The organism is Xanthobacter sediminis, from assembly GCF_043195015.1.
Lineage (GTDB): Bacteria > Pseudomonadota > Alphaproteobacteria > Rhizobiales > Xanthobacteraceae > Xanthobacter.
The window spans coordinates 1-113389 of the sequence record NZ_JBAFWH010000004.1; the positions used below are offsets into that span (position 1 = coordinate 1).

The 113389-nt window shown below is 69.4% G+C and carries 98 protein-coding genes, 1 tRNA gene and 1 pseudogene (1 of these 100 cut by a window edge); 55 read left to right on the top strand and 45 right to left on the bottom strand.

The window, feature by feature from the left end:
* The first annotated feature begins 458 nt into the window (after positions 1–458).
* The 17 genes from V5F61_RS06020 to lpdA all read left to right on the top strand — a co-directional run bounded on the left by V5F61_RS06020 (position 459) and on the right by lpdA (position 19555).
* A complete protein-coding gene (locus V5F61_RS06020; protein ID WP_393987950.1) occupies positions 459–893 on the top strand; it encodes a response regulator in 435 nt (144 codons plus the stop codon).
* An 11-nt stretch (positions 894–904) separates the two neighbouring features.
* Entirely contained in the window at positions 905–1342 is a 438-nt protein-coding gene (locus tag V5F61_RS06025) for an ArsC/Spx/MgsR family protein (protein WP_393987949.1), read from the top strand.
* A complete protein-coding gene (locus V5F61_RS06030; RefSeq protein WP_393987948.1) occupies positions 1339–2961 on the top strand; it encodes a SagB/ThcOx family dehydrogenase in 1623 nt (540 codons plus the stop codon). The genes V5F61_RS06025 and V5F61_RS06030 overlap by 4 nt, the downstream gene beginning before the upstream one ends.
* A gap of 10 nt (positions 2962–2971) precedes the next feature.
* Complete coding sequence (locus V5F61_RS06035) at positions 2972–3787, top strand: ankyrin repeat domain-containing protein (RefSeq protein WP_393987947.1); 816 nt, start codon at positions 2972–2974, stop codon at positions 3785–3787.
* A gap of 178 nt (positions 3788–3965) precedes the next feature.
* A complete protein-coding gene (gene modD / locus V5F61_RS06040; protein WP_393987946.1) occupies positions 3966–4802 on the top strand; it encodes a ModD protein in 837 nt (278 codons plus the stop codon).
* Positions 4803–5022: 220 nt separating this feature from the next.
* Positions 5023–5331, top strand: a complete 309-nt coding sequence (locus tag V5F61_RS06045; protein ID WP_393987945.1) for a HesB/IscA family protein — start codon at positions 5023–5025, stop codon at positions 5329–5331.
* A 142-nt stretch (positions 5332–5473) separates the two neighbouring features.
* Entirely contained in the window at positions 5474–6712 is a 1239-nt protein-coding gene (gene nifV, locus V5F61_RS06050; protein ID WP_393987944.1) for a homocitrate synthase, read from the top strand.
* Between the two features lie 2 nt (positions 6713–6714).
* Positions 6715–7485, top strand: a complete 771-nt coding sequence (gene cysE, locus V5F61_RS06055) for a serine O-acetyltransferase (RefSeq protein WP_393987943.1) — start codon at positions 6715–6717, stop codon at positions 7483–7485.
* A gap of 43 nt (positions 7486–7528) precedes the next feature.
* On the top strand, positions 7529–7870 hold the full coding sequence (nifW, locus tag V5F61_RS06060; RefSeq protein ID WP_393987942.1) for a nitrogenase stabilizing/protective protein NifW: 342 nt from the start codon (positions 7529–7531) through the stop codon (positions 7868–7870).
* A 305-nt stretch (positions 7871–8175) separates the two neighbouring features.
* Positions 8176–8943 (top strand): DUF1003 domain-containing protein, encoded by a 768-nt coding sequence (locus tag V5F61_RS06065; protein WP_393987941.1) that lies wholly within the window; start codon positions 8176–8178, stop codon positions 8941–8943.
* Positions 8944–9147: 204 nt separating this feature from the next.
* Positions 9148–10113, top strand: a complete 966-nt coding sequence (mdh, locus tag V5F61_RS06070) for a malate dehydrogenase (protein WP_393987940.1) — start codon at positions 9148–9150, stop codon at positions 10111–10113.
* A 256-nt stretch (positions 10114–10369) separates the two neighbouring features.
* Positions 10370–11572, top strand: coding sequence for an ADP-forming succinate--CoA ligase subunit beta (sucC, locus tag V5F61_RS06075; protein ID WP_393987939.1), 1203 nt, complete (start codon positions 10370–10372; stop codon positions 11570–11572).
* Complete coding sequence (sucD, locus tag V5F61_RS06080; RefSeq protein WP_393987938.1) at positions 11572–12456, top strand: succinate--CoA ligase subunit alpha; 885 nt, start codon at positions 11572–11574, stop codon at positions 12454–12456. Before sucC ends, sucD begins: the two co-directional genes overlap by 1 nt.
* Before the next feature lie 493 nt (positions 12457–12949).
* Positions 12950–15904 carry a 2-oxoglutarate dehydrogenase E1 component gene (locus tag V5F61_RS06085; RefSeq protein WP_393987937.1) on the top strand — a complete coding sequence of 985 codons (2955 nt, stop codon included), beginning with the start codon at positions 12950–12952 and terminating at the stop codon, positions 15902–15904.
* A 269-nt stretch (positions 15905–16173) separates the two neighbouring features.
* Positions 16174–17388 carry a 2-oxoglutarate dehydrogenase complex dihydrolipoyllysine-residue succinyltransferase gene (gene odhB / locus V5F61_RS06090; protein ID WP_393987936.1) on the top strand — a complete coding sequence of 405 codons (1215 nt, stop codon included), beginning with the start codon at positions 16174–16176 and terminating at the stop codon, positions 17386–17388.
* A 78-nt stretch (positions 17389–17466) separates the two neighbouring features.
* A complete protein-coding gene (locus V5F61_RS06095; RefSeq protein ID WP_393987935.1) occupies positions 17467–18114 on the top strand; it encodes a LysE family translocator in 648 nt (215 codons plus the stop codon).
* Between the two features lie 37 nt (positions 18115–18151).
* The gene (lpdA, locus tag V5F61_RS06100; RefSeq protein WP_393987934.1) at positions 18152–19555 is read left to right on the top strand and encodes a dihydrolipoyl dehydrogenase; all 1404 of its coding nucleotides are present in this window, start codon (positions 18152–18154) and stop codon (positions 19553–19555) included.
* Positions 19556–19940: 385 nt separating this feature from the next.
* Here the strand turns inward: lpdA and V5F61_RS06105 are convergent, their stop codons facing one another.
* Together V5F61_RS06105 and V5F61_RS06110 are read right to left on the bottom strand one after the other, a co-directional pair.
* Positions 19941–20378, bottom strand: coding sequence for a VOC family protein (locus tag V5F61_RS06105; RefSeq protein WP_393987933.1), 438 nt, complete (start codon positions 20376–20378; stop codon positions 19941–19943).
* A 104-nt stretch (positions 20379–20482) separates the two neighbouring features.
* Entirely contained in the window at positions 20483–21460 is a 978-nt protein-coding gene (locus V5F61_RS06110; protein ID WP_393987932.1) for a tyrosine recombinase XerC, read from the bottom strand.
* Positions 21461–21628: 168 nt separating this feature from the next.
* Between V5F61_RS06110 and V5F61_RS06115 the strand changes: the two genes are divergently transcribed.
* The 13 genes from V5F61_RS06115 to V5F61_RS06175 all read left to right on the top strand — a co-directional run bounded on the left by V5F61_RS06115 (position 21629) and on the right by V5F61_RS06175 (position 36770).
* Positions 21629–22111: a hypothetical protein gene (locus tag V5F61_RS06115; protein WP_393987931.1), complete on the top strand. Its 483-nt coding sequence runs from the start codon at positions 21629–21631 to the stop codon at positions 22109–22111.
* A 208-nt stretch (positions 22112–22319) separates the two neighbouring features.
* Positions 22320–23903, top strand: a complete 1584-nt coding sequence (gene murJ, locus V5F61_RS06120; protein WP_393987930.1) for a murein biosynthesis integral membrane protein MurJ — start codon at positions 22320–22322, stop codon at positions 23901–23903.
* A gap of 261 nt (positions 23904–24164) precedes the next feature.
* Positions 24165–25202 carry a tryptophan--tRNA ligase gene (gene trpS, locus V5F61_RS06125; RefSeq protein ID WP_393987929.1) on the top strand — a complete coding sequence of 346 codons (1038 nt, stop codon included), beginning with the start codon at positions 24165–24167 and terminating at the stop codon, positions 25200–25202.
* Between the two features lie 464 nt (positions 25203–25666).
* Entirely contained in the window at positions 25667–27289 is a 1623-nt protein-coding gene (gene ccoN, locus V5F61_RS06130; RefSeq protein ID WP_394104016.1) for a cytochrome-c oxidase, cbb3-type subunit I, read from the top strand.
* Positions 27290–27302: 13 nt separating this feature from the next.
* A complete protein-coding gene (gene ccoO, locus V5F61_RS06135; protein WP_393987927.1) occupies positions 27303–28049 on the top strand; it encodes a cytochrome-c oxidase, cbb3-type subunit II in 747 nt (248 codons plus the stop codon).
* A gap of 3 nt (positions 28050–28052) precedes the next feature.
* The gene (locus tag V5F61_RS06140) at positions 28053–28214 is read left to right on the top strand and encodes a cbb3-type cytochrome c oxidase subunit 3 (protein ID WP_393987926.1); all 162 of its coding nucleotides are present in this window, start codon (positions 28053–28055) and stop codon (positions 28212–28214) included.
* Positions 28215–28218: 4 nt separating this feature from the next.
* Positions 28219–29103 carry a cytochrome-c oxidase, cbb3-type subunit III gene (ccoP, locus tag V5F61_RS06145; RefSeq protein ID WP_393987925.1) on the top strand — a complete coding sequence of 295 codons (885 nt, stop codon included), beginning with the start codon at positions 28219–28221 and terminating at the stop codon, positions 29101–29103.
* Between the two features lie 533 nt (positions 29104–29636).
* A complete protein-coding gene (gene ccoG, locus V5F61_RS06150) occupies positions 29637–31109 on the top strand; it encodes a cytochrome c oxidase accessory protein CcoG (protein WP_393987924.1) in 1473 nt (490 codons plus the stop codon).
* Between the two features lie 145 nt (positions 31110–31254).
* Complete coding sequence (locus V5F61_RS06155; protein ID WP_393987923.1) at positions 31255–31761, top strand: FixH family protein; 507 nt, start codon at positions 31255–31257, stop codon at positions 31759–31761.
* A gap of 334 nt (positions 31762–32095) precedes the next feature.
* On the top strand, positions 32096–34303 hold the full coding sequence (locus V5F61_RS06160; RefSeq protein ID WP_393987922.1) for a heavy metal translocating P-type ATPase: 2208 nt from the start codon (positions 32096–32098) through the stop codon (positions 34301–34303).
* The gene (ccoS, locus tag V5F61_RS06165; RefSeq protein WP_393987921.1) at positions 34300–34449 is read left to right on the top strand and encodes a cbb3-type cytochrome oxidase assembly protein CcoS; all 150 of its coding nucleotides are present in this window, start codon (positions 34300–34302) and stop codon (positions 34447–34449) included. Before V5F61_RS06160 ends, ccoS begins: the two co-directional genes overlap by 4 nt.
* Positions 34446–35600, top strand: a complete 1155-nt coding sequence (locus tag V5F61_RS06170; RefSeq protein ID WP_393987920.1) for a hypothetical protein — start codon at positions 34446–34448, stop codon at positions 35598–35600. The genes ccoS and V5F61_RS06170 overlap by 4 nt, the downstream gene beginning before the upstream one ends.
* Positions 35601–36014: 414 nt before the next feature.
* The gene (locus V5F61_RS06175; RefSeq protein WP_393987919.1) at positions 36015–36770 is read left to right on the top strand and encodes an SDR family oxidoreductase; all 756 of its coding nucleotides are present in this window, start codon (positions 36015–36017) and stop codon (positions 36768–36770) included.
* 17 nt (positions 36771–36787) lie between these two features.
* Here V5F61_RS06175 and V5F61_RS06180 read toward each other — a convergent pair whose 3' ends face one another.
* Entirely contained in the window at positions 36788–38284 is a 1497-nt protein-coding gene (locus V5F61_RS06180; protein WP_393987918.1) for a TrkH family potassium uptake protein, read from the bottom strand.
* Positions 38285–38317: 33 nt separating this feature from the next.
* Positions 38318–38710, bottom strand: a complete 393-nt coding sequence (gene apaG, locus V5F61_RS06185; protein WP_393987917.1) for a Co2+/Mg2+ efflux protein ApaG — start codon at positions 38708–38710, stop codon at positions 38318–38320.
* Between the two features lie 1367 nt (positions 38711–40077).
* Here apaG and fumC point away from each other — a divergent pair.
* The 4 genes from fumC to mqo all read left to right on the top strand — a co-directional run bounded on the left by fumC (position 40078) and on the right by mqo (position 44550).
* Positions 40078–41475 (top strand): class II fumarate hydratase, encoded by a 1398-nt coding sequence (fumC, locus tag V5F61_RS06190; protein WP_393987967.1) that lies wholly within the window; start codon positions 40078–40080, stop codon positions 41473–41475.
* Between the two features lie 9 nt (positions 41476–41484).
* Positions 41485–42417 carry an MIP/aquaporin family protein gene (locus tag V5F61_RS06195; protein ID WP_394104017.1) on the top strand — a complete coding sequence of 311 codons (933 nt, stop codon included), beginning with the start codon at positions 41485–41487 and terminating at the stop codon, positions 42415–42417.
* Positions 42418–42635: 218 nt separating this feature from the next.
* Entirely contained in the window at positions 42636–43037 is a 402-nt protein-coding gene (locus V5F61_RS06200) for a cupin domain-containing protein (protein WP_393987915.1), read from the top strand.
* Between the two features lie 70 nt (positions 43038–43107).
* Positions 43108–44550, top strand: a complete 1443-nt coding sequence (mqo, locus tag V5F61_RS06205) for a malate dehydrogenase (quinone) (protein WP_393987966.1) — start codon at positions 43108–43110, stop codon at positions 44548–44550.
* A gap of 355 nt (positions 44551–44905) precedes the next feature.
* Here mqo and V5F61_RS06210 read toward each other — a convergent pair.
* The 7 genes from V5F61_RS06210 to V5F61_RS06240 all read right to left on the bottom strand — a co-directional run bounded on the left by V5F61_RS06210 (position 44906) and on the right by V5F61_RS06240 (position 50024).
* Positions 44906–44981, bottom strand: a tRNA-Glu gene (locus tag V5F61_RS06210).
* A gap of 86 nt (positions 44982–45067) precedes the next feature.
* Complete coding sequence (locus V5F61_RS06215) at positions 45068–45742, bottom strand: YggS family pyridoxal phosphate-dependent enzyme (RefSeq protein WP_393987900.1); 675 nt, start codon at positions 45740–45742, stop codon at positions 45068–45070.
* On the bottom strand, positions 45739–46605 hold the full coding sequence (locus V5F61_RS06220) for a C40 family peptidase (RefSeq protein ID WP_393987964.1): 867 nt from the start codon (positions 46603–46605) through the stop codon (positions 45739–45741). The genes V5F61_RS06215 and V5F61_RS06220 overlap by 4 nt, the downstream gene beginning before the upstream one ends.
* Before the next feature lie 7 nt (positions 46606–46612).
* Positions 46613–47992, bottom strand: a complete 1380-nt coding sequence (locus V5F61_RS06225) for a leucyl aminopeptidase family protein (RefSeq protein ID WP_393987899.1) — start codon at positions 47990–47992, stop codon at positions 46613–46615.
* Positions 47993–48159: 167 nt separating this feature from the next.
* Positions 48160–48663, bottom strand: coding sequence for an A24 family peptidase (locus V5F61_RS06230; protein ID WP_393987898.1), 504 nt, complete (start codon positions 48661–48663; stop codon positions 48160–48162).
* 92 nt (positions 48664–48755) lie between these two features.
* Complete coding sequence (locus tag V5F61_RS06235; protein WP_393987897.1) at positions 48756–48920, bottom strand: Flp family type IVb pilin; 165 nt, start codon at positions 48918–48920, stop codon at positions 48756–48758.
* Positions 48921–49109: 189 nt separating this feature from the next.
* Complete coding sequence (locus tag V5F61_RS06240) at positions 49110–50024, bottom strand: LysR family transcriptional regulator (protein WP_393987896.1); 915 nt, start codon at positions 50022–50024, stop codon at positions 49110–49112.
* Between the two features lie 126 nt (positions 50025–50150).
* Between V5F61_RS06240 and V5F61_RS06245 the strand changes: the two genes are divergently transcribed.
* Positions 50151–51341 carry an MFS transporter gene (locus V5F61_RS06245; RefSeq protein ID WP_393987895.1) on the top strand — a complete coding sequence of 397 codons (1191 nt, stop codon included), beginning with the start codon at positions 50151–50153 and terminating at the stop codon, positions 51339–51341.
* 153 nt (positions 51342–51494) lie between these two features.
* Complete coding sequence (locus V5F61_RS06250; protein WP_393987894.1) at positions 51495–52280, top strand: SDR family NAD(P)-dependent oxidoreductase; 786 nt, start codon at positions 51495–51497, stop codon at positions 52278–52280.
* A gap of 155 nt (positions 52281–52435) precedes the next feature.
* Here the strand turns inward: V5F61_RS06250 and V5F61_RS06255 are convergent, their stop codons facing one another.
* From V5F61_RS06255 to rpmI, 5 genes are all read right to left on the bottom strand, one after another.
* Positions 52436–53935: a phosphomannomutase/phosphoglucomutase gene (locus V5F61_RS06255; RefSeq protein ID WP_393987893.1), complete on the bottom strand. Its 1500-nt coding sequence runs from the start codon at positions 53933–53935 to the stop codon at positions 52436–52438.
* A 198-nt stretch (positions 53936–54133) separates the two neighbouring features.
* A complete protein-coding gene (gene pheT / locus V5F61_RS06260) occupies positions 54134–56548 on the bottom strand; it encodes a phenylalanine--tRNA ligase subunit beta (RefSeq protein WP_393987892.1) in 2415 nt (804 codons plus the stop codon).
* A gap of 16 nt (positions 56549–56564) precedes the next feature.
* Entirely contained in the window at positions 56565–57674 is a 1110-nt protein-coding gene (gene pheS / locus V5F61_RS06265; protein ID WP_393987891.1) for a phenylalanine--tRNA ligase subunit alpha, read from the bottom strand.
* A 160-nt stretch (positions 57675–57834) separates the two neighbouring features.
* Positions 57835–58200, bottom strand: coding sequence for a 50S ribosomal protein L20 (gene rplT / locus V5F61_RS06270; protein WP_393987890.1), 366 nt, complete (start codon positions 58198–58200; stop codon positions 57835–57837).
* Positions 58201–58229: 29 nt separating this feature from the next.
* The gene (gene rpmI / locus V5F61_RS06275) at positions 58230–58430 is read right to left on the bottom strand and encodes a 50S ribosomal protein L35 (RefSeq protein ID WP_234051151.1); all 201 of its coding nucleotides are present in this window, start codon (positions 58428–58430) and stop codon (positions 58230–58232) included.
* Between the two features lie 434 nt (positions 58431–58864).
* On the opposite strand from rpmI, the gene V5F61_RS06280 reads away from it, so the two are divergent.
* From V5F61_RS06280 to V5F61_RS06305, 6 genes are all read left to right on the top strand, one after another.
* A complete protein-coding gene (locus V5F61_RS06280) occupies positions 58865–59380 on the top strand; it encodes a hypothetical protein (RefSeq protein ID WP_393987889.1) in 516 nt (171 codons plus the stop codon).
* 560 nt (positions 59381–59940) lie between these two features.
* Positions 59941–61467: a glycerol-3-phosphate dehydrogenase gene (gene glpD, locus V5F61_RS06285; protein ID WP_393987888.1), complete on the top strand. Its 1527-nt coding sequence runs from the start codon at positions 59941–59943 to the stop codon at positions 61465–61467.
* Positions 61468–61481: 14 nt separating this feature from the next.
* On the top strand, positions 61482–62993 hold the full coding sequence (gene glpK / locus V5F61_RS06290; protein WP_393987887.1) for a glycerol kinase GlpK: 1512 nt from the start codon (positions 61482–61484) through the stop codon (positions 62991–62993).
* A 194-nt stretch (positions 62994–63187) separates the two neighbouring features.
* On the top strand, positions 63188–63865 hold the full coding sequence (gene bluB, locus V5F61_RS06295; protein ID WP_393987886.1) for a 5,6-dimethylbenzimidazole synthase: 678 nt from the start codon (positions 63188–63190) through the stop codon (positions 63863–63865).
* Between the two features lie 140 nt (positions 63866–64005).
* A complete protein-coding gene (locus tag V5F61_RS06300; RefSeq protein WP_393987963.1) occupies positions 64006–64893 on the top strand; it encodes a methylated-DNA--[protein]-cysteine S-methyltransferase in 888 nt (295 codons plus the stop codon).
* Positions 64894–65031: 138 nt separating this feature from the next.
* The gene (locus V5F61_RS06305; RefSeq protein WP_393987885.1) at positions 65032–66024 is read left to right on the top strand and encodes a calcium-binding protein; all 993 of its coding nucleotides are present in this window, start codon (positions 65032–65034) and stop codon (positions 66022–66024) included.
* A 131-nt stretch (positions 66025–66155) separates the two neighbouring features.
* On the opposite strand, the gene V5F61_RS06310 is transcribed toward V5F61_RS06305, so the two are convergent.
* From V5F61_RS06310 to V5F61_RS06325, 4 genes are all read right to left on the bottom strand, one after another.
* The gene (locus V5F61_RS06310; protein ID WP_393987884.1) at positions 66156–66908 is read right to left on the bottom strand and encodes a hypothetical protein; all 753 of its coding nucleotides are present in this window, start codon (positions 66906–66908) and stop codon (positions 66156–66158) included.
* Positions 66909–67094: 186 nt separating this feature from the next.
* Positions 67095–69068 (bottom strand): MacB family efflux pump subunit, encoded by a 1974-nt coding sequence (locus V5F61_RS06315; protein ID WP_393987883.1) that lies wholly within the window; start codon positions 69066–69068, stop codon positions 67095–67097.
* Positions 69069–69079: 11 nt separating this feature from the next.
* Complete coding sequence (locus V5F61_RS06320) at positions 69080–70321, bottom strand: efflux RND transporter periplasmic adaptor subunit (RefSeq protein ID WP_393987882.1); 1242 nt, start codon at positions 70319–70321, stop codon at positions 69080–69082.
* An 81-nt stretch (positions 70322–70402) separates the two neighbouring features.
* Entirely contained in the window at positions 70403–71884 is a 1482-nt protein-coding gene (locus V5F61_RS06325; RefSeq protein ID WP_393987962.1) for an efflux transporter outer membrane subunit, read from the bottom strand.
* A gap of 396 nt (positions 71885–72280) precedes the next feature.
* Between V5F61_RS06325 and V5F61_RS06330 the strand changes: the two genes are divergently transcribed.
* On the top strand, positions 72281–72841 hold the full coding sequence (locus V5F61_RS06330; RefSeq protein WP_393987881.1) for a TetR/AcrR family transcriptional regulator: 561 nt from the start codon (positions 72281–72283) through the stop codon (positions 72839–72841).
* 435 nt (positions 72842–73276) lie between these two features.
* Here the strand turns inward: V5F61_RS06330 and murD are convergent.
* A pseudogene (gene murD, locus V5F61_RS06335) lies at positions 73277–74662 on the bottom strand (UDP-N-acetylmuramoyl-L-alanine--D-glutamate ligase); the annotation flags it as partial.
* 204 nt (positions 74663–74866) lie between these two features.
* On the opposite strand from murD, the gene V5F61_RS06340 reads away from it, so the two are divergent.
* Positions 74867–75085, top strand: a complete 219-nt coding sequence (locus V5F61_RS06340) for a YgaP family membrane protein (RefSeq protein ID WP_393987880.1) — start codon at positions 74867–74869, stop codon at positions 75083–75085.
* A gap of 68 nt (positions 75086–75153) precedes the next feature.
* Here V5F61_RS06340 and mraY read toward each other — a convergent pair whose 3' ends face one another.
* The 9 genes from mraY to msrB form a co-directional block, all read right to left on the bottom strand.
* The gene (mraY, locus tag V5F61_RS06345; protein WP_393987879.1) at positions 75154–76239 is read right to left on the bottom strand and encodes a phospho-N-acetylmuramoyl-pentapeptide-transferase; all 1086 of its coding nucleotides are present in this window, start codon (positions 76237–76239) and stop codon (positions 75154–75156) included.
* 95 nt (positions 76240–76334) lie between these two features.
* On the bottom strand, positions 76335–77768 hold the full coding sequence (locus tag V5F61_RS06350; RefSeq protein WP_393987878.1) for a UDP-N-acetylmuramoylalanyl-D-glutamyl-2,6-diaminopimelate--D-alanyl-D-alanine ligase: 1434 nt from the start codon (positions 77766–77768) through the stop codon (positions 76335–76337).
* Positions 77765–79246, bottom strand: coding sequence for a UDP-N-acetylmuramoyl-L-alanyl-D-glutamate--2,6-diaminopimelate ligase (locus V5F61_RS06355; protein WP_393987877.1), 1482 nt, complete (start codon positions 79244–79246; stop codon positions 77765–77767). The genes V5F61_RS06350 and V5F61_RS06355 overlap by 4 nt, the downstream gene beginning before the upstream one ends.
* A gap of 176 nt (positions 79247–79422) precedes the next feature.
* Positions 79423–81426, bottom strand: coding sequence for a peptidoglycan D,D-transpeptidase FtsI family protein (locus tag V5F61_RS06360; protein ID WP_393987876.1), 2004 nt, complete (start codon positions 81424–81426; stop codon positions 79423–79425).
* 10 nt (positions 81427–81436) lie between these two features.
* Positions 81437–82069, bottom strand: a complete 633-nt coding sequence (gene ftsL / locus V5F61_RS06365) for a cell division protein FtsL (protein ID WP_393987875.1) — start codon at positions 82067–82069, stop codon at positions 81437–81439.
* Positions 82070–82074: 5 nt separating this feature from the next.
* Entirely contained in the window at positions 82075–83112 is a 1038-nt protein-coding gene (gene rsmH, locus V5F61_RS06370; protein WP_393987874.1) for a 16S rRNA (cytosine(1402)-N(4))-methyltransferase RsmH, read from the bottom strand.
* A complete protein-coding gene (locus tag V5F61_RS06375) occupies positions 83109–83582 on the bottom strand; it encodes a division/cell wall cluster transcriptional repressor MraZ (protein ID WP_393987873.1) in 474 nt (157 codons plus the stop codon). Before V5F61_RS06375 ends, rsmH begins: the two co-directional genes overlap by 4 nt.
* Positions 83583–84095: 513 nt before the next feature.
* Positions 84096–86219: a S9 family peptidase gene (locus V5F61_RS06380; RefSeq protein ID WP_393987872.1), complete on the bottom strand. Its 2124-nt coding sequence runs from the start codon at positions 86217–86219 to the stop codon at positions 84096–84098.
* On the bottom strand, positions 86206–86691 hold the full coding sequence (msrB, locus tag V5F61_RS06385) for a peptide-methionine (R)-S-oxide reductase MsrB (protein WP_393987871.1): 486 nt from the start codon (positions 86689–86691) through the stop codon (positions 86206–86208). Before msrB ends, V5F61_RS06380 begins: the two co-directional genes overlap by 14 nt.
* A 324-nt stretch (positions 86692–87015) precedes the next feature.
* On the opposite strand from msrB, the gene V5F61_RS06390 reads away from it, so the two are divergent.
* A complete protein-coding gene (locus V5F61_RS06390; protein WP_393987870.1) occupies positions 87016–87429 on the top strand; it encodes a Ros/MucR family transcriptional regulator in 414 nt (137 codons plus the stop codon).
* Positions 87430–87669: 240 nt separating this feature from the next.
* Here the strand turns inward: V5F61_RS06390 and ubiB are convergent, their stop codons facing one another.
* From ubiB to V5F61_RS06415, 5 genes are all read right to left on the bottom strand, one after another.
* Positions 87670–89238, bottom strand: coding sequence for a 2-polyprenylphenol 6-hydroxylase (gene ubiB / locus V5F61_RS06395; protein WP_393987869.1), 1569 nt, complete (start codon positions 89236–89238; stop codon positions 87670–87672).
* A gap of 25 nt (positions 89239–89263) precedes the next feature.
* A complete protein-coding gene (gene ubiE / locus V5F61_RS06400; protein ID WP_393987868.1) occupies positions 89264–90064 on the bottom strand; it encodes a bifunctional demethylmenaquinone methyltransferase/2-methoxy-6-polyprenyl-1,4-benzoquinol methylase UbiE in 801 nt (266 codons plus the stop codon).
* A 213-nt stretch (positions 90065–90277) separates the two neighbouring features.
* Entirely contained in the window at positions 90278–90475 is a 198-nt protein-coding gene (locus V5F61_RS06405; RefSeq protein WP_393987867.1) for a hypothetical protein, read from the bottom strand.
* Between the two features lie 211 nt (positions 90476–90686).
* The gene (locus tag V5F61_RS06410; protein ID WP_393987866.1) at positions 90687–94223 is read right to left on the bottom strand and encodes a hybrid sensor histidine kinase/response regulator; all 3537 of its coding nucleotides are present in this window, start codon (positions 94221–94223) and stop codon (positions 90687–90689) included.
* Positions 94224–94335: 112 nt separating this feature from the next.
* On the bottom strand, positions 94336–94896 hold the full coding sequence (locus V5F61_RS06415) for a universal stress protein (RefSeq protein ID WP_393987865.1): 561 nt from the start codon (positions 94894–94896) through the stop codon (positions 94336–94338).
* A gap of 210 nt (positions 94897–95106) precedes the next feature.
* Between V5F61_RS06415 and V5F61_RS06420 the strand changes: the two genes are divergently transcribed.
* Positions 95107–95556, top strand: a complete 450-nt coding sequence (locus V5F61_RS06420; protein ID WP_393987864.1) for a GlcG/HbpS family heme-binding protein — start codon at positions 95107–95109, stop codon at positions 95554–95556.
* A gap of 36 nt (positions 95557–95592) precedes the next feature.
* Here V5F61_RS06420 and V5F61_RS06425 read toward each other — a convergent pair whose 3' ends face one another.
* Complete coding sequence (locus tag V5F61_RS06425) at positions 95593–96183, bottom strand: malonic semialdehyde reductase (protein WP_393987863.1); 591 nt, start codon at positions 96181–96183, stop codon at positions 95593–95595.
* Positions 96184–96420: 237 nt separating this feature from the next.
* Between V5F61_RS06425 and V5F61_RS06430 the strand changes: the two genes are divergently transcribed.
* Together V5F61_RS06430 and V5F61_RS06435 are read left to right on the top strand one after the other, a co-directional pair.
* On the top strand, positions 96421–97644 hold the full coding sequence (locus V5F61_RS06430; protein WP_393987862.1) for a pyridoxal phosphate-dependent aminotransferase: 1224 nt from the start codon (positions 96421–96423) through the stop codon (positions 97642–97644).
* Positions 97641–98717, top strand: coding sequence for an AbrB family transcriptional regulator (locus V5F61_RS06435; protein ID WP_393987861.1), 1077 nt, complete (start codon positions 97641–97643; stop codon positions 98715–98717). The genes V5F61_RS06430 and V5F61_RS06435 overlap by 4 nt, the downstream gene beginning before the upstream one ends.
* On the opposite strand, the gene V5F61_RS06440 is transcribed toward V5F61_RS06435, so the two are convergent.
* Both V5F61_RS06440 and V5F61_RS06445 read right to left on the bottom strand, forming a co-directional pair.
* Positions 98705–99460, bottom strand: coding sequence for a M48 family metallopeptidase (locus V5F61_RS06440; protein WP_393987860.1), 756 nt, complete (start codon positions 99458–99460; stop codon positions 98705–98707). The two genes, V5F61_RS06435 and V5F61_RS06440, sit on opposite strands and share 13 nt — an antisense overlap.
* A gap of 73 nt (positions 99461–99533) precedes the next feature.
* Positions 99534–100982 (bottom strand): polyhydroxyalkanoate depolymerase, encoded by a 1449-nt coding sequence (locus V5F61_RS06445; RefSeq protein ID WP_393987961.1) that lies wholly within the window; start codon positions 100980–100982, stop codon positions 99534–99536.
* 221 nt (positions 100983–101203) lie between these two features.
* On the opposite strand from V5F61_RS06445, the gene V5F61_RS06450 reads away from it, so the two are divergent.
* Together V5F61_RS06450 and V5F61_RS06455 are read left to right on the top strand one after the other, a co-directional pair.
* Positions 101204–102571 (top strand): ActS/PrrB/RegB family redox-sensitive histidine kinase, encoded by a 1368-nt coding sequence (locus tag V5F61_RS06450; RefSeq protein ID WP_393987859.1) that lies wholly within the window; start codon positions 101204–101206, stop codon positions 102569–102571.
* Positions 102572–102663: 92 nt separating this feature from the next.
* On the top strand, positions 102664–103218 hold the full coding sequence (locus V5F61_RS06455; protein ID WP_393987858.1) for an ActR/PrrA/RegA family redox response regulator transcription factor: 555 nt from the start codon (positions 102664–102666) through the stop codon (positions 103216–103218).
* Positions 103219–103229: 11 nt separating this feature from the next.
* On the opposite strand, the gene V5F61_RS06460 is transcribed toward V5F61_RS06455, so the two are convergent.
* Positions 103230–103703, bottom strand: a complete 474-nt coding sequence (locus tag V5F61_RS06460; protein ID WP_393987857.1) for an MmcB family DNA repair protein — start codon at positions 103701–103703, stop codon at positions 103230–103232.
* Positions 103703–104593, bottom strand: a complete 891-nt coding sequence (locus V5F61_RS06465; RefSeq protein WP_393987856.1) for a YihY/virulence factor BrkB family protein — start codon at positions 104591–104593, stop codon at positions 103703–103705. The genes V5F61_RS06460 and V5F61_RS06465 overlap by 1 nt, the downstream gene beginning before the upstream one ends.
* Before the next feature lie 203 nt (positions 104594–104796).
* Between V5F61_RS06465 and V5F61_RS06470 the strand changes: the two genes are divergently transcribed.
* Both V5F61_RS06470 and V5F61_RS06475 read left to right on the top strand, forming a co-directional pair.
* Positions 104797–105882: an FUSC family protein gene (locus tag V5F61_RS06470; RefSeq protein WP_393987855.1), complete on the top strand. Its 1086-nt coding sequence runs from the start codon at positions 104797–104799 to the stop codon at positions 105880–105882.
* A 111-nt stretch (positions 105883–105993) separates the two neighbouring features.
* Positions 105994–107685, top strand: a complete 1692-nt coding sequence (locus V5F61_RS06475) for an acyl-CoA dehydrogenase family protein (protein ID WP_393987854.1) — start codon at positions 105994–105996, stop codon at positions 107683–107685.
* Positions 107686–107734: 49 nt separating this feature from the next.
* Here V5F61_RS06475 and V5F61_RS06480 read toward each other — a convergent pair whose 3' ends face one another.
* Positions 107735–107965, bottom strand: coding sequence for a helix-turn-helix domain-containing protein (locus V5F61_RS06480; protein WP_393987853.1), 231 nt, complete (start codon positions 107963–107965; stop codon positions 107735–107737).
* A gap of 26 nt (positions 107966–107991) precedes the next feature.
* Entirely contained in the window at positions 107992–108546 is a 555-nt protein-coding gene (locus V5F61_RS06485) for a DUF2975 domain-containing protein (protein WP_393987852.1), read from the bottom strand.
* A gap of 73 nt (positions 108547–108619) precedes the next feature.
* Here V5F61_RS06485 and V5F61_RS06490 point away from each other — a divergent pair, with 73 nt between their 5' ends.
* Complete coding sequence (locus V5F61_RS06490; protein WP_393987851.1) at positions 108620–109228, top strand: hypothetical protein; 609 nt, start codon at positions 108620–108622, stop codon at positions 109226–109228.
* A 4-nt stretch (positions 109229–109232) separates the two neighbouring features.
* Here the strand turns inward: V5F61_RS06490 and V5F61_RS06495 are convergent, their stop codons facing one another.
* The 3 genes from V5F61_RS06495 to V5F61_RS06505 all read right to left on the bottom strand — a co-directional run bounded on the left by V5F61_RS06495 (position 109233) and on the right by V5F61_RS06505 (position 110532).
* Positions 109233–109754: a prolyl-tRNA synthetase associated domain-containing protein gene (locus V5F61_RS06495; protein ID WP_393987850.1), complete on the bottom strand. Its 522-nt coding sequence runs from the start codon at positions 109752–109754 to the stop codon at positions 109233–109235.
* A gap of 94 nt (positions 109755–109848) precedes the next feature.
* Positions 109849–110127: a hypothetical protein gene (locus V5F61_RS06500; RefSeq protein ID WP_393987849.1), complete on the bottom strand. Its 279-nt coding sequence runs from the start codon at positions 110125–110127 to the stop codon at positions 109849–109851.
* Between the two features lie 93 nt (positions 110128–110220).
* The gene (locus V5F61_RS06505) at positions 110221–110532 is read right to left on the bottom strand and encodes a hypothetical protein (RefSeq protein ID WP_393987848.1); all 312 of its coding nucleotides are present in this window, start codon (positions 110530–110532) and stop codon (positions 110221–110223) included.
* 168 nt (positions 110533–110700) lie between these two features.
* Between V5F61_RS06505 and V5F61_RS06510 the strand changes: the two genes are divergently transcribed.
* Together V5F61_RS06510 and ppc are read left to right on the top strand one after the other, a co-directional pair.
* A complete protein-coding gene (locus V5F61_RS06510) occupies positions 110701–111603 on the top strand; it encodes a hypothetical protein (RefSeq protein WP_394104018.1) in 903 nt (300 codons plus the stop codon).
* A 168-nt stretch (positions 111604–111771) separates the two neighbouring features.
* Positions 111772–113389: the 5' portion of a phosphoenolpyruvate carboxylase gene (gene ppc / locus V5F61_RS06515; RefSeq protein ID WP_393987846.1), read on the top strand. Its footprint extends 1175 nt past the window's final position; 1618 of the gene's 2793 nt are visible here — the first part of the coding sequence; its start codon is at positions 111772–111774; its stop codon lies beyond the right edge, outside the window.

Below are 113389 nucleotides of genomic sequence, written 5' to 3' on the forward strand. Positions count from 1 at the left end.
TCGAACCTATTTTTCAGAAGACCAGCGCGCGCGTGGCGCGAGGCCGTTTCTCTCGTCATCGGAAATTTCGTCGGAAACGCCCCGCGGGTTACGGGAAGGAGCGCATCGCTGGCAGGTCGCCTAGGCGTGCACTCAGCCCTCACTCGCCGTTGCGCAATGGGATCAGCAACCAGCGTGCCAATTTGCGCGAGACGGCGAAAAGCCTTGATATACATCAAATCAGCCGCCTAACCGGCGGTGCCGTAAGGCTGTGTCGAACCCGACACGACAGGGGCTTCTGTCGCAATCAAAACAACACGCCGCGTCGCTCTCCCGGCATTTGCGGCCCGGCTTTGCCGGAGGACTGCGGCGCGGCGCCGGCTCCTTCGTACGCGGAATGAATATTGCTTGAAGCGAAGAAGAGGCCCGTCCTGCGGCCGGGCGCTGCCGTGGCATCGAGGATTTGAGCGAGGAGCGACATGCAGATCGGCGTTGAAACTTCCAAGGCTGTGGATCAGCGGCGCGTCTTCGTCGTGGACGAGGACGAGATCACCCGCGCCGCCCTGCAGTTCATGCTGCATGATGAGATCGAGACCCACGAGCTGGCCACGCCGGAGGAGGCCTACGAGAAGGGCGTCGGCTGGCTGGTGCCGCATGTGGTGCTGCTGGGCGTCTCCTACATCAAGAGCCGGGGCAACGACATCATCGCCGAGATGAAGGGGAAGTTTCCGGAGGCCCGCGTCCTCATCGTCTGCGACAAAGCGGACGAGGCGGTGGCGGTGGGCGCTATGAAGGCGGGCGCGGCCGGGGCGGTGGTGAAGCCGCTGACCCTGGAGGGCGTGCGCAAGAAGGTGGACACCGTGCTCGGCCGCGGCGGCGCGGTGCCGCTGGTCCAGCTCTCCATCCTGAAATAAGGCGGCGACCCGTGGCGAACGTCGTTTTCTACGAGAAGCCCGGCTGCGGCACCAATGCGCGGCAGAAGCTGATGCTGGCCAATGCCGGCCACGCGCTGGAGGTGAAGAGCCTGCTGGCCGAGCCCTGGACCGCTGCGCGGCTGAAGTCCTTCTTCGGCGACACGCCGGTGGCGAGCTGGTTCAATCCGGCCGCGCCGGCGGTGAAGTCCGGCGCTGTCGATCCCGCCGGCATGGACGCCGAGGCGGCCCTGGCGCTGATGGTGGAGCAGCCGATCCTGATCCGCCGTCCGCTGGTGGAGACGGATGGCGCGCGCTGCGCCGGCTTCGACCGCGAGCCGGTGCTCTCTCTCATCGGCGCCGGAGTGACGCCGGTGGAGGGCTGCTCTCGCCCCGCCGACGGCGCCTCCTGCCCCGACCCGACGGCGCCGGCGCCGTCCCCGCAGCCGTGAACGTCGCGGCGGCCCCGGCCGCGACCCCGGTGGATGTGGCGATCGCCTATCACGAGCGCACCAAGCACGGCCTGAAGCGCTACGCCGCGGGCCCCGAAACCCTGGACTGGGACGCCCAGCCTAATCCCTTCCGCACCTTCGAGGGCGCGGCGCGCACGGCGCTGCCCCTGGGGGCGGACGGGCTCGGCGTGCCATTCGCGGATCTCTTCCATGCCGGCGCGGTGCCGCCCGCACCGCTGGCCCTCGCCTCCGTCTCGGCGCTGCTGGAACTCTCCATGGGCCTCACCGCCTGGAAGGAGTTCGGGCCGGACCGCTGGGCGGTGCGCGCCAATCCCTCCAGCGGCAATTTGCACCCCACCGAGGCCTATGTGATCGCGCGCGGGGTGCCGGGCCTGCCCGATGGCCTCCATCATTACGTGAGCCGCGACCACGCCCTGGAGCTGCGCTGCCCGGCGGCCGCGCCGGCGGGGGGCGAGGGGGCGCGGCTGTGGATCGGCCTGAGCTCCATTCATTGGCGCGAGGCGTGGAAATACGGCGAGCGCGCCTTCCGCTACTGCCAGCTCGACACCGGCCACGCGATTGCCGCCTCGCGCTATGCCGCGGCGGCGCAGGGCTGGGGTGCGCGGCTCGTCCATGGCCTGGACGCAGCCGCCCTCGCCGCCCTCCTCGGCCTCGACCGCGACGGGGATTTCGCGGGCGCCGAGCGCGAGGAGCCCGACCTGCTGATCGCCATCGATGCCGGGCCGGGCGCCAGCGCCGTCGGCGCGGCGCTTCCCGATTTCGATGCCGCGCGCTGGGCGGGGCGGGCCAATGTGCTCGACCGTCACCCCATGTATCGCTGGCCGGTGATCGACGAGGTGGCGCGCGCCACCCCGCTCCCCGTCCTGGCGCCCCGGCCGGCGCCGGCCGATGCGCCCGAGCTTCCGACGCGCTCCGAGCCGGCGGCCGCGCGCGCGGCGGAGGTGATCCTGGGCCGGCGCAGCGCGCAGCGGTTCGAGGCGAAATATCACATGCCGCGCGAGACCTTTTTCTCCCTGCTGGACGCGCTGCTGCCCCGCCGGGCGCCGCCGTTCGACGTGTGGGACTTCGCGCCCGCGCTGCATCCGGTGCTGTTCGTGCACAAGGTGGAGGGGCTGGACAGCGGTCTTTACGCCTTACCGCGCATGCCGGAGGCGGGCGAGCGGCTGCGCGCCCTGCTGCGCGACGATTTCGAATGGGCGAAGCCGGAGGGCTGCCCGGAACACCTGCCGCTGCGCCGCCTTGCCCGCACCGACGCGCGCGGCGTCATCCGCACCCTGAGCTGCCACCAGGCCATCGCCGGCGACAGCTGCTTCTCCCTCGGCATGCTCGCGGCCTTCGAGGAAGCGCTGGCCGAGGGGGCGTGGCGCTACCGTCAGCTGTTCTGGGAAGCGGGGATGCTGGGGCAGGCGCTCTACCTGGAGGCGGAGGCCGCGGGCCTGCGCGGCACCGGCATCGGCTGCTATTTCGACGACGATTTCCACCGCCTGCTGGGGCTGGAGGGGCGGCGGTTCCAGTCCATGTACCATTTCACGGTGGGGCGGCCCATGGGCGACGCCCGCATCGTCTCGTCCCCGGCCTATCCGGGCAGAACCGCTTGAGGAGGCTCGAATGGCCGAACGCTTTCCCTTCCGCTGCATCGGCGTCAAGGAAGCCGATGCGCTGCTGAAGGACCCCCGCACGGTGACGCTCGACGTGCGCGATGCCGGGGCCTACGGCGCCGCGCATGTGGACGGCGCCCGCAACATCACCTTCTCCGGCCTGTCCGAGTTCATCATGGGCACCCCGAAGGCGGCGCCGGTGCTGATCTATTGCTACCACGGCCATGCCAGCCGCGAGTTCGCGCAGACGCTGTCGGATTTCGGCTTCAAGGAGGTCTACAGCCTCGACGGGGGCTACGAGGCCTGGCAGAGCTGGGTCCATGCCCACGCCTCCACCGCCGACGCTCCGGCGGGCATGCCCGATGCCACGCTGGCCGGCTGGCTCGCCGGGCTCGGCTTTCCTCCAGGCGGGGTCAACGCCACGGTGGAGAACGGCATGACGCCGCTGATGAAGGCGGCGCGGGAGGGGCTCGGCGACATCGTCGGCCGGCTGGTCGCCCTCGGCGCGGCGCTCGACCAGCGCAATGCGGACGGCAACACCGCCCTGTGGCTCGCCTGCGTGGGCAGCCATCTCGACATCATCTCCGCGCTGGCGGCGGCGGGCATCGACATCGACAACCGCAACGACAACGGCGCCACCGCCCTCATGTATGCTTCTTCCGCAGGCAAGGCGGACGTGGTGGCGCGGCTCCTGGAACTGGGTGCGGACCCGCTGCCGGAGACCCTCGACGGCTTCTCCGCCCTCGATCTCGCCGCCACGGCGGATTGCCTGACACTGCTACGCGGGCCCACCAAGGCGGCGAAGGCGGCCCGCGCTCCGGCGTGAGGCTGCTCCGGCGGGCGGGCCACCCGTGCGCCGCGCGGCTGGCGCGGCAGCGCGCCTTTGTCCTGTCGACGCGGGACGCGACAGCCGTCATAGTCCCTCTGCTATATTCACAAGAATAGAGCGCGCGCAGCGCGCCGGCCGGGCCCCTGCGCCCATGCCTCTCCTGGAGTGAGCGAAGATGCGGTGGTGGACCGAGGCCATGCTCGACGGCCTTCTGGCCGAGGACGCGCCCCATGGCGATCTCACCACGGAGGCCATCGGCATCGCCGGCCGCCACGCCCGCCTCCACATGCAGATGCGTGCGGAGGCGACCGTGTGCGGGGTGGAGGTGGCGCAGGCGCTGTTCCGCCGGGTGGGGGTGGAGGCCGAGTGCCTCGTCGCCTCGGGCGCGCGGGTGCCGGCCGGCGGGGCCATCCTCTCGGCACAGGGCGAGGCGGGCGGCGTCTTCACCGCCTGGAAGGTGGCCCAGACACTGGTGGAATATCTCTCCGGCATTTCCACCCTCACCGCCGACATCATCGCCGCCGCGCGGGCGGTGTCGCCGGAGGTGGCGGTGGTGACCACGCGCAAGACCCTTCCGGGCGCCAAGGCACAGATGATTGCCGCCATCCGCGCCGGCGGCGCCTTTCCGCACCGGCTCGGCCTGTCGGAAACCCTCCTGGTGTTTCCCGAGCATTGTGCCTTCCTCGACGACGCCGTGGCCCGCGTCGCGGCGCTGCGTCGCGCCATGCCGGAGAAGAAGGTGGTGGTGGAGGTGAAGAGCCTGGATGAGGTCGCCGCTCTGCTGCCGGCGGAGCCGGACGTGTTCCAGTGCGAGAAGATGACGCCGCAGGACATTCGCGCGGTGGTGGACCACGTGGCGGCGGCGGGCGCGCGGGCGCTGGTGGCGGCGGCGGGGGGCGTCAACCTGCAGAACGCGGCCGCCTATGCCGCCGCCGGTGCGCGGATTCTCGTGACCTCGGCTCCCTATTGGGCGAAGCCGGCGGACGTGAAGGTGGTCATCTCCCCCGCCTAGGGTGGGGGGAAACGCCTCTGTCGCGAACCCGCCGAACAGCGCACGGCTTGGCCGCGCTGTCACGTTTGCGACAAGTGAAGGTGTAATTTTTCTTTTTAAATCAGTCTATTACGAAACTGGTCCGCCCCTTGCATTTCCTGTCCTGAATGATGGGTTGCCGCACCCTGCGGCGCCGATCCCAACCGCGCCGTACCGGCGCCCAGGCAGGCGGACCCGAAGGATGATCTCTCTTTCGACCAGCGCGGTGGAGGCGGTGAGGACCGCCATGTCGCGCGCCGCCCGCGCCGCCGAGGGGCTGCGCCTGGTGGCTGGTGCCGGCACCCGCGACACGCTGGAGGTGATGATGCACCTCGACGTGGCGCGCGCCGACGACATGGTGATCGAGCAGGGCGGCCTGAAGCTCTTCCTCGACCATCGCTCCCGGCCGTTCGCCGAGGGATTGCACATCGATTTCGTGACGCCGCGCGGCGAGGTTCGCGGGGCGTTCGTGGTGGCGGCGGACGCGTCCCGGCGCGGCCGCCTGGCATGAGCGCGGCGATGCGCTCCTGCCGCGCCATGTCTGTTTGGGATGCCGCACGGCGGCTTCCGCATTTCTGTCTGACGCTGTCCGTACCGACGCACCGTCGCCGGTGCTTTTCAACGCCACTCGCCTGGTAGATTGGAAGGGACCCATGCTCGCGAAGTCACCATCGGCCGTATCGGGCCGCACGGCGCCGGAAGGTTCGTCGGCCGGGTCGCGGGGGAAGCCGTCCCGCACCATCTTCCTGAATGACACGACTCTGCGCGATGGCGAGCAGGCGCCGGGCGTTGCCTTCACCCGGCGGGAGAAGATCGAGATCGCCGAGGCGCTCGCCGCCGCCGGTGTGCCGGAGATCGAGGCCGGCACCCCCGCCATGGGCGACGAGGAGATCGAGACCCTGCGGTCCATCGCCTCGCTCAAGCTTCCCATGCGGGTGGTGGCCTGGTGCCGGATGAGCGAGCAGGACCTGTTCGCCGCGGTCGCCGCCGGGGTTACGGCGGTGAACCTCTCCATTCCCACCTCCGATCGCCAGCTCCAGGGCAAGCTTGGCCGCGACCGCGCCTGGGCGCTGGAGGCGCTGCGCCATGTGGTGGGCCTCGCGCGCAAGATCGGCTTCACCGTGGCGGTGGGCTGCGAGGATGCCTCCCGCGCCGACCCCGAATTCCTGTGCCAGGTGGCGGAGGCGGCGCGCGACGTGGGCGCCTTCCGCCTGCGGCTGGCCGACACGCTGGGCGTGCTCGATCCCTTCTCGTCCTATGCCCTGGTGCGGCGGGTGGCGAGCGCCACCGACCTGGAAATCGAGTTCCACGCCCATGACGACCTGGGCCTTGCCACCGCCAACACCCTCGCGGCGGTGTCCGGCGGGGCGCGCCACGTCTCGGTGACGGTGACGGGCCTCGGCGAGCGCGCCGGCAACGCGCCGCTGGAGCAGGTGGCCATCGCCCTCCGGCAGACCGCGCGGGAGGTGACGGGCATCGACCCGCGCGCCCTCAGGCCCCTGGCCCAGCGCGTGATGATGGCGGCGGGCCGGCCCATGCCGCGCACCAAGGCCATCGTGGGGGATGATGTCTTCACCCACGAATCCGGCATCCACGTCTCCGGCCTGCTGAAGGACCGCGCCACCTATGAGGCGCTCAATCCGGATCTGCTGGGCCGGCGCCATACCCTGGTGCTGGGCAAGCATTCGGGGCTTTCGGCCGTCATCCACGGCCTCGCCGAGCAGGGGCTCGATGTGGACGAGGCGCGCGGGCGCGCCATCCTGGAGCGGGTACGGGAATATGCGACCCGCACCAAGGAGAACGTGCCGCCGGAGGTGCTGCGCCGTTTCCACGAGGAGAGCTTCACCGAGGAAGCGCTGCGCCGCCGCCACCTTGCCGTGATGGGAGCCTGAGCATGATCATGGGACGTGTGAGGGAAGCCGCCGCCGAAGCCGCGCCGCCGGCCGAGGGCGCCGCCCCGGTGGCCAGGCAGTCCGTCTGGGCCCTGATCCGCGAGGATATCGACTGCGTGAAGTCGCGCGATCCGGCGGCGCGCAATACGCTGGAGGTGGTGCTCACCTATCCCGGCATCCATGCCGTCATCTGGCACCGGCTCGCCAGCCGGCTGTGGCTGCGCGGGGTGAAGTTCCCGGCCCGCTTCCTGTCGTGGCTCGGCCGCTTCCTCACCAATGTGGACATTCATCCCGGCGCCACCATCGGCCACCGCTTCTTCATCGATCACGGCGCGGGCGTGGTGATCGGCGAGACGGCGGAGGTGGGCGACGACGTCACGCTCTACCACGGCGTGACCCTGGGCGGCACCTCGTGGACCGCCGGCAAGCGCCACCCCACCCTGCGCGATGGCGTTCTGGTGGGTGCCGGCGCCAAGATCCTCGGCCCTATCACGGTGGGCGCCGGCTGCCGCATCGGCGCCAATTCGGTGGTGATCGAGGACGTGCCGCCGGCCATGACCGTGGTGGGCATTCCCGGCCGGGTGGTGAAGCCGGTGTCTGATCGCCGCCGGGTCGGCGACGGGCGGATCGACCTTGAGCACCATCTGATGCCCGATCCGGTGGGCGAAGCCATCATCTCGCTGCTGGACCGCATCGAGTTCCTGGAGGCGCGGCTCGCCCATCTTCAGGGCGAGATCCAGCGCAGCCGTACCGCCGCTGATGAGGCGGCCTGAGACGGCCGGTTTTTCGCGGCGGAAATGAAGAATGGAGGTTCGCATGTCGGTTCTCGATACGCTGAAGTCGCTGTCCAGCGCCGAGGAGTTCTTCACGACCCTCAAGGTGGACTACCAGCCGGAGGTGTTGCAGGTGTTGCGTCTGCATATCCTGCGGCGCATGGGGCAGTACCTTGTCTCCGCCGAGTTTGAAGGCAAGAGCGACGAGGAGATCTTCTCGGCGGCGCAGGCGATGCTGGCGCAGGCTTACCAGGACTTCATCAAGTCCAATCCCATGGCGGAGCGCGTGTTCAAGGTGCTCAAGGAGCATGATCCGAGCCGCCCCGCCGCCACCGGTCCCAAGCCCGCGTTCGTGCCCCTCACCACGCTGACCACCGGCAGCTAGCAGGAGGCCGACGCGCCCGCCGCGGTGCCTTCGCGCCACGGCCGGTTACCCTCCCTCCGCATGCGTGGTGTTTGAACAGGCATTGTGAAGTTTCCCCTTTTTTGATCGCGCGGATTGCTCGGCGCGGCGGGGGGAGGGTGACACCTTTCGATCCGGCATTTTCCTTCCGCCGCGGCGGCCTGCAGGGGCCGTGCGCGGCGGTTTGTTTTCGCCGGTTGGCAAGCCCCTTGATCGCACTGCGCGGGAAGGCTCACATCCGTTCCGGCGTGGCCGGTGCTCCGGCTGCGAGAAGCTAGGAGCAGCCCATGGGCCGTCGGCCGGAGAACACCCCGCCCCGCAGCGCGCGGGAGCGCCGGAACGCAGCCGCCGGGCATTCCGCCGGCCCCGCGGCCACCTGCGGGGTCTGTGCCCGCACCTTTCCCCGCGAGCAGGTGGTGTCGCTGGGGGAACTGAGGCCCGCTCTCGCCGCCTTCGCCCGCGAGAGCCATCCGGAGCTTGGCGATGACGGCGGCGTCTGCGCAGCGGACCTGGGGCGCTTGCGCGCCGCCTTCGTCGCCCGCCTGCTGGAGCGCGAGCGCGGCGAGCTGGGCCAGCTCGAGATGGAGGTGGTGGAGAGCCTCGCCGCCAACGAGACCCTGGCGGAAGACGTGGAGAAGAGCTTCGAGCGGGAGCGCAGCTTCGGCGACCGCATGGCCGATGCCCTGGCCACCTTCGGCGGCAGCTGGGGCTTCATCGGCTTTTTCGCCGGCGTGCTGGTGGCGTGGATCACCTTCAATCTGGTCGCGGTGGGGCGCGCGCAGTTCGATCCCTATCCTTTCATCCTGCTCAATCTGGTGCTCTCCTGCCTGGCCGCGGTGCAGGCCCCGGTCATCATGATGAGCCAGAAGCGGGTGGAGGTGCGCGACCGCATGCGGGCGGAAAACGACTTCAAGGTGAATCTGAAGGCTGAGCTGGAGATCCGCCACCTGCACGAAAAGCTGGACCACCTGCTGGGCCAGCAATGGGAGCGCCTGGCGCAGATTCAGGAAATCCAGCTCGATTTGCTGGAGGCCATGAGCGACCGGCGCAAATAGTTGGTGTTGCGCCGGGTGCCTGCCTGCCTGGGTTGAGCGGAGCGGGGCCCGGTGAGGCGCGCTGCATCGCACAAGAAGCGGTCAATGCGTGTCATATCCCACTATTTGTGCAAGGCCGGCGGCTTGAACCCCTTGTGTAATGGGAGTAGTCAAGCGCCGCTCGGCTCCTGCTCGACGTGGCAGGCTCATTTCCGGGGAACAGGCATGGCCCGCAACAAGATCGCCCTCATCGGGGCCGGCCAGATCGGCGGAACGCTCGCCCTTCTGGCCGGGCTGAAGGATTTGGGCGACGTGGTCCTGTTCGACCTGATGGAAGGCGTGCCCCAGGGCAAGGCCCTGGACCTGGCGGAACTCGCCCCGGTCGCGGGCTTCGATGCGGCCTTCTCCGGCGCCAACACCTATGATGCAATTGCCGGTGCCGACGTGGTGATCGTCACCGCCGGCGTGCCGCGCAAGCCCGGCATGAGTCGCGATGACCTGCTGGCCATCAACCTCAAGGTGATGGAGCAGGTGGGCGCGGGTATACGTAAGTACGCGCCGGAAGCCTTTGTGATCTGCATCACCAATCCGCTGGATGCCATGGTGTGGGCGCTGCAGCGCACCAGTGGCCTGCCGGCGGCCAAGGTGGTGGGCATGGCCGGCGTGCTCGATTCCGCGCGCCTCAGATACTTCCTGGCCGATGAATTTGGTGTGTCGGTGGAGGATGTCACGGCCTTCGTGCTGGGTGGCCACGGCGACACCATGGTGCCGCTGGTGCGCTATTCCACGGTGGGCGGCATCCCGGTGCCGGACCTCATCCGCATGGGCTGGACCAGTGCCGAGCGCATCGCGGCCATCGTTGAGCGCACCCGCAACGGCGGGGCGGAAATCGTCAACCTCCTGAAGACCGGCTCGGCCTTCTATGCGCCGGCGGCCTCCGCCATCGCCATGGCTGAGAGCTACCTGAAGGACAAGAAGCGCCTGCTGCCGGCCGCTGCGCGCCTCGACGGCGCCTATGGGCTCAAGGATATCTATGTCGGCGTGCCGGTCGTCATCGGCGCGCGCGGAGTGGAGCGTATCGTGGAGGTCGAGCTCGACCACCAGGAGCGCGCCATGTTCGAAAAATCGGTCGCATCGGTCGAGGGACTGGTGGAGGCCTGTCTGAAGATCGCACCCGATCTCGGGAAGTGATCTCGGTCAACGGCGGTCCTCCTACGGGAGTGCCGTCATCGTGCCGGTCTTCACGCCGGCGAGGTGAAGGAGACGAATGTTCCCCTCCTCGGGGTGCGGGGTTTCCGCCCGGGCCGTTCGGCCGGGGCGGGGCGCCGGGCCCCAGCACTGCACCAGCACTGCAATGGAGGCGGCGGCGGCGCGTCCTCGCGACGAGGACGGCCGGGGCCGGTTCAGGGGGGAAGGGGCACTTCGCAACCCTTTAGGGGACGAAGAGATGAATATTCACGAGTACCAAGCCAAGGCGCTGCTGAAGACGTTCGGCGCGCCCGTTTCGCGCGGTGTGCCCGTGCTCAAGGTGGAAGACGCCGAGGCTGCGGCCAAGGAGCTCGGCGGCCCGCTGTGGGTCGTGAAGTCCCAGATCCACGCCGGTGGCCGTGGCAAGGGCAAGTTCAAGGAAGCCGCTGCCGGCGAAAAGGGCGGCGTGCGCCTTGCCAAGTCCATCGATGAGGTGAAGCAGTTTGCCGGCGAGATGCTGGGCAACACGCTCGTCACCGTGCAGACCGGCCCGGCCGGCAAGCAGGTGAACCGCCTCTATATCGAGGACGGATCCGACATCGAGAAGGAATTCTACCTGTCGATCCTGGTGGACCGCGCGACCTCCCGCGTCGCCTTCGTGGTCTCCACCGAGGGCGGCATGGACATCGAGGACGTGGCCCACAATTCCCCCGAGAAGATCGTGACCTTCTCCGTGGACCCGGCGACCGGCGTGCAGGCCTTCCACGGCCGCAAGGTGGCCGAGGCCCTGGGCCTTTCCGGCGACCTTTCCAAGCAGGCCGGCAAGCTCGTGAGCGCGCTCTACACCGCGTTCACCGAGACCGACATGGCCATGCTCGAGATCAACCCGCTGATCGTCACCAAGGACGGCCAGCTGCGCGTGCTCGACGCCAAGGTCTCGTTCGATTCCAACGCCCTGTTCCGTCATCCCGAGCTCGCCGAGCTGCGCGACCTGACGGAAGAGGACGAAAAGGAAATCGAGGCGTCCAAGTACGACCTCGCCTACATCGCCCTCGACGGCACCATCGGCTGCATGGTCAACGGCGCCGGCCTCGCCATGGCGACCCTCGACATCATCCAGCTCTACGGCGAAAGCCCGGCCAACTTCCTCGACGTGGGCGGCGGCGCCAACGAAGAGAAGGTGACGGCGGCGTTCAAGATCATCACCGCGGATCCCAACGTGAAGGGCATCCTGGTGAACATCTTCGGCGGCATCATGAAGTGCGACGTCATCGCCAACGGCGTGCTGGCGGCGGTGAAGGCGGTGGGCCTCAAGGTTCCGCTGGTGGTGCGCCTCGAAGGCACCAATGTGGAAGAGGGCAAGAAGATCATCCGCGAAAGCGGCCTCAACGTGATCCCTGCCGACGACCTGGACGACGCCGCGCAGAAGATCGTGGCCGCTGTGAAGAAGGATGCCGCGTGATGTCCGTGCTGATCGACGCCAACACCAAGGTCATCACCCAGGGCTTCACCGGCAAGAATGGCACGTTCCACGCGGAACAGGCCATCATGTACGGGACCAAGATGGTCGGCGGCACCTCGCCGGGCAAGGGCGGCTCCACCCACCTCGGCCTGCCGGTGTTCGACACCGTGATCGAGGCCAGGGAGAAGACCGGCGCCGACGCCTCGGTCATCTACGTGCCCCCGCCCGGCGCCGCTGACGCCATCCTGGAGGCCATCGACGCCGAGATCCCCCTCATCGTCTGCATCACCGAGGGCATCCCGGTGCTGGACATGGTGAAGGTGAAGCGCGCGCTTTCGGGCTCCAAGAGCCGCCTCATCGGCCCCAACTGCCCGGGCATCGTCACCGCCGGCGAATCGAAGATCGGCATCATGCCGGCCAACATCTTCAAGAAGGGCTCGGTGGGCGTGGTCTCGCGCTCCGGCACGCTGACCTATGAAGCCGTGTTCCAGACCACCCAGGAAGGCCTCGGCCAGACCTCGGCGGTGGGCATCGGCGGCGACCCGGTGAAGGGCACGGAGTTCATCGACGTGCTGGAGATGTTCCTGGCCGATCCCAAGACCACGTCGATCATCATGATCGGCGAAATCGGCGGCTCGGCCGAGGAAGAGGCTGCCCAGTTCATCGCCGACGAGGCGAAGAAGGGTCGCAAGAAGCCGATGGTGGGCTTCATCGCCGGCCGCACGGCCCCTCCCGGCCGTCGCATGGGCCACGCGGGCGCCATCATCTCCGGCGGCAAGGGCGGCGCCGAGGACAAGATCGCGGCCATGGAAGCGGCGGGCATCAAGGTGTCCCCCTCTCCGGCCCGTCTCGGCAAGACCCTGGTGGATGTGCTGAAGGGCTGAGGCCCGGTGCCCCGCGCCGGGCACCACTCCCGGAGGCCGCCGTGCCGCCGGGGTCAACACTTTCCCGGAGGCGGCAACGGCTGCCTCCGGGCCTTCCCGGCCTGCTGCGGCAGCCCGGGGGCGCGTCGTGCCGGCGGGAGGTCAACGCCCATGGGGGTGGCCGCGGGTACGCAAAGGCGCCGATGACAAAGAAGGGGCACGGGAGGAAGCGCCGGCTCTGAATTTCGCCGTGTTTTCCGGCGAGGGGCGGAGCGGCTGCTGAAGATCATGCGGATGACGCGCGTCAGGTCGGCTTTTGCCTTGGGCCTGGCGGGACTATGTAGAGCGGACGAGCACCCCTTGCCGTGGCTGCCACGAGCCGGGCAGGAGTGGAAAAGGCGATCCGGTTTCGGCCGGAACGTCGTGTTGTGGCAGATTTTTCAGGTCCGGGCCTTGTTTCCCGTGCGGAACGCGCACAGGACGGCGAGGCCCGAGGCCATCCGGGAAGACACCCATGTCGCGCGCGGAACAGAACGATATTTTCCTGAACACCTCCTTCCTCGACGGCGCCAATGCCGCCTGGATCGAGGATCTCTACGCCCGCTACGAGCAGGACCCGAGCTCGGTCGACGCCGAGTGGCAGAGCTTCTTCGCCGGGCTCAAGGATGATCCCGCCCAGGTGCTCGCCAATGCGCGCGGCGCCTCGTGGAAGCGCCCCAACTGGCCGCTGCACGCCAATGGCGAGCTGGTTTCGGCCATGGACGGCCAGTGGGCCGAGGTGGAGAAGCACGTCGGCGACAAGGTGAAGGCCAAGGCGCAGAAGGCGGGCGTGGAGCTCAGCGCGCAGGATGTGCAGCAGGCCACGCGCGACAGCGTGAAGGCGCTGATGATGATCCGCGCCTACCGCATGCGCGGACACCTGCACGCCAATCTCGACCCGCTCGGCCTCACCCCGCCGCGCGAGGCGCTGGAGCTGGATCCGGTCTCCTACGGCTTCTATGAGGCCGACCTCGACCGCAAGATCTTCATCGACCACGTCCTCGGCCTTGAGTTCGCGACCGTGCGCGAGATGCTCGCCATCCTGCGCCGCACCTACTGCTCGGACATCGGCGTGGAATTCATGCACATCTCCTCTCCGGAGGAGAAGGCCTGGATCCAGGAGCGCATCGAGGGGCCGGACAAGGAGGTCACCTTCACCCGCGAGGGCAAGCGCGCCATCCTCAACAAGCTGGTGGAGGCTGAGGGCTTCGAGAAGTTCCTCGACGTCAAGTACACCGGCACCAAGCGCTTCGGCCTCGACGGCGGCGAGAGCCTGATCCCCGCCCTCGAGCAGATCATCAAGCGCGGCGGCAACCTGGGCCTCAAGGAAATCGTGTTCGGCATGGCCCACCGCGGCCGCCTGAACAGCCTGACCCAGGTGATGGGCAAGCCCCACCGCGCGCTGTTCCACGAGTTCAAGGGCGGCTCCTGGGCCCCCGACGACGTGGAAGGCTCGGGCGACGTGAAGTACCACCTGGGCGCCTCTTCCGACCGGGAGTTCGACGGCAACAAGGTACATCTCTCGCTGACCGCCAACCCCTCGCACCTGGAGATCGTCGATCCCGTGGTGCTGGGCAAGGCGCGCGCCAAGCAGGACCAGTTCGGCGATGCCGAGCGCACCATGGTGCTGCCGCTGCTCATCCACGGCGACGCGGCCTTCGCCGGCCAGGGCGTGGTGGCCGAGTGCCTGGGCCTCTCAGGCCTGAAGGGCCACCGCACCGGTGGCTCCCTGCACTTCATCATCAACAACCAGATCGGCTTCACCACCAATCCGCGCTACTCGCGCTCCTCGCCCTATCCGTCCGACGTGGCGAAGATGATCGAGGCGCCGATCCTGCACTGCAATGGCGACGATCCGGAATCGGTGGTGTTCTGCGCCAAGGTGGCCATCGAGTTCCGCCAGCGCTTCCACAAGCCGGTGGTCATCGACATGTTCTGCTACCGGCGCTTCGGCCACAACGAGGGCGACGAGCCCGCGTTCACCCAGCCGAAGATGTACAAGGTGATCCGCCAGCACCCCACCGTGCTGGAGCTCTACACCAAGAAGCTCGAAGCCGAGGGCGTGGTCACCACCGGCGAGGTGGACACCATGCGCGCGGCGTGGCGCGAGCGCCTGGAGGCCGAGTACGAGGCCGGCCAGGCCTACAAGCCCAACAAGGCCGACTGGCTCGACGGCCGCTGGGCCGGCCTCAAGGCCGCGCAGGACAATGATGATCCGCGCCGCGGCGTCACCGGCGTGCCCGAGGACAAGCTCAAGGCCATCGGCGAGAAGATCACCCAGGTTCCGGAGGGCTTCAAGGTCCACCGTACCATCCAGCGCTTCCTCGACAACCGCCGCAAGGCGATCGAGGACGGCGTCGGCATCGACTGGGCGACCGGCGAGGCGCTGGCCTTCTGCTCGCTGCTGGAAGAGGGGCATCCCATCCGCCTCTCCGGCCAGGACGTGGAGCGCGGCACCTTCTCCCAGCGCCATTCGGTGCTGCTCGACCAGGAGACCGAGGCCCGCTACAAGCCCTTCAATCACCTCTCCGACACCCAGGCCAAGTACGAGGTCATCAACTCGATGCTCTCGGAGGAGGCGGTGCTCGGCTTCGAGTATGGCTACACCCTGTCGGAGCCCAACACGCTGGTGCTGTGGGAGGCGCAGTTCGGCGACTTCGCCAACGGCGCCCAGGTGGTGTTCGACCAGTTCATCTCCTCCGGCGAGCGCAAGTGGCTGCGCATGAGCGGCCTCGTGTGCCTGCTGCCGCACGGCTATGAGGGCCAGGGGCCGGAGCATTCCTCCGCCCGCCTGGAGCGCTACCTCCAGCTCTGCGCCGAGGACAACATGCAGGTGGCGAACGTCACCACCCCGGCCAACTACTTCCACATCCTGCGCCGGCAGCTGAACCGCGAGTTCCGCAAGCCGCTCATCCTGATGACGCCCAAGTCCTTGCTGCGTCACAAGAAGGCGGTGTCGCGCCTGGAGGACATGGTGGCCGGCAGCACCTTCCACCGGGTGCTGTGGGACGACGCGCAGTCGCATCCGGATGTCGCCGGCGTCACGCTGGTGCCGGACGAGAAGATCCGCCGGGTCGTGCTTTCCGCCGGCAAGGTCTATTACGACCTGCTTGAGGAGCGCGAGAAGCGGGGCGTCAACGACGTCTACCTGCTGCGCGTGGAGCAGCTCTATCCGTTCCCGCTGAAGACGCTGGTGCAGGAGCTGTCCCGTTTCAAGAACGCTGAAGTGGTGTGGTGCCAGGAAGAGCCGAAGAACCAGGGGTCCTGGTTCTTCGTGCAGCCCTACCTGGAATGGGTGCTGGAGCAGGTTGGTGGCGCCTCCAGGCGGCCGCGCTACGCGGGCCGTCCGGCTTCCGCCGCCACCGCCACCGGCCTCATGTCCAAGCACATGGCGCAGCTCAAGGCCTTCCTCGAGGAAGCCCTGGGCTGAGGCTGGCCGGTGCCGCGCCCGTCATCGCGCCCCGAGCCCTGCCGCGTCGCGCTCCCGAGCGCCGCGCGGCGGACCGGTGCGTCGGCTGGCGGCGGCATCCGAGGGGCAGTGGCCCCCGCCTTCGCGATCGGTCATCGGGCCATCGGCCCGGTTGCTGATCGAAGCTTTCGATGCCGGGCTCCGGGCCCGGCCTAGGTCTTACACACGAGGTGCCGGGACGCCCCGGCACATGCCGACAGTTGAGGGAGGCCCCTGAGGGGGCAGACACAATGGCGACCGAGATCCGCGTACCCACTCTGGGCGAGTCCGTGACGGAAGCGACCATCGGCAAGTGGTTCAAGAAGCCCGGCGAGGCCGTGAAGGCCGATGAGCCCATCGTGGAACTGGAGACCGACAAGGTCACCGTCGAGGTGCCCGCCCCGGCGGCTGGCGTGCTCGCCGAGATCATCGCCAAGGACGGTGACACCGTCGGCGTCGGGGCCCTGCTCGGCTCCATCGCGGAAGGCGCCGGCGCGCCGGCTGCCGCGCCCGCTGCCGCCGCTCCGGCGCCTGCGCCGGCCGCTGCACCCGCGCCCGTCGCCGCCGCTGCTCCGGTGGCCGCTGGCGGTGCCAACGGCCCGGCCGTCGCCCGCATCGCCGCGGAGACCGGCGTCAACCCGGCCGCCGTTCCCGGCACCGGCAAGGACGGCCGCGTGACCAAGGGCGACATCCTCGCCGCGGTCGCCTCCGGCGTTCCGGCCGCGCCCGTCTCCGCGCCGCGCGCCCCCTCGGCCCCGGTCGATGCCGCCCGCGAGGAGCGGGTGAAGATGACCAAGCTGCGGCAGACCATCGCCCGCCGCCTGAAGGACGCCCAGAACACCGCCGCCATGCTCACCACGTTCAACGACGTGGACATGTCCGGCGTGATGGCCCTGCGCGCCCAGTACAAGGACGCGTTCGAGAAGAAGCACGGCACCAAGCTCGGCTTCATGGGCTTCTTCACCAAGGCGGTGATCGCGGCCCTCAAGGACCTGCCGGCGGTGAACGCCGAGATCGACGGCACCGACCTCGTCTACAAGAACTACTACAACATCGGCATCGCGGTGGGCACCGAGAAGGGCCTCGTGGTTCCGGTGGTGCGCGACGCGGACCTGCTCTCCATCTCCGACATCGAGAAGCAGATCGCCGGCTACGGCCGCAAGGCGCGTGACGGCAAGCTCGGCATCGAGGACATGCAGGGCGGCACCTTCACGATCACCAACGGCGGCATCTACGGCTCGCTGATGTCCACCCCGATCCTGAACGCGCCGCAGTCGGGCATCCTGGGCATGCACCGCATCGAGGAGCGTCCGGTGGTGGTGAAGGGGCAGATCGTCATCAAGCCGATGATGTACCTGGCCCTGTCCTACGATCACCGCATCGTCGACGGCCGCGAGGCCGTGACCTTCCTGGTGCGCGTGAAGGAGACCCTGGAGGATCCGGCGCGCCTCGTGCTGGACCTCTGATCCGAGCGGGCCTGAGCGGCCCCGCGGGCGCCCTTGCCGGCGTCCGCGGCGGCCGGTGCCGTCGACCGGGAGCGAACGATGGGGAGCCACCTTTCCGAATATCTGACCCTGATGGCGGTGTTCGCGCTCGCGGCCATCGTCCCGGGGCCGGATTTCGCCATGGTGGCGCGCCAGAGCGTGGTGCACGGCCGGCGCGCGGGCGTGCTCGCCAGCTTCGGCATCGGCGCGGCGCTCCTGTGCCACGCCGGCTATACGCTGGCTGGCCTGGGCCTTCTGGTGGCGCATTCGCTGCCGGCCTTCATGGTGCTCAAGTGGCTGGGCGCGGCCTACCTCGTCTATGTGGGCGTGCGGACCTGGGCGGCGCCGGCCCCTTCGGGCGAGGCGCCCGAAGCTGAAGGACTTGCGCGGGCCGCCGTGTCCGGCCGCCGCAGCTTCGCCCTCGGCTTCCTCACCAATGCGCTGAACCCCAAGGCGGTGCTATTCTTCCTTTCCCTGTTCGGCACCGTGGTGAGCGCGGACACGCCGCTCGCCGTCCAGGGCGTCTACTCCCTTTCTCTCGCCGTGTTCGCCGTCGCGTGGTTCACGGCCGTCACCTTCTTCTTCACCGGGCGGGCCGTTCGTGACGGCCTTTCCCGTTTCGGCCGCTGGTTCAACCGGATCACCGGCGCGCTCCTCATCGGCCTCGGCATCCGGGTCGCTCTGCAAAGGGCCTCCACGGTGCCCTGAGTCGGGCGCGGCGGCCTCTCACCACGAGGGAATTCTCATGTCCTACGATCTCATCGTCATCGGCACCGGCCCCGGCGGCTACGTGGCGGCCATCCGCGCTGCCCAGCTCGGCCTGAAGGTGGCTGTTGCCGAGAAGCGCGGCACCCATGGCGGCACCTGCCTCAACGTGGGCTGCATCCCCTCCAAGGCGCTGCTCTACGCCTCCGAATTCTTCGAGGAAGCCGGCCACAAGTTCGCCGACATGGGCATCGGCGTCTCCGCGCCCAAGCTCGACCTCAAGGCCATGCTGGCCTTCAAGGATCGCGGCGTCGACGGCAACGTGAAGGGCGTCGAGTTCCTGCTGAAGAAGAACAAAGTCGACGTCTACATGGGCGTCGCCAAGATCCTGGCGCCCGGCAAGGTCGAGGTGAAGCTGAACGCCGACGGCAAGGTCGAGACCCTGGAGACGAAGAACATCCTCGTCGCCACCGGCTCGGATGTCGCGCCGCTGCCGGGCGTGACGATCGACGAGAAGCGCATCGTCTCCTCCACCGGCGCGCTGTCGCTGGACAAGGTGCCGGGCAAGCTCGTGGTGGTGGGCGCCGGCGTCATCGGCCTTGAGCTCGGCTCCGTGTGGCGGCGCCTGGGCGCCCAGGTGACGGTGGTGGAGTTCCTGGACCGCATCCTGCCCGGCATGGACGGCGAAGTGGCCCGCTCCTTCCAGCGCATCCTCGAGAAGCAGGGCTTCGCGTTCAAGCTCGGCACCAAGGTCACGGGCGTGGATTCCTCGGGCAAGACCCTGAAGATCTCCGTGGAGCCCGCCGCCGGCGGAGCCGCCGAGGTACTGGAGGCCGACGTGGTGCTGGTGGCCATCGGCCGCATTCCCTACACCGCCGGCCTCGGCCTGGAGGAGGTGGGCGTGGCGAAGGACCCGAAGGGCCGCATCGTCACCGACGCGCACTATGCCTCGTCCGTGCCCGGCATCTACGCCATCGGCGACGTGATCGCCGGCCCCATGCTGGCCCACAAGGCCGAGGACGAGGGCGTGGCCTGCGCGGAGATGCTGGCGGGCAAGGCCGGCCACGTGAATTACGATGTCATCCCCGGCGTGGTCTACACCTTCCCGGAGGTCGCCTCCGTCGGCAAGACCGAGGACGAGCTGAAGGCCGCGGGCATCGCCTACAAGGTGGGCAAGTTCCCCTTCACCGCCAACGGCCGCACCAAGGTGAACAACACCACCGACGGCTTCGTGAAGATCCTGGCCGATGCCGCCACCGACCGGGTGCTCGGCGCCCACATCATCGGCCCCGAGGCGGGCGAGATGATCCACGAATGCGCGGTGCTGATGGAGTTCGCCGGCTCGTCCGAAGACCTCGCCCGCACCTGCCATGCCCACCCCACCCGCTCCGAGGCGGTGAAGGAGGCGGCGATGGCCGTCGAGAAGCGCGCCATCCACATGTGATGCGAAGGGCCCGTGAGCTCGGCTCATGGGCCTTTTGTCAGGTCCTGGGGGCCCGCGCGAAACCTGCCGGGCGCCGGTCAGGGCCGAGGCCGCCTCTGCCCCCGGTCTCATCCGTCGGGTGGCCGCTGGCCTCCGGCTCAATGACATCCGCATTGGCGCGCGCGCCGCTTGAGATACGGGCTGGCCGGGGGAGACCCCGCGCCGGCCCGCTTCGTTTCCGCCGGGGCGGCGCACCAAAAAAGAGCCCCTCGGGACCGGGGTCCGGAGGGGCTTCAAGGAGGTCACTTGGAGTATCGGCAGGGCCGATCGATAGGGTAAACATCCGGTGTTTCGGCTAATAAATGGTTTCTACCGAGGCTCTCGGGGGAGCGTGACGCGGATGGCCTTACTCCGGGGCGTAGGTCACCGCCTCGATGCGCCAGCCGTCGGGATCCTTGAGGAAGGCGGCGTAGTAGCTGTCTCCATATTGAGGCCGTGGGCCCGGAGCGCCGTTGTCGATGCCGCCGTGGGCGAGGCCGATAGCGTGGAAGGCGTGCACGGCGGCGCGGTCCGGCGCGTGGAAGCACAGGTGGAAGCCGGGTGGGCAGGCGATGGGCCGCCCGGCCCGCTCCTCAAGCCAGAAGGGCGCAGAGCCCGGCACGCCCTCGGGCGCGGGCAGGGTGCCGGGCGGCCCCCAGCACGCGGAATCGCCGTCCGGCTCCGCTTCCCGCGCCACCCGCGTGAGGCCGAGTGGCGCCAGCACCGCGTCATAGAAAGCGGCGGCGCGTGCGAGATCCGTGGTTCCCAGCGACATGTGCTCGATGACGGGACGCACCGGCGTCATGACTGGCCTCGATGGCGGAGCGGAGGGGGCCATTTGTTGGCGTTCAACTTTCTTAAAAGACGACATATTTCTGTAAAGGAAAATCACCCGACCGTGCCGCCGCCTCAGGCCCGCGGGTGGGCCGCGCGGTAGGCGGCCATGAGGGCGGCTGTGTCCACCTCCGTGTAGATCTGCGTGGTGGCGAGGGAGGCGTGGCCAAGCAGCTCCTGAATGGCGCGCAGGTCACCGCCCCGCGCCAGCAGGTGGGTGGCGAAGGAGTGGCGCAGCGCATGGGGCGTCGCGCTTTCCGGCAGGCCCAGCGCCCCGCGCATGGCCGCGACCGCGTACTGCACGATGCGCGGCGAGAGGGGCCCGCCCCGCGCGCCCCGGAACAGCGGCCCCTCGTGCGTCAGAACATGGGGGCACAGGCGCTTGTATTCGGCGATGGCCGCGCCCACCGGGGCGATGAGCGGCACCATGCGTGTCTTGTTGCCCTTGCCGGTTACAGTGATCTGGTCGGTGCCCGCCGTCACCGCGCCTGCGGTCAGGCCGAGCGCTTCCGAGATGCGCAGGCCGGCCCCGTAGAGCAGGGCGATGACGGCGGCGTCGCGGGCCAGCACCCAGGGCTCGCGCTCCTCGCCCGCGCGGGTCGCGGGATCGGAAAGGGCGCGGGCGGCGGACATGGAGACCGGCTTCGGCAGGCTCTTGGGAACCTTGGGCGCGCGCACGGCGGCAAGGGCCCCCACCTTGCCCTGGCCCTCCCGCTCCAGGTGGCGGGCGAAGGAGCGGGCGGCGGCGAGCAGCCGCACCAGCGTGCGCGGGGCCACCCCATCGGCCCGGCGGGCCGCCAGAACGGCGCGCACGTCCAGGGGCCTCAGCGCCGCGAGGGCGGGCAGGCCGGGCCGTTCGCCCAGATGCAGCGCGAGCTGCCGCAGCACGGTGGCGAGATCGCGGGCGTAGGCCTCCAGGGTCTTCTGCGACAGCCGGCGCTCGTGGGCGAGGCGGGCGAGCCAGGCTTCCGCCGCCGCCGCGACATCGGGCGCCGCCGCCGACATCAGCCCATGGGCGGCGCGCGCGGCGCGGTCTCGATCGGTCATGGCCATGGCGGTCCTCCCGGTGCCGGAGCATACCCGCGGCGGTGGCTGTTTCTCGCGCAGGATGGAGCCGCCGGGTTTCCATTTCGCTCACGCCCGACCGAACCGTGCGAGCATACGGCCTCGAACTTGCTTCGGGCGCATGGCGCTTTTGCTTCCTCCTGAGACCATAAGCCCATGCCGGTCGATTTCAGCCGCCCCCTGTGTCACTGGCTGCCCACCGCCACCTATGCCGCCTTCCGCCCCGGCCTGCCGGACATGGTGCTGGGCCGGCTGCCGGAGCCGGTTTCCATCCAGGTGGGCCGCGCCTACAAGGGCTGGATCGTGGAGACACCGGCGGAGCATGCCGCCCTGGCGGCTGCCCTGGAGCGTCCCATTCCCCAGCCGGAACCCGGCCGGCTGAATTTCCGCTCCGGCCCCGATGCCACCTGCGCCACACCCTCGCGCGGGGCGCCGTTCGTGGCGCTCTACGCGCCGCCGGCGGCGGGCTGGCCGTTCCTCGTCCTGTCCGCCTGGCCGCAGGAGCGGGAGGGGCGCACGCGCATCCAGCGCGACCGCTACATCTGGGAGGCGTTCGCGCACGAAGCCGAGGCGCAGGCAGAGGCCGAGCGTTTCTCGGTGCTGCTGCCCGGCGCGCCCGTGCTGCTGCAGGCCGCTTAAGGCATTTTCAAGCGAAGCAGATGCCGGTTCGCGTGAAGAAAATGCGTAGTCGCGATAATCAGGAGCGCTTGCCGCGAGCCAATGCGAGCGGAAAGCACTCCAGGGGCGGCAGGGCAGGCGCGGGGCCCCTCCCCAAGGCGAGAGGCGCGGCGGCGGGCGAGGGCTGCGCCCCTCGACATCTGCTGCCGGACACGGCATAGCCCGCGCCATGTCCTCGCCCGCACGGTCCTCGCCGGCCCGCGCCGTTGCCGCGCGCACCTCCATGGTTTCGGCCGCGACCCTCGCCTCGCGGGTGCTCGGCTTCGTGCGGGATGCGGCCACCGCCGCCATCCTCGGCGTGGGGCCGGTGGCGGATGCGCTCACCGCCGCCCTCTCCCTGCCGCTGCTGGCGCGGCGCCTGCTGGCGGAAGGGGCCTTCAACCTCGCCTTCATCCCCGCCTTGGTGCGGGCGGAAGAGGCGGGGCCGCGCGCCGCGCGGGCGCTCGCGGGCGCGGTGCTGCTGGTGCTCGGTGGCGTGCTGCTGGCGCTGGCGCTGGTGGCGGCCTTCTTCATGCCGCAGCTCATCCGCCTGCTGGCGCCCGGCTTCGTGCCCGATGGTGACCGGGCGGAAGTCGCCATCCTGTGCGGGCGAGTGGCTGTGCTCTACCTCCCGCTCGCCGGGCTCGCGGCCATCTATGGCGGCATCGCCAACAGCGCGCACAAGGTGCTGCTGGCGGCGCTGGCGCCGCTCGCCGCCAATCTCACGGTGCTCGCCGTCATCTTCGTGCTGCTGGCGCGCGGGCTGCTGGCGAGCGATACGGCGGCGTTCGCCATCGCCGTCGCCACGGTGGCCGCCGGCTTCAGCCAATGGCTGCTGATGATGGCGGCTGCGCGGGGGTGCCCGGCGCGGCCCGCCGTTCTGCCCGCCGAAGGGGAGCGCGCGCGGCTGCCGTGGCCGGCGGCATGGACGGTGCTGCGCGCCGCGTCGCCCGCCTTGCTGTTCGCCGGGCTCAGCCAGTTTCGAATCATCATCGCTGCCGCCTTCGCCTCGGGCACCGAAGGGGCGGTGGCCGCGCTCAACTATGCGCAGCGGCTGATGGACCTGCCATTGGGCCTCGTGGGCGCGAGCGCCGGGGCGGTGCTGGTGCCGCTGCTCGCCCGCCAGGCGGCCCTTTCCGCCGCGCGTGACGGCCGCGCGGGGGCCGAGGCGGCTTCGAACGCGGTGCTGGCGGCGCTTGCCTTCGCGCTGCCCGCCGCCGCGGGGCTGGCGGCGCTCGCCCATCCCATCGTGGTGGTGCTGTTCCAGCGCGGGGCGTTCGATGCGCAGGATTCCGCGCTCACCGCCACGCTCCTGGCGGTGCTCGCCCTGGCGCTGCCGGCGCAGGGGCTGGAACGCATTCTTTCCGCCACCGCCGCCGCCTCGGGGCTGGTGCGCGGGGCGGAGCGCATTGCCCTTGGTTCCCTCGCCCTGTGCCTTGCCGCCGCGGCGGTGGCCGCGCCGCTGGCCGGGCCTGTGGGGGCGGCGGCGGCGGTCGCGGTCTCCGCCTGGGCGTCGCTCGCCATATTCGGCGTGTTGCTGGCGCGGCGCGGTGCGCTCGCCTTTGATGGGCGCGTGGCTCTGACCGGCCTCGGCCTGGGGGTGGCTGCGCTGCTCATGGGCGGGTGCGTGGCGGCGGCGGATGCGCGCTGGACGCCCGGTGCGGGGGAGCTGGCGCGGGCGGCGCGGCTGGCGGTGCTCGTGGGGCTCGGGGTGGCGGTCTACGGTGGCTGCGCCTTCGCCCTGAAGCGCCTCGTCGGCCGCATGGGGCGCTGAGGGGCGGCCCTCTCTTGCATCGGCGGGGCGGGGGTGGCATGACGCCCCCGTTCCGCATGAAGCCCTGGCGCGGCCCTTTGGCCGCGGGCGTCTCCCGCCCGGGCCGGCACCGCCGGCAGCGCCTTTCCGCTCTCGCGTCCGCTTGGCGTTTCCGGCCGGTCCGGGTCGCTGCGCGGCAGCATGGTTTCATGCGGGAAGGGGCGGGTTCTCCGCCCTTCGATCCAGGATAGCGGGGCGCGGCGCGCCCTTCAGGAGTTCGCCATGGCGGCGGTCGCAGAACGTGTCTTTTCCGGCGTGCAGCCCACGGGCAACCTGCACCTCGGCAATTATCTCGGCGCCATCAAGCGCTTCGTGGAGCTGCAGAACAGCCACGAGTGCATCTATTGCGTCGTGGACCTCCACGCCATCACCGTCTGGCAGGACCCCGAGGAGCTGAAGCGCCACACCCGCGAGGTGACGGCCGCCTTCATCGCCTGCGGCATCGACCCTAAGGCGCACATTGTGTTCAACCAGAGCCAGGTGTCCGGTCACGCCGAGCTGGCCTGGATCTTCAACTGCGTCGCCCGCATGGGCTGGCTCAGCCGCATGACGCAGTTCAAGGAGAAGGCCGGCAAGGACCGCGAGAACGTCTCGGTGGGCCTGTTCGCCTATCCCACCCTCATGGCCGCCGACATCCTGCTCTACCGCGCCACCCATGTGCCGGTGGGCGAGGACCAGAAGCAGCACCTGGAGCTGACGCGCGACATCGCGCAGAAGTTCAACACCGATTTCGCCCCCTCCATCGCCACCGGCGGGCATGGGGAGGGCTATTTCCCCCTCACCGAGCCGCTCATCGCCGGGCCGGCCACGCGCGTGATGAGCCTGCGTGACGGGGCGAAGAAGATGTCGAAGTCGGATGCCTCCGATTTCTCCCGCATCAACCTGACCGATGACGCCGACACCATCGCCGGCAAGGTGCGCAAGGCCAAGACCGATCCCGAGCCCCTGCCCTCCGAGGAAGAGGGGCTGAAGGGCCGGCCGGAGGCGGAGAACCTCGTGGGCATCTACGCCGCCCTTTCGGACGGCTCCAAGGCCCAGGTGCTGAAGGATTTCGGCGGCGGCCAGTTCTCCGCCTTCAAGGCGGCGCTGGTGGATCTCGCGGTGGCGAAGCTCGGCCCGATCGGAGCCGAGATGCAGCGCCTGATGGGGGACGTCTCCGCCATCGACGCAATTCTCGCCGACGGGGCTGAGCGCGCGCGCGTGATCGCCGACCAGACCATCCGCGACGTGAAGGACATCGTTGGCATGGTTCGCGCATGAGCGCGCAGGGCGCCGCAATCGGCGCTCCGCGTCGGATATGAGACGCTGGCGCGGCCGCTTCCGGAGGGATGCGGCCGCGCGCCGGGGCCGGGGCTTTGGCCCAGGCGCCGACATCACGAGAGTTTCCCTGCCGCGCCTCGGTGCGGGGCGGGAGGGCGCCGGGCATTGTCCGGCGTGTGGGATGCAGGCGGGTGAGGGGATTCGTCGGCGGGGCGACTGGGGGCCTTGAGGCACGCGCGGGATTTTGCCCGCCGAAAGCGGGGGAAAAGCGTCATTTTGGCGCGACCCGCAGCCGCAGCGCCCACGCGCCGCGCGACATCACGCACCTTTGACCTGTATCAAGGAGAAAATGAGCCTCACGCGCATGGTGCGCTGGAGGCTCCGTAGGTGCAGTGTCACGCCTCGGCGCAAGGGGTTCTGCAATGTCGACAATCCAAGATCCAATCCCGGCCCCGGCGAAGTCCATGCGGTTCGGGGAGGCCGCCCTGCTGGTGGTCTTCGCGGTATTGGCCTTCCTTTCCATCATCGTGGCGGCGAAGGCCTATAGCCCGGCCTACGCCTTCCACGCCTATCTGTTCGCGGCCGGGTCCATCGCCGCGGTGTTCGCCATCGGCAACCGCTATATGGATCGCCCGGCGGGGGATGTGCCGCAGCTCATCGACGGCAAGCCCAACTACAATTTCGGCGTCGTGAAATTCGGCGTGGTCGCCGCGGTGGTGTGGGGCGTCGCGGGCTTCCTCGCGGGTGACCTTGCCGCCTGGCAGCTCGCCTTCCCGGCGATGAACTTCGACACCTCCTGGCTGTCGTTCGGCCGGCTGCGCCCGCTGCACACCTCGGCGGTGATCTTCGCGTTCGGCGGCAACGTGCTCCTCGCCACCTCCTTCTATGTGGTGCAGCGCACGTCGCATGCCCGCCTCGCGGGTGATCTGGCGCCGTGGTTCGTGATGGTGGGCTACAACTTCTTCATCCTGATCGCGGGCACGGGCTACCTGCTCGGCATCACGCAGTCGAAGGAGTATGCCGAGCCCGAGTGGTATGCCGACCTGTGGCTGACGGTCGTGTGGGTCACCTACCTGCTGGTGTTCGTCGCCACCATCTGGAAGCGCCGCGAGCCCCATATCTACGTGGCCAACTGGTTCTACCTGGCCTTCATCATCACCATCGCGATGTTGCATCTCGGCAACAACGTGACCATCCCGGTGTCCCTCTTCTCGGACAAGTCCTACATCTACTGGTCGGGTGTGCAGGACGCCATGTTCCAGTGGTGGTACGGCCATAACGCGGTGGGCTTCTTCCTGACCGCCGGCTTCCTGGCCATCATGTACTACTTCATCCCCAAGCGGGCTGAGCGGCCGGTCTATTCCTACCGTCTGTCCATCGTCCACTTCTGGGCGCTGATCTTCATCTACATCTGGGCCGGCCCGCACCACCTGCACTACACGGCCCTGCCGGACTGGGCGCAGACCCTGGGCATGACCTTCTCGGTGATCCTGTGGATGCCCTCCTGGGGCGGCATGATCAACGGCCTGATGACCCTCTCGGGCGCGTGGGACAAGCTGCGCACCGACCCGGTGATCCGCATGATGGTGGTGTCCGTGGCCTTCTACGGCATGTCCACCTTCGAAGGCCCGATGATGGCCGTGAAAGCGGTGAACTCGCTCAGCCACTACACCGAATGGACCGTCGGCCACGTGCATTCCGGCGCGCTGGGCTGGGTGGCCTACATCTCCTTCGGCGCCATCTACTGCCTCGTGCCGTGGCTGTGGAACAAGCCGCAGATGTACTCGGTGAAGGCCATCGCCTGGCACTTCTGGATCTCCACCCTCGGCATCGTGCTCTACATCTCCTCCATGTGGGTGGCGGGCATCATGCAGGGCCTGATGTGGCGTGCCTACACCAGCCTCGGCTTCCTTGAGTACTCGTTCATCGAGACCGTCGAGGCCGTGCATCCGCTCTACGTCATCCGCGCCACCGGCGGTCTGCTGTTCGTGATCGGCGGCCTGATCATGGCTTGGAACGTGTGGAAGACCATCAACATGCCGCAGGCGGTGGCCGAGCAGAAGCTCGCCCTCGCCCCCGCGGAATGAGGGAGAACGACCCATGGCGTCGCAAGGCACGTCCATCTGGGCCAAGCACCAGATCTTCGAGAAGCACACCTACTGGTTGATGCTGGGGATCCTCTTCGTGATCTCCATCGGCGGTCTGGTGGAGATCGCCCCGCTCTTCTACCTGAAGAGCACCATCGAGACGGTGCAGGGCATGCGGCCCTACACCCCCCTCGAGCTGGCGGGGCGCAACATCTACATCCGTGAGGGCTGCTACAACTGCCACTCGCAGATGATCCGCCCGCTGCGCGATGAGGTGGAGCGCTACGGCCACTACTCGCTGGCGGCCGAGAGCATGTACGACCACCCCTTCCAGTGGGGCTCCAAGCGCACCGGTCCGGACCTCGCCCGCGTGGGCGGCAAGTATTCGGACGTGTGGCACCAGGAGCATCTGCACAATCCGCGCTCCGTGGTCCCGGCCTCCATCATGCCGGCCTACCCGTGGCTTTCGCAGAACCGCCTGAACGTCAAGCACATCGCGCAGGACATGAAGGTGCTCTCGTGGGAGGGCGTGCCCTACACCGAGGACATGATCGCCAACGCGCAGGCCGACCTGACCACCCAGGCGACAACCGACGCCGACGCCGAGGGGCTGCAGAAGCGCTATCCGAAGGCCCAGGTGCGTGATTTCGACGGCAACCCCGGCGAGATCACCGAGGCCGACGCCCTCATCGCCTATCTGCAGATGCTCGGCACGCTGGTGGACTTCAAGCTCTACGACAATAAAGCGAACGTGAGGTGAGCTATGTCGGAGACTTACCAGTGGCTGGCCGGCATCGCTCAGACCTGGGGTCTGGTGCTGTTCGTGCTCGCCTTCGTTCTGGTGGTCGTCTACGCCTTCTGGCCCGGGAAGAAGCGGCAGAAGGAAATCGACGACGCCGCAAAGATTCCGCTCAAAGAGGATTGATCCCGTGAGCACCAATCAGAATTCCCATCAGGGCCGGCTCGACCCGGTCACCGGCGTCACCACCACCGGGCACGAGTGGGATGGCATCGAGGAGCTCAACAACCCGCTGCCGCGCTGGTGGCTGTGGGTGTGGTACGCCACGATCCTCTGGTCCATCGCCTACTGGATCATGTTCCCGGCGTGGCCGCTGATCTCCTCCGCTACCCCCGGCGTGCTGGGCTGGAACTCGCGCACTGCCGTGAGCACCCAGCTCGACGACCTCAGGGCGCTGCGGGCGGAGAGCACCGCCAAGCTCGCCGATGCCTCCCTGCAGCAGATCGAGGACACCCCCGCGCTGCTGACCCTGGCCCGCGCCCAGGGCCGCGTGGCGTTCGCCGACAACTGCGCCCCCTGCCACGGCCAGGGCGGCGGCGGCGCCGTGGGCTTTCCCAACCTGAACGACGATGACTGGCTTTGGGGCGGCAGCCTCGACCAGATCTACCAGACCATCAGCTACGGCATCCGGTCCGGCGACGATCAGGCTCATGTGGGCTCCATGCCTGCCTTCGGTCGCGACGGCATCCTGACCAAGCCCCAGATCTCCGCGGTGGCGAGCTACGTGCGGACCCTTTCGGGCCTGGACAAGCCCTCGCCTCTCTCGGAGCAGGGCAAGGAGGTCTTCGTGGCCAACTGCGCCGCCTGCCACGGTGAGGATGGCAAGGGTAACCAGGAGCTGGGCGCCCCGAACCTGACCGACAACATCTGGCTCTATGGCTCCGACAAGGCGACCATCGAGTATGCGGTCACCAATGGCCGCGGCAACGTGATGCCGGCGTGGCACAACCGCCTGGATGCGACCACCATCAAGGTGCTGACGGTGTACGTGCATTCCCTCGGCGGCGGTCGCTGACCAGCTTTCAGGTTCAGGAACGCGATGCCCCGGGCGTCCTCCGCCCGGGGTTTTCGTTTTTGCGGAGGGCTGATGCCGGGGCCGGTGATGCGGAGGTCCCGCATGCCCCGCTCGCCCAAAGCGTTTTCCGCTCGCACTGATCGCGGCAATCGTTCTAGATGAATGCCCTCACGCAGTTTGGTTCGCGCGAGACGATGGCGATCTCCCCGCAATCTGCCCTGGTGATGGGCACGTGAGGCGTGGGAATATTCGCGCCGCGGCTTGTGCCACGTGAGCGGGGGCGCCCGTCGGGGCGCGGCTCCCGCGCGGATTGCCGCGCGACGAAATGCCGGTGAGGCCTTTCGACCACATGACAGCGCCACACATTCTAGAGCATGAATATTTTAACGCTCCCAAAGAGGCAAAGGCCCGGGGGAGCCGCAAGAACCCCCGATGCGCGCCAACGCTGGCGGGAAGCGGGGGCCCTTCCGCTGGGGTCATTCTCCGCGTCGCCTCGGGTTTCGCGCCCGCGGTCAAAATTCGGCGATCCATTCATGACTGCCCTGAGCACCAAGCCTGAAACCCACCCCTCCGGCGACGAGCCCAACATCGCCGGGCCGGACGACGATATCCCGCTCTACGAGAGCCGGAAGAAGATCTTCCCGCAGGCCGTGCACGGCCGGATCCGCACCATCAAGTGGGCCGTGCTCATCGTCTCCCTCGCGATCTATTATCTGCTGCCGTTCGTGCGGTGGAACCGCGGCCCCGATGCGCCCGACCAGGCGGTGCTGCTGGACCTGCCGGCACGGCGCTTTTATTTCTTCTTCGTCGAGATCTGGCCGCAGGAGTTCTATTACGTCGCCGGCCTGCTGATTCTCGCGGCGCTCATCCTGTTCCTCATGAACGCGGTCGCCGGTCGCGTGTGGTGCGGCTACATGTGCCCGCAGACCGTGTGGACCGACCTGTTCATGGCGGTGGAGCGGCTGGTGGAAGGCGACCGCCGTGAGCGCATCCGCCTCGATGCCGCGCCCTGGAGCGTGGATAAGGTGGTGCGCCGCACCCTGAAGCACGCCATCTGGCTGCTGATCGCCTGGTGGACCGGCGGCGCATGGGTGCTCTACTTCGCGGACGCGCCGACCCTGGTGAAGGAGCTGGTGACCTTCCAGGCGCCGATGGTGGCCTATGTGTCCATCGGCATCCTCACCTTCACCACCTATTCCCTTGCCGGGTTCATGCGCGAGCAGGTGTGCACGTACATGTGCCCCTGGCCGCGCATCCAGGCCGCGCTGACCGACGAATATGCGCTCAACGTCACCTATTGCTACGACCGCGGCGAGCCGCGCGCGTCGGTGAAGAAGGCGGCGGCGGCGCGGGCGGCGGGGCAGCCGGCGGGCGACTGCATCGATTGCGGCCAGTGCGTGAATGTCTGCCCCACGGGCGTGGACATCCGCCACGGCTCCCAGCTCGCCTGTATCCAGTGCGGCCTGTGCATCGACGCCTGCAACACTGTGATGACGAAAATCGGCCGGCCTGGCGAGCTCATCACCTATGAGAGCGAGGCCAACATGGAGGCGCGGCTTGCCGGCAAGCCCTTCGTGCAGCGCCTTATCCGGCCGCGCACGCTGCTCTACGCGGCGCTCATCGTCGGCGTCTGCGGGCTTATGCTCGGCACGCTGGTGAACCGCTCGACGGAAGGCGTGTCGGCGCTGCATGACCGCAACCCGCTGTTCGTCGCCCTTTCCGACGGTTCGGTGCGAAACGCCTATACGGTGCGCCTCACCAATAAGCAACTGCAGGAACGTACCTTCGCGCTCTCCATCGATGGCGTGCCGGGCGGGCGGCTCGACGTGGTCGGCGACAATGCGGGCAAGCTCGTCATCGGCCCCGACCAGACCCGCGAGCTGCGGGTACTCGTGACCACCCATGACAAGCTGCCGCCTTCCGCCTCACTTCCGCTCATATTCCAGATTCGGGATGTGGCGACGGGCCGGTCGGCGTCGGTGAACGACCACTTCATCGGCCCGTAGAGCGCGCACCGCCGGCCACCAGCCGGCGGGCATCGTTCTGAATCGTTGATCCCGAGCGTCTCCGGGTGAAGGGATATCTCTTCGCCCGGATATGTCGGGGGAGGAAATGGTGGCCGCGCGCGGCCGCGGGGCGATGGAGTGGCGGATGACGGCAGCGGACAGGGGCAAGGCAGGCCCCCGGCGGATCACGGGTGGCATGGTGCTGGCGGGCCTGCTGGCTTTCTTCGCCCTGGTGATGACCGTGAACTTCATCATGGCGCGCTATGCCATAAGCACCTTCGCGGGCCTCGAAACCGAGAGCTCCTACAAGGCGGGCCTGAGTTTCACCAAGGAGTCGAACGCCGCTGAGGCACAGGAGGCCCGCCGCTGGAATGTGGAGGTGGACATCCAGTCGCCCGGCGCCAACGCCCGCGAGGTGGTGGTGCGCGCGCTCGACGATGCGGGACGGCCGCTGTCGAACCTCGACGCGGACGGGCGCTTTGCACATCCCACAGATGCCCGGCGCGACGTGGTGCTGACGCTCCAGCCCCTGGGCGACGGGCGCTATCGCGCCCGCACCGATGCCGGCCCGGGTCAATGGGACCTGGTGATTGATTTCTCGCAAGGCGGGGACCGCCAGTTCCGGTCCAAGAATCGGGTGCAGCTTCCGTAAGCGGCATCTTTGCGCGCGAACCTGCCTCGTGCAGGGAACCCGATGCGGCGACGAGGCTGCGAGGCGGCGGGCCGCGGCACGGCGCCTCACCCTGGAGTACGATGGCGCCCGCGGGTCCTTCGTGTCGGTGGGTCCGTCGTACTCACTTCTGTTTGAGGTCACCACCGCTGCCGCTGGGGCTGGCTTGCGGCACCCGCGGCGAGGTGCGATGCAGGTGCGGCGCCGGCCTTGCGGCCGACCTTCGTGCCATCCGCGTCGCGGGATGGCGGGTGGGGAAACCGGGCGCGTGGCCGTGATGCGCGGATCGACATGGGGGCCGGTGCCGGGGCGGACGATGACTGAGGCGGTCGATTATTCCATCTTCGTGGCCAAGGGTGACGACGGCCTCTCGCAGATGAGCCTCGCCATCGACGGCATCGATTGCGCCGCCTGCATCTCCGACATTGAGGATGGCGTGGGGTCCCTGCCCGGCGTGGTCCGGGCGCGGCTCAATTATTCGACCCATCGGCTCTCCGTCGCCTGGGGCGCGGAGGCGAGCGCCTCGGATGTGGTGGGCAAGCTGGAGCAGCTCGGCTACCGCGCCCATCCCTTCGCCGGCCGCGTGGAGGAGGAAGAGGCGCGCCGTGCCCAATGGCTGCTGCGGTGCCTCGGCGTCGCCGGCTTCGCCATGATGAACATCATGCTGCTGTCCGTCTCCGTGTGGTCGGGCAATGTGAGCGACATCACCCCGGAGACGCGGGACTTTTTCCACTGGATCTCGGCGCTCATCGCGCTGCCGGCGGCGGCTTATGCCGGCCAGCCCTTCTTCCAGAGCGCGCTGCGGGCCATCCGCTCGGGCAAGCTGAACATGGATGTGCCGATCACCATCGGCGTTTCTCTGGCGCTGGGCGTCAGCGTGTTCGAGACGGCGATGGGCCGGCCCCACGCCTATTTCGACAGCGCCATCATGCTGCTGTTCTTCCTGCTGGCGGGCCGCTACCTCGACCATGAGGCGCGCCGGCGCACCCGCGCTGTGGCCGGCAACGTGGCCGCCCTGCGCGGCGAGATGGCGCACCGCCTGGATGCGGCGGGCACGCCTGTGCTGGTGCCGGTGCAGGCGCTGAAGCCAGGGGACCTGATCCTCGTCGCCCCTGGCGAGCGGGTTGGGGCGGACGGCATCGTTGCCTCCGGCAGCTCCAGCGTGGATGAAAGCCTCGTCACGGGCGAGACCCTGCCGCGGGCGCTGGCGGCGGGGGCCACCGTCTACGCCGGCAGTCTCAATGGCGACGGCGCGCTTCAGGTGCGGGTCACCGCCGGTGGCCAGAACACCCTGGTGGACGACGTGCAGCGGCTGCTCGACGGCGCGCTCGCTGCGCGCGGGGCCTATGTGCGCCTTGCTGACCGGGCAGCGCGGCTCTATGCGCCCGTGGTGCACCTCACCGCTTTGCTTTCGCTGACGGGGTGGCTCATCGCGGGGGCGGACCTGCATTTCGCGGTGATGATCGCGGTGGCGGTGCTCATCATCACCTGCCCCTGCGCCCTGGCGCTGGCGGTGCCGGCGGTGCAGGTGACCGCCACCGGCCGCCTGTTCCGCGCCGGCCTGCTCATCAATGCCGGCGATCTCCTGGAACGCCTCGCGACCGTCGATACCGTGGTGTTTGACAAGACGGGTACGCTGACCCAGCCAGAGCCCGCGCTGCGCCTGCCGCCGGGGGCGGACCCGGCGCTGGTGGGCCTTGCGGGCCGGCTCGCCCTGTCGAGCCGCCATCCGCTCTCGCGGGCGGTGGCGGCGCGGGCAGCGGGCGGCGCCCTTGCTGACGTGACCGAGGTGGCGGGCCAGGGCGTGCGCGCCGTGGTGGACGGGGTGGAGCTGCGCCTCGGCAGCCTCGCCTTCTGCGACGCACCGGCGCCGGAAGGCCTGCCGGCCGACGTCTCTCTCATCGCCTTCCGCGCGGGGGCTCGGGCGCTGGTCATCGGCGTGCAGCAGGCGCTGCGGCCCGATGCGGCGGAAGTGGTGGCGGCCCTGCGCGCGCGCGGGCTCGACATCCGCATCCTCTCCGGCGACCGGCCCGAGGCGGTGGCGCCCGTGGCCGCCGCGCTCGGCATCACCGAAGTGGCTGCCGGCCTGAAGCCCGCCGACAAGATCGCCGCGCTTGATGCCCTGAAGGCCGCCGGCCACCGGGTGCTGATGGTGGGAGACGGCCTCAACGACGCTCCGGCGCTTGCCGCCGCAACGGTTTCCCTCTCGCCTGCCACCGGCGCAGCCGTCACCCAGGCGCACGCGGACGCGGTTTTCCTGGGCCGGCGCCTCGCGCCAGTGCTCGCCACCGTGGACGGCGCCCGCAAGGCCGCGCTCCTGATGCGGCAGAACCTGGGCATCGCCATCGTCTACAACGTCATCGCGGTGCCGCTCGCCATTGCCGGCATCGTCACGCCGCTGATCGCGGCGCTCGCCATGTCCGGCTCCTCCATCCTCGTCACCCTCAATGCCTTGCGCGCGGCGCGCCCCGGGCGCAAGGATGGGGAGATCGACGCCACGCAGCTCAAGGAGGCCGTCGCATGAACGTCCTCGTCTTCCTCATTCCGATTGCGCTGTTCCTGGGCCTTCTCGGCCTCGGCGGTTTCCTGTGGAGCCTCAAGAGCGGCCAGTACGAGGATCTCGACGGCGCCGCGCTGCGCATCCTCAACGACGACGATGTGAAGCGATGAGGCAGCAGGCGGCCCAGGCCGAGCCCCGGGCGGGCATGCTGGTCTGCGTGTGCGACCCGCAGTTCGATCCTCCGGCGAACGATAACGGGCCGAAGGCCATTCCCACCTTCGGCCTCGCGCTCGGCTTTGCCTTCGCGGTGCTGGCGCAGACCGTGGCTTCTGCCGCGCTGCCGCTGGCCGGCGCCCTTCTGGCACCGAAGGAGGGGGCATTCGTCAGCGCGCTCGGCACGTCGCCATTGGCGACCTGGCCGTTCGCGGCCATGCTGCTGGGTGCCGCGCTCGCCTCCTTCCCCGCCTCCTTCCTGCGCGATGCCTTCGGCCGGCGCACGGGCTTTGCCCTCGGCGCGTCTCTCGGGCTCGCGGGTGGAGCGCTGCTGGTGGCGGCGCTGTTGCAGCGGCAGTTCGCCTGGGCCTGCCTGGGCGCGCTGTGGCTCGGCATGGCGCAGGGCTTCTCCTTCTTCTACCGCCACGAGGCCGCGGCCGCGAGCGGGCGGCCAGCGGCAGCCACCGCCGGCGTGCTGGCGGGCGGTGTGCTCGCGGCCCTCGCGGGGCCGACCCTGGCCGGGTTCGCCGAAAGCCTCGCGGCGCCTTATTTCCTGGTGGGGGCAGCCGGGCTCGCGGCCCTCGCCCATGCGCTTTCCCTCGGCGTGGCGGTGACGCTGGCGCCCGATCCGCCTCCGGTGTTCCGCCCCAAGGCGGAGGCGCCGCTCAAGGCCATTCTGGGGCCCACCCTGCTTGGCGCCCTCGCATGGTTTGGCATGAGCGCGGTGATGTCTGGCGCGCCGCTGGCGCTCATGGGCTGCGGCATCGGTGAGGCGGCGTTGTTCGGCTTCATCGCGCTGCATGTGGCGGCCATGTACGCCCCTGCGGTGCCGCTCGCCCTGGTGGGAGACCGCGTGCCGCCGCTGGCGCTGGCCGTGGGCGGGCTCGCTTTGGTAGCGCTCGCGGTGCCGCTCCAGCTCTCCGGCTCGGCCGAGGCCATCACCGCGGCGCTGCTGGCGGTGGGGGCCGGCTGGTCGGTGGCGACGGTGGGGTGCACGGCGTGGCTTTTCCGTGGCGGGCGTCCGGGGCGGCTCGCCCTGGCGCTGCACGACGGCACGCTCTTCACCTGCGCCATCCTGGGCGCGCTGGCGGGCGGCCTCCTGTTCTGAGCACCACCTGCCGTGCCATCGGTGGGCACCCTCGCGGAATGGCGCGGACGAGTAAAAGACCTTGCCCTGAACGCGCAGCCAGCGAAAGCACGCAGCGATTCGGCATTCGGGTTCGGGCAAGCTAGGCTCTTGTGCCGTCGGCTCCGGTCCTCGCCGGGCGCGAGGCTGCCTTCGCCCGAGCGCCGCGTGGGTTTGGCCGAAGACTCTGCGAATGAAGCTCACAGGCCTGTGGTGTCACGTCATCGGTCCCGGTCTTCGCCCGGTGCCCGGTCTCGTTCACCCAAACGCCGTGCGGGCTGACAAACGCGCCATAACAAAAGCCCATGGGCCTTTGCTATGAGAGCATGTTCGGCGAACCGGTGTTTGCCGGACATGCCCGGGTCCGCGCGCGGACCATCGGCGCGGAGGCTGCCCGTGACCCATCCCTTCTCCCTTTCCGGCGCCACGGCGCTGGTCACCGGCTCGGCGGCGGGCCTCGGCTTTGAGATCGCGCTCGCACTGGCGCGCGCCGGGGCGCACGTGCTGGTGAACGGGCGCGATGCCGGGCGCCTCGCGGCGGCCGTCACCGCCATCATCCGCCAGGGGGGCCATGCGGAGCCTCTGGTGCTCGACGTGTTCGACGAGGCCGCGGTGACGCGGGCGGTGGCCGGCCTCGGGCCGGTGAACATCCTCGTCAACAATGCCGGCGCCCGCGACCGGCGCGGCTTCCTCGACATGGCGCAGGAGGACTTCCGCCGCCTCGTGGAGCAGGACCTGATGGCGCCCGCCCACATCACGCGCGAGGTGGCGCGGGGCATGGCGGCGCGCGGCGCCGGGGGGCGTATCATCAATATCGCCTCCATCGCCGGGCCTCTGTCGCGGGCGGGGGATGCGGCCTACACCACCGCCAAGGGCGGCCTTGCGGCGCTCACGCGGGCCCTGGCGGCGGACCTCGGGCCCCACGGCATCACGGTGAACGCCATCGCGCCCGGCTACTTCCTCACCGCGCCCAATGCGGAGCTGGCGCGCGACCAGGCGGTGGGTGAATGGCTTTCGCGCCGCACGGCGCTCGGCCGCTGGGGAAAGCCGGAGGAGGTGGCGGGCGCCGCCGTGTTCCTGGCCTCGCCGGCGGCATCCTACGTGACCGGCCATGTGCTGGCCGTGGACGGCGGCTACCTCTCCCATTTCTGAGCGAGGGGGCGCCTGTCTCAGCGCACCCAGAAGCGCGGCAGCAGCAGCACCAGGGCGGTGATGATCTCGAGCCGCCCCAGCATCATCGCCAGGGTGAGCAGCCAGATCGCGCCCTCGGGCAGGCTCGCATAATTGCTGGAGGGGCCCACCACCGGGCCAAGGGCGGGCCCCACGTTGGCGAGGCACGCGATGGAGGCTGAGAAGGCGGTGGTGAGGTCGAGCCCCATCAGGTTGAGTGCGACGCCCACCACCATAAAGGTGAAAAGATAGAGGAAGACGAAGCCGAGCACGGAGGCCACCACGTCATCCGACACCGGCGCGCCGCCGTAGCGCAGGGGAAACACGCCGTTGCGGAAGGCGATGCGCTTGAAATGCTGGCGGATGGCCTTGGCGGTGATGGCGATGCGCATGGCCTTGAGCCCGCCGGCGGTGGAGCCGGTGCACCCGCCCAGGAACATGAGCACGAAGAATAGGGCGTTGGAGAGCGGGCCCCAGTGGGTGTAGTCCACCGCCATGAAGCCGGTGGAGGAGATGAGGGAGGCAACGGTGAAGAGGGCGCCGCGGAACGCGGTCTCGCCGGTGGCAATGCCCTGGAATGTCTGCTGCAGGAACGAGGCGGCCGTGAACAGGGCAACGACCATGAAGAACACCCGCACCTCGGGATTGGTGAAGAGGCGCCCCACATCCCCGCCGAGCGCCCGCACATAGAGCGGGAAGGGCAGGGAGGCCAGCAGCATGAACACGATGGCCACGTAGTCCACCACCGGGTTCTTGAACACCATCAGCGAGTAATCGGAATTGGCGAAGCCGCCGCTCGAAAGGGTGGACATGCCGAGGGTGACCGAATCGAACAGGTTGAGCCCGGCGGCCCGGTAGCACACCACGCATACGGCGGTGAGCAGCACGTAGGCCACGATCAGCCCCTTGGCGATGGCGCCGGCGCGCGGGAGGAACTTCTCGGACTTGTCGGATGATTCCGTACGGAACAGCTGCATGCCGCCGATGGAGAGCACCGGCAGCACCGCGATGGCGATGCCGATGATGCCGATGCCGCCGAACCAGTGCAGCAGCGCCCGCCACAGGAGAGTGCCGCGCGACTGGGCATCGAGCCCGGACATGACGCTGGCGCCGGTGGTGGTGAGGCCGCTCATGGCCTCGAACATGGCCTTGGTGAAGGAGAGCTGCGCGGTACCCCACATCAGCGGCAGCGCCGCGAACAGGGTCAGCACCACCCACACGCTGGTGGTGAGCAGGAAGGCCTGGCGCAGGTCCAGCTTCTGCACCCCGGAGGCGCGCCCCGAGGTCCACAGCAGCACGCCCACGAAGATGGTGATGGCGGAGGCCCCGAGGAAGGCGGTCTGCCCGCCGGAGCCATAGGCCAGGTCCACCGCCGCCGGCAGCAGCATGCTGGCGCCGAGGATGGCGAGCAGGATGCCGAGGGTCGCCGCCACCGGGCGCAGATTGAGAACGGAGAGGGCCTGAGCCTCCACCGTCGGAATACGCGCCGCGTGCATGAGCCCCCCGTCTTCCGCCCGGTTCGCCGGTGTTCAGTTCAGGACGCGCCGGGCGTCGGGCACGTCCAGCGAGAAGGCGGGAACCTCGATGGAGAAGGTCTCGCCGTTCTCGGTCTGCATGTCGTAGCTGCCGCGCATGATGCCGGTGGCGGTGCCGAGCGGCACCCCGCTGGTATATTCGAAGCGGCCGCCGGGAGGGAGCAGCGGCTCCTCACCCACCACGCCGGCGCCGTGGACCTCCTCCACCTGGCCATGGGCATCGGTGATGACCCAGTGGCGCGCCTTCAATTGAACGGTCTCGGAACCGAGATTGGCGACCTCGATGGTGTAGGCCCAGAAATAGCGATTGTGCTCCGGCTCCGATCGCTCGGCCACATAGCGCGGTGTCGCGGTGACCTGGATCTGCCGTGTGACGGTGCGGTACATTCCCGCTTCGCTCCCCTCAAGGCGGGGGCACGCCCCCGCAGCCAAAAATGGATTCGCGATCTGCCTCGCGGACATAAGAACCGGCGCAGCATATCGCGCGCGGGCGCCGTGTGCACCTTCATTGACCCGAGCCTTCTTTCGCGCCGGACGTCTTCGCGCTCGTCGCGATGGGCGGAAGGCGCGCCGAACCCGCGTTTCAGGCGGACGCTCGAGAAGCGTGCATTCGCCGCGTCCGTTCGCGGTGCGCCGCTCGCGGGGGACACCAGCCGTCGCCGCCCCATCGAAGCCACAGCGGTCGGGCTCCCGCAGCGCCTGTTCGCCGGGGGGAATCACCGGCGGGGTGGAGACCAGCTCCCTCGTGCTCCCCTGGAGAGCCGCCCGGGCTGCCTGGCATTGGGTCTCGCGGAAGTCGAAGGAGGCAGTATGCGGCTGGCTTCGCAAGGTGTTCTCGGCAGGGGCGGGAGAACACCTCAAATCGCATACCCCGATCAATACCCCGCTGGAATGACGTAAAGCACGATTAATCCTTAGAATAAAATGTCCGTAGACTTGACGGGAGGCCTTTTCCGAATGCCGAAAATATGCGAGAGGAGCGGTGGTCAGGTGCGGTGTTTAATTTTGAATCGCTAAACCTGACGTTGCGTTCGGTTCGTGGAGGCACGGGGAAGCCGATATCTGTTTCACGTCACCAGTGTCGTACGCCACGCTGGCTTCATTTCCTTGAGTCTCTGCTTCAGATCGAAGGAATACGAGGCATGCGTACCTCGCTTGTTTGCGCGGATGGGAGCGGGTTCAGCGACATCGGCCGGATTTTCGAGCCAACCATCGACTTGTTCCGCCGGCTCGGCTGCTTTCCTGCCGGATATCGCGCCAGGCTCACGTTCGGTGCCAATACGTGCTTGATGGTGCGATGGGCAGGGTCCCTTTCCCGAGCGTGGGGGCTGCTCGGGCGACGACGGCCGACGGGGCCCTAAGTCCTGCCGACCTCGGAGTGATCGCGGGCTGAGATGGCCAGGATCTTCCCTTTGATTCCCTGCCTATAGATTTACCTTCAGTAAGGATGAGCGGCGGGGGGTATGTCGCGGTAGTGTTGCGCCGGGAAATCGGTTGCCCGAATGTTGATCTCATTTTGTGGTGCAGCGCTTCCGGGGGTAAAACAATTTAAATGCGTTCTGCATGGTGGAGCTGGGTAAATAGTTGTATAAATATTACATGATTTTCTGATTTTTGTATTTTTGTGCTGAATAAATGTCATTATTCCATCATGTATGGTGTGTAGTTTCATTTTATAATAAAAATTACTGTAATTCCGTATCGTGTTTAGCCGTTTGGCTTTTGAGTCTAAGCTGACGTGTGAGGAGCTGATGATGACGCAGATGAGGGTGGAAAGCGATAGCCTCGGCAATGTCGAGGTCCCGTCGGACAAGCTGTGGGGCGCGCAGACGCAGCGCTCGCTGGAGCATTTCAGCATCGGCCAGGATCTCATTCCCCGCGAAATGATCGGCGCCTATGCCATCCTGAAGAAGGGCGCAGCCATCGCCAACCACAAGGGGGGGCGTCTTCAGGACCAGCAGTTCAACCTTATCGTCAAGGTCTGCGACGAGATTCTCGCCGGCCAGCACCAGGACATGTTCCCGCTTCATGTCTGGATGACCGGCAGCGGCACCCAGTTCAACATGAACGTCAACGAGGTCATCTCGAACCGTTGCTGCCAGCTTGCGGGCACGCCGCTTGGAAGCAAGACGCCCGTGCATCCGAACGACCACGTCAACATGGCGCAGTCGTCCAATGACTCCTTCCCGTCCGCCATGTACATCGCGGCGGCCATCTCCGTGACGAAGAATCTGGTTCCGTCGGTGACCGCGCTGCGCGACGCGATCGCGGCGAAGGCCGACCAGTGGAAGGATATCGTCAAGATCGGCCGGACCCACATGCAGGACGCCACGCCGCTCACGCTGGGCCAGGAGTGGTCCGGCTATGCGGGCATGCTGACCGACGATCTCGACAATGTGGGCAGTGCCCTGAAGGGCGTCTATCGCCTCGCGCTCGGCGGCACGGCAGTCGGCACCGGCCTGAATTCGGCTCCGGGCTTCGCCGAGGCGGCGGCGGCTGAAATCGCCACCTTGGCCGGCTTGCCGTTCGTCACCGCCCCCAACAAGTTCACCGTCCAGGGCGCGCACAATGCTCTGGTCAATCTTTCCGGCGCGCTCAAGACCCTCGCCGTGTCGCTCTACAAGATCGCCAACGATATCCGGCTGATGTCGTGCGGGCCGCGCGCCGGCTTTGCCGAGCTGTCCATTCCGGCCAACGAGCCGGGGTCTTCGATCATGCCGGGGAAGGTGAACCCCACGCAGTGCGAAGCCATGGCGATGGTCGCGGTCCAGGTCATGGCGAACGATCTGGCGGTCAGCTTCGGCGGCGCGAGCGGCTATCTTGAGATGAATGTCTACAAGCCGCTGATCATCTATAACATCACGCACTCCATCACGCTGATGAGCGACAGCTGCACCAACTTCCGCAAGTTCCTCGTGGAAGGCACGCAGCCGAACGAAGCCAAGATCAGCGAATATGTGGAGCGCTCCCTGATGCTGGTGACGGCGTTGTCGCCGGTGATCGGCTATGACAAGGCCTCGAAGATCGCGCATTACGCCCTGGACAACGATCTCACGCTGAAGGCGGCCGCGTTGAAGCTGGGCTTCGTTACGGAAGCCGAGTTCGACAAGGTTGTCGATCCGAAGAAGATGGTCTCGCCCTACGTGGCTTGAGATAGCCTCATGACGAAGACCCGTGGGCTTGCTCACGGGTCTTCGTTCGAGTCTGCGCGGCGCTTGAGTGAAACCCGCCTGGCGCCGCTTGAAGACCCAGGCCGATGGGATAGACGGAGATCAGCCGGCATGGCGACGGAAAACGAAGATGACCGCGGCTATGGCCGCTACGCGCTCGCGGCACAGGTCGGGCCGCGTTTTTCCTCGGACTGGAAGAGCCCTGAGCACCGGGCACGCCGTCTGGTTTCCGAATTCATCGGAACATTCGGCCTCACCTTCGTTCTCTCGGGCGGAGCGGCGATCCTCGCCGGCCAGGGCGGCGCGGATCTCGCGCCCTACCAGTTCGCCTTCATTCTCTCGACGGTTTCCGCCCTGTGGCTCGTGGCGGCGGTGTTCTGCCTGGGAGACATCTCCGCCCATTTCAATCCGGCGATGACGCTTGCATTCACGCTGCGCGGCGACATGACCTGGCTCATGGCGCTGGCTTATTTCGCGGTGCAGTTCCTCGGCGCGTCGGCCGGATCTCTTACGGCCGCGGGGCTGTTCGGTTACGGCGGCCACCTTGCCGCGACGATGCCGCAGCCGGGACAATACTGGCAGGCGGTGGTGCTGGAAGCGATCCTCACGTTCGGGATGGTGCTGGTGGTCCTCAGCATGGCGGACGGCCCCAAGCTCGTCGGCAGCTTCGTCCCGGCCGCGGTCGGCGCCTATGTGATGGCGGCCGGCACCATGGGCGGGCCCTATGACGGCGCGGCCTTCAATCCGGCGCGCGCCTTCGGGCCGGACCTCGCGCGCGGCGACCTCTCCACCTACTGGATATATCCCTTGGGGTCACTGATCGGCGTGCTCGTGGCCGTCGCAACGGCCCGTTTCCTCCGCGGGCCCGCAAAGGCGCAGGAGGCGCAGGCTGCCATGGGCGCCCCCCTCGACAAGGGCGCATGACAGGACCGGTGGCGGCGCCTTAGGCTTTCCGCGCGTGCCGGCGATGGCGTGGGGCGCCGGGCGCGAGGATGCTGATACCGGCCACCGTTCTCATGGCTTATACGTACGCAGGACGGCGCTCACATCGGATGCCTTTGATGCGAGCGCATTTCGGCATGACCACCGAGCCGGGCGAAAGGCCCGGCTGCGGCCCCGCTGGCGCGTGATGGATCAGGAGGATGACGATGATCAGATGCGTTCGAATGTGGACCGGCCCGGATGGCAATTCCGAGTTTGAGGAAGGTTTCGTGGCGCTCAGCGAGGGCGAGCGCGGCGACTTCATCGGCAAGGCGGCTGCGGCCAAGGCCATCTCCTTCCGGGAGACCGCCGCGGGCGGATCCTTCGAATGGCATCAGGACCCGGAGCCCCGGTATGTGATCACGCTCTCCGGCACGCTGGAGTTCGAGACCAAGTCGGGCGCGACCTTCACCATACGTCCCGGCGACATCCTCCTGGCGCAGGACAATTCGGGGTCCGGGCACAAGTGGCGGCTGGTGGGCACCGAGCCCTGGCGCCGCGCCTATGTGGTCTATGAGGCCGGGACGGATCTCGGTTTCGTGCGTTCCGAACCCAACACCTGAGCGGGAGAAGACCGTCGTGTCTCAGCCATCGATCGAAAATCCCGATGTTCTCCTGATCGGCGCGGGGATCATGAGCGCCACCCTCGGCACCGTCCTCAAGGAGCTGGAGCCTTCGCTGTCCATCGCCATGTACGAGCGGCTGAAGGACTGCGGCCAGGAAAGCTCCAATTCCTGGAACAACGCCGGCACGGGCCATGCCGCCAATTGCGAGATGAACTACACGCCCCAGCGGCCGGACGGCTCGGTGGATATTTCGGAGGCCCTGGAGGTCAACACGGAATTCGACATCTCGCGCCAGCTCTGGAGCTATCTGGTGCGCAAGGGTGCGATTCCCGATCCGCGCGCCTTCATCCATCCCTGCCCGCACATGAGCTTCGTGTGGGGGGAGGAGAATGTCGCCTTCCTGCGCGCCCGCTTCAACGAAATGTCAGCCCACCATTGCTACCATGGCATGGAATTCACCGATGATCCGGCCAAGATCGCGGAATGGGCGCCCCTGATCATGGAAGGGCGTGAGCCGGGCCAGAAGGTTGCCGCAACCCGCATCATCACCGGCACCGACGTGGACTACGGCGCGCTCACCCATCTCCTCGTCGCCCATCTTGCGGCGCAGCCCGGCGTCGGCGTTACCTACAACCACCAGGTCGTCGGCCTGGAGCAGGAGCAGGGTGGCCGCTGGAACGTGACCGTGGAGGATCTCGCCGACAAGTCGCGCCACAGCGTATCGGCGAAATTCGTCTTCATCGGCGCGGGTGGCGATGCGCTCGACTTGCTGCAGAGCTCGAAAATCCGAGAGGGCCGTGGCTATGGCGGATTCCCGGTCAGCGGAATCTGGCTGCGGTGCGATGTGGATGAGGTGAGCCAGCGGCACCATGCCAAGGTGTACGGCAAGGCTTCGAGCGGCTCTCCGCCCATGTCCGTCCCCCATCTCGACACGCGCATCATCGGGGGCAAGAAGTCGCTGCTGTTCGGGCCCTATGCGGGCTTTTCCACCAAGTTCCTCAAGCACGGCTCGTTGCTGGATCTGTTTGAATCCATCACCTTCGAGAACATCCTGCCCCTGCTGGATGTCGCGAAGAACAATGTCAGCCTGACCGAATATCTCATCGGGCAGGTCCTTCAGAGCTCGTCCCATCAGTTCGGCATTCTGAAGCAGTTCTTCCCGGAGGCGTCTCGCGGAGACTGGCGGGAGGCGGTGGCCGGCCAGCGCGTGCAGATCATCAAGCCGGCCAACGAATTCGGCGGCACCCTCAAGTTCGGCACGGAGCTCGTTCCGTCCGACGACAAGTCCCTGGTCGCCCTTCTCGGGGCGTCTCCCGGCGCGTCCACCGCCGCTTTCATCGCCATGGAGGTGCTGCAGCTCTGCTTTGCGGATCGCCTCACCGATGAGGCGTGGCTGCCGGCGCTCAAGCGCGTCATTCCCACCTATGGGATCGATCTGAAGCGCGATGCTGAAGCCTGCGCCCGGACGCGCGCCGACACGGCCCAGGCGCTGCAGGTCGACAACATCTGACGGATGCCTCTCCTGGCCCGCCGGTGTCACCGGCGGGCCAGGAGAGCGCGGCCAAGGCGGCGCCCGGGCGCGGTTCGGATCCCCTCAGAACGAGGGGCATGCGACATGCGCGCGGCGGTTCGGCGGGAGCCGGGTCGACTTTTGGTGTTGGGTGGCCGCTTGAATGGCACATCGAAGCGTGCCGTAACACCAAGCCCCCACGGCTCCACCAGCGACGTGCGCAAAGCCCGTCTGCCCTCCGCAGCATCTGGTAACCTTTGCAGAAATCCGCCCGCGTCCGCCGACGGATACTCCCCAAATTCTTCCCAGAAACACAAAAGCCCCGCAGCGGGCGGGGCTAAGGTCTCAAGAAGAATGGCGCTCCCAAGGGGACTCGAACCCCTGTTTTCGCCGTGAGAGGGCGACGTCCTAGACCGCTAGACGATGGGAGCGTTGCGGGAAGGCTGTCTCTATAGCTGTGATCCCGGGGTGGGGCAAGCGGCTTTCTTGTCGGGGGGAAGTTCTCCACAGGCTGGCTTCAGGCCACCGGCGGGCGATGGCCGAAGATGGCGCTGCCGACGCGCACATGGGTGGCGCCTTGGCGGATGGCGGCGGGGAAATCGCCGCTCATGCCCATGGAGAGGCCCTTCAGGCCGTTGCGCGCCGCGATCTCGGCGAGGAGGGCGAAGTGCGGGTCGGGCACCGCATCCGCCGGGGGAATGCACATGAGCCCGGCGAGGGTGAGGCCGTGCACCTCCCGGCATTCGGCGATGAAGGCGTCCGCCGCCTCAGGGAGCACGCCCGCCTTCTGCGGCTCGGCGCCGGTGTTCACCTGCACGAACAACTCCAGCGCCTTGCCCGTGCGGGCCTGCTCGGCGGCGATCGCGGCCGCGATCTTGGGCCGGTCCACGGTGTGGATGGCGTCGAACAGCGCCACCGCCTCGCGCGCCTTGTTGGACTGCAGCGGGCCGATGAGGTGCAGGCGGGCATCGGGGAACGCCGCCCGGAGCGCCGGCCACTTGGCCTCCGCCTCCTGCACGCGGTTTTCGCCGAACACGCGCTGACCCGCCTCCAGCACCGGCCGCACGGCTTCCGCCGGGAAGGTCTTGGAGACCGCGACCAGGGTCACGTCGTGCGCGTTCCGGTCGAACTCGCGGCAGGCCTTGGCGATGGCGGCGCGCACTTCGGAAAGGTGCTGGGTGGCCTCGGTCATTCGGGGGTCTCCGTGGCGTCGAGCCGGCGCACGGCGCGCAGCGGCAGGCCCGTGCCGGCGATGCGGGCGAGGGCGGGCCACAGCGGCTCGCGCGCCACCATCATGTGGAAGGCATTGGCGTGGAGCAGCAGTTCGGGCGTCTCGGCGATGGCGACGTGGCCGGGCCAGAACAGGAGGTCGCCGCGCTTCAGCGGGGCCTCGATGGCGACGGCGCGGCCGAGCGCCTTCTCCTGCATGTCGCTGTCACGCGGGGTGGGGATGCCGCAGGCGGAAAGGGCGGTCTCGACGAGGCCGGAGCAGTCGAGGCCCAAGGCCGAGCGCCCGCCCCACAGATAGGGCACGCCGAGGAAGCGGGCGGCCACCTCCACGAAGTCGGCCTCGCGGGTGTCGAGCGCCGCGAGGTGGCGGGTGAAGACGAAGCCGTCGCGGGTGGCGCTGAAGGCGCCCTTCTCCTCCCGCACGGCCACCGTACTGCCGAAGCAGAGCGCGGCGCGCGGGGGGGATTTGATGTCGGGCGCCGGGAACAGGAAGGTGCGCGGCACCGCCACCTTGCGGGTGGGCGCGGCGGCGGGCGGGCGCAGGGCATCGGTGGGCAGGTAGCCCACATAGCCGTCCCGCGCGAGCTGGACGAAGGCCCAGCCTTCGCCATCGTCCGCATAGACGGTGACGCGCTCGCCATAGAGCGCCTCGGTGTCGAGCGGGGCGTCGCCCGCGGGACGGCGGCGCACCGGCGCTACCGGCTCCGCGACCTCACGCGCCTCGCCCTCCACGTAGCGCGGCGCCTCGACGACGCCCTTCAGATGGGCGGCGGCGACGTCCTCGCGGGCGGGGGTGAGGCGCGGGTCCAGGCCTTCGGGAAGCATCATGGCCTCAGCCGTAGCGGGCGGCGAGCAGGGCGTCGAGGGCGCGGATGGTCTGCGCCTCCCCGCCTTCGGGCCGGCCGGGCCGGGCGGAGGGGTTCCAGGCGAACAGGTCGAGGTGCAGCCACGTTTTGGCGGCGCTCACGAACTTGTCGAGGAACAGCGCCGCCGTGATGGCGCCGGCGAAGGGGCCGGAGGAGACGTTGTTGGTGTCCGCCGTCTTGGAATCCAGCATGGCGGCGTAGGGCCGCCACAGGGGCAGGCGCCAGAGCGGGTCGGCCTCGGCGGAGGCGGCGGTTGCCAGCTCGGCGGCGAAGGCGTCGTCGAGGGTGAAGGCGGCGGGCAATTGCGGGCCCAGGGCCACGCGGGCGGCGCCGGTGAGGGTGGCGAAATCGATGAGCACGTCGGGTGCTTCCTCATCCGCCAGGGCGAGGGCATCGGCCAGCACCAGGCGGCCTTCGGCATCGGTGTTGCCGATCTCCACCGAGAGGCCCTTGCGGCTGGGGAAGATGTCGCCGGGGCGGAAGGCGGAGTCGGAAACCGAATTCTCCACCGCCGGGATGAGCACTTTCAGCCGCACCTTCGCGCCGCGCGCCAGCAGCATGTGGGCGAGGCCGAGGGCGTTGGCCGCCCCGCCCATGTCCTTCTTCATGAGCAGCATGGCGGAGGAGGGCTTCAGGTCGAGGCCGCCGGTGTCGAAGCACACGCCCTTGCCCACCAGCGTCACCTTGGGCGCATCGGGGTCGCCGGCGGTGATCTCGATGAGGCGAGGGGCACGGGCGGCGGCGCGGCCCACGGCATGGATGAGGGGGAAGTTCTCCGCCAGCAGCGCCTCGCCCACGATGGAGCGGAACTGTGCCCCGTGGCGGGCCGCCAGCGCGCGGGCGGCATCCTCCAGCTCGGCCGGGCCGAGGTCGTTGGCGGGGGTGTTCACCAGGTCGCGGGTGAGGGTGATAGCCTCCACCAGGCGGGTGATGTCCGGCGCGTCGACACCCTCCGGCACCACGAGGCGGGCCACGCGGGCGGGCGCCTTGCGATAGCGCGAGAAGCGGTAGCCGCCGAGCGCGAAGGCGAGCGCGGCCAGCCTGGCATCGCCCACCTCGCCCTCTAGGCGCCAGACGCCGGGGGGCAGCAGCGCGGGCAGCGCGCCGCAGGCGAAGGGATCGGCGCGGTCGGCGCTCGCCATGCCGAACAGCAGGCCGGCGACGAGCCCGGTGGCGCCGGGCACGGGCAGCGCCTTGCCGGCCTCGGCCTTGAAGCCGGCGGACGCGGCGAAGGCGCGCACGGCGGCGGGCAGGGGGCTGGCATCGGCGGCGGGGTCGAGGTCGGCGGCGCGCACGCACCACACCGGCAGGCTCTGTTCGGAAGCGGGGGCGAAGCAATCGAGCATGGTGAACTCCTCCCGCAAGGAGGTAGCACGCCCGCGCGCCATCCTAGAAGCGCGATCCGCGCGGGGCGGCCGGCGCGTGGGGGAGGGTCATGGCAAAGGCGCGCGCGCTTTTCTCATGGGCCTTCGGCGAGCTGGCTCAGCGCGGGTCGCAAGCCGGGCCGATGGTTTCAGGTCAGCAGCATGAGGCTGGAATAGGGATGCAGCAGCAGGCCGGCGCCGGCGAGGGCGACGCCGTAGGGCAGGGTTTCGCCGGTGCGGGCCATGAGTGCCAGCGGGCGCGGCAGCGGCGCGGCGCGGCTCCTGGCGCGCGCCGTCAGGGTCGCGGCCAGGGTGAGGAGGGCACCGATGAGGCCGCAGGCGACCATGAAGGCCGGCACCTGCGCCGGATCGAGCCACAGCACCAGCGCGCCCGCGAGCTTGGCATCGCCGGCGCCGATGACATCCTGGGCGAACAGGGCGAATCCGGCGGCCGTGACCGCCCCCGCCAGCATGAGGCGCAGCACGAGGTCCGCGAGCGGGGAGACGAGCGCCACCACGGCGAAGGCGGCGAGAAGGGCGGCCACCAGCAGGTTGGGAATGACCCGGCGGGCGAGATCGGTGCCGATGGCGGCGCACAGCAGCGCCGGGTAGAGCCCGAGCAGCAGCATATCCAAGAGGTGCATCCGGTCCATGGCCTGTTTCCTCCGCCATTTCCTTTTCCGGCCGCGTTGCTTCCGGCCGTTCGCGCCCGGCGCTGCCCCAGGGGGCGGGCGCCGGGTCTCTCTCAGTTGCCGGCCGCGGCGGCAGTGGCCTTGAGGCGCGAGAAGGTGGTGGCGATCTGCGCCAGCACCGTCACGATGGCGATGGACAGCCCGGCCGCGATGAGGCCGTATTCCAGGGCCGTGGAGCCGTGCTCCTCATGGATGAAGCGGGACAGCAAGAGCTTCATGTAACGCTTTCCGGTGCGGTCCCGGGTCGAGGCGATCCCGGTTGCGGTCTGGCGCGGCGGGTGGGCCGCATGGACAGAGGCTAGGCCCTCCGCTCTTGCGGGGAGGTAAAGGGGCGCTACCAAGATACCGCCCGCGCCGACCGGCTGGCGGAACGGTTAATGCTCTCTCGCCGGCCCGCGGGCGCGGCGTCAGATCCGCACCTCCTCCGCCAGGAAGTCCACGAAGGCGCGGATGCGGGCGGAAAGCGGGCCCGCGCCGCCCACGTAGACGGCGTGCACATCGATGGCGTCGCCGGGGTTGAGATGCTCCAGCACCGGCACCAGCCGGCCGGCGGCCACATCGGCCCGCACCTGGAACTCGGCGAGCCGGGCGAGGCCGAGCCCGGCGAGCGCCAGGGCGTGCATGGCCTCCCCGTCGCTCACCTGGGCGTTGCCGCGCGGGGGAACGGAGACGATGCCGCCCGCGCCGTCGCGGAACGGCCAGCCCGCCACGATGCGCGTGAAGGTGAAGCCCAGCATGTTGTGGCGGGCGAGCTCCTCCGGCGCCTGCGGCACGCCGGCGCGGGCGAGATAGGCGGGCGAGGCCACCACCATCGCGCCGCTCTTGGCGATCTTGCGGGCGACGAGGCGCGAATCGCGCATGGGGCCAACCCGGATGGCGACGTCCGCGCGCTCCTCCAGCAGGTCCACCACCCGGTCGGTCACCGTCACCTCGATGCTCATCTGCGGGTGGGTGGCGAGAAAGCGCGGCACCAGCGGCAGGAGATGCGCCATGGCAAAATGCACGGAGGAATTCACCCTGAGCCGCCCGCGCGGGGCGGCGCCGGCGGCGGCCTCCTGCTCGGCGGCGGCGATCTCGTCGAGGATGCGCGCCGCGCGCTCGTAGAAGGCGGCGCCTTCCGGCGTGAGCTGGAGCCGGCGGGTGGTGCGCACCAGGAGCCGCACGCCCAGGCGCCGCTCCAGCCGCGCCACGAGCTTGCTCACCGCCGAGGGGGTGAGGCCCGAGGCGCGGGCGGCGGCGGAAAAGCCGCCCCGCTCCACCACGCGGGTGAAGACCTCCATCTCCGTGAAGCGATTGGCGTCGCGGGCGGGCTCGGGCGTCATCTGTGAACTCAGGTCATGAATGCTTTGACCCTGCGCACGCTAGTTCACGAGCGGGGAAAGGTCCATGTTGCAGCGCATCTACCCGGCCCGGCCGGGATGCCCTCCCATTCGAGAAAGCGCGAGACCATGCCCGTCGCACTCTATGCGCTCGCTGCCGGCGCGTTCGGCATCGGCGTCACCGAATTCGTCATCATGGGCCTGCTGCTGGAAGTGAGCGCCGACCTCGGCGTGTCCATCTCCGCCGCCGGCCTGCTCATCTCCGGCTATGCGCTGGGGGTGGTGGTGGGCGCGCCGCTGCTCACCACGCTCACCGCCCGCTGGCCCCGCAAGCAGGTGCTGCTGGGGCTCATGGCCGTTTTCACCCTCGGCAACCTCGCCTGCGCGCTCGCGCCCAGCTATGGCTGGCTGATGGCGGCGCGGGTGCTGACCTCCTTCGCCCACGCCACCTTCTTCGGCGTCGGCTCGGTGGTGGCGACCGATCTGGTGCCCGCCAACAAGAAGGCCTCTGCCATCGCCATCATGTTCACGGGCCTCACGGTGGCGAACATCCTGGGCGTGCCGTTCGGCACGTGGCTCGGCCAGCTCGCGGGCTGGCGCGCCACCTTCCTTGCGGTCACCGGCGTCGGGCTGGTGGCGTTCGCCATCATCGCCGTCCTGGTGCCGAAGGACCACGGCGCGCCGCTCGCCTCGCGCCTGTCGGATGACCTGAAGGTGCTGCGCCGGCCGGCGCTGCTCTACGGCCTCGCCACCACGGTGCTGAGCTGGGTGGGCGTGTTCGCCGCCTTCACCTACATCGCGCCCATGCTCACCCGCATCACCGGCTTTTCCGATGCGGCGGTCTCGCCCATCCTGCTGGTGTTCGGCGGCGGGCTCGTGGTGGGCAACCTCTTGGGCGGGCGCTTCGCCGACCGGCGGCTGGTGGCCACCGTCTATGGCAGCCTCGTGGTGCTGGCGCTGGTGCTCGCGGGGCTGACGCTCGCCCTCGACGGCAGGATCACGGCGGTGGTGGCTGTGGGGCTCCTGGGCGCCGCCGGCTTCGCCACGGTGGCGCCGCTGCAGATGTGGGTGCTGGAGAAGGCGCGGGGCGCGGGGCAGACCTTCGCCTCCTCCTTCAACATCGCCGCCTTCAATCTGGGCAACGCCATCGGCGCGGCGCTGGGCGGCTGGGTGATCGACGGCGGGCCCGGCCTGTGGGCGGTGCCGCTGGTGGCCGCCCTCGCGCCGCTCGCCGCGATGGCGACGGCGTTCCTCTCCGAGCGGCGCGAGGCCCTCGGTGCGGGCCGCGAGGAGGCCGCCGGCGCCGCCGAGCAGGCTTGAGATCATGCCGGGGGCCCGTGAGCATGGCGCGCGGGCCTTCGGCGCCTTTTTCGGGGCCTTTGCCCCAACCTGCGCCGCACCTGAGCATCGCTCGCCCGGCCTCGAACGGGGCCGGGCCGATGGTGCCGGGCGCGCATCCAAGGAGACCTGGACATGAAGATCGACCTTTCCGGCAAGACCGCCCTCGTCACCGGCTCCACCCTCGGCATCGGCTTCGCCATCGCCAAGGGGCTGGCGCAGGCGGGCGCCGCGGTGGTGGTGAACGGCCGCAGGGCCGAGGCGGTGGAGGCCGCGGTGGCCGCCCTCAAGGCCGATGGCTCCGTTTCCGGTGCGGTGGCGGATGTCGGAACCGAGGAAGGCTGCGCCGCCCTGGTGAAGGCGGTGCCGCAGCCGGACATTCTCGTGAACAACGCGGGCATCTACGGCCTCGGCGATTTCTTCGAGACCGGCGACGAGGTGTGGCAGCGCTATTTCGACGTGAACGTGATGAGCGGCGTGCGGCTCTCGCGTGCCTACCTGCCGGCGATGGTGCAGAAGGGGTGGGGACGGGTGGTGTTCCTGTCCTCCGAATCCGCCCTCAACATTCCCGCGGACATGATCCACTACGGCTTCAGCAAGACCGCGAACCTCTCGGTGGCGCGCGGCCTCGCCAAGCGCATGGCCGGCACCGGCGTGACCGTGAATGCGGTGCTGCCGGGGCCCACCTTCACCGAAGGCGTTGCGGCGATGCTGAAGGACGAAGTGGCCAGGACCGGCGCCACCGCCGAGGCCGCCGCGGATGCCTTCGTGAAGGCGCACCGCGCGAGCTCCATCATCCAGCGCGCGGCGAGCGCGGAGGAGGTGGCGAACATGGTGGTCTATGCCTGCTCCCGGCAGGCGTCCGCCACCACCGGGGCCGCCCTCAGGGTGGATGGCGGCGTGCTCGACACCATCGCCTGAAAAGCGACGGGGACCGGCATGCCGGTCCCCGCATTCTTCCCGCACCGCTTGGAAGCGCGCATCGGTCCGGTTCTTGACCGCCGCCAATGGGCTTCGCTTCCACGCCGCGCAAGCTGGGTCGAAGGCTCGCGAGAAAGGCTCGCGGGCCTTCGGCGTCAGATCTTCTGGTTGTATTCGCCCACTTCCGGGTGGGCGCGCAGCACGCCGTCGATCTCGGCGAACATCTCGCGCATACGCGCTTCCGAGACCGGGCTCTCCACCACCACCACCAGCTCGGGCTTGTTGGAGGAGGCGCGCAGGAGGCCCCAGGAGCCGTCCTCGCAGGTGACGCGCACGCCGTTCACGGTCACCAGGTCGCGGATCTTCTGCCCGGTCACGAGGGCGCCGGCGGCGGCCAGCTCCTCATAATGCTTCACCACCTTGTCGACGATGCCATACTTGGCCTCGTCCGCGCAGTGGGGCGACATGGTGGGGGAGGACCAGGTCTTGGGCAGGCCCTCGCGCAGCTCCGAGAGGCTCTTGCCGGGGTTGCGGTCCAGCATGTCCAGCACGGCGATGGCGGAGACGAGGCCGTCGTCATAGCCGCGGCCCACGGGCTTGTTGAAGAAATAGTGGCCGCTCTTCTCGAAGCCCACCAGGGCGCCGGTCTCGTTCACCCGCCGCTTCATGTAGGAATGGCCGGTCTTCCAGTAGTCCGCCTTCACACCCAGCTTGATGAGCTCGGGGTCGGTCGCGAACAGGCCGGTAGATTTCACGTCCACCACGAAGGTGGCGCCGGGGTGGAGCTTGGCGAGGTCGCGGGCCAGCAGCACGCCCATCTTGTCGGCGAAGATCTCCTCGCCGGTGTTGTCCACCACGCCGCAGCGGTCGCCGTCGCCGTCGAAGCCCAGCGCGAGGTCCGCCTTGTGCTCCAGCACGGCGTCGCGCATGGCATGGAGCATCTCCATGTCCTCGGGGTTCGGATTGTACTTGGGGAAGGAGTGGTCGAGATCGCAGTCGAGCGGGATCACCTCGGCGCCCAGCGCCTCGATGACGCGCGGGGCGAAGGCGCCGGCGGTGCCGTTGCCGCAGGCCACCACCACCTTCAGCTTGCGCGAGAGCTTCTGCCGGTCGGTGAGGTCCTTCACATAGACCTCGGGGAAGTTTTCCACGAAGCGGTAGGCGCCACCGCCGATCATCTGGAATTTAGCCGACAGCACAATTTCCTTAAGCCGGCTCATTTCATCCGGGCCGAAGGTGAGCGGACGGTTCACGCCCATCTTCACGCCGGTCCAGCCATTGTCGTTGTGCGAGGCCGTCACCATCGCCACCGCCGGCACGTCGAGCGCGAACTGGGCGAAATAGGCCATGGGCGACAGCGCGAGGCCGATGTCGTGCACCTTGATGCCCGCCGCCATCAGGCCGCTGACCAGCGCATACTTGATGGAGGAGGAATAGCCGCGGAAATCGTGGCCGGTCGCGATCTCCGGCCGCACGCCCATCTCGTGCATCAGCGTGCCGAGGCCGAGGCCCAGCGCCTGCACGCCCATCAGGTTGATTTCCTTCTGGAACAGCCAGCGCGCGTCGTATTCCCGGAAGCCGGTGGGCTTCACCATGGGCTCGGATTCGTAGGCGTAGGTGTTGGGCGTCAAAACAGGCTTCGGAACAGGAAACATCGACGCTTCTCCACACGGAGGACGGCGCGGCCCGAAAGCGCGCCAGGAGCGCTGCCCGCCGGTCCAGCCGGATCTGCGGCGGCGAGATAGCACGAAAATTGTGACGGAAAGAACCGGAAATCACGGCACGGAAGGGGCCGTACCCGCCGCATCCGCGGATGGTAAACGCCCGGCGCGCGGATGGCGCCGGGCGATGCCTCACGCGCGCAGGATGGCGCCGGTCTTCTTGGCGACCTCGGCGACGATCTTGCCCGCCACCTCCTCGATCTCCTTGTCGGTCAAGGTGCGCTCGCGCGGCTGGAGGGTCACCTCCACCGCCACCGACTTCTTGTCGGCCTCGATGCCCTTGCCCTCGTAGAGATCGAACACGCCCACCGCGGTCACCAGCTTCTTGTCGACCCCCTGGGCGGCCTTGAGGATGTCCGCCGCCGGCACCGTGCGGTCCACCAGGAAGGCGAAATCGCGCGTCACCGGTTGGAAGGCCGACAGCTCGATCTGCGGCTTCACCTTCGTGGGCTTGGCCTTGGGCTCAGGGATCTTGTCGAGCACGATCTCGAACGCCACCACCGGGCCCTCGGTGTCGAGCGCCTCCAGCACGGCCGGATGGATCTCGCCGAAATGGGCCATGGCGTTGGCGCCGAGCCGCAGCGTTCCCGAGCGGCCGGGGTGGTACCAAGAGGGCGCATCGGCGGTCACCTGGAGGTTCGCCACCGGGGCGTTGCAGGCGGCGAGCGCCGCCAGCGCGTCGGCCTTGGCGTCGAAGGCGTCCACCGTGCCGGCGGTGCCCGACCAGTGGCGGCCGGCGCCCTGCGGCCGGGCGGTGCCGTGGCGCACGCCGGAGGCGCACTGGCGCTGGTCCTCCGGCTTGTCGCCGGCGAACACCTGTCCCACCTCGAACAGGGCGGTATCGGCGAAGCCCTTGTCGGCATTGGTCTTGGCGGCGCGGATGAGGCCCGGCAGCAGGCTCGGCCGCATGTCCGACAGCTCGGCCGCGATGGGGTTCGACAGCGCGATGGCCGGGGCCCCGCCGCCGAACAGCTCAGCCTCCCTGTGCGAGACGAACGACCACGTCACCGCCTCCACCAGCCCGCGGGTGGCGAGCGCCCGGCGCGCCTTGCGGCTCCGGCGCTGGAGCGGGGTGAGGATGGGCTTGCGCGCGTCCGCGCCGCGCGGCAGCTCGGTCGCCGGCACGCGCTCCAGGCCCAGGATGCGCACCACCTCCTCCACCAGGTCGGCCTTGCCCTCGATGTCGCCGCGCCAGGAGGGCGGCACCACCTGCAGCACCGGCCCCGCGCCCGAGACGCCGAAGCCGAGCGCGGTGAGCACCTCGCGGATCTCCTGCTCGGAGGCGTCGAGCCCGGTGAGGCGCTTCACCTCGGAGAGCGGGAAGGCGATGGTGCGGATGGCGTAGGGAATGGTGCCCGCCAGCACGATCTGAGAGGGCTCGCCGCCGCAGATGTCGAGGATGAGATGGGTGGCGAGGTCGAGGCCCGGCAGGGTGAAGGCGGGGTCGATGCCGCGCTCGAAGCGGAAGCGGGCATCGGAATTCAGCCCGAGCTTGCGCCCCGTCTGGGCAATGTTGATGGGCTCCCACAAAGCGGATTCGATCACCACGTCGACGGTGGCCGCGTCGCAGCCCGATTCCTCGCCGCCCATGACGCCGGCGAGGCTCTCCACGCCCTTGTCGTCGGCGATGACGCACATGGTCTCGTCGAGGGTGTAGGTCTTGCCGTCGAGGGCGAGCAGGGTCTCGCCGCTGCGCGCCCGGCGCACCACCAGCTCGCCCGAGACCTTCCCGGCGTCGAACACGTGGAGCGGCCGGTTGCGGTCGAACGTCATGAAGTTGGTGATGTCCACCAGCGCGTTGATGGGGCACAGGCCGATGGCGGTCAGCTTGTCCTGCAGCCATTGCGGCGAGGGGCCGTTCTTCACCCCGCGCACCACCCGCAGCGCGAACGCCGGGCACAGGGACGGCGTCGCGCCGAAATCGAGCCGCACCGACACCGGGGAGGGGAACTTGCCCTCCACCGGCTTGATGCGCGGGTTCATCAGCTCGCCGAGGCCGGCCGCCGCGAGATCGCGCGCGACGCCGGAGACGCCGAGGCAGTCGGCGCGGTTGGGGGTCACGGCGATTTCGATCACCGGGTCGTCGAGGCCGATCACCTGCGCGAAAGGTGCACCGGCGGGCGCGTCCGCCGGCAGCTCCATGATGCCGTCATGCGCCTCGGAAAGACCCAGCTCGCGAGCGGAGCACAGCATGCCCCGGCTTTCCACGTCGCGGATCTTGCCCACCTTGAGCGCGGTGCCGGTGGTGGGGATGACGACGCCGGGGGCCGCGAACACGGTCTTCAGCCCCGCGCGGGCGTTGGGCGCGCCGCACACCACCTGGATCGGCTCGCCGGTGCCGATGGAGACCGAGCACACCTGCAGCTTGTCCGCATTGGGGTGCTTGGCGGCGGTGAGGATCTCTCCCACCACGAAGGCGGAAAGCGCCTTGGCCTTGTCTTCGACGCCCTCGACCTCAAGGCCGATGAGCGAGAGGCGCTCGACGATCTCCTCGAAGGAGGCGGTGGGCTCAAGATGCTCCTTGAGCCAGGAATAGGTGAACTTCATGGGTCCTGCCTCCTTCTCAAGCGCTCAGGCCACCGGCCAGGGTGGGGAAATCGAGCGGGCGGAAGCCATAGTGGGAAAGCCAGCGCACATCCGCCTCGAAGAAGGCGCGCAGGTCGCTCATGCCGTATTTCAGCATGGCGATGCGGTCGATGCCCATGCCCCAGGCAAAGCCCTGGTATTCGTCCGGATCCAGCCCGCAATTGCGAAGCACATTGGGGTGGACCATGCCGCAGCCGAGGATCTCCAGCCAGTCCTCGCCCTCGCCGAAGCGGATCTCGCCGGGGCGGGAGCGGTCGCACTGGATGTCCACTTCCATGCTGGGCTCGGTGAAGGGGAAGAAGGAGGGGCGGAAGCGCATCTTCACGCCCTCCACCTCGAAGAAGGCCTTGCAAAACTCTTCGAGAATCCACTTCAGGTGGCCGAGATGGGCGCCCTTGTCGATCACCAGCCCCTCCACCTGGTGGAACATGGGGGTGTGGGTCTGGTCCGAATCGCAGCGATAGGTGCGGCCCGGGCAGATGACGCGGATGGGCGGCTTCTTCGAGAGCATGGTGCGCACCTGCACCGGCGAGGTGTGGGTGCGCAGCACCTTGCGGGCGCCGCTCTCGTCGGGGGGCAGGAAGAAGGTGTCGTGCATCTCGCGGGCCGGGTGGCCGGGCGGGAAGTTCAGCGCCGTGAAATTGTGGAAGTCGTCCTCGATGTCCGGGCCTTCCGCCACCGAGAATCCCATGTCGGCGAAGATGGCGGTCAATTCCTCCGTCACCTGGGCGATGGGGTGCACGCGGCCGGTCTCGGCCGGCGCGTCGCGCACGGGCAGGGTCACGTCCACGCGCTCGGTGGCGAGGCGGGCCTCCAGGGCGGCGGCCTTCAGCGTCTCCTTGCGGACGGCGATGAGGCCCTGCACCCGGTCGCGCAGGCCGTTGATGGCGGGGCCCTTCACCTTGCGCTCCTCGGGGCTCATGCCGCCGAGGGATTTGAGAAGCTCGGACACCTGCCCCTTCTTGCCGAGGGCGGAGATTCGCACCTGCTCCAGCGCGGCTTCGTCCGCGGCGCCGGCGATGGCGGCGGAAAGGTCCTGCTCCAGGGCGTCGAGGGCGGGGGTGTCGATGGTGACGGGATCGGACATGGGAGGTCCTTCAAGTGCCGGTCGCCGCGGCGCCCGCGCGGAGGCGGGCCGCCGGGGCGGGGATCTGTCGCGCCGCTTATAGGGGGAGGGCCCCAAACGGAAAAGCCCCGCACGGGTGATCCGCCGGGGCTTCTCGTCAGGGTCTTGGAACGTGGGAGGCTCAGGCGGCGAGGGCGGCCTTGGCCTGCTCCACGATGGCCTTGAACGCCTCGGGCTCATGGATGGCGATATCCGAGAGCACCTTGCGGTCCACCTCGATGCCGGCCTTGGTGAGGCCGTCGATGAAGCGCGAATAGGTGAGGTCAAGATCCAGCGCGCGCACGCCGGCGTTGATGCGCTGGATCCACAGGGCGCGGAAGTTCCGCTTCTTCACCTTGCGGTCGCGGTACGCATACTGCATCGACCGTTCGACGGCGGACTTCGCAGCGCGGATGGTATTCTTGCGACGGCCGTAAAAGCCTTTGGCGGCCTTGTAGACCTTCTTATGCTTGGCGTGGGCGGTAACGCCACGTTTCACGCGGGCCATGGGTTAGCTCCTTCAGATCGTGACTGGCGTCAGCCGTTAGGCAGGAAGTGCTTGCGGATGACCCGCCCGTCACTCTCGCTCAGGATGGTGGTGCCGCGCAGGTTGCGGATCTGGTTATTGGTGCGCTTGATCATGCCGTGGCGCTTGCCCGCCTGGCCGGCGATGACCTTACCCGTACCCGTGAGGCGGAAGCGCTTTTTGGCTCCCGACTTGGTCTTCATCTTGGGCATTTGGCTCTCCGTGGCCGCAACCTACCGCGCCCTTGCGGGGCGGTGGACGCTCAGCCTCTTGTTGCTGTTGAGCGGTTTGAACCAGCGCGGCAGCCCTTTTTCGCCGGCCGATCCGAAGGCGCGTTCGTTACAGGAGCGCGGCGGGAAACGCAAGGGGCAGCGGTGTCCCGCCTGCCGGGAGCACCGGCCACAAGCGGCCGCAAGCCGAGTTTTTGCACAGCGGGGCCCACGCTCTGCCGGGATGGCCGCTCAAGATGGACGCGCGGGTCGGCGATCTCCGGCACGGCCGCCCGCCTTCTCCACCCGCCTGCGCGCAGGCGGGGGCGGAACTCTCTTTTCCCCAGCGGTAGTGACCTGTAATCTGAACGCCTGCGGAAATGGTTTCGCGGCGGCTGGCGCGCCAGCCGGGCGGCTCGGGCAGGTCGGGGCGGACCATGGTCGAAATCACGTCGATTACGTCGACAGTGCGGGTTGTGAAGTTTCTCCAGACGCCGCAGGAGCGGGCGACCGAGAACATCATGGCCATCGTGTTCCTGAACTCCAAGGTGTTCCAGGGGGACGTGGGCATCACGAACGATATCGTGAACGTGTTCCGGTACAACGACGACCTGCGGGAAGCCCTGAACAGCCTCTACCGTGCCGACCAGGCGGCGGACGGCAAGGGCGCGGACGGCAAGGCGGCCCCCGATGGCGGCACCCAGTCCAATTTCCACAAGGTGCTGGCGGACGCCATCGCAAAGAATCGCAGCCTGTTCCCGTCGGAGGAGTTCACCATTCGAACCGAACTGCCGGGCAATGGCGCGCTGGAGACGGTCATTCCCTCCGCCGGCAGCCGCGTCACATCGGCTTCGAGCTCCACGTCGGACCTGCTGGCCAAGCTGTTCGACATCAGCACCCCGGACGAAACGGCTGCGAGCCTGGCGCGGGTAACGCGCGCCTACGGCGACTGACGCCGGAGCGCGTCCCTCGTTTCACGGGCGCATGGACAGGTTCCGGCGGCCTCCGGCCGGGCGCCGGGCCGCCCGCGAGGGGCCCGGCGGGCTGGGATCGGGCGTGGGCCGTTGTCGTGGCGCCTGTCCAGGGGGGACGTGCCGGGGGCGGTCGGGGCGCGCCTGTCGGCCGGCCTTCCGTGAATTCCATTTCACATCGCGGCGTAGGCGGGAGGGGCGCTCGCTGCGGCGGCATCGGCATGGCCGGGATCAAGGGAAAGCCGCGCTTCTTTTCAGGGGCCGCTTTCCAGGGGCATCTTTCCAGGGGCCACAGGCAAACGATGCGGATCGAGCGTCGCAGGCCGTGCATTCCAGGCCAGGCATCACGGGGCGCGGCGCGGCCGCTGCGGCCGTCGGTATCGCGGCCTGGTCGGCGGGGCCTGATGGGGCTTGCGAGGCCGCGGCATTGAAGCGCCGCAATTCGAGTTGACGCGGGCGCGCCAGCCGCCATGGTCTCACCCGTGTCCGCCGACGATTCCCAGGGGAGGGAAGCGGGCGGACGCGGAGCGGGAGCAGGGGCGATGGTCGCAACGCTGCAGGTCCACGACGCCGACGCGATCTTCGACCTCGCTGTCGTCGGCGGCGGCGTGAACGGCTGCGGCATCGCCCGCGATGCCGCCGGGCGGGGCCTCTCGGTGGCGCTGTTCGAGAAGGGTGATCTCGCCTGCGGCACCTCCTCAGCCTCCACCAAGCTCATCCACGGCGGGCTGCGCTATCTCGAGCACGGCGAGCTGCGGCTGGTGCGCGAGGCGCTGAAAGAGCGCGAGGTGCTGTGGGGCATGGCGCCGCACATCGTCCGCCCGCTGCGGTTCGTGCTGCCGCACCGGGCGGGCATGCGGCCGGCCTGGATGCTGCGGCTCGGCCTGTGGGTCTACGATCATCTGGGCGGACACGGCCGGCTGCCGCCCACCCGCGCCCTGGACCTGCGCCGCGATCCGGCCGGGGCGGCGCTGCGGCCCGGCGTCACCCGCGGCTTCGAATATTCCGACTGCTGGGTGGACGACGCCCGCCTCGTGGTGCTCAACGCCCGCGACGCGGCGGATCGCGGCGCCCGCATCCACCCGCGCACGCCGGTAACGGGCGCCCGGCGCGAGGGCGGCCTGTGGGTGGTCTCCATCCTCGACGGCGGCGAGCCGCGCACGGTGCGGGCGCGGGCGCTGGTGGATGCCGCGGGCCCCTGGGTCGCCGGGGTGCGCGCGGCGGCCGGGGCGCCCCAGGGCGCGCGCGTGCGGCTGGTGCAGGGCAGCCACATGGTGGTGCGGCGCCTGTTCCGCCACGATCGCGGCTACATCTTTCAGAACAGCGACGGGCGCATCGTGTTCGCGCTGCCGTTCGAGGACGACTTTACCCTCATCGGCACCACCGACCGCGACTATGACGGACGCCCGGAGGACGTGGCGGCGACGCCTGAAGAGCTGTCCTACTTGTGCGCGGCCGTGAACGCCTATTTCCCCGCGCCGGTGACCCCGAAGGACGCGGTGTGGACCTATTCCGGCGTGCGCCCGCTCCATGACGAGGGGACCGGCAAGGCGCAGGACGCCACGCGCGATTATCTCCTCACCCTCGATCTCGACGGCGGCGCCGCGCCGTTGCTCACCGTCTACGGCGGCAAGATCACCACCTACCGCCGGCTGGCGGAGGCTGCGCTGGAGCGCCTCGCGCCCCACGTGCCGACGAAGTCCGGCCCCTGGACCGCCGGCTCGACCCTGCCCGGCGGTGATTTCCCGCGCCAGGGCTTCGAGACCCTGCTGGCGGAGCTGCGCCGCGCCTTTCCCGCGCTCGACGCTGCCCTCCTGCGGCGGCTCGCCCGCGCCTACGGCACCCGCGCCCATGCGCTCCTGGAAGGCGTCACCGGCAAGGATGACCTGGGCGAGGGGTTCGGCGCCCAGCTCAGCCAGCGCGAGGTGGACTTCCTGATGGATACCGAATGGGCCCACACCGCCGATGACGTGCTGTGGCGGCGCACCAAGCTCGGCCTCCGGCTCGACATCCAGGAGGCGGCGGCCCTCGCCACCTACATGGCGCTGCGCGTGGCGCGGCGCAGATAGGGCGAGACGGCGCGATGGACCGCTACATCCTGGCCCTGGACCAGGGTACCACCTCCTCCCGCGCGGTGCTGGTGCGAGCCGACACCTCCATCGCCGCCGAGGCGCGCGAGGAGCTGCCCCAGCATTTCCCCGCCTCGGGCCTGGTGGAGCAGGAGGGGGAGGACATCTGGTCGACCACCCTCGCCTGCGCCCGCGCCGCGCTCAAGGCGGCGGGTGCAGGACCTGCGGAGATCGCGGCCATCGGCATCACCAACCAGCGCGAGACCACGCTGGTGTGGGAGCGCGTCAGCGGCCGCCTCATCCACCGTGCCATCGTGTGGCAGGACCGGCGCACCGCCGACACCTGCGCCCGGCTCATCGCCGCCGGGCACGGGCCGAAGGTGAGCGCCACCACCGGGCTCCTCATCGATCCCTATTTCTCCGCCACCAAGATCGCCCACATCCTCGATGCGGTGCCCGGCGCGCGGGCGCGGGCGGAGCGCGGCGAGCTGGCCTTCGGCACGGTGGATTCCTTCCTGCTGTTCCGCCTCACCGGCGGGCGCGTGCATGCCACCGACGCCACCAACGCCGCCCGCACCCTGCTGTTCGATATCCACCGCGGCCGGTGGGACGAGGAGATGCTGGCCCTGTTCCGCGTGCCGGCGGCGATGCTACCGCAGGTGCGCGACAGCGCCGCCGATTTCGGTGCCGCCGACCCCGCCCTGTTCGGCGCGCCCATTCCCATCCGCGGCATGGCGGGGGACCAGCAGGCGGCCATGGTGGGGCAGGCCTGCTTTCGGCCGGGCATGATGAAATCCACCTACGGCACCGGCTGCTTCGCTTTGCTCAATACCGGCGAGAGCCCGGTCGCCTCGCGCCATCGGCTGTTGACCACCATCGCCTGCCAGCTCGAAGGGCGGCGCACCTATGCGCTCGAAGGCGCCATCTTCATCGCCGGTGCGGCGGTGCAGTGGCTGCGCGACGGGCTGAAGGTGATTGCCAGCGCCCCCGAGGCCGACCGCCTCGCCGCCCAGGCGGACGAGGGGCAGGACGTGATCCTGGTGCCCGCCTTCGTGGGGCTCGGCGCGCCCTATTGGCGGCCGGAGGCGCGCGGCGCCCTGTTCGGCCTGACCCGCGCCACCACGGCCGCCGAGCTTTCCCGCGCCGCGCTGGAGGCCGTGTGCTTCCAGACCCTCGACCTGATGGAAGCCATGCATGCCGACTGGGCCGGCGCCGGCGGGAGCGAGACCGTGCTGCGGGTGGACGGCGGCATGGCCGCCTCCGATTTCACCATGCAGCGCCTCGCCGACCTCATCGGCGCGCCGGTGGACCGGCCCCATGTGCGCGAGGCGACGGTGCTCGGCGCGGCCTATCTCGCCGGGGTGGAGAGCGGCTTCTTCCCGCCGCCGGACCTGTTCGCTGCCCGCTGGCGGCGCGAGCGGCGTTTCGAGCCGCTGATGGCGGAAGCGGAGCGCCGGCGGCGCATCGCCCTGTGGCGCGATGCGGTGGCGCGGGTCATCGGCATTCCCCAGGGCCCGGCCGCCTGAGGGGCGCGGCCTTGACGGGTGCGGCGAATTGCCGCCGAATGGTGCGCGGCCGTCCCGGCGCGGCCCGCGTGCAATGCCAAAAGCCTGAGAGCGTCACTTCATGGGTTTTTGGCCAATCTCCCCTCCGGCCCGGTCAAGGACTGCGCCGAGGGAATAAAACCGGCGGCCGAAAGTGCCAGCCCGGAGGAGGCCCCATGACGCACGACGACAGCTTCACCTGCGAGGAGCGGGCTGCCATCTATCGCTGCATCACCGAGCGGCGGGACGTGCGCCGGAATTTCCTGCCCGATCCGGTGCCCGACGAAGCGCTGGGCCGGGTGCTGGCCGCCGGCCACGCCGCGCCTTCCGTGGGCTTCCTGCAGCCGTGGAACTTCATCGTGATCCGCGAGCAGGAGACGAAAAGCGCCCTGCACGCCGCCTTCACCCGCGCCAATGCGGAAGCCGCCGCCATGTTCGAGCCCGAGCGGGCGCAGCTCTACCGCACCCTGAAGCTGGAGGGGCTGCGCGAGGCGCCGGTGCTGCTGTGCGTGACCTGCGAGCGCGACCGCGCCGGGCCGGTGGTGCTGGGCCGCACCCACCAGAGCGAGATGGATGTCTATTCCACCGTCTGCGCAGTGCAGAACATCTGGCTGGCGGCGCGGGCGGAGAACCTCGGGGTGGGCTGGGTGTCCATCCTCTCGCTTGCCGACCTGCGCGCCATCCTCGGCATTCCCGAGCCCATCGTGCCCATCGCGCTCCTATGCATGGGCTATGTGGACCACTTCGAGGCGAAGCCGGACCTGGAGCGCGCCGGCTGGCGCAAGCGCCTGGCGCTGGACGACCTGGTGTTTTCCGAACGGTTCGGCACGCGGGCCGGCAAGGCGCCGAGCTGAGGGCACGCGCGGCCGGCGAAATCGGGTGGGCGGGCCTTGGCGCGGGTGCTTGAATGGGGCACGCTCGACAAGATGGAGACACACCCGTGCTGGCGCCCGATGCTCCCGCTCTCTTCCCGGCCGCCGGCCTCGCCGGCACGATGATCGCGGCCCCCGCCGCCCCGCTCGAGATCGCGGCGCGCGACTATGATGTCGTGCGCCGGGCGGTGGCCTATATCTCCCAGCAGGTGCGCCGCCAGCCGGAGGTGGAGGAGATCGCCGCCGCCGCCGGCGTCAGCGCCCGCGCGCTCACCGATCTGTTCCGCCGCTGGTGCGGCCTCACCCCCAAGGCCTTTCTCCAGGCGGTGACGCTGGATCGCGCCCGGCGCATCGTCGCCGAATGCCCCAATGTGCTCGATGCCGCCCTGGAGCTGGGGCTGTCCGGGCCGGGGCGCCTGCATGACCTGTTCGTGGTGCACGAGGCCATGTCGCCGGGGGAGTGGAAGACGGGGGGCGCGGGGCTCGTTATCCGCTATGGCTTTCATCCCTCGCCGTTCGGGCGGGCGCTGGCCATGTCCACGGCGCGGGGGCTGTGCGGGCTCGCCTTCGCCGATCCGGGCGAGGAGGCCGCCGCGCTGGCGGACATGAGCGCCCGCTGGCCCAACGCCGCTTATGTGGAGGACGCGGCCGCCACCGCGCCCCTGGTGGCCCGCATCTTCGATCCCGCCGCCCGGCGCGGCGACCAACCCCTGCGCATCGTCTTCATAGGCACCGATTTCGAGATCAGCGTGTGGGAGACGCTGCTGCGCATTCCCATGGGCCGCGCCACCACCTATTCGAGCATCGCCGAGCATGTGGGCCGGCCGAAGGCGGCGCGGGCGGTGGGCGCGGCTGTGGGCAAGAATCCCATCTCCTTCGTGGTGCCCTGCCACCGCGTGCTGGGCAAGAGCGGGGACCTCACCGGCTATCACTGGGGCCTCACCCGCAAGCGCGCCATACTAGGCTGGGAGGCCGGGCAGGCTGGTGCGCCGGGTCTGGCGGGCGGCTGAACGCGCGGCGCCGGGGCGTGCGCGTGCGTGACGAATGGAGGCGTGGACTGGTTGCGTATTCCGGGCTTGCGTCACAACCGGTTGTGACAACCTTTGGTGGCGTTCCCCTGCACGCGTGCTCTCAGGGAGATGCAGGCGATGGGAACGAAGTATGGAACCGCCGGAAACGACGCGATCGACATATCGAAATGGGATGCCGTCTGGTCGGTGTACGGCTATGGCGGGAACGCTACGATCACGATTTCCAACCCGTCCATATCCAGCATCATCATCAGCGGCGGGGCGGGGAGCGACATTATCAATGTGCCGCACGCGCAGAACGTCAGCATCCACGGGGATGAGGGCAACGACACCATCACGCTGAACGGCGCCACCTCCGGCGGGTCGCGATCTATCTATGGAGACCTTGGGGACGACACGATCTACAGCTCCAATGACGCGGACTACATCTACGGTGGAGCGGGGAACGATACGCTGTGGGGGCAGCTGGGCGCGGACCATATCTATGGCGACGACGGCAATGACACGATCATCGCGAACATGAGCTATCAGGGCGTGTTCTATGATGGCGGTGCCGGCACGGACACGCTCAGCATTCGCCCGGATGCGATCTACAGCCAGTATCAAGTGAACATCGCGATCCTGTCCGGAATCGAAATGATAGAGAACACCGACCCCCTCAAGAAGGCCTATCTATCCGGAAATGGTCTGAATTTGGATAATATCGACTTGGTGAAAATCTATGGAGTCAAGGGCGATAACGGCGACAATTATCTGAGGGCTGGCGAATCGAAAGATGCCAATGGCAGTATGATCAAAATGACGCTTGAAGGCTTAGGGGGGAATGACGCTCTGCGCGGTGCTGCTAACCCGGACTCGTTATTGGGAGGGGCTGGAAACGATAGGCTGGATGGGTTCGGGGGAAATGACGAGCTTACCGGTGGCGCCGGTAATGACCAGTTCCATTTCTATCAAGGCTGGGATGTCGATACGATAAAGGACTTCACGCAGGGGGAGGATCTGATCTACCTGCACATGACCAGGCTCTCTGATATCTCAAGCATGGAGACGACGGTCCGAGGTGACTCAAGTTTGGATGTGAAAATTGGGTCACTGGAGTTCATTATCTAGAATGGTGCGTCTTTGACGCCTCAAAAATCTGACTTCGTCTTTACGGAAAAAATTCCGTATCCCTGATAAAAGAAGACGCGCATCCATATGTTAATGGGTGCGCATCAGCGCCGAAACATATAAATAAAATATCAATAAATTATTTGCTTAAATTTTCCATTTATCGTGCTAACGGCCTCGCGCCACGAATCGGGTTCAGCCGCTAGCAGCTTCTGATTTTCAAAAATGGAGCCTTTGTTATCTGAAAAATACACGGCGGCTCCATTATCTTTTAGTGTAATGCGGAATTTGCCGAGGCCATAGGTCCCATCGTCATTCTTGATGAGGAGGGTGCCATTTATATTCATCCTTGCGTTCATGATCTGAGCAGAATACTCAATATCGCTCGGATAGTCAGTGTAAATTTGTTCGTAATAAGCTGCGAATATCTCTAGAAATTCCGTGCGCTTGGTGAGGCGCGCGATTTCGATGGGGTCGGCCGTCGCCGCCAGTTGCGCTTGGCTATCCCCGAGTTCCGCTTGCAGTTGGACTCGCGCTATAATGGCATTATTATATTGCTGAATACTATCGGCGAGCTGGACGGGAGTTTTGTATACATACCGCGTCTTTTCAGAGCGCGTGTCCGTCGCCTCCGTTGCGGCGGTCTGTGTGCCGGTGGTTGCCGTGGCTTTCTGTGCGGTTTCGGAGGCGCCGATCCAGGCATTGGTGGCCACGCTCGCGCCCTGCACCTGGGCCGGGCTGGCGCCGGCCTTCAGTTGCTCGGCCTCCTTCGCCAGTTGCTGGATCTTGGCGAGGGTTTCGCTGTTCGCGTCCGCGGCGCCGTCCGCGCCGGTGCGGAACAGGGTCAGGATGCTGGTGGTATTGTTGCCGACACTGGTCACCATGTGCCCCTCCTGCGAGGCGGGAGCCGCAGGCACATCATGTGCGCGCGGCGCCGGAAGACAGGCGGGGACATCATGTCCGCGCGGGGCAGGGGCAGGCTCTCGCCTGACGATGCGGCACGCTATCACGGCACCCGATGGCTGACCAGAGGTTGCGCGCGCTCTGGTTGCAGGCGGGCGCCGGCTGCCTCAATCCCGCGAGAGGGCTTCCACCGGGTCGAGCTTGGAGGCGTTGCGCGCCGGCAGGAAGCCGAAGATGCCGCCGATGAGGCTGGAGGAGACGAACGCCACCACGATGGACGCCGGCGAATAAACCAGCGTGAAGTTCGACCCCAATTGCGCGAACAGCACCCCGAAGCCGAGCGCGGTGCCGATGCCCAGCACCCCGCCGATGAGGCACACCAGCACCGCCTCGATGAGGAATTGCTGGAGGATGTCGGAGCGCCGGGCGCCCACCGCCATGCGCACGCCGATCTCCGCCACCCGCTCCGACACCGACACCAGCATGATGTTCATCACCCCCACGCCGCCCACCAGCAGCGAGATGAGCGCAATGCCGGCAATGAGCAGGGTCAAGGTCTCCGTGGTGGAGGTGATGGTCTTGCGGATGTCGTCGGTGTTGAGGATGAAGAAGTCCTGCTTGCCGTGCCTGCGGGTGAGGAGATCCGTCACCGCCGTCTCGGCCAGCTCGGTGTCGGTATCGTCGCTCACCTTCACGGTGATGGAGCGCAGCGCGGTGGTGCCGAGAATGCGCGCCTGCACGGTGGTGTAGGGCAGGTACACCGAAAGGTTCTGGCTGGAACCGAACCCGCCTTGCTGCGGCTCGGTGATGCCGAGCACCCGGCAGGGCACGTCGCCCACCAGGATCACCTGGCCCACCGGATCGCCCGCGAAGTCGGCGAACAGGGTCTTGCGGGTGTTCTCGTCGATCACGACGTCCTGCGCATAGGCGCGCACGGCGTCCTCGTCGAAGAAGGCGCCCTGGGCCAGCTTGCTGCCGCGGGCCTCGAAATATTGCGCGCCCACCCCGTTCACCAGCGCGCTCGCCTCCACCGGGCCGAAGCGCACGGTCTTGGAGGTGGAGACGGTGGGCGTCACCGCCGCCACGAAGGGCTGTTCCTCCAGCGCCCGCGCATCGGAGACCACGAGCGTGGTCACCTTGCCCGATCGCATGTCGCCGAAGGTCTTGCCGGGGAACACCTCCAGCGTGTTGGTGCCGAGCGAGGAGATGTTGGCGAGCACCTTGCGCCGCGAGCCCTCGCCCAGCGCCACCACGCACACCACCGAGGCGATGCCGATGATGATGCCCAGCATGGTGAGGAAGGTGCGCAGCCGGTGCGCGTTCATGGCCAGCAGCGCCATGCGGAAGGCTTCCTGGAAGCGCATGGCCAGCGCCTGCCAGGAGCGGGCCGCGGCGGCAGCGGCGGCCTCGCGCTCGGTCGGGTCGGGCGGGGCCTCGGGCGCGCGGCGGGCCTTGTCCGTGCGCCGGTCGGAAATGATGGCGCCGTCGGAAAATTCGATGATGCGCTCGGCGCGCGCGGCCACGTTCATGTCGTGGGTGACGATGACGATGGTCTTCCCCTCGGCGTGCAGCTCGTCGAGGATGCGCAGCACCTCCTCGCCGGAGGCCTTGTCGAGGGCGCCGGTGGGCTCGTCGGCGAGGATCAGCTTGGCCCCGTTCATCAGCGCGCGGGCGATGGAGACGCGCTGCTGCTGGCCGCCGGAAAGCTGGCCCGGCCGGTGGCCGGTGCGATCACCCATGCCGAGCCGGTCCAGCAGCTCCAGCGCGCGGGCGCGGCGGGCCGAGGCGTGCCAGCCCGCATAGATGGCGGGGATCTCCACATTGCCGAGGGCGGTGAGCTCGCCCAGCAGGTGGTAGCGCTGGAAGATGAAGCCGAAATGCTCGCGCCGGAGCGCGGCAAGCTCGTCGGGGTCGAGGTCTGCCGTCTCGCGCCCGGCGATGCGGTAGCTGCCGGAGGTGGGCCGCGAGAGGCAGCCCAGGATGTTCATGAGCGTGGACTTGCCGGAGCCGGAGGCGCCGACGATGGCCACCATCTCCCCTTCCGCGATGGTGAGGTCGATGTCCTTGAGGACGGTGAGCACGCCCTCGCCGGCCGGATATTCCCGGCGAAGCCTGCTCAGCTCGATCAGCGGCGCGCCCATGGCTTGCGTCCTCACAGGCCCATGGGCGGGGGCGGCATGCGCCGTGCCGCGCTCGGGGCCGCCGCGCCGGGGCCGAGCTGGCCGGTCACCACCTTCTCCCCCTCCTTCAGCCCGCTCTTCACTTCCGCGCGGTTCTTGTTGTTGAGCCCGATTTCCACCGCGCGGTCGGCCACCTGCCCGTCCGCGCCGAGCACGCGCACCGTGTAGCTGCCGTCGCGCGCGCGCGCGCCGAGGGCGGCGGAGGGAATGGTGAGCACGTCCCGGGCCTGGCCGAGGATGATGTGCACCTCCGCCGTCATGTAGGTCCGCAGGCGGCCCTCCGGGTTCGGCACGTAGAAGATGCCGTTATAATAGATGGCCGAGGAGGAGGTGGACGAAGAGGAGCTGGACTTGCTGGTGGAGGAGGACGTGGTGGAGACCGCGCTGTCGCCGGTGATGGATTCCGGTGCCGGCTCGATGAACTCGAGCGTCGCCTCATAGCGCCGGTCCGGATCTCCGATGATGTTGAAATAGAGCTTCTGCCCGGCCTTCACGTTCACCACGTCGGCCTCGGAGATCTCGGCGCGCACCATCATGGTCTCGAGGTCGCCGAGAATGATGATGGTGGGCGCGGTCTGGGCCGCGTTCACCGTCTGGCCTTCCTGGCTGACGATGTAGAGCACGGTGCCGTCCATGGGGGCGGTGATGCGGGTGTAGCCGAGGTTCACGCGGGCGGTGTCCACCGCCACCTCGGCCTCCGCGATCTGCGCGGCGAGGGCGGCGATCTGGGCGCGCGTGGTGGCGACCTCGGCCTGCGCGCTCTCGAAATCGGCCTGGGAAACGGCGGTCTGGAGCACCAGCTTCTTCTGGCGGGCGAGGGTCTGCTCGGCGAGCACGAGGCTCGCCTCCTTCTCCTGCTTCTGGGCCTTCGCGGCGGCGAGGGCGGCCTCGGCGGTGCGCAGGGCATTCTGCTGGGGCACGGAATCGATCTCCGCCACCGGGTCGCCCTGGCGCACCCGGTCGCCGAGGCGCACCTTCACGGCGGTGATGCGGCCCGAAACCTGCGCGCCCACCGCCACCAGCTTGGCCGGCTTGAGCGTGCCGGTGGCGAGCACCGTCTTCTCGATGGTGCCGCGGGCGACGGGCGCGGTCATCATCCGCACCGGCTCGGGCGTGAGCATCCGGTCCCTCAGCACCAGCAGGCCGACCAGCGCGGCGATGACCAGCGCGCCGATGACGATGATCCGGCGTGTGCCGGAGCGGGGGGCGCTCAACGGGGCCTCCGGGCGGTGCGGGAGGCGGGGCGTGCGGTGGGATGGGCCGCGCGCGGCGTCAGAAGGTGAGGCACGGGCATCTCATGGTTGCAGCTTGGCGAAGTGCGGGCCGGTGTTCACGTCCACCACGGCGGGGGTCGTCACGTCCATGGCGCCGTCCCAGCCGCCGCCGAGGGCCTTGTTGAGGGCGATGTAGTCGGTGGCGATGGTGGCCTGGCTCACCAGCAGCGAGTCTTCCGCGGAATAGAGCGAGCGCTCGGCGTCCAGCACTTCCAGGAAGCTGGTGGAGCCGTTCTGGTAGAGCGCGCGGGCAAGGCGCGTGGCGTCGCGGTAGGCGGCGGCGGACTGGGAGAGCTTGCCCGCCTTGGCGCGCTCCTGGTTCAGGGCTACGGCGGCGTTCTCCACATCCTCCAGGGCGGTGAGGATGGACGCGTGGTAGGCAAGGAAGTTCTGGTCGCGCTGCGCTTCCGCCACCTCCACCGCCGCCTTGAGCTGGCCGCCTGTGAAGACCGGCACGCTCAGGGTGGGCCCGTAGGTCCAGCTGATGGTGGAGCCGCGCACGAGGTCGCCCACCTTGGTACCCAGCGTGTTGATGTTGCCGGTGAGGCTGACGGCGGGATAGCGCGCCGCCTCCGCCTGGCCGATGAGGGCGGTGGACTGGGCGAGGGCGCGCTCGGCCTGGCGCACGTCCGGCCGGTTGCGCAGCACGTCCGCCGGCACGCCCTTGGCGACCACGCCGCGCGGGCTGGGGATGGGACCGCCCCGGCTGATCCGCGCCGCGAGGGCGGAGGGCGGCTGGCCGGTGAGCACGCCGAGCCGGTGAATGGACTGGGCGAGCTGCGCCTTTAGCTCGGGAATGTTGGCCTCGGTGGAGGCGGCAAGGCCGGTGGCGTTGGAGACGTCCACCGCCGAGACGGCGCCCGCCTCCAGCTTGGTGCGGGTGAGGGCGGCGGTCTCGCGCTGGGAGGCGGCGGTGCGCTCGGCGAGCGCAATGCGCGCCTGATAGCCGCGCGCCGCCACGTAATTGGAAGCGACGTCCCCCACCAGGGTGAGCAGGGTGGCGCGCAGGTCGTCCTCGGCGGCCTGGGCGGCATAGCCGGCCGCCTCCACGCCGCGCCGGTTGCCGCCGAACAGGTCCAGCTCCCAGGAGGCATCGAAGCCGGCCTGGAACTGGGTGTAGCGCCCACCCAAGGTCACCGTGCCATCATTGCCCACCCGCGAGCCGTTCTGCCCGCGCGTGCCGGAGGCGGAGAAATCGGCCTGGGGGAAGAGGCCGCCCACCTGCTCGCGATAGGTGGCGCGCGCCTCGCGGATCTTCGCCTTCGCGGAAGCGACATCGAGATTGCCGGCGACGGCGGTGTCGACCAGCGCATTGAGGGTGGGGTCCTTCAGGCGCTCCCACCAATGGGCGAGGGCGGGCGGCGCCGGCTCCTTGCCCTTGGGCTGGGCGTCCCCCCAGCGGGCGGGCAGGTCGAAGGCGGGGGTGGCGTAGTCGGGGCCCACGGCGCAGGCGGCAAGCAGCGCGGCCAAGGCCAGCGCGCCGGATGCGCGGATGGCGGCCATGGCTTTGCAGGTCCGCGCGGCGAGGGACGGGGCAGGGGGCAGGTGCACGGAGCGGCTCACGCGGTTGTCCCCGTGGGGGCACGACGCGCCGGTGCCCGCGGGAAGCCGATGGCTCCGGGCAGCGCTGACGTTTCGGCAGATGTTTCGACCAAAGCCTCCGCCCTCAGGCCGTGACCACAGGAGGCAAGGAAAACGCACTGGAAACCCTGTTTAGGAAACTTTAAATTACCCATATTGGCGGCAGGTGCCGCTGTCAATGAGAGGGGGAGGTGAATGCGCAGCGCCGGTCCTGTCAAGGCGCAGGATGCCGTTCAGAAAAGTTCCAAGCTTTCGGCGGGCCGGCGCGGTCCGGGGCGGCCGAAGACGATTCCTGACGCAGCGCAGCGCGACGTCATCGTGGCAGGGGCTTACCGCCTGTTCGTCCTGTCCGGCTACGGCGGTACCACCATGGATGCCGTGGCGGCGGAATGCCGCATGTCGAAGCGTACCCTCTACCGGCTCTTTCCCGGCAAGGCGGACCTGTTCGAGGCGGTGGTGGAGGCCCACCGGCAAAGCATGCTGGCGCTGCCGGGGGGCTATGGTCACCTGCCCCTCGAGCAGGCGCTCGAAGCCATCTTCCGCCTGGATATCACGCCCGAGGAAGACCGCGCCCGCCACGCCCTGCTGCGCCTCGTGCTGGTGGAAGGGCCGTATTTCCCCGAGCTTCGGGAGATCCTGGGGCGCATGGGCGCCGACCGCTCCCGCGCCGAGCTCGCCGCCTGGCTCGCGGCTCAGCAAGCAGCCGGGCGCCTCACGCTGGACGACGCGCCGGCGACCGCGCGCATCCTCATGGACATGGTGTTCGGCGCCGCGCCCAGGGCGGACGGGACGGCCGAATGGCCGCCGGCCGAGACGCGGCGGGCCCATGTCCGCCGCTGCGTGCGCTTGTTCCTGAACGGCGCCCTGCCGCGCGGCTGAGGCCTCCGCTGGGCGTGGGCGGGCGAAGGGCTGCGGGGACCTTAAGGCAAAGGCCGCGCGGGTCGTCCTCGGCGCCGTTCTTCTGGGCCTTTGGCCAAGGCCCCGCGGCGTTCGGGCGAAGCCCGCTCGTGGGTGAAATCCACCGTCTGCAACACGCCTGGCGCCGGTCAAAGACCGGGGGCGACAGCGTCAGCGGCTGCCCGAGGGTTCCTTGCCCGGAGCGCCGGGGTGGCCCGCACCGCCGTGCCCCATTCCGGGATGCCCTGCGCCGGGATGCCCCATTCCTCCATGCCCCATTCCCGGATGTCCCATGCCCGGATGTCCCATGCCCGGATGTCCCATGCCCTTGGGCATGCCGTGGGGCGGCATGCCCGGATGGCCGGAGCGCGGGGGCTCCACCTGCGCCGCCGGCGGCGTGGCGCGCGGGCGCATCTCCACGCCGGGAAGGGCCTTCACGAGGTCGCAGAAGGCATCGCCCCGCACCTCGAAATTGGGGAACTGGTCGAAGCTGGCGCAGGCGGGGGAGAGCAGCACCACCGGGTGCCCGAGGCCTGAAGCCTCCGCGTCCCGCGCGGCGGCGGCTACCGCCTTGTCGAGGGTGCCGGTGATCTCGTGCGCGACCGCGCTGCCGAGGGTCTGCGCGAATGCCTCGGCCGCCTCGCCGATGAGATAGGCCTTGGCGATGCGCCCGAACAGGGGCGCGAGGGGGGTGATGCCGCCCGCCTTGGGCTTGCCGCCGGCGATCCAGAAGATGTTCTCGAAGCTCACCAGCGCGCGCTCGGCGGCGTCGGCATTGGTGGCCTTGCTGTCGTTCACGAACAGGACGTCGCCCTTGTCACCCACCTGCTCCATGCGGTGGGCGAGGCCGGGAAAGCGGGCCATGGCGACGGTGATGATCTCCGGTGCCACGCCGACCGCGCGGGCGGCGGCATAGGCGGCGGCCGCATTCTGCGCATTGTGCACGCCGCGCAGCGCGCCGATGCCGCCGAGGTTGAGGCGGAAGCGCTCGGCCCCGCCTTCCGAGACCACCAGCGTCTCGCCCTCGCGCCAGATGCCGTCGGCCAGGGGCCGGCGCATGGAGAGGCGCACCACATTCTTGCCGGCGCGCTCGGCGCGGTCCGCCATGGCGGCGGAGAAGTCGTCGTCCACGCCGATGACGGCGGTGCCGCCGCCCTCCACGCCGGTGATGAGGCGTTCCTTCACCGCCGCGTAATTCTCGATGGTGCCGTGGCGGTCGAGGTGGTCCGGGGTGATGTTGAGCATCACCGCCACCGAGGGGTCGATGGAGGGGGCGAGGTCGATCTGGTAGGAGGAGCACTCCACCACGTGCACGCGCCCGGTCTTCGGCGGCGCGAGGGAGAGGATGGCGGTGCCGATGTTGCCGCCCATCTGCACGTCGCGCCCCGCCACCCGCAGGATGTGGGTGATGAGGGCGGTGGTGGTGGACTTGCCGTTGGTGCCGGTGATGGCGATGAGGGGCGAGCGCCGCGCGGTGGCCTGCCGCTCGCGGCAGAACAGCTCGATGTCGCCGATCACCTCCACGCCTGCCGCGTGCGCGAGGTCCACGGACCAGTGGGGCCTGGGGTGCGTCAGCGGCACGCCGGGGGCGAGGACGAGGGCGTCCACCACCGTCCAGTCGATGTCGTGCAGGTCCTGCACGGTGATGCCGGCCTCGCCGGCCTTGCGGCGGGAGGGCTCCGCGTCATCGTAGGCGATCACGCGGGCACCGCCCGCCTGGAGCGCCTGCGCGGTGGCGAGCCCGGAACCGCCGAGCCCGAAAAGGGCGACGGTGCGGTCCTTGAAGACGGTGAGGGGAGTCATGGCTGGCAAAGTCTCGATCTGTCGCAATCAGGAGCCGGCTGGCCGGTGTCGCGCCCTCGTCTAATCCCGCCGGGCCCGTGAGGGAAGCGCTTCCGCACGGCGGGCGGCCCCGCGCCCGCGACAGAGTGACCTTCGGTAAAACAGGCGTTGACTTCCGATTACATTAAAAACATTGAATGTAATATCGTGGATCAGGAGGCTCGGATGACGCCGAATGTGGGTGGAATCGACCGCGTGCTGCGGTTCGTCGTGGGGATCGTTCTGCTGCTGGTGCCGTTCATCGGCGGCGCCGTGCCGGCCCTGGCGGGGCTCGGCGGCTGGGCGTGGCTGGTGGGGGCGGTGGGCCTCGTGATGCTGCTCACCGCCATCTTCCGCTTCTGCCCGGCCTACGTGCCGCTCGGCATCAGGACCTGCGGCAAGTAGAGGGGAGGCCCCGAAACAAAAGGCCCGGCGGAGCATCTCCGCCGGGCCTTTTCGCGTCCGTCGCGCGTTCAGCGCAGCTTCAGGGTGGCGAGGCCGAGGAGGGCCAGCACCACGGCGATGATCCAGAAGCGGATGACCACCTGCGGCTCGGTCCAGCCGAGCTGCTCGAAATGGTGGTGGATGGGCGCCATCTTGAAGACGCGCTTGCCGGTGAGCTTGAAGGAAGCCACCTGCACGATCACCGAGACCGCCTCCAGCACGAACAGGCCGCCCACCACCGCGAGCACGATCTCGTGCTTGGTGGCCACCGCCACGGTGCCGAGCAGGCCGCCGAGGGCCAGCGAGCCGGTGTCGCCCATGAACACCTGCGCCGGGGGCGCGTTGAACCACAGGAAGCCCAGGCCCGCGCCCATGAGCGCGCCGCACACCACCGCCAGCTCGCCGACGCCCGCCACGTAGTGAATCTGCAGGTAGTCCGAGAACACCACGTTGCCCGAGAGATAGGCGATGAAGCCGAAGGTGCCGGCCGCGATCATCACCGGCACGATGGCGAGCCCGTCGAGCCCGTCGGTGAGGTTCACCGCATTGCCGGCCGCCACGATGACGAAGCCGCCGAAGATCACGAAGAACACGCCCAGGTCCAGCAGCAGGTCTTTGAAGAAGGGGAAGGAGACCGAGGTGGAAAGCCCGCTCTTGCCCACGTTCATGATGATGATGACCGCGAGGCCCGCGATGACCGCCTCGATGGCGAGGCGCGCCTTGCCGGACAGGCCGTTGTGGGTCTGCTTCGTGACCTTCAGATAGTCATCGTAGAAGCCGATGGAGCCGAAGCCCAGGGTGACCAGAAGCACCACCCACACATAGGGATTGGCGAGGTTCGACCACAGCAGGGTCGCCACCACGATGCCGGCCAGGATCATGAGCCCGCCCATGGTGGGCGTGCCCTTCTTGGTGAGCAGGTGGGATTGCGGCCCGTCGGTGCGGATGGGCTGGCCCTTGCCCTGCTTCAGCCGCAGGGTGGAAATCATGGACGGTCCGAACAGGAAGACGAACAGGAGCGCGGTCACCACCGCCCCGCCGGTGCGGAAGGTGATGTAGCGGAACACGTTGACGGCCGGAAGCGACTGGTGGAGTTCGGCGAGCCACTGGAGCATGGGTCATCCTCGGAGCATTTCCGGCGTCGCGGACCTCGGCTCGCGTGGGGGAAATGCGTGAGATCGGGAAGCGGAAGGCGGGCGGTGCGGGCGCGCTAAGTCAGCGCGTCCTCGGTGGAGCGGAAGCGTTCGGAAAGGCTCTTCACCAGCGGGCCCATGCGGCTGCCGTTGGAGCCCTTCACCATGAGCGTGTCGCCGGAGCGGATGGCGGCGGCCACCATGGGTTCCAGGTGGGTGGCGTGCTGGGCGTAGCCGCCGCGCCGCTCGGAGGGCAGGGCGGTCCACAGGGCGTGCATGAGCGGCCCGCAGCAGAACACGAGGTCGATGCGGCCGTCCTTCAGCGCCTCGGCGAGGCCGGCGTGCATGGCGGGGGCGTCCTCGCCCAGCTCCAGCATGTCGCCGAGCACGGCGATGCGTCGTCCGCGCGGGCCCACCGGGGTGCGGCTCAGGACGTCGATGGCGGCGCGCATGGAGGCCGGGTTGGCGTTGTAGCTTTCGTCGATGAGCGTGGCCGCGCCGCCCTTCACCGCAAGCGGGACAGGCACGCCCCGCCCCGGCGGCGGGCGGAGCTCCGACAGCGCGATGGCCGCGAGCGCGAGATCGGCGCCGAGCAGCTTCGCCGCCGCCAGCACCGCGAGCATGTTCTGCACGATATGGCGGCCGGGCATGGGCACCTTGAGGGTGACGCGGGTGCCCATGACGTCCACCACCATCACCGAGCAGGCCGGCTGGAGCGACACGGTTTCGAGGCGCACGTCGGCGCCGGCCGCCTCGCCGAAGGTGACGACGCGGGAGACGCCCCTGGCCTCGGCGGTCGCCTTCATGCGCGCGAACAGGGGATTGTCGAGATTGAGCACGGCGGCGCCGCCGGCCTCCAGCCCGTCGAAGATCTCGGCCTTGGCGTCGGCGATCTCCTCGATGCCGGAGAACTGGGCGATGTGCACAGGCTCTACCGTGGTGATGATGGCCACCTGCGGGCGCACCAGCTTCACCAGCGGGGAGATCTCGCCCGGATGGTTCATGCCGATCTCGAACACGCCGTAGCGGGCCTCCCGCGGCAGGCGGGCGAGGGAGAGGGGCACGCCCCAGTGGTTGTTGTAGGAGGCGGCGGAGGCATGGGTCTCGCCATCGGCGCCGAGGGCGAGGCGCAGGGCCTCCTTGGTGGTGGTCTTGCCCACCGATCCCGTCACCGCGACGATGCCGGCGCTCGAGCGCGCGCGGGCCGCGCGGGCGAGGGCGGCGAGGGCGGCGAGCACGTCGTCCACCAGCAGCAGGGGGGCATCGGCGGCGAAGCGTTCGGCCCGGTCCCGCGCCACCACGGCCAGGGCCGCGCCGGCCGCCAGCGCCTTCTCCACGTAGTCGTGCCCGTCGGAATTCTCGCCGGCGATGGCGAAGAAGGCGTCGCCGGGGGCGAGGGTGCGGCTGTCGATGGAGATGCCGCTCACGTCCGCCGCCGGGCCGCGCGCGGTGGCGGCCATGGCGTCGATCATCTCGTCGAGGCGATAGAGGCGTCGCGCGCCGGTGCTCATGCTCCAACCTCCGCGAGGGCAGCGAGGACTTCCGCCGCATCCGAGAACGGATGGGTGCGGTCGCCGATGATCTGGCCGGTTTCGTGGCCCTTGCCCGCCACCACCAGCGCGTCCCCCGGCTGCATCAGCGCCACGGCGGCGCGGATCGCTTCGCGCCGGTCCGCGATCTCCCGCGCGCCGGGTGCCGCGGTGAGGATCTCGGCGCGGATGGCGGCGGGAGCCTCGGTGCGGGGGTTGTCGTCGGTGACGATGACGAGGTCCGCCTTCTCGGACGCGATTGCGCCCATGATGGGGCGCTTGCCCCGGTCGCGGTCGCCGCCACAGCCGAACACCACCATGAGGCGGCCTTTCACGGCCCCGCGCAGGGTGTCGAGCACGGCGGCCAGGGCCTCGGGCTTGTGGGCATAGTCCACGAACACGGGGCGCAGGGGGTCGTCGCCCACCCGCTCCAGCCGGCCCGGCACGCCCTTGAGGTGGGCGAGGGCGGCCAGCGCCTCGTCGCGGTCGGCGCCGCAGGCCATGGCGAGGCCGGCCGCAACCAGCGCGTTGTCGGCCTGGAAGCGGCCCGCCAGCGGCAGCGCGATCTCCAGCCCGCCGCCGAAGCGGATGAGCTGCCCAGCGCCGGAGGGCTTCACGTCCAGCACCTCGATGGTGGCGCCGGCGAAGTCGTCGCCGAAGGAGAGGGTGTTGAGGCCCCGCGTCTCGGCCCAGGCGAGGGCGGTGGGGGCATAGGGCGCGTCGAGCACGCCGACGGCGGTGGCGTCCTGGGGCAGAAGCTCGGTGAACAGGCGCAGCTTGGCCTTGAAGTAGGCCTCCACCGTGGGGTGGTAGTCCAGGTGGTCGCGGCCCAGGTTGGTGAAGGCGCCGGCGGTAAGGCGCACGCCATCGAGCCGGCGCTGGTCCAGCCCGTGGGAGGAGGCTTCCAGCGCCATGTGGGTGATGCCCTTGGCCACCAGCCCGTCGAGGATGGCGTGCAGCTCCACCGGGTCGGGGGTGGTGAGGCTGCCGTAGGCGGCGCCGCCGGGGGTGACGAGGCCGATGGTGCCGAGATAGGCCGCCTTGTGGCCGAGCTGCTCCCAGATCTGCCGCAGGAAATAGGCGACCGAGGTCTTGCCGGCGGTGCCGGTAACAGCCGCGATGACCGCCGGCTGGCGCGGATGGGCGCGCGCTGCCGCCAGCGCCAGCGAGCGCCGGACATCAAGCGAGAAGGCAAACGCCACATGGGCATAGGAGAGGCCCGGCGGCGGCGCCGGCAGTGGCGCCACCGGCTCCATGAGCACGGCGCTGGCGCCGCGCCCCACGGCGTCGGCGATGAAGCGGGCGCCGTCGGCATGGGTGCCGGGCACGGCCACGAACAGGAAGCCGGGTCGCACCTTGCGGCTGTCGGCCGTCACCCCCTCGATCCGGAGATCGGCGGCATGGGGCGCGAGAATGTGGGCGTGACCGCCGAGGAGCGATCCGAGGGTGTGCAGGGTCATCGGAGCCTCCTCTTACGGGTGTTCATGGCATTGCGGTGACCGCCTGTCACCTTTCGTGGCGGCGCTGCGGGGAAGCCGGGGGCCGTCGGGTGGCCCGTTCCGGCGCCGCCGCCGGGAGCGCGTCCGGCGGCGGTCCGGTCCTGTCTGGGCGGGCCCGGCCCTCGCGGGCGAGGCGCCTATTGCCGTTCCGCGACCTTCTGCGCGGAGCTCGCGCGCAGCATCTCGTCGGCGGTGGGCAGGTTCTTGCGCGGCGCCACGTTCAGCATGGGGGCGATGCGCTCCACGATCTTGCCGGCGGTGGGCGCGGCATTCCAGCCGGATGTGGCGAAGCCGTAGGTCTCGGAGGTCGCCTTCGGTTCGTCCAGCATCACCAGGATCAGATACTGCGGCTTGTCCATGGGGAAGACGGCGGTGAAGGAGGTGAGCAGCTTGTTCTTGGCATAGCGCCCATTCACCACCTTCTCGGCGGTGCCGGTCTTGCCGCCGACCATGTAGCCGGTGATGTCGGCTTTCTTGGCGGTGCCCTTCTCCGCATTGAGGCGCATGATGTAGCGCATCTTGTCGGAGGTCTCGGTCTTCAGCACCCGGGTCGCCACCTTCTGCGCGTCTTCCTGGTTGCGCTTGATGAAGGTGGGCGGGATCAGGTAGCCGCCGTTCACCATGGAGTTCACCGCCATCACCGCCTGAAGGGGGGCGACGGAGAGGCCGTGGCCGAAGGCGATGGTGGCCGAGTTCAGCTCGCCCCAGCGCTTGGGCACGATGGGCAGGGAGCTTTCCGGCAGCTCGGTGCGCAGCCGGTCGAGCTGGCCCATCTTCTTCAGGAACACCTTGTGGGCCTCCACACCCAGCGCCAGCACCATCTTGGCGGTGCCGATGTTGGACGACACCAGGAAGATCTCCGGCACCGAGAGAATGCGGTTCTCGGCGTGGTAGTCGGAGATCTTGAAGCGGCCGAAGTGCAGCGGCGCGCGGGCGTCGAAGGTGGAGTTGAGGCCGATCTTGCCCGAATCGAGCGCCATGGCGAACGACATGGCCTTGAAGGTGGAGCCCATCTCGTACACGCCGGTGGTGAGGCGGTTGAGGTAGGCATCGTCGGCCGGGTTGCCGGGCACGTTGGGATCGAAATCGGGCAGCGAGACCATGGAGACGATCTCGCCGGTGTTGACGTTGGTCACCACCGCCATGGCGTGCAGGGCCGAGAACTTGTCCTTGGCGCGGATGAGCTCGTCGCGCACCGCGTGCTGCACCCGCATGTCGATGGAGAGCTGCACCGGCTCCTGCTGGCGGTCGGTGGCGAAGCCGGCGAGGTGCAGGTCGGAGAGGCCGCGCCCGTCGATCCACTTCTCCAGGCCGGAGATGCCCTGGTTGTCCACGTTCACGCCGCCGATGACGTGGGACAGGATGGGGCCGTCCGGATAGATGCGGCGGTTCTCGCTCAGGAAGCCGATGCCGGGCAGGCCGAGCCGGTGGATGGCGCGCCGCTGGGCCGGGGTGATCTCCCGCTTCAGCCATGCGAAGCCCTTGCCGGAATTGAGGCGCTTGCGGGTCTCCTCCACGTCGAGGTCCGGCAGGATCTTCAGCAGGCCCTCCAGCGCTTCGTCGGGATCGAGCAGGCGCTTGGGCTCCGCGAACAGGGAGGGCGACTTCACGTCGATGGCGATGATGTCGCCGTTGCGGTCGACGATGTCGGGGCGCGCCGAGGCCACCGCGTCGGTCGCGCGGCCGCGGTTGGCGCCGGGGTCGGAGGTGAGGGCGAGGTGGGTGAGCTGGGCGGCGATGGCCGCGAACACGAGGCAGAACACCGTCATCACCAGCTTGATGCGGCCGCGCGCCACCGAATCGGCGCTGCCCCGGTCGAGGCCGAACAGCCCGCGTACCGTCCTGCGCCCGCCGCGATAGGCGAGCGCGCCGAGCCCCTGGACCGCGCGCACGGTGAGTGCGCCGAGCCCCTCGATGCCGCGTTCGAGCGCGCGCGCGACGGCGAGGGCGACACCGGCCAGGGCGCGGCCGGCGAGGATCAGCACGCCGTTGAGCGCGTCGGTGACGGAGGCGTCCGTCGCCGGCCGGGGCGCGCGCGTCTCCGCGTGGGGCATGTCGGTCGCGGGCTCGTCCGCGGGGTTCCGGCCGGCATCGGGCTGGCGAAACTCGGCGGACGTGTGGTCGGAAGGGGTGTCGGGCATGGCGACCTCGTCAACGTCCGCTCAGGAAGCCTTTGAAGAACGTAGCCACGGGCGTGTCGGCCTCGGGCTCGGCGGCGGTCGCCGCGGCGGGGGCGGGGCCGGCGGGTGACGGCGGCCGCGGCTTCACGCTGCCCGTGACCAGCGGGCCGGCGGTGGAGGCCACCGGGGTTCCGCCCGGCGCCGGCTTCGGCGCCGGCTTCTGCCGGATGGCGGAGGTGGCGGGAATGCTGGCGGCGCCGCTGTTGCCCGTGGCGGCGGGGGCGCCGCCGTTGGGGGTGGGGGTGGAGGCCCTGCCGGTGGAGGAGGTGACGAGCGGGGCATCCTCGAGCGCCTCGATGATGCCGCCGATGCCGTCGCCGCCGTTGCCGGGCTTGGGCGGCAGGTCGTCGAGCGCGGAGATGGACTCCACGTCCAGCCGCTTCAGGTCCAGGTGCCGCTCCACCAGGCCCTGGATGTAGAAGGGCGAGGTGCGCCGCGCCCACTCCGCGCGCATGACGGCGATGGCGTCGCGCTCCTTGCGGATCTGGCTGCGCAGGGTGGCAAGGCGCTCGGCCTCGGCAGTGGAGGCATATTTGAGCTGGTATACCACGACGGCGGTCACCAGAAGCGCGCCGACCATCAAGATGTTGGCGACACGAAACATTCTCTTTAGCGTCTCCGCCCATGCCGTTGCGGTGAGGGGGCGGGTAAGAGCCCCATCAGGTCACCGCCCGGATGCGCCGGAGCGAGCGTGCGTTCGGCCGCGCGAAGCTTCGCGGACCTTGCGCGCGGGTTTTCTGCCACTTCGTCGGGGCCGGGCTCCACTGCGCCCTTCGCCACAAGGCGGAACGCGGGTTCCGGCCCCTCCTGTTGCGGCAGATGACGCGACGCGGACGGTGCCTTTACCCTGTTTGCCAGAAAAGTCTTAACGATCCTGTCTTCAAGCGAGTGGAAGGTGACGACCACCAGCCGTCCGCCCGGCTTCAGCGCCCGCTCGGCCGCCTCCAGGGCGGCGACGAGCTCGTTGAGCTCCTCGTTCACCGCGATGCGCAGGGCCTGGAAGGTGCGCGTGGCCGGGTGAACTTCCCCCGGCTTGGACCACACCACGCGGGCGATGATCTCCGCGAGCTGCACAGTGCGGGTGATGGGCGCCTCGGCCCGCGCCTTCACGATCGCGCGAGCGATGGCGCGCGACTGCCGCTCTTCCCCCAGCGACCAGATGACGTGGGCGAGGCTCGTCTCGTCCAGCTCGGCCACGAGGTCCGCGGCGGAGCGGCCGGCGGAGCCCATACGCATGTCGAGCGGCCCGTCGCGGCGGAAGGAGAAGCCGCGCTCGGCCTCGTCGAGCTGCATGGAGGAGACGCCGATGTCCAGCACCACCCCGTCGAGCGGCGCGAAGCCCTCGCGCGCGGCATATTCGTCGAGGTGGGAGAAGCGGCCCTCCACCAGCGTCAGCCGCCCGCCCGAGGCGGCGACCAGGGCCTGCCCGGCGGCGATGGCGGTGGGGTCGCGGTCAACGGCCAGCACGCGGCAGCCGGCCGCGGAAAGAATGGCGCGGGTATAGCCCCCGGCGCCGAAGGTGCCGTCCACATAGGTGCCGGCTTCCTTCGGCGCCAGATGCGCGAGAACCTCCCGGAGCATCACCGGAAGATGACGGGCCGGTCCGCCAACGGCGTCGGCGGGGCCGACCCCGTGGCCCGTCGTCATTCAGTGCTGCTCCCAGGGTTCCCGGTGCGGGAGCCGATGGCCTTGCGCAGCTCGCGCACCCTTCGGGTGGCCTCCGCGAGATGCGCCTTCAGCCGCTCCGGTTCCCAGATCCGGAACTTGTGCCCCAACCCCACGAAGGCGACCTGATCGGCGATGCCGGCATGGAGCTTGAGCGTTTCGGTCAGCATCACCCGGCCTTCCGGGTCGATGCGCAGGGTTTCGCTGGTGCCGTAGAGGGCGGCAGCCAGCTCCTCCCGCTCCTCGGAATAGGGCGGGTAGCGGTCGATCAGCGCGTCGATCTCGCCGATCAGCCGGTTGCCGCCCGCATCCAGCGCGGGTTCCGCGAGGCTCGGATGGCAATAGAGGCCCTCCGCGCCGTCCTTCGCCAGCACCGCACGATAGGGCGCGGGGATGGAAACCCGCCCCTTGGCGTCGAGACGCATCGTGTAGGTGGACACGAAGCGGTCCATGGCGCCGGGGTGCCTTCCCTCTCACGGGCCCCTCGCGGTGGAGGACGCGCCCGGCGACGGCAGGAGCCGTCCGACATGTTCTTGGGTAATGATGGGTTAACATGGGAAATCATGGGTCGTCAATGGATCGGCGTGGGCTGGGGCGGGGTTTCGAGGGGGCAAAAGTGGCTTCCGCCCGCGCCTGCTACCCCCGCCGCCGGACAGGCCATGGCGGGCGTGCGGGCCGTCCCGTGGGCGGCCTCACGCGTGGGTCGTCCGAAGTGCTTTGGGGGAGGGCGCCTGCGGCGTTGCTCGGGGCGGCGTGTTTTCGGCGCGGTCAGGACATGCAGGACGCCCCGGACGCCATCGACCCCGGTCTTGGCCGATGCCGGGGGCGTTGGTACGTGGGCTCCGCTCATACGCTGCTTGGGCCGGGCCAAAAAAAGGCCCGTGGGCGACAGCCACGGGCCTTTGGTGTGAACTCTCCTGCCAGGGGCGCGCATCTTCTCCTGCGCGGGCGCGGCGATGCCGGCGTCAGGCGGGCTCGGGCGTCCGCGCCGGGGCGAGGGCACCCACGGTCTTGAGAGCGAAGGCGTAGCTGAGCGCCACCTCGTCCAGCCGGTCGAACCGGCCGGAGGCGCCGCCGTGCCCGGCCTCCATGTTGGTGCGCAGCAGGAGGGGCGCCCCGGAGGTGTTCGCCCCCCGCAGACGCGCCATCCACTTCGCCGGCTCCCAGTAGGTCACCCGCGGGTCGGTGAGGCCGGCCAGGGCGAAAATGGCCGGGTAAGCGGCCGGGCGAACGTTATCCACCGGCGAATAGCCGAGGATGCGGGTGAAGGCGTCGGGATCGGTGATGGGGTTGCCCCATTCGGGCCATTCCGGCGGGGTGAGGGGCAAGGTGTCGTCCAGCATGGTGGCGAGCACGTCCACGAACGGCACCTCGGCCACGATGCCGGCGAACAGGTCCGGCCGCATGTTCGCCACCGCGCCCATGAGCATGCCGCCCGCCGAGCCGCCGTGGGCGACGATGCGGGCGGGACTGGTGAAGCGCTCGCGCACGAGATGCTCCGCCGCCGCGATGAAATCGGTGAAGGTGTTGGTCTTGTGGGTGAGCTTGCCTTGAGCATACCAGCGCCAGCCCTTGTCGGTGCCGCCGCGCACATGGGCGATGGCATAGACGAAGCCCCGATCCACCAGGGAGAGGCGGCTGGTGGAAAAGCCGGCGGGAATGGTGATGCCGTAGGCGCCGTAGCCGTAGAGCAGCAGCGGCGCCGTGCCGTCGAGGGGGGTGCCCTTGCGGTAGAGGAGCGAGACCGGCACGCTCTCCCCGTCCGGCGCCGGGGCGAAGACACGGCGGGTGACGTAATCCGCCGGATCGTGGCCCGAAGGCACCTCCTGGCGCTTCAGCAGCGTTCGCGCCCGGCTCGCCATGTCGTAGGACCACACCTCGGACGGCGTGGTCATGGAGGCGTAGGTGAAGCGCACCTGCGTGGTATCGAAGGGGAAGCCGGGGGACAGGCCGAGGGCATAGGCCTCCTCCGCGAAGGCGACCGCGTGCTCGTCTCCGGTCACAAGGTCACGCACCACGATGCGCGGCAGCCCGCCCTCCCGCTCCAGCCGCGCCATGTGGCCGGAGAAGGCGGTGTGGCTCAGGATCATGCGGCCGGGGGCATGGGGCACGAGATCGCGCCAGTTGGCGCGCGCCGGGGCCGCCACCGGGGCGGTGACGATCTTGAAATCCTCCGCCCCGTCCGCGTTCGTGAGCATCACGAGCACGTTCTCGCCGCGCAGGGCGGGGTGGTGCTCCACCTCGTAGCGCACGCCGGTGGCACGGGCGGCCACCAGCCGCGGCGTGGCGGCGGGGTCGGCAAGGTCCAGCAGGTGAGCCTCGGAGGTCTGGTGGTCACCGCAGGAGATGAGGCCGAAGGCGCGCGACTGGGTTTCTCCCAGGGAGACGAAGAAGCCCTTGTCCGGCTCCTCGTAGACCAGCACGTCCGCCTCCGGGGCGGTGCCGAGGACGTGGCGGTAGACCTTGGAGGGCCGGTGCTCGGCGTCACGGCGGATGTAATAGAGCGTGCCGCCGTCGGCGCCCCACAGCAGGTCGCCGGTGGTCTCGGCGATCACGTCCGGCAGGTCGGAGCCGGTTCCGAGGTCGCGGAACCGGATGCCGTAAAGCTCAGAGCCCTGCTCGTCGGCGGCGAAGGCGAGCCGGCGGTGGTCGGCGCTGTGGCGCCAGTGGCCGAGATGGAAATAGGCCTTGCCTTCGGCCTCCCGGTCGCCGTCGAGGATGATCTCCTCGGCGCCATCGGGCAGGGCTTTGCGGCAGGCGAGGGGCTGCTGGCCCCCCTCACGGTGGCGGCTGTAGTAGGCGAAGGCGCCGTCCGGGCTTGGAACGGTGGAATCATCTTCCTTGATGCGCCCGCGCATCTCTGCGACCAGCGTGCGGCGCAGCTCGGCCAGCGGCTCGAAATAGGCGTCCGCATAAGCGTTCTCGGCTTCGAGATAGGCGCGGATGTCGGCATCGAGCACGCTCGGGTCGCGCATCACCTCGCGCCAGTTCTCCGCCCGGAGCCAGGCATAGTCGTCGGCGAAGGTGACGCCGTGGACGGTGCGGGAGGAGGGGCAGCGCGCGGGGCGCGGGGGCTCAAACGCCGCCATGAAGCTGCCCTTCCGCGCCATTCTCGTCCTGCTCCAGCGCAAGCGCGGTGCCGTTCATGCAGAAGCGCAGGCCCGTGGGCGCCGGCCCATCGGGAAACACATGGCCGAGATGGCTGTCGCAGCGCGCGCAGCGCACCTCGATGCGGCGCATGCCGTGGGAGGTATCTTCATGCGTCACCACAGCATCAGGGGATACCGGGGAGAAGAAACTGGGCCAGCCGGTGCCGGAATCATACTTGGCCTCGGAGCGGAACAGCGGCGCGCCGCAGGCCACGCAGCTGTAGAGACCGGCGCGCTTCTCGTCCCAGTAAGGCCCGGTGAAGGCGCGCTCGGTGCCGTGCTCGCGCGCGACGCGAAACTGCTCCGGCGTGAGGCAGGAGCGCCATTCCGTCTCGCTCTTGACGACTTTCGCCGGCGCGTCCCCACCGGAGGCGTCGGGCGCGGGAACCTGGTCGGAAAGGGTGTTGGGCATGGGAACCCCGCTATATCTGCCACAGAGGTAGGCATCGCCCGCCCCGCTGACAAGGCATGTGCGGTCCGCATGTGGGTGGCGCTGGCAAGGAGCGGCCGGCGGCGAAGTCAAACCTGAAAGCAAGTCGAGAGCGGAAGTACATGGCGCTCCCGGAGTTTCTACTTGCATTTGCGTGCGTGCCAACTTAATACCATGAACAATGCTGCAAGCATCGAATCGGTGCGGCGTGCGCCTTCAGGCGCGGCGGAGCCGGCCGCCGCAGGCATTCGCCCTGCGATGCTCAGCTTGGAATGCGGTTTCCGTCGCAGACAAGAAGAAAGTCCCATGACCGAAGAAATGGATGAAAACTCCTTCGTCGCCCTCGCGGCAGACATCGTCTCGGCTTATGTGAGCAACAACTCGGTCGCGGCAACGGAACTGCCGATGCTCATCAACGAGGTTCACGCCGCGCTGCAGCGCATTGCCAAGGGCGAGAGCGAGCCGGTGGCCGAGCAGCTCAAGCCGGCGGTTCCGGTGAAGAAGTCGGTGGCGCCCGATTACATCGTGTGCCTCGAGGACGGAAAGAAGTTCAAATCGCTGAAGCGGCACCTGCGCACGCAGTACAACATGACGCCCGAGGAATATCGCGAGAAGTGGGGCCTGCCTGCCGACTATCCGATGGTGGCACCCAGCTACGCTGCCGCCCGCTCGGAGCTCGCCAAGCAGATGGGCCTCGGCCAGCAGCGCCGCGGGCGCTGAGGCAAGCTTCGCGGGCGGGGGATGCGTGGCGTGCAGCGGCTTCGAGACCGTGACGCCATGCGGATTATTTCACACGAGCCGGGCGCCGCTTCACATGCGGCACCCTCCGCTCCTGCCGGCTGATCCACTCTTGCCTTCTGAAACGCAGTGTGGGAGGGGGCGTGGCATCGCGATCACGCTCCCCGCTCTCGTGCTTGGTTCCGTCCGTTCCGTCCTGTGGCATGAACGGACGGTTTCGATTTACCGCAGCCACAGCCCCAGCAAAGCGAGCGCGATCACCCACAAAGCGGCATTGCCCCAGAAGGCCCTGCGAGCCTCGGCGCGGCCGATGCCCTCCAGCGAGGCGGGCGAGAGGTGGATGCCATCCCGCGTCGCCTCGTCGAGCTGCTCCACCACCCGCGCGGTGCGGGTGAGCAGCGCCGGCACCGTAGCCGCGAAATGCCCGACCTCGCCGAGGCTCATGCCCGCCCGCTCGATCTGGCCCGCCGGGCCGAGATTGCGGGCGATCCACTCCTCCACCACCGGCGCCGCGGTGCTCCACATGTCGAGCTGCGGGTCGAGGGAGCGGGCGACCCCTTCCACCACCACCATGGTCTTCTGCAGCAGCAGCAGCTCCGGCCGCGTCTGCATGTCGAACAGGGCGGTCACCTCCAGCAGCAGGGCGAGAAGGCGCGCCATGGAGATCTGGTCGGCGCGGCGGGAGTGGATGGGCTCGCCGATGGCGCGGATGGCGAGGGCGAAGTCGTCAACCGAATGATGGAAGGGCACGTAGCCGGCTTCGAAGTGCACTTCCGCCGTGCGGCGCCAGTTGCGGGTGATGAAGCCGTAGAGGATCTCGGCCAGGAACCGCCGTTCCTTCAGGCCCAGGCGGCCCATGATGCCGCAATCCACCACCACGAGGCGGCCCTGCGCGTCCACGAACAGGTTGCCGGGGTGCATGTCGGCGTGGAAGAAGCCGTCGCGCATGGCCTGCCGCAGGAAGGACTGCATGACGATGCGGGCGATCTCCTTGAGATCGTGCCCGGCGGCGACCAGCGCTTCCTTGTCCGAGAGCTTGATGCCGTCGATCCACTCGGTGGTCAGCACCTCGCGGCCGGAACGGTTCCAGTCCACCTGGGGCACGTGCAGGTCGTGATCCTCGCGGGTATTCTCCGCGAGCTCCGCATAGGCGGCGGCCTCCAGGCGCAGGTCCATCTCCATCGATACGGAGCGGGCCATGGTGTCCACCACCGAGGTCAGCCGGAGGCGCCGGGCTTCGGAAAAGGTGTTCTCGGCGAATTCCGCGAGCCGGCGGAAGCTTGCCATGTCGGAAGAGAAGCGCCGGCTCACGCCCGGCCGCAGCACCTTCACCGCCACGTCGCGGCGGATGCCGTCGGGGTCCACCGCCTCGGCCTTGTGCACCTCGGCGATGGAGGCGGCGGCCACCGGCGGGCCGAACACCGCGAACACCTCGTGCACCGGCCGCTCGAAGGCGTCGGCCACGATCTCCTCCGCCACCTTCTGGCCGAAGGCGGGCATGCGGTCCTGCAGCACCTCCAGGTCGCGGGCGACGGTGGGGCCCACCACGTCCGGACGGGTGGCGAGGAACTGGCCGAGCTTCACATAGGAGGGGCCGAGCCGCGACAGCGCCGCGGAAAAGCGCGCGGATCGGCTGCCGGCATCGCGCCGTGCGATGAGCCGCGCCACCCGCAGCGCCGGCCGCGCGAGCGGGGGCGCCGCCGCCGGCGACACCAGGGAAAGCACGCCCTCGCGCGCGAGCACGTAGCCGGCACGCGCGAGGCGCGCCGCATCGGCGAGAAGGAAGATCACGTCGGGGCCCTTTCGGCGGCGGCCATCAGATGCGGAAACCCCAGTGCAGCGCCACCACGCCGCCGGTCATGCGCATGAAGTCCACGCGCTTGAAGCCGGCGTCGCGCATCATCTGCGCAAACGCCTCGGCATGGGGAAAGCGGCGGATGGATTCAACGAGATACTGGTAAGGCTCGGCGTCGCCCGCCACGCGCTTGCCGATCTCGGGGATGAGCTTGAAGGAATAGGTCTCGTAGATCTTGTCGAGCCCCGGCACGTCCACCTTGGAGAATTCGAGCACGAAGGCGCGGCCGCCGGGCTTCAGCACGCGCCGCATCTCCTTCAGCGCCATGGGGATGCGCGGCACGTTGCGGATGCCGAAGGCGATGGTGACGGCATCGAAGGAGCGGTCGGCGAAGGGCAGCTCCTCCGCATTGGCTTCCTGGAAGTCCACGCGGTCGGTGAGGCCGCGCTTCTGCGCGCGCTCGCGGCCCACGGCCAGCATGTCGGTGTTGATGTCGGCGACCGTCACGCGCGTGCCCCGGCCGCCGGCCTCGGCCACGCGGAAGGCCACGTCGCCAGTGCCGCCGGCGAGGTCGAGCAGGTGGAACGGGCGCTCGCCCGGCGGCGGGCGCAGCTTGGAGACCAGCGCGTCCTTCCACACCCGGTGCATGCCGGCGGACATCAGGTCGTTCATGATGTCGTAGCGCCGCGCCACCTTGTGGAACACGTCGTCCACCAGGGCCTGCTTCTCGGTGAGGGGCACGGTGCGGTAGCCGAAATGGGTGTCCGCGCCGCCGGCGGAAGCGTTGGGCGACGGGTTCGGCTGGAAGATGGGGTCCGTCATGACGGGTCGACACCACGCGCGCTGTTCGAGATGGTGCGGGACCTTAACGGATGACGGGGCGCGATGCCATGCGGCGGCGGAAAGGGCCGGTGCGCCCGAACGTCTCTTGCGGAAAAATGCGCCCCGCGCCTCAGGGCTGGCGGCGATTTCTCGCTCCCGCCATGGCCGGCGCGCCTTTGCGGCGCGCCGTCGCCAGGATGCCGCGAGGGGGAATCAGCGGGCCGAGCGGTCCGGCTTGCCGAGGCCGGAGACGTCGAACTCCAGGCCCTCGCGGCTGTAGCGGGGCTCCGCCTTCTTGGCCGAAAGGGCATTGTGGAACGTGAGGCCCGCGATCTTCAGCCCGCGTCGCTCCTTGCGTGCCGCGATCTCCTTCTGCATGGGGAAGACAGGAACGTTGATCGTGATCGTCATAGCCGCTCTCCAATTGTATTCGTCAGTACAAAACGGTTGAAAGTGCCACGTACGTTTACATTTCCGTAACATTTCCATGCCGCGAGGGCGTGCTTCTCTGGCACGCGCTTATAACGCCGTTCGAACGGGGCGTTTATTTGACCTTCATGGGGATGAAGCGGGGCGTAATCGAGGACGCGTGAGCGGCGCCTGCGAGCGTGGTTAACGCTTCCTAAACAGCGGCGGTGCGCTGGAGCCGCCACTGGGCCAGCATGGCGCGCAGGGATGCCGGCTTCAAAGGCTTGTTTAATATGACCATTTCGGCCGCGCACGCGGCTTCGCGCACGGCCTGACTGCGGTCGGCGGTAATCAGTGCTGCCGGCAGCTTCCCCAATTTCCACCGCAGGGCCATCACCGCGTCGATGCCGAGCCCGCCGTCCAGGTGATAGTCGACAAGGGCGATGTCGGGCGCGGTCCCGGCCTCGTGCACCGCCTCCATGGCGGCGCTGGCGTCGGTCGCGGTGATGACGGTGCAGCCCCAACCGGTGAGCAGCAGCCGCATGCCCTCGATGATGGCGGGCTCGTTGTCGATGACGAGGATGGTGAGCCCGTCCAGGGGGGCGCCCGGCCGCGCGGGGCGGGGCGTCGCCTGCGTGCTCTCGGGAATGGGCACCGCCACCGGCAGTTCGAGGCTGAACACCGAGCCCCGTTCCGGCTGCGAGCGCAGCATGATGGGATGGTCGAGCACGCGCGCGATGCGCTCGACGATGGAAAGCCCGAGCCCCAGGCCGCGCGCCACTCGTGCCCCCTGGTCCAGGCGCTGGAATTCCTGGAACACCGCCTTCTGCTGCGCGGAGGGAATGCCGATGCCGGTGTCCCACACCTCTACCCGCACGCGCCCGCCATGGCGCCGGCACCCCACCAGCACACGGCCCCTCGGCGTGTACTTGATGGCGTTGGAGATGAGGTTCTGCAGCAGGCGCCGCAGCAGGCGCCGGTCCGAGCGAACGGTGAGCGAGCTCGGCACCACCTTGAGGTCCAGGGCCTTTTCCTGCGCCAGCGGCGCGAACTCGATCTCGAGCTGGCGCAGCACCTCGCCGATGCGCAGCGGGTGGGGCTCCGGCTTCAGGGCCCCGCTGTCGAGGCGCGACATGTCGAGCAGGGCGCCGAGGATTTCCTCCACCGCCTCCAGCGAGGCATCCACATTGCCGGCGAGGCGCTGTTCCTCCGGCCCCCGCGCGCGCTCCACCAGGCTGGTGACGTAGAGCCGCGCGGCATTGAGCGGCTGGAGGATGTCGTGGCTGGCGGCGGCGAGGAAGCGGGTCTTGGAGATGTTGGCCTCCTCCGCCTCGGCCTTGGCCTTCTCCAGGGCGCTGTTGAGGCACACCAGCTCCTCGGTGCGCTCGCGCACGCGGCGCTCCAGGCTTTCGTTGGCGCGCTCCAGGGCCTGGGCCGCCTCCACCGAGGCGGTGATGTCGGTGAAGGTGACGGCGATGCCGCCGTCGGGCATGGAATCGGAGCGGGTCTCGATGGCCTGTCCATTCTGGTCGAGCCGCTCGGAGAAGCCGGGGGCGGGGCGGGCGTAGCGCTCCACCCGCCCGGCGAGGCTCTCGGGCCGGCCCGGCGGGCGCGGGGCGCTGGCGAGAATGTCGTGCAGCGGTGCGCCCACGGTGTAGCAGTCGGCCGGCAGCTCCAGCATCTCTCCGAAGCTGCGGTTCCAGCACACGAGCTTCAGCTCGCGGTCGAACACCGCGATGCCCTGGTGCACGTGGTCGATGGCGCTCTGCAGCAGCTCGCGATTGTACTGGATGGCGGCGGAGGCGTCGTCGAGCAGCTTCAGGGCCGCCTTGGCGGAGGCGGTGCGCTTGCGCAGCAGCAGGGAGAGCACCATGCGCGAGGAGGCCGCGCCCACCGCCGCCGCCAGAAGGTGCTCGGCGTGCCGCACGGTGGAGGCGTCCGCCTCGCGGTGGGGGTCGAGATCGACGCCGTTGAGGCGGGCGTAGGCGGCGAAGGCGGAGCGGGTCCGCTCGCGGCCGAGATAGCGCTCCACGGTGGCGATCACCTCGCCCACCGTCACCGCCGAGCGCCAGCGCAGGAAGGCCGGCCGGTGCGGGGGATGGTCCGGGCTGCGGGCCACGAACAGCTCCGCCTGCACCTCCTCGATCTGGCTCGGGCGGGTGAGGAAGGAGACGATGACCAGCACCAGCGTGTTGATGGCGAGGCTCCAGGCCACGCCGTGCGCCAGCGGCCCGGCGGTGAGGCCGAGCAGGGCGGTGGGCTTCAGCAGGCCGATGCCGAAGGGCCCGTGGTCGAGTACGCTCTGGGCGACGAGGCCGGCTTCCACGAGACTCGGCAGCATCAGGGTGTAGGCCCAGATGAGGGTGCCGGTGAGGATGCCGGCGATGGCGCCCTTGGTGGTGGCACGCCGCCAGGTGAGGCCGGCGGCGAAGGCCGGGCCCACCTGCGCCACCGCCGCGAACGAGAGCAGGCCGATCTGCGCCAGCTGCACCTCGCCGATGATGCGGTAATAAAGATAAGCGAGCAGCAGGATGAGGAAGATGGCCACCCGCCGCACCAGCAGCAGCGCGCCGGCCATGTCGTTGGGTTCGCTGGCGCGGCGCGTGGCGGTGCGGTTGGGCGCGCTTTCCGCCTCCCTGGCGCGGCGGCGCAGCAGCAGCGGCATCACGAGGTCGTTGGAGATCATGATGGCGAGGGCCACGCTTTCCACGATCACCATGGCGGTGGCCGCCGAGAGGCCGCCCACGAAGGCGAGCAAAGCGAGCCCGTCCGCCCCCGCCGCCAGCGGCACGGCGAGCACGTACATGTCGCTGTCCACCACCTCTCGGGGGAACAGCGTCATGCCCGCCAGCGCCAGCGGCACCACGAACAGGTTGATGAGCACGAGGTAGAGCGGGAACAGCCAGCGCGCGCGGCGGATCTCCTCCTCACCCTTGTTCTCGACCACGGCCACGTGGAACTGGCGCGGCAGCAGCATGAAGGCGCCGCCGGAGAGGATGGTCATGGTGATCCAGTTCTCCAGCGAGAAGCCGCGCGTGAAGGGCGCGGCCACCCCCGCCTCATGCGCTGCCCGCCACAGGTGCGCGGGGCCGGAGAAGATGAAGAAGGTGACGAGGATGCCCACCGCCAGGAACGCCGCGAGCTTGACGATGCTCTCGGTGGCGATGGCGAGCATCAGCCCGTCCTGGTGCTCGGTGGCGTCGGTATGGCGGGTGCCGAACAGCACCGCGAAGGCGGCCATGGCGCAGGCGACGAACAGCGCGAGGTCGCCGGCCAGCGTGCCCTGCGCCGCCTGCCCGGCGAAATAGCCGAGCACCGCCAGCAGCGAGGCCGAGACCGCCTTCAATTGCAGGGAGATGTAGGGGATGGAGCCGGCCAGCGCCACCAGCGCCACCAGCGCCGCGATGCCTTGGCTCTTGCCGTAGCGGGCGGCGATGAAGTCGGCGATGGAGGTGATGTTGTTGGCCTTGGCGAGGCGCACCACGCGCAGGAAGGCGGGCGCCGCCACCGTCATCAGGATGATGGGGCCGAGATAAATGGTGAGGAAGTCGAATCCTTGCGTGGTGGCGAGCCCCACCGAGCCGAAGAAGGTCCAGGAGGTGCAGTAGACCGCGAGGGAGAGCGAATAGATGAGCGGTCGCGGCGCGCGGCGCCGTGCGATCGGGCGCAGCCGGTCGCCGAAGCTCGCCACGGCGAACAGCAGGCCGATGTACGCCAGCGCGGCGAAGATGACGACCGAAGCCTGAAGCATGTCCCCCGTCCGGCGGCGGGGCTGTTGAGCATCCCGGCGCCCGTTCTTGTCTTTGCGGCAAGCTCACCACCGGGGGCGTGGCTTGTCCAGTCGGGAGAAATCCGGGTGGCGCTCAGGCGAGAGCGTCGATCTCGGTGTCGGTGAGGGCGCCGGGCACGATGGTGATGGGCACCGGGAAGTGGCCCGAATGGAAGCCCACCAGCGCGCTCACCAGCGGGCCGGGGCCTTCCTTGCCCACCCCCGCCGCCAGCACCAGGATGGCGATGTCCTCGTCTTCCGCGATGATGGCCATCACGGCATCGGCCTTCGAGCCCTCGCGGATCACGGCTTCCGCCTCCACGCCGGCCACCTGCCGGGCGCGGGCAGTGAACTTCTGCAGGCGGGCGCTCATGTCGTCGGTCGCCTCGGCGCGCATGAGGTCGGCGATGCCCAGCCACTGCTGGTTCACGCCTTCGAGCTCCATCACGCCGAGCAGCAGCAGGGCGCCGCCGGTGCCCGCGGCGCGGCGGCTCGCGTAATAGACGGCGCGGTCGCACTCGGGGGTGTCGTCCACTACCACCAGGAACTTGCGGCGATGGCCCGGCTCCCGGCTGCGGCGGGGAGAGGCCGAGGCGTGGGCGCCGCCCGCCCGCGAAGCGGCCGTCCGGGAATCGGTGGGGGTCGGGTTCGTCATGACAGCCTCGGCCGCCCCGCACGGGGACGATTCGAAGGGAGTTTCCATGGTGCCACGCCGCGGCCAGCGCCGGTGAAAAAATGTGGCGCGCGCCGGCGCGCGGCTTCGCCGGTGCCGCATTCAACGGCGCGGCGAATTGCTCTACAGACGAAAAGCTGGCGGAGGCCCGGCCACGCGCCGCGCCGGCCCCGCCCTCAAGGAGAGAGCCCCGTGACCGTGAGCGCCGAAGACATTTCCCTCGAAGCCGCCCAGGCCATGCTGGCCGCGGCCCTCGCCCATGCGCAGGCGCGTGGGCTGAACCCCCTCGCGGTGTGCGTGATCGACGCGCGCGGTGCGCTCAAGGCGTTCGCGGCGCAGGACGGCACCAGCCTGAAGCGCGGCGAGATCGCGCGCGGCAAGGCCGATGGCGCCCTCGCCCTCGGCATGGGCTCGCGCGCCCTGTTCCGGCGGGCGCAGGACCAGCCCTTCTTCATCAGCGCAGCCAGCGCCGCCATCGGCGGCTCGCTGGTGCCGGTGCCGGGCGGGGTGCTCGTGCGCAATTCCGCCGGCCGCGTTGTGGGCGCGGTCGGTGTCTCCGGCGACACCTCGGACAATGACGAGGGTGCCGCCATGGCCGGCATCGCGGCGGCCGGCTTCACGGCGGACCCGGGCGAGGACTGACCCCGCCCGCGCCGCCGCGGGACGCCGCCGGAAGGTTCAGAGGATCTGGGCGGCGTCCTCGAACGCCATGCGCGGCAGGCGGCCGAACAGCTTGGCGTGGTCGCCGTGCCCCAGGGCCGCGATGAAGTTGGTCTTCACCGTGCCTTCGGGGAAGAATTCCGCATCCACCTTGGCGGCGTCGAAGCCCGACATGGGGCCGACATCCAGGCCCAGCGCCCGCGCGGCGATGATGAGGTAGGCGCCCTGCAGCGCGGAGTTGCGGAAGGCGTGGGGCTCCACCATCGCCGGGGTGTTCACGAACATATCGCGCACGCCGGGATTGTGGGGGAACAGCTCCGGAATCCGGTCGAAGAACTTCAGGTCGTAGCCGATCAGCGCGATGACGGGAGCGGCGAGCGCCTTGTGGTTGCCGGGGGAGAGGGCGGGCTTCAGCCGCTCCTTGGCTTCCGGGGAGCGCAGGAACACGAACCGCGCCGGCTGGGTGTTGAGCGAGGTGGGGCCGAACTTCACGATGTCGTAGAGCGCGCGCAGCTCCGCGTCCGTCACCGGCTGGTCGGTCCAGCCATTGTGGGAGCGGGCGCCGAGGAACAATTGGTCGAGGACGGCGGGGTCGATCTTCTGGGTCATGAGGGGCTCCGAGGCACAAGGCCTGGGGAAGGTTGCAGGGTGGGGCAGAACAGGGCAGGCACCGGCGATCTAGGAAGCCGGCGACGCGGGAACAACGGTTCCCTTTGCAATATCGCATTGCGCTTGTGCAAACGGATCAGCGCCGCTGATGCCGGCGTCACCTGAATTGATGGGCGGGCGCGCCCCGCCCGCTCTATGGTCCGCCGCGCCGCATCCACCTTTTTCGAGATGAGTCGCATGTCCTTGTCCTGCGCCACCCCCGCCGCCGCGGACCCCTTCCTCGACCGCGTGCGCGGCCACATCCGCGCCCTGCCCGAGAGCGGCATCGTCGAGGTGATGAACTACGGCCGCGCGCGCCCCGGCATGATCCCCCTGTGGGCGGGGGAGGGCGACGTGCCGACCCCGGCCTTCATCTGCGAGGCGGCGGCGGCGGCGCTCCACGCCGGTGAGACCTTCTACACCTGGCAGCGCGGCTTGCCGGAGCTGCGCGCCGCCATCGCCCGCTACATGACGCGCACCTATGGCGTGCCCGAGGACCCGGAGCGCTATTTCGTCACCGGCTCGGGCATGCAGGCCATCCTGGTGGCCTTTTCCATGGCCCTCGGCGCCGGGGACGAGATTCTCCTGCCCTCGCCCATCTGGCCCAATGCCGCCGCCGGGGCGCAGAAGCTCGGGGCAGTGCCGGTGCATGTGCCGCTGGCCTACGGCCCGGAGGGCTTCTCCCTCGACATGGCGCGGCTGGAGGCGGCGGTGACGGCACGCACCCGCGCCATCTTCCTCAACACGCCGGCCAACCCCTCCGGCTTCGTCGCCACCCGCGCGGAGCTGGAGGCGGTGCTGGATCTCGCCCGCCGCCACGGGCTTTGGATCATCGCCGACGAGATCTATGGCCGCTTCTATTATGGCGAGGGCGGCCGGGCGCCGTCCTTCCATGATGTCATGGCGCCCGACGACCTTATCCTGTTCGTGCAGACCTTCTCCAAGAACTGGGCCATGACCGGCTGGCGCATCGGCTGGATCGAGGCGGACCCGCGCCTCGGCCAGGTGGTGGAGAATCTCATCCAGTATTCCACCTCCGGCGTCGCCGCCTTCATGCAGCGCGGCGCCGTGGCGGCGCTGGAGCTGGGCGAGCCCTTCGTCGCCGAGCAGATCGCCCGCGCCCGCCAGGGGCGCGACATCGTCGCCGATGCACTGCTCGCCACCGGCAGGGTGGACCTGGTGAAGCCGCAGGGCGCCTTCTACCTGTTCTTCGGCATCGAGGGGCAGAGCGACGTGCGGCGGCTGGGCCTCACCCTGGTGGACGAGGCCAATGTGGGCATCGCGCCGGGAACCGCGTTCGGCCCCGGCGGCGAGGGCTTCATGCGCCTGTGCTTCGCCCGCAGCGGGGCCCAGCTCGAGGAGGCGGCGCGCCGCCTCGCCGGGTGGATCGAGGCGGGCGCCGGCGGGCGCGGCCAAGCATGAGTGGCCTCTCCCCGGCAGCCTTGCGGACGGCGGGCGCGGCGGTGCTCACCCTCGGCGCCGGCGCCCTCGGCGGGCTTGCCTTCTCCACCCTGGGCCTGCCGGCGGCCTGGATCTCCGGCGCTTTGGTCTTCACCATCGCGCTCGCCGTGGCGGGCGTGCCGGTGGTGGTGCCGGAATGGGCGCGCTTCCTCGCCTACACCGTGCTCGGCTGCTCCATGGGCACGGTGCTGACGCCGGAGATGCTGGCCCGCGCCGGCTCCTGGCCGGTGAGCATGGCGTGCCTCGGCGCCAGCGTGCTGGGCACCATGGCTGGCGGCGCCTTCTTTCTCACGCGGGTGGGCGGCTGGTCGTTGGAAACGGCCTTCTACGCCTCCGCTCCCGGCGCCTTCTCCACCGTGCTCGCCATGGCCGAGGAGACGCGGGCGGACCTGAGGCAGGTGGCCTTCGCCCAGACCCTGCGGCTGTTCCTGCTGGTGGCCGCGCTGCCCAACGTGCTGGGTGCCACTGGCCTCGCCGGCGGCGGGTTGGCGCCCCCGCTCCACGTCTCGGCACCGCTGGAAGTGGCGGGGCTGCTCGTGTTCTGCGCGCTGGCGGGGCTTGCGGCCGCGGCGCTGCGGGTGCCGGGCGGGCTCATCCTCGGCGCACTCGCGGGCAGCGCGGGGCTGCACCTGTCCGGCTGGTCGGATGCGCTGGTGCCGCCGGCGCTGCTGCTGCCGGCCTTCGTGGTGCTGGGCGCAGGGGTCGGCGCGCGCTTCCTCGGCACCAGCCTTTCGGCCATCCGCTCCTATTTCTGGGTCTCGCTCGGGGCGTTCCTGGTGGCGCTCGCGGTGGCGACGGTGTTCGCCGTGCTGGCGGCTGCGCTCACGGGGGACGACCTGGGCAAATTGCTCACCGCCTTCTCGCCCGGCGCGCTGGAGGCGATGACGGCACTGGGCTTCGCCATGGGCTATGACCCCGCCTTCATGAGCGCGCACCATCTGTTCCGCTTCGCGGGCCTCTCGGTGGCGCTGCCGGTGGCCGCGCACCTGCTGTTCCGCATCGAGGAAGCCGGGAAGGACGATCAGGCGCCGTAGCGGTGCAGGTTCGCTCCGTTGTGGCGCAGCCAGCCCTCGGCCTCGCGGCGGGCAGGGAACAGGCGCTCCACCACCTGCCAGAAGCGCGGCCCATGGTTCAGCTCCAGGCGGTGGGCCACCTCGTGGGCGGCGAGATAGTCGAGCACCGGGGGCGGCGCCATGATGAGCCGCCAGGAGAAGGAGAGGTCGCCCTTCGCCGAGCAGGAGCCCCAGCGGCTGGAGGTGTCGCGCAGGGTGATGCGGCCCACCTCCACCCCCGCCGCCCCCGCATGGCGGCGCACCGCGGCGGTGATGTCGCTCCGCGCCTCGCGCTTCAGGTGGTCGGTGATCCGGCGCGCGACGTGCGGCGCCTCTCCCGCCACGCAGAGCGCGGGGCCGCCGAGCGGATCGGTGCCCACCCACACGGTGCCGCGCGCATCAGGCAGGTGGATGATGCGGTGCGGCTCCCCGCGCACCGGCACCAGCGCGCCGGGCTCGAAGCCCACCACGTCCGGCAGGCGGCCGAGGCGGATGCGGATCCATTCGCGGTGGCGGCGTACGAAGTCCCCGGCAGCGGAAAGCGAGACATGGGGCGGGGCGGTGACGGTCACGTCACGGGTTGCTGCGCGCACGCGCAGGGTGAGGCGGCGCGCCTGCGGGTGCCTGCGGACGGCGACGCACAGCACCTCGCCGTCGAGCTCCAGCTCGACGGCTTCGCAGCGCTTGGGCGGCGCCTTCAGGTCCGGACGACGAAACAGCGGCATGAGGGCACCATGAACGAGGAGCCTGATGACGAATGATTGTCATCATCTCCAGAATTGGCGCCCCCGACCAGGGCTAAGGTGCAGCATTCCGTGGATAAAGTGAAGTGACCTTCGCCGAGAGCGCGAACACATCCGGTTCTTCCGCGTCGTCCACAGGCTGTGCTGCACCTGCGAACGGTGTATCGCGCTCTCCATTTGCGGCTGCTCCGCGCGGATATTCCTGGTTCAGGATGAAATCGGCGATGCGCGGGGCAATCTCGGAGCGGAAACGCGAGCCGTTGAACACGCCGTAATGGCCGACCCCCGGCTGCTCCCAGTGGACGCGCTTGTCCTCGGGGATGCGCGGGCACAGCTTGTGCGCGGCCTTGGTCTGGCCGATGCCGGAGATGTCGTCCTTCTCGCCTTCCACGGTCATCAGTGCCACGCGGTGGATGGCGTCGGGCTTCACCACCTCGTTGTGGTGGAGGATCTCGCCGCGGGGCAGGGCGTGGGTGACGAAGACGTTCTCGACCGTCTCGAGATAGAATTCAGCGGTCAGATCCATCACCGCGAGGTATTCGTCGTAGAAGTCGCGGTGCTTTTCGGCCGAATCGCCGTCGCCCTTCACCAGGTGCGTGAACAGGTCCCAGTGGGCCTGGAGGTGGCGGTCGAGATTCATGCTCATGAAGCCGTTGAGCTGCAGGAAGCCGGGATAGACCTCCCGCATGGCGCCCGCATGGGGCCACGGCACGGCGGTGATGACGTTGCGGCGGAACCACTCCACGCCGCGGTCCTTGGCGAGGGCGTTCACCGCGGTGGGCGCCTCGCGCGTGTCGATGGGGCCGCCCATCAGGACCATGGACTTGGGCACGTAGGGGTCGTCCTGCGCCTCCATGCGGGCCACGGCCATCATCACCGGCACGGCGGGCTGGCACACCGCCATCACATGGCAGTCGCCGCCCAGGCGGTGGAAGATGGAGATGAGGTAGTCCACGTATTCGGACAGGCCGAACCGGCCTTCGGCGAGGGACACGAGCTTGGCGTCCACCCAGTCGGTCACATAGACGTCGTGGGAGGGCAGCATGGCCTCCACCGTGCCGCGCAGCAGCGTGGCGTAGTGGCCGGAGACGGGCGCCACCACCAGCAGCTTCGGCTGTCGCCGGGCCGGGGGATGCTCGAAAGCCCGCTCGAAATGCAGCAGGTTGCAGAAGGGGCGATGCCAGATGGTGTTGACGTGCACCGGCACGCGCTGGCCGTCCGCCACGGTCTCGGTGATGCCCCAGCCGGGCTTGCCGTAGCGCCGGGTGGTGCGCTCGAACAGCTCGCAGGCCGCGGCCATGGACTTGCCGAGGGTGGTGTGGGACACCGGATTGATGGGATTCTTCAGAAACAGGCGGCTGGCGTCGGCCACGGCGCGGGACGGGTTGAGGGCAGCGTGCCCCATCTCGTAGAGCCAGTAGAGCGGCGTCGAAAAGCCCATGTCCCCGCCGAACTCGCCTTGAGCCGGGCGGCGGGCCGAACCTGCGAAATCCCCGATCGCCATGTTGCCGATCGCCATGTGCGTTCCTCGCTTATTTTGCGGCATCGCTTTATTTTGCGTTTCCCGCTTTATTCTAGAATCCGAGGGTGTGCCCTCTTCCCGATGTGGTCAATGCCGACAAAAGATAAAGTCGGACCTCGTAACGAAGTATGGCCAAGATGTCACATTGTCGCGCATTGCGACACAAGTAGTGCCCCCGGAACCTTGCTCGGACCTGACGATCCATGATTCCCGCCTTCGCTCCACCGCTGCACGGGCGCTCCTTCGGGCTCCGGCTGGATACGCTCATCCGCCTGCGCTGGCTGGCGGTGGCCGGCCAGATCGCCGCCCTGGTGGTGGTCCACGTGCTGCTCGGCTTCCCGCTGCCGCTCGCCTCCTGCTTCGCCGTGGTGGCGCTTTCGGCGGCCGTGAACGTGGTGCTGCGTATCAAGTATCCGGTGGCGCGGCGGCTGAGCGACGCGGCGGCGGGGCCGCTGCTGGCCTACGACCTGCTGCAGCTCACGGCGCTGCTCTATCTCACCGGCGGGCTCAAGAACCCGTTCGTGCTGCTCTATCTCGCACCGGTGATGATCTCCGCCACCGCGCTCGCCTGGAGCACGACGGTGCTGCTGGGCATCCTGGCGGCGGCGTGCGCGGGGGCGGTGGGGCTGTGGGCCCGGCCCCTGCCCTGGGCGGGGGAGGCGCTGCCGGTGCTGCCCGACCTCTACCTCGCCGGCATCTGGGTGTCGCTGACGGTGGCGCTCGGCTTCATCGGCCTTCATGCGTGGCGGGTGGCGGAGGAAGCGCGCGAGCTCGCCGACGCCCTGGCCGCCACCGAGCTGGTGCTGGCGCGCGAGCAGCACCTTTCCGCCATCGACGGCCTCGCCGCGGCGGCGGCGCACGAGCTGGGCACGCCGCTTTCCACCATCGCGCTGGTGGTGAAGGAGATGCAGCGCGCCATGCCGCCGGGCGCGCCCTATGCCGAGGACGTGGCCCTGCTGCGCGACCAGGTGGCGCGCTGCCGCGACATCCTGCAGACCCTCACCTCGCTGCGCTCCGGCGACGCGCCGTTTGACCGCATGCCGGTGCGGGTGCTGCTGGAGGAGGTGGCCGAGCCGCACCGCAATTTCGGCATCGCCATCGTCATCAACGCGCCGGGGCGGCCGGCCGACCCCGTCATCGACCGCAACCCCGGCCTGCTCTACGGCCTCGGCAACCTGGTGGAGAACGCGGTGGACTTCGCCCGCTCGCGGGTGGACATCGCCGCCGAATGGACCGCGACCAGCCTTGTCATGGTGGTGGAGGACGATGGGCCGGGCTTCTCGCCGGAGGTCAGCGCCCGCATCGGCCAGCCCTATGTGACCTCCCGCGCCCGCGACCGGCAGGAGGAGCGCCAGGAGGCGGACGAGGAAAGCGGGCTCGGCCTCGGCTTCTTCATCGCCAAGACGCTCCTGGAACGTACCGGCGCCACCCTCACCTTCGAGAATCGCCCCCCGCCGGCCACCGGTGCCTCGATACGGATCACTTGGCCCCGGCGCGCGTTGGCCGTAGAAATGGAAGAAGCAGCGACAAAGAGACGCGGAACGGACTATTCTGCCTCCGAAGGCGCGTAAAAGCGGACGCGGAAATGCCCCCGTTCCACCACGCCATGGTTTTGATGTGACGGCGCAGGCCCCGGCGCCCCGGATGTCGAGGACACATAACGATGAATGAAACGACGCCGCTCGAAGTGGGAGAAGACCGCACGGTCCTGATCGTCGATGACGATCGCTCCTTCCTGCAGCGCCTTGCGCGAGCCATGGAGGCGCGCGGCTTCCAGGTCGCGACCGCCGAGACCGTGGCCGACGGCCTCACCCGCGTGGAAGAGGCGGCGCCCGCCTTCGCCGTGGTGGACATGCGGCTCGGCGACGGCAGCGGCCTCGACGTGATCTCCGCCCTGAAGAAGCATCGCCCCGGCGCCCGCGCCATCGTTCTCACCGGCTACGGCAACATCGCCACCGCCGTGACCGCGGTGAAGCTCGGCGCGGTGGATTATCTCGCCAAGCCCGCTGACGCCGACGACGTGGTGGCCGCGCTCATCGCCTCCGGCGACCACAAGCCCCATCCGCCCGAGAACCCCATGTCGGCCGACCGGGTACGGTGGGAGCACATCCAGCGCGTCTACGAATTGTGCGGGCGCAACGTGTCCGAGACCGCACGCCGGCTCTCCATGCATCGGCGCACGCTCCAGCGCATCCTGGCGAAGCGCGCGCCGCGCTGAGCGGGCGCGGTTCAGAGGTCGAGGCGCAGGAGGTCGGGGTCGTAGAGGGCCGCGAGGCGGTTGGCGGCGGTGCGGGCGAGGCGCAGGGTCAGCGCCTTGCGCGTCGCCGCCGGCAGCGCATGGCGCGGCGCGTCCCGCAGCATTTCCGCTCCGAAGGCATCGGCCACCAGCAGCCCGGTCTCCTCGGGCAGGATGTCCAGGGGGAAATCGAGCGGCACCGCGAACAGCAGCCGGTCGCAGAAGGCGCGGTATTCCGGCCATTTGCCGTCGGTGCGGAAATCCTGCACCGAGGACTTGATCTCGATGATGGCGATCTCGCCCCGGCCGTCGAGGGCGAGGATGTCCGCCCGCCGGCCGGAGGCGAGGGAAAATTCGGTGATGCCCACGATGCCGCGGGCGGCGAGGTGGCGCAGCACGCCGCGCTGCACGGCCCGCGCCGTGGGCGACTGCCGTCCGTCCTCCTTCGGCGGCGGCGCCGGCTCCATCAGGTCTGCGCCCCCTCGGACAGCCGCTCGCGCGTGAGGCGCTCGTCTTCCTTCGGCAGGCGCGCGGCATAGTCGCGCGAGATGGCGGCGTTGAGCTCGCCCCCGAACACGAAGATGGAGGCGGTGAGGTACAGGAACACGAGTGCGATCATCACCGAGGCGAGGCCGGCATAGGTGGTGACGTAATTGGCCGGGAACTCGGCGAGGTACATGCCGAAGGCGGATGCCGCCACCAGCCACAGCACCAGCGTCACCAGGATTCCCGGCGCCACCTCCGCGAGGCTGCGCCGCCCCGCAGGTAGCCACAGGTGCGCCACCACCAGCGCCACCACCAGGATGATGGAGGTGGCGGCGAATCGCGCCAGCGTCACGATGTGGGAGAACGGCTTCAGCGCCGGCAATTGCGCCACCGCCGTCTGCCACAGCAGCGGCCCGAGCACCACCAGGAACGAGAGCGCGAGGATGGCGAAGGCCGCGAGCAGCACGTAGCCGATGGATTCGAGCCGCAGCCAGTACCAGGCGCGCTCCTCCTTCACCCCGTAGGCGCGGTTGAGGCCGATGCGCAGGCTCTCGATACCGTTGGAGGAGAAGTAGATGGCCAGCACCACGCCATAGGTGAGCACGTCGGTGCGCACCTGGTTCACCACGTTGTAGATCTCGCGCGAGATGGGATCGGCCACCTGCTTGGGCCAGCTTTCGAGGAGCAGGGGAATGGTCTCGGCCGCCAGCGGGCGCAGGTCGAGGAAGCCGGCGAGGGCGGTGACGAAGATGAGGAACGGGAACAGCGACATCAGCGCCGAGAGCGCGATGTGGCTGGAGATGGCCCAGCCGTCGTCGGTGCTGAAGGTCCATATCGAGTCGAGCACGATACGGATGATGCGTCGCAGCATGGGACCCCCCGTTGACGCGCGAGAAATCGGGCTTTCTCTGGCAAATGGCAAGGCATGAGCGCCCGCGGCGGCGAAAGGCGCCGCGCGAGCCCTTGAGTTCGGGCGCGGATTCGCCGATCAGCGTGGGCCATGGGCCGCGCCGCGGCCCGCCTGCTCCGGCGCCGCGCGGCGGCGCCCCAGCCCTCCGCGGAGTGCCCGACGCCATGTCCCTGATCGAGCGCCTCGGCGAGGTCTTCGCCCCCAGCCACTACAAGCTTGGCCTGAAGGCGGCCGTGGCGGCGCTCATTTCCTATGGCCTTGCCTACTGGCTCAAGCTGCCGAACGGCTACTGGGCGGTGCTTACCGCCATCCTGGTGGTGCAGTCCACCATCGGGGCGAGCCTTTCGGTGGCGGTGGACCGCACGCTCGGCACGGTGGTGGGCGGCGTGGCCGGAGTGGCCGCGGCCATGCTGGCGGGCCCCTCCACCATGCTCACCTTCGTGGCGCTGGGCGGCGCGGTGATCGTCACCAGCACGCTCGCGGCGAAGCACTCCAGCTTCAAGCTCGCGCCGGTCACGGCGGTGATCGTGCTGCTGTCGGACCCGAGCCATGTCGATCCCTGGATATCGGGCCTGCACCGGGTGCTGGAGATCGGTATCGGCGGCGTGGTGGGGGTGCTGTGCGCGCTGCTGGTGCTGCCGGCGCGGGCGGTGTTCTTCCTCTTTCCCCATTGCGCCACGGCGGTGCGGCGGTGCGCTGCATTGCTGGCGCTGGGCCGTGACGGGCTGCTGGGCCGGGGCCTCGACGCCGCCCGCATGGACGACCTCAACGCCAGCGCCCGCAAGGCCCTGCGTGCCGCCGACGCGCGCATCGCCGAGGCCCGGGCCGAGCGGGCGCTGTCCGGCCATCGCGATCCGACGGAGGTGGTGCGGGCCTGCCGCCGTCTGTGGCACTCCGTCATCATCCTGCTGCGCGGCACGGATACCGCGTTGGCCGAGCGGCTCGTGAAGCTGCTGGGGCCGGGGCTCGACGCCGCGGTCGCCGCCCTCTGCGCCTACATGGAAGCGGCGGCGCGCCACCTCGACGGCGAGGCCGGCGTGGACCTTTCCACTCCTGCCGAGGTGGCCCGCGGGGCGGTGGTGGCGCTCGACGGCGAGGTGGAGCGGCTCAACGCCGCCGGCACCTTCGACGATGCCACGGGCGCGGACCTGCGGGCCGTGTTTGCCGCCATTTCGGCCTGCGGTCACATGATGGAGAACCTCGACGAGCTGGTGGGCCGGCTCGGCGAGATGGACGGCACCGCCGACTAACGGCGCCGCCCCCCCGGCGCGGCGCCCGCCGCCGCACAAGTCTGTCGTTGCTTTGGAAGCGTTCCCGAGCAAGATACGTTTTCGCGATGCACAATAGGGAGATCATCGTCCATGTCCGCCAGCGCCGCCCTCCGTCCGGTCGATCCGAGCCCCATCGACGCGGTTGCCCTCGGCCGCGCCGCGACGGCGAGCCTCGAGAAGCTCCTGGCGGAGGCGACCTCCGCCGTGCGGGCGCAGGTCACCGACGGGCCGAAGATCTCCTCCACTCTGCTGGAGAAGGAGCAGCGGGCCACCCACGGCCTCGCCTGGCTCGCCACCTATGTGTTCTCGGTGCGCGAGCTGGTGCACTATGCCGACCGCCTCTCCGAGATGGGCAAGTTCGGCGAGACCGAGCAGCTCATCGTGCGCATCGGCCTCGGCGAGTATGTCGCGCAGATCCTCGGCGGCATTCCCATGAGCCAGGGCGAGATCGTGCGGCTCACCGATCTCCACCTGCCGGCGGAGACGGTGCTGAAGCTCGCCGCCGAGCCCGCTATCGCGGAGCTGGCCGCCAAGGGCAACACCGCCGCCACCCGCGCGGCCCTCGCCGACATCATCCGCACGGCGCACCCCACCGGCACCATCGGCGAGGCGGGCCTTGACGAGACGCTGGAGGCCATGCGCACGGAGATGCACCGCTTCGTGGAGGCGGAGGTCGCCCCCAACGCCCACGAATGGCACCTCAAGAATACCTACATACCGCTGGAGATCATCGCCCAGCTCTCGGAGATGGGCGTGTTCGGCCTCACCATTCCCGAAGAGTTCGGCGGCCTCGGCCTGCCCAAGGAGGCCATGTGCGTGGTCACCGAGGAGCTCTCGCGCGGCTACATCGGCGTCGGCTCCCTGGGCACCCGCTCGGAGATCGCGGCGGAGCTGATCCTGGCCGGGGGCACCGAGGCGCAGAAGGGCCACTACCTGCCCAAGATCGCCTCCGGCGAGATCCTGCCGACCGCGGTGTTCACCGAGCCCAACACCGGCTCCGACCTCGCCTCCCTGCGCACCCGGGCGGTGCGCGAGGGCGACGTCTACAAGGTCAGCGGCAACAAGACCTGGATCACCCACCCGGTCCGCGCCGACGTGATGACCCTGCTGGTGCGCACCAACCCCGCTGAGCCCGGCTACAAGGGCCTCTCGATCCTGCTCGCTGAGAAGCCCCGCGGCACCGATGAGAACCCCTTCCCGGCCGAGGGCATGACCGGCGGCGAGATCGAGGTGCTCGGCTATCGCGGCATGAAGGAATACGAGATCGGCTTCGACGGCTTCACCGTGCCGGTGGCCAATCTGCTCGGCGGCGAGGAGGGCCAGGGCTTCAAGCAGCTCATGACCACCTTCGAGAGCGCCCGCATCCAGACCGCCGCCCGCGCCGTGGGCGTGGCCCAGGCGGCCATGGAGGTAGGCCTGAAATACGCCGAGGAGCGCATCCAGTTCGGCAAGCCGCTGTTCGCCTTCCCCCGCGTCGCCGACAAGGTGGTGATGATGGCGGTGGAGACCATGATCGCCCGCCAGATCACCTATTTCGCCGCCCGCGCCAAGGACGAGGGGCGCCGCACCGACCTGGAGGCCGGCATGGCCAAGCTGCTGGGCGCCCGTGTCGCCTGGGCGGCGGCGGACAATGCCCTGCAGATCCATGGCGGCAACGGCTTCGCGCTGGAATATCCGGTGTCGCGCATCCTGTGCGACGCGCGCATCCTCAACATCTTCGAGGGCGCGGCCGAGATCCAGGCCCAGGTGATCGCCCGCCGCCTGCTCGACGGCGGCAACTGAGAGGCCGGGGCGGATGGCTGCCCGCCTTTGAAGCAGAAGGCGCGGCGGCTCAGTCCGCCGCGCCTTCCCCCTCTTCTCCCGGCACATATTCGAGGATGTCCCCCGGCTGGCAGCCGAGAGCCTCGCAGATGCGCGCGAGCGTGTCGAAGCGCACGCCGCGCACCTTGCCGGATTTCAGCAGCGAAACGTTCTGCTCGGTGATGCCGATCCGCTCGGCGAGTTCGCGCGAGCGCATCTTCCGCCGGGCGAGCATCACGTCGAGATTGACCACGATGGGCATGAGGCTCCCCGCCCTTCCTGTCCGGCTCAGATGAAGCCTTCATTCTCCCGTGCGATACGGGCCGCCTCGCGCATCACCGCGCCGACGCCGATCACCAGCAGGCCCACCAGCACCGATATCACGTCATGGCTCGACAGGCTGAGCGCGATGATGCGCTTGCCGGCGGGATTGCCGTAGGTCAGCGTCAGGCCCAGCAGGGTGGACACCAGCGGGTTGATCAGGGCCTGAAGCGCCACCGCCGCGCCGAACCGCTCCAGCCGCCAGGCGAGGGTCTCAGATACCGTCTGGCCCTGCCCGAAGTCGCGGAAGATCAGGCGTACCTGGTTGAGACCGTAGGCGAGAATGGCGAGCGGCACCGCCGAGATCAGGCAGCCCAGCGTCCGGCTCAGGCCGGTCAGCGCCATCGGATAGCCGGAGATGCCTACGCGCGGCGCCACGGCGGCCTCGATCCAGGCCGGGTTGAGCCAGATGCCGAGGCTGCCGATGACCAGAACCACGAGAATGACGAGAGTGACGGTGGAAAGCAGTCGCCCGCGGCGCCGAAGACGGGCGAGGCGGGGATCCGGAACGCTGCGCGACATGATGTAGCCTTTCCTTGACGCATTCATAAATTATCGTAAAACAATAAATTATCAACCGATAATGAGATGCCTCATGAGATTGCTCCCTGGTTTGTCCGCGGCCCTCGGCTTCCTCTTTCTCGGTGCGGGCTGTTCCCACGTGCCGCTCACCAGCCTGCCCAGGCTCGCAAGCCTCGATCCCGTGACCTTCGACCTGTCCGCCCTCCGGGCGGCGGTGCGTGCGCCCGATGCGCTGCGCCCGGTGCCCGGCGGCGCGACCGTGACCATGTCGTATTGGCTTGCCGGGGACGAGGCGCAGAAGGTGACCGTCGCGGCGGCGCTCGATGAGGATGACGACGGCTCGGTGCGTGCCGCCCTGAAGGCCGACGAGAAGCCGGGCTTTCGCATCACCGTGTTCCGGCTCTCCGAGGATGGCCGCCGCCGGCTCGAGGCTGCGCGGGAAGAGGTGCTGGCGCTCAAGGCGCGCATGGCGACGAAGGGGAGCCGCGTCCGGGGCTCGCTCGCGGTGGGGGTGAAAGGCTGTGCCGCCGGTGCGCTGCCCGCCGGGCCGATCCCGCTCAGCACCTATCTGCGGACCGAGCCGACGGGCGCCTTCATTCCGCTCACGGTTGATCTCGACCTCAAGGCGCTCGCCGCCGAGGCGGGGGCCGATGCGGCCCCGATTGAGCCCTGCGCCGGGTGAGCTGTCAGGTCGCCGCGGCTGCGGCCGGGGGCGGAAGGTCCAGATGCAGCGCCTGGTGCCCGGTCATCGTCAGGAACGCCTTGAGCGCGTCGGGCGTGAGAATGCTGGTGCGGGTATTGGTGAGCGGATGGCAGCCGATGGCGTCCGCGCGCAGCAATGCCGCATCGATGGCGAAGGTGACGCGGTGGCCGGTGTCGTTGGCGAGGGCCAGCAGTGTCACCGATCCCGGCAGCACGCCCAGAATCTCGTAGAGCGCCTCGGCCGAGGCGAAGGAGAGCGTGCCGCGCGCACCCACGGGCGCGCACAGGGCCTTGAGGTCCACCTTCGCGTCCTCGGACAGGGTGACGAGGAAGTAGTTCTTCTTCGCGTCGCGCAGGAAGAGGTTCTTGGTCTGCGCGCCGGGAATGGCGCCGCGCAGGGCCTTCGATTCCGCCACCGTGTGCAGTGGCGGATGGTGGAAGGTTTCCGCTGCGATGCCGTTTGCGGCCAGGAACGCGAGCAGGGTGTCGGGGGTCAGCGGGGGCATGGCGGCCGTAGAGCGAAGGGGAACCAGCTTCCCCCTGCATAACGGCCGCCGTGCGTTTCGAAAAGGCGCGGTGCGGGCTGCGCCGCCTTCAGGCTCAGTGCAGCTTGGCGAGGCAGGCGCCGGCGGCCTCGGCGGCCTCGCGGGCGGAGCCCATGGGCACGGCGCCGGCGCTCACCAGCTGCTTGGTGACGGAGGTCACGAGGCCGCGCAGGTCGGAGGTGGGGGCGGTGGCGGCCTGGACCACGGTGGCGGCGTAGATGGCCTGGCCGTTGGCATCGAGGGCGACGGCGCAATTGTCGGCGGCGGTCTGGTCGGCGAGCGCGGGCAGGCTCATGGCGCCGAGGGCGGCGCAGGCGAGAAGCAGCTTCTTCATGACGGAAGTCTCCGGACGATGTGTCGAAAGGGCGGCGCCTCCGCGAAGCCGGTGCGGCGCCGAATGCGGCGAATCAGAAGGGCTGTGCGGTTGTCAGCGCACGCCGATGCGGTTCACGGGGCCGCCGGCGTTGACGGGGGCGGCACCCGGTCCTGGGGCGACGCCGACACCCGGCGCGCCCACGCCCGCGCCGGGCCGGGCACCGGTACCGGGCGCCCCGGCACCGGGCAAGCAACCGGCGGGATATCCGGGACGCGTGCAGTGCACCGCTGCGGGCGCCGCAGGCCGTGCGACGCAGCCCTTGGGAACGCCCGCGCTCTTGCAATAGACCACGGCGGCGGCCGGAGTGACGTATGCGGCGCCCGCCAGGGCGGCGGTCAGGGCGAGAAGGGCAAAGCGGGGCATGGCTGACCTCGGGTAGGGTGGTGCCGCCTGCTGGGCTAGGCGGGGGGGCTCGCGCGTTCAATGGCGAAACTTGACCTCTTTCCACCGCCGGTACCTCCCGTATCGCGGCAAAAGCCGCTAGGTTCCCGCATGGCGAGGCGGCGGGGGTCCGCTTCTTCGGGGGCGATCGTGAGTGGGGCGTACGATACGGGCGGCGGGGGACGCGCGGCACCCGCATGGCTTGCCGAATCGGTGAGCGACGCGACGCGCGCGCACATCAAGGCGCATCCGGCCTTCACGCAGGCCATGGCGCAGAGCGCCACCGCGCTGGTGAGTCTCTACAGCGGCAACCGCCTGCTCAACCGCGTGCTGAATGACCGGGGGCGGCTGCTGTTCGGCTTCTTCTCGCTCTATCTCCATGCCCTGCCCGAGCGGGAGGGCGGCGGCCTCACCGTGAGCCGGATGGCGGCGCTGGCCGCGGAAACGGGGGTGTGTAGCCGCGGCCGGGCCAAGGCGATGCTGGCGCTGCTGCGCTGGGGCGGCTACCTCGCGCCAGCGGCGGCCGAGGGCGACCGGCGCGCCAAGCCGCTGGAGCCGACCGCGCGCATGGTGGCCCTGCAACTGGAGCGCTGGCAGCTGCAATACGGGGCCATCGCCGTGCTCGACCCGCGGATGGCGGAACTTGCCGCCCTGCTGTCCGACCGGGCGGTGTTCGATGTGGTCATCATTGCCCTGGGCGATGCCTTTCGTTCCGGCTACCGGGTGCTGGACCACGCGCCCCTCATCGCCGACATCGCCGACCGCGACAGCGGACTGATGGTGCTGCTGGCGTTGCTGGTGGCCGGGTGGGAGGGGACTGAGCCCCCCTCCATCGCCGAGCTGGCGCGGCGGTTCCACGTCTCGCGCGCCCATGTGCTGCAGCTGATGAAGGACGCGCAGGCGCTCGATCTGGTGGCGCGGGATGGCGGGGCCGGTGCGGGGCGCCTCACGCCGCGTGGGGAGGAGGCGCTGGCCGATTTCTTCGCCACCGCCTTCAGCGTGCTGCGCGGCTCCGCCCGTGCCGTGCTGGAGCAGGCGGCCCCGGAGCGCTGAGGCGCCTCTTTTCCCGCCGGCGAATTTCCGAAACACTGAGGTGGGCTTTCTCGCGATTTCGGGGGCCGCGGCCGCCGACCGCGTCTCGAAACCGCTTCAGCGCGATGCCCGGGCCGCCGCCCTGCCACGAGGCGCGGCGCGTCCGGGTCGCAGACGGGGCGTGGAGAGATGAACACGATGATGCCGGTGAACGGGGCGGGCGAGATCGCGGACGGCCCCGAGACGCCCGACGATGCGCCGCTGAAGGCGGACATCCGCCTGCTGGGGCGGCTTCTGGGCGACACGGTGCGGGCCCAGGAGGGCGAGGAGGTGTTCGACCTGGTGGAGCGCATCCGCCAGACCTCCATCCGCTTTCACCGCGACGGCGAGGATGAAGCCCGCCAGGAGCTGGAGGCGCTGCTGCCCAGCCTCTCCCCGGAGCGGGCGGTGGAGATCATCCGCGCCTTCTCCTATTTCTCCCACCTCGCCAACCTTGCGGAAGACGAGCACCACCTGCGGCGCGCGCGCGCGGCGGCCATCGCCGGCGCGCCTCCGGCGCCGGGAAGCCTCGCTCGCAGCTTCGCTCTGGCGCTGGAGGCTGGGCTTGAGCCGGCGGTGCTGGCGCGCTTCTTCGCCGGCGCCGGCATCAGCCCCGTGCTCACCGCCCATCCCACCGAGGTGCGGCGCAAGAGCACCCTGAACCGCGAGATGGAGATCGCCGACCTGCTCGACCGGGGCGAGCGCATCGCCTTGACCCCGCAGGAGCGCGACGAGAGCGAGGAGGCCCTGCGCCGCGCCGTGCTCACCCTGTGGCAGACCGCGCTGCTGCGGCGCATCAAGCTCACCGTCATCGACGAGGTGAACAACGGCCTCTCCTATTACGACTACACCTTCCTGGACCAGCTCCCGCGCCTGCACTGCGCGGTGGAGGACGCGCTCGCCGCCGCATCGGGGGAGGAGGAGGCGCCCGGCCTGCCGCCGTTCCTGCGCATGGGGAGCTGGATCGGCGGCGACCGCGACGGCAATCCCTTCGTCACCGCCGAGGTGCTGCGGGAGACGGTGCGGCTCCATCGCGAGCGCATCCTGGCTTATTACGTCACAGAGCTTCGGGCGCTGGGCACGGAGCTGTCTCTTTCGGGCCGGCAGGTGAAGGTCTCGCCGGAACTGGCGGCCCTCGCCGTCCGCGCGGCCGATCCGGTGCCGGGCCACCAGGGCGAGCCCTACCGGCTGGTGGTGTCCCACATGCTGGCACGGCTGGAGGCGACCCGCCGCCACCTCGCCGGCGTCGCGCCGCAGGGCGAGCCCTATGTTGACGCGGCAGCGCTCACGGCCGACCTCGACATCGTCCACCGCTCCCTGTGCGCCCACGGCTCGCGCATCCTGGCGCGGGGCCGGCTGCGGCGCCTGCGGCAGGCGGTAGAGGGCTTCGGCTTCCACCTCGCCTGCCTGGACCTCAGGCAGAATTCCGATGTGCACGCGCGCACGGTGGCCGAGCTGTTCGAGAAGGTGGCCCCCGGCACCGGCTATGCGGCGCTCGACGAGGAGGCGCGGGTGGCGCTGCTGGCGCGGGAGCTTTCCACCGCGCGGCTCCTGTCCTCTCCCTTCGTGGCCTATTCGCAGGAGACGCAATCCGAGCTCGCCATCTTCCGGGCGGCGGCGGCGGCGCACCGGGCGCTGGGGCCGCGCGCCATTCCCCACTGCATCATTTCCAAGGCGGAGAGCGTCTCCGATCTCCTGGAAGTGGCGCTGCTGCTGAAGGAGGTGGGGCTGGTCACAGCCGAGGGGACGAGCGCACTCGACATCGTGC

Bases quoted from the DNA above. Each gene is read 5' to 3' on its own strand.
- V5F61_RS06020 (WP_393987950.1), top strand. From the start codon at position 459: ATGCAGATCGGCGTTGAAACTTCCAAGGCTGTGGATCAGCGGCGCGTC.
- V5F61_RS06035 (WP_393987947.1), top strand. From the start codon at position 2,972: ATGGCCGAACGCTTTCCCTTCCGCTGCATCGGCGTCAAGGAAGCCGAT.
- modD (WP_393987946.1), top strand. From the start codon at position 3,966: ATGCGGTGGTGGACCGAGGCCATGCTCGACGGCCTTCTGGCCGAGGAC.
- V5F61_RS06045 (WP_393987945.1), top strand. From the start codon at position 5,023: ATGATCTCTCTTTCGACCAGCGCGGTGGAGGCGGTGAGGACCGCCATG.
- nifV (WP_393987944.1), top strand. From the start codon at position 5,474: ATGCTCGCGAAGTCACCATCGGCCGTATCGGGCCGCACGGCGCCGGAA.
- cysE (WP_393987943.1), top strand. From the start codon at position 6,715: ATGATCATGGGACGTGTGAGGGAAGCCGCCGCCGAAGCCGCGCCGCCG.
- nifW (WP_393987942.1), top strand. From the start codon at position 7,529: ATGTCGGTTCTCGATACGCTGAAGTCGCTGTCCAGCGCCGAGGAGTTC.
- V5F61_RS06065 (WP_393987941.1), top strand. From the start codon at position 8,176: ATGGGCCGTCGGCCGGAGAACACCCCGCCCCGCAGCGCGCGGGAGCGC.
- mdh (WP_393987940.1), top strand. From the start codon at position 9,148: ATGGCCCGCAACAAGATCGCCCTCATCGGGGCCGGCCAGATCGGCGGA.
- sucC (WP_393987939.1), top strand. From the start codon at position 10,370: ATGAATATTCACGAGTACCAAGCCAAGGCGCTGCTGAAGACGTTCGGC.
- sucD (WP_393987938.1), top strand. From the start codon at position 11,572: ATGTCCGTGCTGATCGACGCCAACACCAAGGTCATCACCCAGGGCTTC.
- V5F61_RS06085 (WP_393987937.1), top strand. From the start codon at position 12,950: ATGTCGCGCGCGGAACAGAACGATATTTTCCTGAACACCTCCTTCCTC.
- odhB (WP_393987936.1), top strand. From the start codon at position 16,174: ATGGCGACCGAGATCCGCGTACCCACTCTGGGCGAGTCCGTGACGGAA.
- V5F61_RS06095 (WP_393987935.1), top strand. From the start codon at position 17,467: ATGGGGAGCCACCTTTCCGAATATCTGACCCTGATGGCGGTGTTCGCG.
- lpdA (WP_393987934.1), top strand. From the start codon at position 18,152: ATGTCCTACGATCTCATCGTCATCGGCACCGGCCCCGGCGGCTACGTG.
- V5F61_RS06105 (WP_393987933.1), bottom strand. From the start codon at position 20,378: ATGACGCCGGTGCGTCCCGTCATCGAGCACATGTCGCTGGGAACCACG.
- V5F61_RS06110 (WP_393987932.1), bottom strand. From the start codon at position 21,460: ATGGCCATGACCGATCGAGACCGCGCCGCGCGCGCCGCCCATGGGCTG.
- V5F61_RS06115 (WP_393987931.1), top strand. From the start codon at position 21,629: ATGCCGGTCGATTTCAGCCGCCCCCTGTGTCACTGGCTGCCCACCGCC.
- murJ (WP_393987930.1), top strand. From the start codon at position 22,320: ATGTCCTCGCCCGCACGGTCCTCGCCGGCCCGCGCCGTTGCCGCGCGC.
- trpS (WP_393987929.1), top strand. From the start codon at position 24,165: ATGGCGGCGGTCGCAGAACGTGTCTTTTCCGGCGTGCAGCCCACGGGC.
- ccoN (WP_394104016.1), top strand. From the start codon at position 25,667: ATGCGGTTCGGGGAGGCCGCCCTGCTGGTGGTCTTCGCGGTATTGGCC.
- ccoO (WP_393987927.1), top strand. From the start codon at position 27,303: ATGGCGTCGCAAGGCACGTCCATCTGGGCCAAGCACCAGATCTTCGAG.
- V5F61_RS06140 (WP_393987926.1), top strand. From the start codon at position 28,053: ATGTCGGAGACTTACCAGTGGCTGGCCGGCATCGCTCAGACCTGGGGT.
- ccoG (WP_393987924.1), top strand. From the start codon at position 29,637: ATGACTGCCCTGAGCACCAAGCCTGAAACCCACCCCTCCGGCGACGAG.
- V5F61_RS06155 (WP_393987923.1), top strand. From the start codon at position 31,255: ATGACGGCAGCGGACAGGGGCAAGGCAGGCCCCCGGCGGATCACGGGT.
- V5F61_RS06160 (WP_393987922.1), top strand. From the start codon at position 32,096: ATGACTGAGGCGGTCGATTATTCCATCTTCGTGGCCAAGGGTGACGAC.
- ccoS (WP_393987921.1), top strand. From the start codon at position 34,300: ATGAACGTCCTCGTCTTCCTCATTCCGATTGCGCTGTTCCTGGGCCTT.
- V5F61_RS06170 (WP_393987920.1), top strand. From the start codon at position 34,446: ATGAGGCAGCAGGCGGCCCAGGCCGAGCCCCGGGCGGGCATGCTGGTC.
- V5F61_RS06180 (WP_393987918.1), bottom strand. From the start codon at position 38,284: ATGCACGCGGCGCGTATTCCGACGGTGGAGGCTCAGGCCCTCTCCGTT.
- apaG (WP_393987917.1), bottom strand. From the start codon at position 38,710: ATGTACCGCACCGTCACACGGCAGATCCAGGTCACCGCGACACCGCGC.
- fumC (WP_393987967.1), top strand. From the start codon at position 40,078: ATGACGCAGATGAGGGTGGAAAGCGATAGCCTCGGCAATGTCGAGGTC.
- V5F61_RS06195 (WP_394104017.1), top strand. From the start codon at position 41,485: ATGACGAAGACCCGTGGGCTTGCTCACGGGTCTTCGTTCGAGTCTGCG.
- V5F61_RS06200 (WP_393987915.1), top strand. From the start codon at position 42,636: ATGACGATGATCAGATGCGTTCGAATGTGGACCGGCCCGGATGGCAAT.
- mqo (WP_393987966.1), top strand. From the start codon at position 43,108: ATGAGCGCCACCCTCGGCACCGTCCTCAAGGAGCTGGAGCCTTCGCTG.
- V5F61_RS06215 (WP_393987900.1), bottom strand. From the start codon at position 45,742: ATGACCGAGGCCACCCAGCACCTTTCCGAAGTGCGCGCCGCCATCGCC.
- V5F61_RS06220 (WP_393987964.1), bottom strand. From the start codon at position 46,605: ATGCTTCCCGAAGGCCTGGACCCGCGCCTCACCCCCGCCCGCGAGGAC.
- V5F61_RS06225 (WP_393987899.1), bottom strand. From the start codon at position 47,992: ATGCTCGATTGCTTCGCCCCCGCTTCCGAACAGAGCCTGCCGGTGTGG.
- V5F61_RS06230 (WP_393987898.1), bottom strand. From the start codon at position 48,663: ATGGACCGGATGCACCTCTTGGATATGCTGCTGCTCGGGCTCTACCCG.
- V5F61_RS06235 (WP_393987897.1), bottom strand. From the start codon at position 48,920: ATGAAGCTCTTGCTGTCCCGCTTCATCCATGAGGAGCACGGCTCCACG.
- V5F61_RS06240 (WP_393987896.1), bottom strand. From the start codon at position 50,024: ATGACGCCCGAGCCCGCCCGCGACGCCAATCGCTTCACGGAGATGGAG.
- V5F61_RS06245 (WP_393987895.1), top strand. From the start codon at position 50,151: ATGCCCGTCGCACTCTATGCGCTCGCTGCCGGCGCGTTCGGCATCGGC.
- V5F61_RS06250 (WP_393987894.1), top strand. From the start codon at position 51,495: ATGAAGATCGACCTTTCCGGCAAGACCGCCCTCGTCACCGGCTCCACC.
- V5F61_RS06255 (WP_393987893.1), bottom strand. From the start codon at position 53,935: ATGTTTCCTGTTCCGAAGCCTGTTTTGACGCCCAACACCTACGCCTAC.
- pheT (WP_393987892.1), bottom strand. From the start codon at position 56,548: ATGAAGTTCACCTATTCCTGGCTCAAGGAGCATCTTGAGCCCACCGCC.
- pheS (WP_393987891.1), bottom strand. From the start codon at position 57,674: ATGTCCGATCCCGTCACCATCGACACCCCCGCCCTCGACGCCCTGGAG.
- rplT (WP_393987890.1), bottom strand. From the start codon at position 58,200: ATGGCCCGCGTGAAACGTGGCGTTACCGCCCACGCCAAGCATAAGAAG.
- rpmI (WP_234051151.1), bottom strand. From the start codon at position 58,430: ATGCCCAAGATGAAGACCAAGTCGGGAGCCAAAAAGCGCTTCCGCCTC.
- V5F61_RS06280 (WP_393987889.1), top strand. From the start codon at position 58,865: ATGGTCGAAATCACGTCGATTACGTCGACAGTGCGGGTTGTGAAGTTT.
- glpD (WP_393987888.1), top strand. From the start codon at position 59,941: ATGGTCGCAACGCTGCAGGTCCACGACGCCGACGCGATCTTCGACCTC.
- glpK (WP_393987887.1), top strand. From the start codon at position 61,482: ATGGACCGCTACATCCTGGCCCTGGACCAGGGTACCACCTCCTCCCGC.
- bluB (WP_393987886.1), top strand. From the start codon at position 63,188: ATGACGCACGACGACAGCTTCACCTGCGAGGAGCGGGCTGCCATCTAT.
- V5F61_RS06300 (WP_393987963.1), top strand. From the start codon at position 64,006: ATGATCGCGGCCCCCGCCGCCCCGCTCGAGATCGCGGCGCGCGACTAT.
- V5F61_RS06305 (WP_393987885.1), top strand. From the start codon at position 65,032: ATGGGAACGAAGTATGGAACCGCCGGAAACGACGCGATCGACATATCG.
- V5F61_RS06310 (WP_393987884.1), bottom strand. From the start codon at position 66,908: ATGGTGACCAGTGTCGGCAACAATACCACCAGCATCCTGACCCTGTTC.
- V5F61_RS06315 (WP_393987883.1), bottom strand. From the start codon at position 69,068: ATGGGCGCGCCGCTGATCGAGCTGAGCAGGCTTCGCCGGGAATATCCG.
- V5F61_RS06325 (WP_393987962.1), bottom strand. From the start codon at position 71,884: ATGGCCGCCATCCGCGCATCCGGCGCGCTGGCCTTGGCCGCGCTGCTT.
- V5F61_RS06340 (WP_393987880.1), top strand. From the start codon at position 74,867: ATGACGCCGAATGTGGGTGGAATCGACCGCGTGCTGCGGTTCGTCGTG.
- mraY (WP_393987879.1), bottom strand. From the start codon at position 76,239: ATGCTCCAGTGGCTCGCCGAACTCCACCAGTCGCTTCCGGCCGTCAAC.
- V5F61_RS06350 (WP_393987878.1), bottom strand. From the start codon at position 77,768: ATGAGCACCGGCGCGCGACGCCTCTATCGCCTCGACGAGATGATCGAC.
- V5F61_RS06355 (WP_393987877.1), bottom strand. From the start codon at position 79,246: ATGACCCTGCACACCCTCGGATCGCTCCTCGGCGGTCACGCCCACATT.
- V5F61_RS06360 (WP_393987876.1), bottom strand. From the start codon at position 81,426: ATGCCCGACACCCCTTCCGACCACACGTCCGCCGAGTTTCGCCAGCCC.
- ftsL (WP_393987875.1), bottom strand. From the start codon at position 82,069: ATGTTTCGTGTCGCCAACATCTTGATGGTCGGCGCGCTTCTGGTGACC.
- rsmH (WP_393987874.1), bottom strand. From the start codon at position 83,112: ATGACGACGGGCCACGGGGTCGGCCCCGCCGACGCCGTTGGCGGACCG.
- V5F61_RS06375 (WP_393987873.1), bottom strand. From the start codon at position 83,582: ATGGACCGCTTCGTGTCCACCTACACGATGCGTCTCGACGCCAAGGGG.
- V5F61_RS06380 (WP_393987872.1), bottom strand. From the start codon at position 86,219: ATGGCGGCGTTTGAGCCCCCGCGCCCCGCGCGCTGCCCCTCCTCCCGC.
- msrB (WP_393987871.1), bottom strand. From the start codon at position 86,691: ATGCCCAACACCCTTTCCGACCAGGTTCCCGCGCCCGACGCCTCCGGT.
- V5F61_RS06390 (WP_393987870.1), top strand. From the start codon at position 87,016: ATGACCGAAGAAATGGATGAAAACTCCTTCGTCGCCCTCGCGGCAGAC.
- ubiE (WP_393987868.1), bottom strand. From the start codon at position 90,064: ATGACGGACCCCATCTTCCAGCCGAACCCGTCGCCCAACGCTTCCGCC.
- V5F61_RS06405 (WP_393987867.1), bottom strand. From the start codon at position 90,475: ATGACGATCACGATCAACGTTCCTGTCTTCCCCATGCAGAAGGAGATC.
- V5F61_RS06410 (WP_393987866.1), bottom strand. From the start codon at position 94,223: ATGCTTCAGGCTTCGGTCGTCATCTTCGCCGCGCTGGCGTACATCGGC.
- V5F61_RS06415 (WP_393987865.1), bottom strand. From the start codon at position 94,896: ATGACGAACCCGACCCCCACCGATTCCCGGACGGCCGCTTCGCGGGCG.
- V5F61_RS06425 (WP_393987863.1), bottom strand. From the start codon at position 96,183: ATGACCCAGAAGATCGACCCCGCCGTCCTCGACCAATTGTTCCTCGGC.
- V5F61_RS06430 (WP_393987862.1), top strand. From the start codon at position 96,421: ATGTCCTTGTCCTGCGCCACCCCCGCCGCCGCGGACCCCTTCCTCGAC.
- V5F61_RS06435 (WP_393987861.1), top strand. From the start codon at position 97,641: ATGAGTGGCCTCTCCCCGGCAGCCTTGCGGACGGCGGGCGCGGCGGTG.
- V5F61_RS06440 (WP_393987860.1), bottom strand. From the start codon at position 99,460: ATGCCGCTGTTTCGTCGTCCGGACCTGAAGGCGCCGCCCAAGCGCTGC.
- V5F61_RS06445 (WP_393987961.1), bottom strand. From the start codon at position 100,982: ATGGCGATCGGGGATTTCGCAGGTTCGGCCCGCCGCCCGGCTCAAGGC.
- V5F61_RS06450 (WP_393987859.1), top strand. From the start codon at position 101,204: ATGATTCCCGCCTTCGCTCCACCGCTGCACGGGCGCTCCTTCGGGCTC.
- V5F61_RS06455 (WP_393987858.1), top strand. From the start codon at position 102,664: ATGAATGAAACGACGCCGCTCGAAGTGGGAGAAGACCGCACGGTCCTG.
- V5F61_RS06460 (WP_393987857.1), bottom strand. From the start codon at position 103,703: ATGGAGCCGGCGCCGCCGCCGAAGGAGGACGGACGGCAGTCGCCCACG.
- V5F61_RS06465 (WP_393987856.1), bottom strand. From the start codon at position 104,593: ATGCTGCGACGCATCATCCGTATCGTGCTCGACTCGATATGGACCTTC.
- V5F61_RS06470 (WP_393987855.1), top strand. From the start codon at position 104,797: ATGTCCCTGATCGAGCGCCTCGGCGAGGTCTTCGCCCCCAGCCACTAC.
- V5F61_RS06475 (WP_393987854.1), top strand. From the start codon at position 105,994: ATGTCCGCCAGCGCCGCCCTCCGTCCGGTCGATCCGAGCCCCATCGAC.
- V5F61_RS06480 (WP_393987853.1), bottom strand. From the start codon at position 107,965: ATGCCCATCGTGGTCAATCTCGACGTGATGCTCGCCCGGCGGAAGATG.
- V5F61_RS06485 (WP_393987852.1), bottom strand. From the start codon at position 108,546: ATGTCGCGCAGCGTTCCGGATCCCCGCCTCGCCCGTCTTCGGCGCCGC.
- V5F61_RS06490 (WP_393987851.1), top strand. From the start codon at position 108,620: ATGAGATTGCTCCCTGGTTTGTCCGCGGCCCTCGGCTTCCTCTTTCTC.
- V5F61_RS06495 (WP_393987850.1), bottom strand. From the start codon at position 109,754: ATGCCCCCGCTGACCCCCGACACCCTGCTCGCGTTCCTGGCCGCAAAC.
- V5F61_RS06500 (WP_393987849.1), bottom strand. From the start codon at position 110,127: ATGAAGAAGCTGCTTCTCGCCTGCGCCGCCCTCGGCGCCATGAGCCTG.
- V5F61_RS06505 (WP_393987848.1), bottom strand. From the start codon at position 110,532: ATGCCCCGCTTTGCCCTTCTCGCCCTGACCGCCGCCCTGGCGGGCGCC.